Below are 115343 nucleotides of genomic sequence, written 5' to 3'. Positions count from 1 at the left end.
TACTTTTTATTCCACTTTTCGGTTGTGCGCAGCAAGAACCAAAACCTTATGGCGTATTGCCTTCAGAAGGTCAATTAAGATGGCATGAGATGGAGACGTATTGCTTGATTCATTATACGCCGACCACCTTTCAGGATAAAGAATGGGGATTTGGTGATGCTGATCCCTCCATATTTAATCCAACGAGTTTTGATGCGAATCAGATTGCGAAAGCAGCAGCCTCAGCAGGCTTTAAGGGGCTCATCAGCGTAGCAAAACATCATGATGGTTTCTGTTTATGGCCTACTGCTACAACAGGTTACAATATAAAGCAATCTCCTTGGAAGAATGGGGAAGGAGATATGGTGAAAGAATTTATGCAGGCTTCACACGACCATGGACTAAAATTTGGTGTGTATTTATCTGCATGGGATCGCAACGATACACGATATGGGACACCTGCGTATGCAGATGCTTATCGCGCACAATTGACGGAGTTGATGACTAATTATGGGGAATTATTTACGTCATGGCACGACGGAGCCAATGGAGGGGATGGTTATTACGGTGGGAAAAACGAAAAGCGAACCATCGATCGGACAACGTACTATGAATGGCAGGAACGCACCTGGCCAATAGTTCGTGAACACCAGCCTTTGGCTGTTATTTTTTCGGATATCGGGCCCGATACCCGATGGGTAGGTAATGAACACGGATTCGCTGCGGAAACTTCTTGGGCGACCTTCACTCCCAAAGGTATAGATGGCCGTCCTCCAGTTCCGGGCGATTCGGATTATTCCAAATCGCCTATAGGCGACCGAAATGGTAAATATTGGATACCTGCTGAATGTGATGTGCCACAACGACCGGGATGGTTTTACCATGAAAATCAAGATGATAAAGTGAAAACCCCAGATCAACTGTTTGAGATCTATTTGAAATCTGTGGGGAGGGGAGGCGCAATGAATCTAGGGTTGGCTCCTATGCCTGAAGGTGTTTTACATCCAAATGATGTAAAATCGCTCGATGGATTTGGGAAAAAGGTGGCAGCGACGTTTTCAACTAACCTTGCTAAAGATGCTAAAATCGAGGCTTCTAACATCAGAGGCAATTCGAAGAAGTTCTCTACTGCTTTTATATTGGATGAAGATCGATATTCTTATTACGCATCGGATGATGAGGTGATTAATCCAACGCTAGTAATAACACTGAAAAATGAGCAGGAGTTTGATATAATTAGACTTCGCGAGAATATTAAACTTGGACAGCGTCTGGATAGTGTTCGTATTGATATGTGGGCAGATGGACAATGGAAGCATGTGGGTTCGGCAACAAGCATAGGCGCGTCTCGGCTTATTAAGTTAGATCAACCTATTCAAGCGCAGAAAATAAAGCTGAGTTTATTTGCTCCCGTGGCGCCTACGCTAAGTGATTTTGGCTTATTTAAAGAAGCAGCGTCTAATTTTTCGTTTGCAACGAAAGGAAACAACTTAGTCAAACTACGTGCCGACGAATATGGCCTTGAAGGCACTTCAGAGATGAAAAAGGCATATGATGACGATCCAAATACATTTGCTACGCTGATGCAATTTTCAAATGGTTTTGTTTTTACACTTCGTGAACCCATTAAAGGATTTTCCTATTTGCCACGACAAGATGGAAATAAAGAAGGCATTGCAACGAAATATAATATTGCTATAAGTGAAGATAATAAAAACTGGAAAACATTGACAGATGGGGAATTTTCGAATGTGTCGGCAAACCCAGTAGAACAAACCGTGCTATTCAATAATCCGGTTAGGACTACATATCTACGTTTTATACCAAAGGAAATTATAGGGAAATCATTTACTGTTGCTGAATTCGGATTATTAAAAGATGAATAGGTTTATAATAGTTGCATTTGTTGTTTTAGCGCTTTTAGTGTTGCTTCTGCACAGGACTTAAAATTATGATATAATTAACCGGCAGAGGACTGGCAAGAAAGTCTTCCTTTAGATAATGGTCTTCTGTGGGTGAGGCCAAAAAATTAGTGAACCAAAATTTTGTCTGCTCTGGCGCTGGTTCTGGACATGGGAGCGGAGCCGGCGTGCCGTGAAAACATTTGGTAATGAAAGGATTATTTTTTATATTAGCGTTTAATAACTAATTGTTTACAAAAAATTAAATATAAGTAATATTTGATTTTCCAATAAAACCGTACGTTGCCATGAAAAGTCAGCTACTGATGTTGTATAGACTTTCATTTATTTTCATTGCATTTTTTGTTGCTTCCTGTAGCGACGAAGTTCCTTTTGATGAACTATCTGAAGATCTTTATACTGTTAATTTCACCATTGATGGTTTTGCTGCCACACGAAGTCCTATCAAGAACAGTATCGGTCAGGCCAAAAAATTAGCCGATAATAATCCTTCCCGGACATCTACTGATACCGACGGTTATCTGTATTTTTGGTCGTTTAATAATGAAAGTCTGAATCCAGACATCATTATAGCTGGGGGCGGTTCTGCCACAATTACGTATAATAGTGGGAGTGTGCCGAGTAATTTCGTTAACTCGACATATGCTAACGAAAGTTATGCTGCCGGTAAAGCGCTGAGTGTAACAGGTGGACGTGAACTGTATATTAAAATGCCTACACAGCTTGCCACATCCGTTACGAGCTTTGGACTGGATATCGGTAGTACAGATACAGGTCCCAAGGATTTCGAATTGTACTATAGCTTGGATGATGGGGAGACCTATGAAACATTGGCGCTAATTAATCAGTTTGGATCGTTATCAAATAATGCTAAAAACTCCTTTGTATATGATCTTAGGGATAAAAATATTTCCAGTTCTTCTTTGTTGTTAAAATTCGTCTTCAAGGCTGGAGAACGGGGAAATGCAGGTGATTATGGATCTACAGGAGGAACCTTCCGCGTCGATAATATATATATGAAGGGTGTATCGGAATCTATTTCCGGACATACACTCAAAAAACTGCACTATAATATTTTTCATCGGGACAAAAACGAAATTGTGTATAGCGGGGTGGTAGATTATGAAGATAATACAGATATTCAAGTGCAGTTGCCTCTCGGTAAGTACTATGTGTGTTTCGTGTCAAATGCTTCGAAGCAGGAGCTATTGATGCCAACGGATCCGCTATGGAAAAGCTTCTACGTGAGTAATAAATTTTCCAACCATGAAGCAGAAATATTTGGCTACAGTAGTGAGCTCGAGGTTAACGCCGATGTACAATTGAATGTAGAACTCCGGAGGTGGTACAGTCAGGTCAAATTTGAATTCACCGATCCGATAGATCTATCAAGAGTTAAACGAATCCGGGTTAGCCAGGAACATGAACCTCTTTTCTTTTCACCATTTGTAACGGATCTAAGCAATCCGATATTGGATCAAAGTGATATAGATCTTAATATTGACGATCTTTCGGCCAACAAACAAATTTTGTTTCACCAATTCTTGGGAAACCTAAATGATTTAACATCTATATCGTATAAATTGGAAGTTTTTAACGAAAGCAATGAGTTAATGCGTTCGTTTATCGTGAACAGTACACTGAAGAATAATATGCAACTGGTCTTTCGGGGAGAACTGTTGAAGGATTTGCCACAATCCCTCGGATTCACGGTTACCAAAAATGAAAATTGGGGTGATAATAAGGAGGAAAATTTTTAGATTAAGTGTAATACGTCATCGAACCAGAAAAGCACTATAATGCAGGTCTTTTTCGATAACGTATCGTGCTGTTACTACTTGCCTCTTATAGCATGAATGATTCCTTCTAGATTATCGTTAAATTCCAATAGTTGTGCAAAGACTTTGTCATCCTTATTTAATCCGTTATGCTTGTTGTTTTTTCGAAATATCTCCTTTATTTCTGTCCATCGCTTTTGCTCCTCCGCTGTAATCAATCCGGCTAATTCCTTCAATTTAAGTAGATTGCTCTCCGTGTCGGCAGTCAATGTTTGGGACTCGCTCTCGTAATGGGCCAAGATGAGCTCATCAATTTCTTTGCTGTTCATCATTGGCACGACTGAGGCCACCAATTTATTCATGTTGCGATAAGAACCTTGCATTTTGAAAGCGGGTTCCGTACGGTAATCATCTTGCATAGCCGCACTTTGGATGTAATTTCTGTTGACTTTGACGACTAGGTTTCGAATAGTTAGGATGTGCTTTAATACGGCTACAAAATCATCAATTTCTTGTTTTAGATAGTTTCCCTCCAGATCGGGTAATTGTTCTGCGCTGGACTGTGCCACTTCAATTAATGCATAGAAATCGGTGAATGATTTGCTGGCAATTTTTTCCAAATATGGGTTTTCTATTGCCGCATTTTCGATCAAGCTCAGATTGAAGAGATGCTCTGTGTCTCCTATTACATCTCCCAGGTTATATACATCGGCGCGGTTCGCTAGCATATCTGGTATTTGGAACTTAGAACCACTTTCTGTATATGGATTACCGGCCATTACAATACAGAAGCGTTTTCCCCGTAGATCATATGTTTTGCTTTCGCCTTCGAATATACCATCCATTTTACGTTGACCATCGGCCAAGGAAATGAATTTTTGTAAGAATTCCGTATTGAGGTGTTGGATGTCATCGAGGTATAACATCACATTGTCTGCCATTTCGAAAGCCAGATTTATTTTCTTTAATTCTTCCCGTTCCCCGGAAGTTTTGGCTTCAACTGGATCTATCGAGGTAATGGAATGTCCTATAGTCGGTCCGTTGATTTTAACAAAATGAAGTCCCATGGTTTTTGCCAGGTATTCCATCAATGTCGTTTTACCATATCCTGGAGGGGAGATTAATAGTAACATCCCCATTCTAGCAGTTCTTTTATTGTCGCCGGCGGCCCCCAACTGTTTCGCTAAATTGTTTCCGATTAACGGGAAATATACTTCGTTGATCAATTTGTTACGCACGAACGAAGTGAGGACTTTGGGTTCGAATTCGTGAATTTTTAGTTCCTTCTCATATCCCTTGCTCAATTGTTCTTTTACCTTTAAAAAATCTTCAAAGCGAGGTACTTTGTTGTCAGTGAAGTTTGCTAGCCGCTGAATAAAATTGTGATAATTAATATGTAAATGTCCATTATTTAATATAGAATGATTCCCTTTCAGTCCTTCTAGATCCGCTTCATCTTTACTGAAGATCAACTGGTAATCGTCTTTTGGGAATAGTAAAACGGTAGCGGTTTCTTCAATATACATACGATATATTTCGGAGGGTGTATTTTCGTCAATGAAGGCGTCTAGCCAATTTACTATTAAATAGAAGCGATCTTCAAGGGCATATTGTTCATTTTCTAAATCGGATTGAAAATCTCTTAATGATTTCTTGTTTTCCAACAAATGGTAAAATTCGCGTTTCAACTGATCAGCATTTTCACTTAACACCAGTTTGCCATATTTAGTGAATGTCTTAAAAAGGTATGTCGCCACAGTTTCCCCCTTAGTATCGCTCAAGTCGAGTGCAGTTTCCCACATATTAAATTGCATGACGATTTTGTCGATCACCGATTGATAGCGTTTTGAATGGGGAAACACCTTCAACACTGCATGTGAAGAATGTATAAATGAGCTTAACTTTTCACGTTGATCTTCGGGTAGTGAATGCCAAAACAGCTGCGCGGTAGCACGTAGATGCGAATCGTAACGTAGTAAATCCAACTTTTCGTCTAGTTGCTTAAGGCTTCGGAAAATTTGTAATGCATCAAAATTGTGGACACCCTTTACGTAGCTTTCACTGTAATTTTGTTCTACATTTTGTGTAATAAACTGTTCTGCATTAAAATCCCTTTGCTGTTGAGAGGCCATAAAGGTCTTGTAAGCTAAATATTCCGCGCGATAAACTTCTGCATTTTCGGAAACCAGTTCTTGCTCCCAAATATCTTTGTATGCGGTAATCCTGCTGTCTCCAACTTTTTGGTAAAAGTTAGTACCTGTCAGGTGGTAGAACAACTCATCGTTACGACGTAATAAAGTTAAACTTAAGGACTGGTTGTTTACGGCAAATTTGTGTTTGCCTAAAGCAATGATATTTTCTCCATCGACGTATAATTCTGTTTTGTCGCGTAAGATGCGTAAGGCGTCTTCTTGGGATTTTTTGAGTTGATTTTCTAAATTCTCTGCTTTGGAGATATCGTCTAATGTTTTGAGTTCGCTTACCAATTGGCGAATTTTTCCAATCATTAAATCAGACGCATAAAAACTCAATATTTCATTTCGTGATGTTAGGGTTTTCGATTTGTTCTCGATATTTTTTAATACGCGTAACCCAATTTGTTCTAAGGAAGATGTGCGTTTGTTTTTTTGTTCAACGATTTGTTCGCGACGTGAATTGAAGGCTTTAATGACGTCATCTCGTTTATCCGCTATTTTTAGCGCAAAATCATCAAATTCGGAAAATTTGCTTTCTATTTCTTCTAGATGGACGACAATTTTGGTGTAATATTCTTCTACTTTTTCTGCCGAGGTCGACAGCTCCAGATAATTTGTTACAGACTGTTCCAGCAGGGTCAGTTGAGCAGAGAATTCAGCAATAGCCTCTTTGCTTTTTAAACTGTTTAATTTTCGGGTTAGTTGCGCGCGAACTTCGTTCAATGAGGAAAAAATAACCGATATTTTCTCAATTATTTTAGTGGTCTGTGTTGCATCCTCAATTTTTAAGCTGTTTAGAATGTCGATCAGCAATTCTAATTCTCCCGAAATACCGGAGTTTGCTTCTTCAATAGCTCTGGCGTCGAACACTTTGGTGATTTCTTCGACTTTGCCTTTTTGATCTGACACCTTTTGTTCATAGGGAACCAATGCTTCGTCGCGCAGTAAGAATTCGACAGTCTTTGTAGATAGCGAAGATGTGATTCCGCTCAATTTTTCCAGGAGCATATCTACCCGTTGAATATCCACGTATTTGATATTTTTTAGGTCGATCACCTCGCCTTGTAAACGGCGTGAATCTGCCAGCTGATGTACCAATTGATCCAGTGTGTTGACGACAGTACTGTTGACTTTAAACGTAAGGTTTTCTAGTCTTTCTTCTGTGGCGTGTAGCAATTCTTCGGCATGCTTTCGCTGCGCCTGTACTTTTACAAATTCATCGATAGCGGCGTTGGCCACTTCTTGAATTTGGATCAGCGGTTGTCCTAAATTTTTAAGTGCCTCATCTTTTATCCAAAAATAGGAGTCAAGTAGCGAGGTTGTTTTCTTGAGTATATCCTCATACAAACCCTCGTATGAATCTTCTTTGTTAACCAGTTGAATGACCTCTTGAGATTCTGCCATTGCCTGGACAATTTGTTTATTGCCCACTTTATATAACGGATCTTCTTTTCGGTCTTCATTTTCCTGTAGGATGGCCATGTAAGGTGTTTCCCAGATCTGTACCTGATGGTGACGAGTGGCTTCGGGATCTGTTCGGAAATAGATGAGACTCCCATCTTTGAAAATTGTATATCCGTTGCAGACGATCGGTGTCTCTACCGCTTGCTGGATAATGTTGTACGACATTAAAATGTACGTATTGGTACTCCGTTGCGTAAAGATGTAAAGATAGTCTTCGCCATTAGGTGAAGCTATTTTTCGAAGAAAGGATACATTGTCTAACTTGGCATCGAAGATCTTATGCGTTCCATTTTGGAGGTAATATCCATTTGAAAAGATAATGCCTTGGTTATCCGGAAGCAAAATAGCAGATTCATTTAAAGAAGACAGGTTAATGACTTCTTTCGTTCGTACATTAAATACATAAGCTCGAAATTCTTCCTGATAAGGTTTGATGCGGATCGCGATCAGGTTTCCTAAATCAGCATAATAATACTCGGCATCATCTAGCTGCTGATCAAGATTGCTTACCTTCTCGGAGTAAATGCCTTTTCCGGACTCAGTATTGTCTTCTATTTTGAATGTAATATTTCCATGTAAGGCTTCGATAAAAACTTTGTCTAAAATGGACATGTGGGGGAATTTCCCCAATCTACGATCGTCCAGTATTGTTTTTATCCAGTCAAATTCAAACTGAGGAGATAGTTTGACTTCGTGGATACTTCGGTCGTCCTGATAATGCAGTTTGCGGTCCTTGATTAGCCATTTGAATGCTTTGAGATCTTCCGGATTCTTGCTGGTCTGGAAAATCATGTACAGGTAGTTTTCTGTACGACGGAACTTTGAAAAGATGGAATCGCGGTAGTACTTGTATAAATTTTGGTAGTCAGTAGTGAAATTTGCGTCATTAATCAAATCCAACGACTGCGGAATAAATTGATCGTTTTCAAACGTGTAAATGCTGAAAACATCAGCCAGGTTTATCTCGTTTCGTAATCCAAAATGTACATTATATCCAAAGATACACAACTTGTCGAGGGCTACGATGCCGCGTGCTTCACAGTTGTTCTCGGTGGTGATCCGCTGATTGGCTTTAAGTACAAAGCTCGTGGAATTGAACACCTCTTTACGCGCTTCGTTGAGGAGTTTTAATCGGCTCGATAGCTCTTCTTTTTGGGAAAGAAGGCGCTTTCTGATAATTTCATAAGCACCAGAATCCAGTGTATCCGTACTTTTAATTTCCTTTTCTTGTAGCATATAAATAGGTAGCCCTTTTGGGTATATATGACGTCTATAGTCTGTTTTTATTTGGAATGTTAACTCCTGAAATTATACTCTTTTGTGTCTTATTGTTCCGTCCCGCAATGACGACAAACGCATTCGCCATTGCAAGAGGAACGAGGCCCACTCAGTTACAGCGGACAAACTTGGCTATATTAATTTCTTGTTCGAAATGCCCAAATTCTTGGCAAGACCAAATAATGAATTGATAAATCCGGTATCCTCATTGTCTTCCGCTTCTTTGGCTGCCTGTTGTAATTTGATTAGGGCTGCGGAGACAGTCAGATTTTTAATGTCATTCGATGAGATTCCATATTTATCAGCTAATCCGCGGACTTTTTCTGCTAAATCACCTTTTCCATCAGGACCCAATAAAGAATCTTTGATATCTAACGCATGTCTGGAATTGTTGATTAAGTGATCGAAACCTTTTGAATTCGAAACTTGGCGAACAATATTTTCGAAGAACATGGTTTCGCCACCTACGATATCAATCTTCGCGGATTTTAAGGCTTCTGCTAAGACACTTGATTGAGCTGCCGCAATATCTTTTTGGATATTGATGTGTGCAAGCTCGATGTCCCGTTCTTTTTGTAACTGTAACTTGAATTCTTCGTGATCTTTTCCTACACCGTCCAATTTCTTCATGGCTTCCGCTTTCTCTTCTATACCTCTGGCTTCTGCCATCGCTTTTTCACGAATGATTTCTGCTTCCATCAAACCCTCCTTACGCATGGCATCCGCTTTTTTCTCTACAATGTTTGCTTCTGCAGCACCTTGGATTTGAGCTGCTTCTGCTTTTGCAATCATGACTTCAGCTTCTGATAAGCCTAAAGCAGCATCTTCTTTCGCTTGTGCTTCTGCAATGATTTTGCGAGCTTCGGCATCCTTCGCAGAAGCCTCTTTCTTTGCATCGGCTTCAATGAGTACTTCCTGTGCTTTCTTTTCGGCTATTTTAAGGGAGGCATCTGCATCAATTACTTTTTTCTCTGCTTCCTGTTCTGCGGCAATCTTGGCTGCTTCAGCTGCCTTTACGGTGGAAATTAATTTTTCTTCCGCTTCCTGGGAAGCAGCTATTACACCAGCTTGTTTAATACGTTCCACTTCACGGAAAACCTCCAGATCTTTAACACCTTGTTGTTCTTCAATAACCCCTTTTTCCAGTTGGACACGCTCTTTAATCACCCCTTGAATACTCTTTTTCTCGGTTTCAATAGATCGCTCTTTATCAATTTGGGCTAGGGTCACAATACGTTCGCGTTCCGTCTGTTCCAACGCTCGGTCTTTTTCTACACGTTCTGTCTCTACAGCGTCCGTACGCAATTTGTTTTTTTCCGCGATAATGATCTGACGCAGTTTGTTTTCTTCTTGAATAGCTAAGGATTCTTCGGTAGAAATACGAACGGTCTCTGCCTTTAGCCGTTCTTCTTCACGAACTTTCGTTATCTCGGCTTCCTCACGGGCTTTAATGTTATCTATCTCGCGACGTTGTTTTTCTTCTTTTTCTGCTAATTGCCGTTCCAATTCTAAAATAGCTTCACGAGCTTCTACATTCTGCTTTTTGATTACTTTTTCCTCTTCACGACGAATAAGATTGGCGTTCATATTTTGCCTGGCCGTTAGTTCCGTGATTTTTTTGATACCCTCCGAATCCAAGATGTTTTCGGTACTCAAAAACTGAAGTTCGGTTTGCTCTAAATAATCAATTGCACAGTCGTCTAGGATATATCCATTTAAATCCGTACCGATGATATTGAGTATCTCGTCACGAAATTCGCGCCTTGCTTCGTACAGTTCAATAAAGTCGAATTTTTTACCAACTGTTTTCAGCGCCTCGGAAAATTTGGCTTCAAAGATATTTTTTAATGTTTCTGGCTCACTTGCGCGATCACAACCCAAGTTTTGTGCTACATTAATGACGTCATCAACGGATTTGTTGACGCGAACGAAGAAAGCTACTTTGATATCCGCACGAATGTTGTCTTTACAGATTAAGCCGTCACCTTGCATGCGGGCGATTTCGATTTTTTTAATGGAAATATCCATGATTTCCATTTTATGGAATACAGGAATCACGTACATACCTTTATTGAACGCTACTTTTGATCCGCCAATACCTGTACGTACGATTGATTTACCTTGAGGAATCTTCTTGTAGAACATACTTAATACAATGAAGAAGGCGACGATCAGAAAGATGATAGCACCTATTCCTATCAAGATGACTCCAGTGATGCCATCTATGAATAATAATGTGTTATTTGTCATTTAGTTGATATGGTTTTTGTGATTAAATGTTGTTTAAATTTATATCCTTTGTTACGTAATAGTATTTTTTGTCAGGGGTTTCGTCGATCACGACGATATCGTCACCATAATTTATCGTTTCGCCACTTTTACTTTTTACATTGAGTCGGATTACATCCTTATCCACGATAAATTCTGCAGAGCCTACATTTTCTCCCTGTATAGTAGATCGCATTTTACCGGATCGTCCCAAAAAATCAAGTGCCTCTTCGCCAAAATAACCTACATTTTTATAGAGCCTAACTACCGGAATAGTAACATAATGCATTAAAAAATAGGTTAACAAGAATATTGGAAGGAGCACAAAAACAGATTTCCATCCATATGAAGAAAGGTTAAATACGAAGGAAGATGCAATTGTTATCATCCAGCCGATAAATTTGAATAACGTCACGATTACCATGAGTGGTGCTTTGCCAATATTTATAAAATCCATAGCTTTAGATAAAAAGGATGGCTGTATGTCGCCGTTGGTATCCAAATCATCCGGCGAATCGATATCTTGTATATCCCCGCCCTCAAAATCGACATCAACAGTGGTATCTCCAAAATCAAAACCGTCTCCCAGAAACATAGTAAGAAGCCAGTACAATAAAGATATACTGGTCAGAGTAGTCATTATTGCATTCGGCAATGGATTAAATAACAGGTCTAGAATTTCAGCCATTGTATTGTTTTTAATTTGTTATCGTTAAATGTTGCCCGTCTATATTACATATCAGTTCTGTTCTTTAATCCTAGCTGTTTTTTCAACTCGTTTAATTCTTCAGAAACTGCTTTATTTACCTCATCAAGCTGATTGAATTTGTCCGCTGCGTTCTGCGCTGCGATTTCTCCATAAGCATCCGCTAAGGATGCATCAGTTGCTACTTTTGCCTTCAATCGCTCTAGCATATCAATTGTGCTATTATTCTCCATATTAGCTATTTGCTTATTTGCTAACTCCGATGCAGTGCTCACTTTTTGTTTGGCTCTTAAAGTTGTTAATTCTTTTTCCCATTTAGAAATGTTTAGTTGTAAAATTTCGAGATTTTGAGCAACTTCGTTTAACGTAAGTTTGTGGCCTTCTACTTGTGTCTGTAATGTAAGTGTATGTTCTATAAGATCTTTTTTTTGTAATAAGGCTTCTTTCGCCAGCTTATTTGCAGCTTCCGTTGTAATTTCACCTGTATTGGCCTTTAATAGGATTCGCATAGCTTTATCCTCCAGTTGCTTTATTTTTTCCTTATTCTCCGCAATTTTATTGTCAGAGCGAATCTGAAATGCCTTGGCTTTAGCATATCGCTCCGTTGTGGTCGCAAGTTCTTCTTTTAGATCACGGATTCCTTGTTCGGTCATGCTGATCGGGTCTTCCATCTTATCTACTAATGCGTGGATCTCGGATTGCCCGATTTTTAAAAGCCTTTTAAAAATATTCATCATGTTATTGTGTATCGCTGTTATAATTTTGAAAACTTAATTAACTGTTCATAATATTCGCTTAGAAGCAAGGAAAGGGAATTAATAGCTGCCTCAAATTCGTTTTGATCAAGATTGTGTAATTGTAATGTATAACGGAATATAGCGCGTCTTCCATCCTCTGTTAGTGCAAAAGCGCCATGTACGATATCTCGGTTCTTGATCAACATAGATCTGAATGTAAACAGATTGTCTTCGCGTAAGGTAAAGAGATATTGCTCGAAAATAATGATAGGAGGCGCGACCCCTATAATGAGGTTCCGGATACCATCTGATTCGCTTTCTACAAGAAGTACACCATCTTTTGCATTCTTCGATACTATTGTGAAATCTAGATCAGTAATGAATTTTTCTACCTTTTTAAAATGCATTGGCTAATAATTTTATATATTTGCTTATTATGTTTGCATAAAGGTAGTAAATGCAAAAATATTTTGCAATACTTTTTTGAAAAAAATTATAAATGAGTCAGATCGGGAACAACATTAAGAAACTTCGTAAAGTGAAGGGGTTAAGTCAGCAGGCATTTGCGGAACTTTTTGGACTAACGAGAGGTAATATTTCGTCCTACGAAGAATTTAGAGCGGAACCTCGCATCGAAGTTATTTTGCAGATTGCAAAATATTTTAGCATACCCGTGGCTGAATTGCTTGAAAAACAACTGACGGTAAATGAAATTTTAAATTTCGAAGACTATTTTGTTGAGGAAAAGGGGGGAAAGAATACTAAAAATCTAGCGCAAATACCGTTCTTGGGAAGAGAGGCATTTCAGGTTGATCAAGGAGGGATAGGTTACCTTGCCGATTTACCACAGATATATTTTCCTGCCTATAGTAAAAGTAGGTTTATGGCTGTCGAAAACAGTTCATTTATTCCAAGACCAGTGTCTTTTCCTTTTGAGGAAAATGCTGTCTTATTTTTTGAGCATGTAGAAGTAGATATTCTGCACACCCTCCATAAGCACTTCGGTCTTTACTTAAAGGGAGATGTTTTATTTTTTGGGCAGTATGAGGTAGAGGGAAAAGATATTGAGTTGGTATTGAATGACTGGAAGAAGGTGTCTTTCACTGCAGAAGAGGCGGAGTGTTTTTGGAAACTCTATGCCAAGTTTGAGAAGGTTTTCTGATATCCCAGTACATGAAGGATGAGAGATGCTACTAGACACTCTGCATCTCTCACTAATTTTTTTCTGAGGAGTGTTGCCGATAATCTTGAAGGCTTCATTCCATCTCCAACTTAAGGAATCGGGCTGTTTCACTATTTTTTTCTTTGATTAAGTCTTCGGGAATACCTGAGAATAGTAGTTTTCCTCCGTTTTTACCTCCTTCAGGCCCCATGTCGATTACCCAATCAGCTACTTTTACAACATCGAGGTTATGTTCAATAATCAGCACTGTATTTCCACGATCCACTAATCGATGGATTACATCAAGGAGAACGTTTACATCTTCGAAGTGTAGACCAGTTGTGGGTTCATCCAGAATATAAAAAGTATTCCCTGTATCTTTCTTAGAAAGCTCGGTTGCCAACTTGACACGTTGTGCCTCGCCACCTGATAGGGTCGTGGAGGATTGTCCTAAAGTGATGTAGCCCAATCCAACATCTTGCATAGTTTTTATTTTGCGGTAAATGGAAGGTATGTTTTCAAAGAAAGCCACCGCTTCATCAATACTCATATCCAGCACATCAGAAATCGATTTTCCGCGAAAACGTACTTCTAGTGTTTCCCGATTATACCGCTTTCCCTGACAGGTTTCGCATGGAACCTGTACGTCGGGTAAAAAGTTCATTTCGATAATTTTTAGACCTGCACCTTGGCATGTTTCACAACGTCCACCTTTTACATTGAAGGAAAAACGCCCTGGTTTGTAACCCCGAATCTTCGCTTCTGGTAGCTGAACATATAAGGTTCGTATATCAGAGAAAACTCCAGTGTAGGTAGAGGGATTAGATCGTGGTGTACGACCAATAGGACTTTGATCTATTTCGATTACCTTGTCAATCTCTTTAAGCCCTTCAATCCCTTTGTAGGGGAGAGGATGTGCTTTTGCACGAAAAAAATGATGGTTTAGAATAGGGTAGAGGGTGCCTGTTATTAAGCTGGATTTTCCCGATCCAGATACACCAGTTACCAAAATTAGTTTATTTAAAGGGAAATCAATCGTCACGTTTTTTAGATTATTTCCAGTTGCACCCACCAGGGTAAGGTGCTTGCCGTTCCCTTCGCGGCGTTTTGTAGGAATTGCTACTTGTTTTTTGCCGTTCAGGTATTCGGCAGTAAGTGATTTGGCTTTTAAGATGTCTGCGGGTCTACCCTCTGCGACAACCTGTCCCCCGTGGACACCTGCTTCGGGGCCCATATCGATAACGTAATCTGCATTCAAAATCATGTCTTTATCGTGCTCTACGACCAAGACGGAATTCCCTATGTCCCGTAGGTTTTTAAGTGAATTGATCAACCGTTCATTGTCACGTTGGTGAAGCCCAATGCTGGGTTCATCTAAGATATATAGAACATTGACCAACTGGGAACCTATTTGAGTCGCCAGACGGATACGTTGCGCTTCACCTCCTGATAGTGTTTTCGACGAACGGTCCAAGGTGAGATAGCTTAGGCCTACATCCAGTAGGAAGCCTAGGCGCGTGCGTATTTCTTTGAGTATTTCAGTTGCAATGGTGCGTTGACGCTCATCCAGACGATCTTCTAATTGATCAAACCATTCCATCAGCATAGAAATATCCATTGCCGCAAGCTCACTAATATTTTTGCTATCGATTTTAAAATGGAGTGACTCTCTTTTTAACCGGGCGCCTTGGCAAGTTGGACAGGCTACTTTCGTGCGAAAATCTTCCAACGAAGGAACGTCGTCATGCTGTTTTCCATTCATTTCTTCCAACATTTTGAAGACCCCGGAAAACTGAACACGATATTCGCGGGCGCCGTACGATCCGTAAGAAACGGATAGTGGAATAGGTTCGTCTATTCCGAATAGCAGCATATCAATCTGATCTTCCGTGAGTTTTTCAATCGGGGTTGCTAAATTGAAATCAAATTTGTTTGCTACAGCTTTTAATACCGCAAAATTCCAGGATTCACGAAGTGGCCCTAATGGAATTATTCCGCCTTTTTGTACGCTCAATTTACGATCTGGGATAACACTATTTTTATCAATTTCAAAAATGTATCCCAAACCGTCACATTTAGGACAAGCTCCATACGGTGAATTGAAAGAAAAAGAGTTAGGCTGTGGCTCATCATATGAAATACCGGATTCCGCATCCATTAAATAACGGCTGAAAAACTGCTCTTTATTTTCCTTATTAGCTATTTTTATAATTCCTTTTGCCGTTTTCATCGCCTGCATCACCGAGGTGTACAATCTTTTCTGATCTTTTTCATTAACCTGAAGACGATCTACTACCGTTTCAATATCATGAATTTTATAACGGTCTACCTGCATTTTAGGGACAAGATCCAGAATTTCGCCATCAACACGTACCTTAGTGTAGCCTTGTTTACGTATCTGTTCGAATAATTCACGATAATGTCCCTTGCGTCCTTTTACGACTGGAGCCAATATATATATAGCTTGGTCCGCAAATTCATCCAGGATACGTTGTACGATCTGCTCTTCAGACATACGCTCCATGCGTTTACCTGTCACGAACGAAAATGCTTCTCCCGCGCGCGCATAAAGCAGACGTAAGAAATCATATATTTCTGTAATGGTTCCTACAGTTGAACGTGGGTTTTTACTTGTAGTTTTTTGTTCAATAGAAATAACTGGACTCAACCCCGAAATCTTGTCCACGTCTGGTCGTTCCAATCCACCTAAAAACTGTCGGCTATACGCGGAAAATGTTTCCATATAGCGACGCTGCCCCTCCGCATAGATTGTGTCAAAGGCAAGTGATGATTTACCACTACCACTCAGGCCGGTGATAACCACCAACTGATTTCTTGGAAAGGATACATCAATGTTTTTAAGATTGTGAACACGCGCTCCAAATACTTCTACTTCACTTTGATCCCCTAGGTCTACTGCTTTTGATTTCGTCATTGAACATTGAGTTTTTGCAATTTGCAAAGTTACAGATTTTTAGAGGGAGAAAAGAAGGTGCTGAAAATGAATTAAATTTATTTTAAGTTTGATAATCCAAATTATCTACTTAAATTATTCCGTATTATTGATCATACTAAAGTTCTTCTCGTGAAAAAAATTGATTTGAGTAAGCAGGAAATCGAAGTGGTCCAAGAAGTACTAAATCATTGGCAAGAACAAGGTCTTTTAGAACAGTCGAAAGTGACGGAACTGAGAGACAATATTGATGAAAGGGGGTTTGAATGGAAAATGTTGGCACGGTATGCTTTTTGGGTAGCATTGGCCTCCTTGGTCTTCTCCGTGGTGTCCCTGTTTTCTGACGATACATTGGTGAACTTTGTGGAACGTTTTTATGAAGCACCAAATCTTGCTTTCTGTATCTTCTTTGGCGCGTTGGCGGCCCTATTTTATGTGGCTGGGTTTAGGAATAAGAAAAAATTTCCAGAAAAGACCTTGTCCAATGAAACGTTAATGTTGGCAGGTTCTTTTTCGACCGCTGCGAGTATTGGCTTTTTGGGACAAGTAGTAGATCGAGCTACCAATCATTTTACGATATTATTTCTGCTATCGATAATAATATATGGCCTGCTATCCGTAAAATTATATAGTAAGTTGATCTGGGTTTTTACATTAGGGGCACTCGGTATTTGGTTTGCAACGGAAACCGCATACCACAGTGACTGGGGCTTTCGGTTTTGGGGAATGAATTACCCATTACGATTTACTATTTTTGGAATATTACTGACCGTATTTGCACTATGGGGACAACCTCGAATACCTACATTGCGACCTTTCCAATCAACCAGTTATGTGGTTGGACTCCTATATACAATGATCGCATTATGGTGCTTGTCTATTTTTGGAAATTATAGTGATTTTGACGCCTGGACAACGATACGACAATATGAGATTTTCTATTGGGGACTATTGGCTATTGCACTTTCTTTAGGTTTGGCCCTATATGGTATGAAAGCCAAAGATAATATCTCCAGAGATATTGGATTTGTATTCTTTTTGTTGAATCTATACACCCGGTTTGTAGAATACCTGTGGGATAATATCAACCGTACGGTTTTCTTTCTGATATTAGCAGTCTCTTTTTGGATTGTCGGCCGTTGGTCAGAAAAAATTTGGAAAAAGAAAAGCGCTATGTAAAGCGCTTATTAATTTATCTTAATGCTGTAGGTAATGTCCACCCCGCCTGCTGCCAGCATGTCGTGAACCGAACAATATTTTTTGACTGCGAGTTCTGCGGCTTTATAGGCTTTGACTTCGTCAATCTTGCCTTTCAGCAAAAAGGTGATATGGATTGCGGTAAAGATATTTGGAACCGCGTCACGTCTTTTTCCCTCTACGATCACTTCTATATCTTCTATTTCTTGACGCTGTTTTTGGAGGATGGTAGTTAGGTCGAACACGCTGCAAGATCCCAAAGCCATCAAAATGAGCTCCATTGGTCTTACACCTTTACCCTCTCCACCAATAGACTCGGAGCCGTCTATATTTACTTTTACAGTAGACAGTTCGCTTGAGGCCTCAAAGTGAACAGCTTGATTTTTACGATTTAAGTGGACTTGCATACGACTGTTTTAGAAACACAAATCTAAATAAAAAATTAGAAGTTTCTTGTCGACTGTATGTAAAATAAGCGACGCCCAAGGATTCTAGGTGGACGTCGCTTGTTTTTTCTAAGGGTATTTAACGCCCCTATACTTGGTTGCGTCTACTTTGGGTATCCGTGCATTATACTGTAAATTGATTGCATCAATAAATAGGTTGGCCATTAAAGCATTGCCTAAAGGCGTAAGATGGATGCCGTCAAGTGAAAATGCATTTCCCTGTATAAAAGCAGCATTCACATTTATTCCATTATAAGAAATTCCAGTCGTTTTTACCTTATTTAAATACGCGTGTGCATCTGCAATGGCGAGTTTCTTGCTCGCTGCCACTTGTTTGATAACTGTGTTAAACGCATTTACACGACCGGCTATTTCCGCAACTTCATCTTTATCGATTACAAATCGGTCATGTAATGGGTTCTGAGGAATTAAACCGTACGCTAGAATTCCATTACTTGTTTTCCCGAGCGTATCAGTCGGGAAAGATAAGGTAAATAGATCTTCTGCTGTAGCTATGCGTACTCCTGAAGCCGTGGAAATGTAAATTTCGTCAAATGCGCCGCCAGTAGATGCTTCAACTCCCGCCTGTAAACGTGCCGTAGTGACTGTTGTAAAAAATGGTATCGTACTTACATCCGGAATAGTGGCTACCACGCCTTTTTGTCCATTTGTGGTTAAGGTATTGATAAAATTTCCATACCCATTGGTAAAATTCGTTACCGAGGTAAAAGTGGTAGTAGCATCTTCTGGATTTTCGTAGGCTCCATTCATAGCGTATCCTAATACATCATTATTACCCAGCCAAAATGAAAAAAAGGTATGACTTCTTGTTGTCACAAAATCAAAATAGCTTTTTGTACCTACTTCTGCTTCGGGTAATAGACGCTCAAAATACATGTTTAACGCACCAAATTGGGGTATGTAAGCTAAATCTACACGCATACCCGGTACGCCGTAGTTATGGATTTTTCCGGTATATTTTGTGAGTTTACCCGCTTCGCGATACGCTAAATTGGATGTCACTTGCTCCATGACAGGCTGACCATCTGTTAATGATTTCAATTGGAGATACCCCGATCCATTGCGCTGTTCTTCAGAGAAAAATGGTGTATTGAAAGTACCTCCTCCGACATTCTTCAGTTGTTCCGCAATCAAGTTTGGAAAAGCGACCTGTTGTCCTTCCAAATAAAGACCTCTATCGGCAAATCCTGCGGTAAGGGAATTGCCTACAGCAATGTATTTTGTGAAATCCACATCCGAGCCAGCAGAGGATTCGAATGAATCTATTTCCGGGGCACACGCATACGTGGTAAGAGACAGGGAAATAATTCCTAAATATATCTTTATTGTGTTGTTTAATCTTTTCATATGTGTGTAATTATTCATTAATATATGTTCAATGGTATTCATAAACGCTTTGCGGTTTGTCTTTTAACGATCATATGGAATATCCAAATTATATTATTCGTGCCGTATTTTATTTTTTTAAAGGCATTCATGCTACTTCGTGGTCATTCGTGTTTGTGTGGCCCGTGCTACACGGATATTTCATAATGTTGTTACCATTTGTAAGTTAGCGATATGCCCGGCGCATGAATATTGGTCTTGTATGTGCCTGATAATCCGGAAGCTTTGTTCGTTACGGTACGTGCTTGTACTTTCTGAAGTACATAAGCAGCAGTCAAATCCCACTTATCCGAAAGCAAATATGTAAAACCTGCAGAAGCCATCATCCTGTTGTTATCTGGTGTTTCTGGAGAGACATAAGGTCCCCTTACGGGTGTATAAACGTACCCTACACCGGCTCGCAACGTAAGCATCTCACAGGTCTTGTAATTAACACCTACCTTACCTGAAAACGCATTTTCGTACTTTTTCTCCTGGTGGGTGTCCTGTAAGACAGGCGTGTTGTCTGCATAATCAAAATCTAAGCTTTTATAAATATCATACCCAATAAATGTAGCATCGGCCGCGATATCCACTTTTGAACTTGCAGGAAAGCTTATTCCAAAATTAAATGAAGCGGGTAGCGGTAATTCTGCGTTAAAAGTGGTGTTGGGAAAGGATGCAGCAAGCGATGGAGGGACAGAAAAATCAGCATCACCATCTTTGAGCTTTGTAACAACTTTTGAACGGTAGCTTAGCGATAGGGATACGTTGTCTTCTAAATGGTAATGTACCCCTAGATTGTATCCCATACCTGTGCCGGTACCCGATAGATTCGCCTGGCCACTGCTACCATCTGCCATAGTTACTGGTATTGAACGGGACAAATCAACCAGACCAACATTGTATACAAATCCACCACCAATACCAAAGTTCTCCGTGATCTTGAAACTTAATGTAGGCTGAATGTAAATGGCTCTCATCTGTAAATGATTGAGCTCGTATTTTCCAGGCCAATCCGTTCCCCAATCAACCGATCCTCCGAATGGAGTGTAGACACCAATACCGGCTTTCCACCATGAATTCTTGGGCCCGAGAGTCGCAAAAACAGAAAATGGAGGTGTAATTTTAAATTTCGTTTCGTGAATTTCAGTGCTGTTGTATTCCCTAAAAGCCGATCGATACATAATTGCAGAAGCACCAATAGAGATGGCGTTACCGTCCATTTTGGCTAACGCGCCGGGACTATAAAAAATACTCGCCTCATCGACAAATAATGCTGATCCAGCACCGGCCATACCTACCGCTTTCAGACTTTGTGTATTGACCTGAGAACCTTGTGCAAATAATAGAGTAGGGCTGGCCAATAATAAACTAAGTAGTAATTTTTTCATATGCATCTAATTATTCATTAATATATGTTCAATGGTATTCGTGAACGCTTTGCGGTTTGACTTTTTATGGTCATATTGAATATTCACGTTTCTTTGTGTTTATTGATAAGTATTTGCTTTCATCTGTATCAATGAGCTCGCAAGCTCGTTTCGGAATATAAACATTTCATATGCGCTTATAGTTTTTCTGTTTGAAACTTTGAGTATAAATGTGCTAGCATGTCTGGTTCATATACGTCTTCGGTTAGCTAATGAAGATAAAATATAATGCTAACATAGTATTTTTTTATTAATAAAAATAATTTTTTGTCTTTTTTTAATAGAGTTGCATGAATTAGGTATATTCAAAAAAAATATTTTAATATGAGTCAAGTAAAATTTAAAGGAAGTCCTGTAAATACAAAAGGCACTTTGCCACAAGTAGGATCTAATGCTCCAGATTTTTCATTAACTTCCGGTGATCTGTCCCAAAAATCTTTAAAAGACTTTTCGGGTAAAAAGGTGATTTTAAATATCTTCCCTAGTGTGGATACAGGTACATGTGCCGCATCTGTACGGAAATTTAATGAAAAGGCTTCGAGTTTGGAAAATACGATCGTTTTATGTATCTCTAAAGATTTGCCTTTTGCACAGGGACGTTTTTGTGCAGCAGAAGGGTTGGAAAATGTCGTCTCACTTTCGGAATATAAAGACGCTAATTTTTCGGATGCATACGGTGTAAAGTTTATTGAGGGGCCTTTGGAAGGATTGTTGAGCCGTGCGATAGTGGTGTTGGATGAAAGTGGGAAGGTAATCTATACGGAGCAGGTTGAAGAGACGGTGGAAGAGCCGAATTACGATGCTGCATTAGCCGCACTATAGTTTGAAATCCTTGAGCGAATAGTGTCTTCGTTAAGCGCTATCTTACGTTAACTTTCTTTTTATATGCTGTTGCGGTGACTTGCATATAAAGGGAAAGTTATCTAAGTTTGGACAATATTGCTTAATATGGAATCAAATACGCGTAAAATAGCCTTAATTACAGGAGTGACTGGTCAAGATGGAGCTTATTTAGCCGAATTTCTGCTTAAAAAAGATTACATTGTACACGGTTTAAAGCGGAGAAGTTCACTTTTTAATACAGACCGAATCGATCATCTTTATCAAGATCCTCATCTAGACAATCGCAATTTTATTCTACACTATGGAGATTTGACCGACTCCACCAATTTGATTCGCGTCATTCAGCAGACACAGCCAGATGAAATATATAATTTGGCAGCACAGTCCCATGTAAAAGTTAGTTTTGATACACCTGAATACACTGCGAATGCAGATGGTATAGGAACTCTTAGAGTGCTAGAGGCGGTGCGTTTGCTAGGTCTAACGGAAAAAACAAGAATCTATCAAGCTTCTACATCTGAACTATATGGGCTAGTGCAGCAGGTGCCTCAGAGTGAAACTACTCCGTTTTACCCACGTAGTCCTTATGCTGTTGCCAAGATGTATGGGTATTGGATTACTGTAAACTATCGTGAAGCTTATAACATGTTTGCCTGTAACGGTATTTTATTTAATCACGAGAGCCCGGTTCGTGGAGAAACATTTGTCACACGCAAAATTACCAGAGCTGTCGCAAAGATTGCTTTGGGTTTGCAACATAAATTATACCTAGGAAATCTCTCTGCGCAAAGAGACTGGGGGCATGCTAAAGATTACGTTGAAGCGATGTGGCTTATTTTGCAACAGGAAAAGCCTGAAGATTTTGTAATTGCTACCGGGGTGACTACGACCGTGAGAGACTTTGTGAGACTGAGTTTCGCTGAATTGGGTATAGAAATTGAATTTAGCGGTCGTGGAGAAAGTGAGAAAGGAGTAGTAATCGATAGAGATGAAGAGCGTTTACAATCACTAAATATTAATCCTGAGCATATAAAATTGGGTCAAACGGTCGTAAAAGTTGATCCGAGTTATTTTAGACCTACAGAAGTGGATCTGCTGATCGGCGATTCTTCTAAAGCACAAAATCAATTAGGATGGAAACCCAAATATACCCTCGAAACGCTGGTTTCAGAGATGGTGTTGTCAGATTTGCAATTGATGCACAAGGCACAATATCTTAAAGATGGCGGGTTTGATGTTCTTAATTACTTCGAATAAGTTAAATTGGAATAATTTTTGTAAACCAATTGCAGGATGAGAAATATTTACGGTAATCGAAAAAGCAATAGCGAATAGACTATGGAAGTGAAAAGTGCAAATCGAGAGAGTGGAGCGTCGGAGGAGAAAAGAGATAATTCCAAAATTTATTTTTTTATAATAGCTATCGTTGCGTTATTATTGACAAATGTTTACTTCTATGTGAAATTTAAATCTTCCGGTGAAAAGCTATATACCGTAACATTAGAGAAGGAAAGCCTGCAGATTGAGATAGACCGAATTGAAGCCGAATTAGATAATTTAAGTAACCAAGATATTGCCCTATCTGGAGATATTATGGCCTCTGAACGTGAAGCAAGAAATATCATTGAAGGGCTTCGGCAAAAGCTGGAAATTTCTGGAATATCAGAAGAGGAGTTGGAGTCTGCAAGACAGCAGGTAGTCATATTGAAAAGCAATGTCGCTAATCTGAAGGTTAATATGAATGAGTTAAAGCTTCAAAACGATATGCTGGCAAGGGAAAATGAATTGCTTTCCTCGAAAGTCCGCGAGAGATCTCAACATATTGAGGAAATATCGAAGAAAAATAAAGACCTTAATGATAAAGTTAATATTGCGTCGTCTATAAAGGTTTCCAATATCCAGGTGAATGGCATTGAAATATCCAGAAGGGGTAATATTGAAATTGAAACGAAGGCGAAGCGAGTTGATGAATTACAGATCAAATTTACTATTGCCGATAATCCGTTAGCTGTAGAAGGGAATAAAGATATTTTTATTCGAGTTATAGATCCACAAGGCAATTTAATCGCCAATGCAAATAATGTTTTTTATATTCATGGTGATAAGCTTCAATATTCTACCAAGGAAACAATTCGTTTTACCAATAGAGGAGAAGAATATCAATTCTTATGGAAAGATTCAGCTAAGGGATTTAAAAAAGGTGCATATACGGTGTTATTATATGCGGATAATGCTATTATGGGTAGATCAAGCGTAGTTTTAAAATAAGTTCCGCGTGGACAGCTGAAATATGTATAGCATTGAAAGAGAAAGCTCCCTCTTTTTTATTTTCTCTTTATCACCTTCCAACTATTTTGTTTAATACACAAAATGGATCAATCCGGTTTTCTGAGGAATATTAGTGATGCTAAAAGAACGTTTTTCTTAAACAGTTTTTTGCCCCTCGCTTTGCCTTTCCGTCGTTGCCACGACAGGGCCTTCTTTATTCCTTTGATGAATAAAGAAGCAAACAAATCAAGGCTGATACCGTATTTGTCGTTTCGGCGACGCGAAGATGCAGCGCGCAGCTCTTAGGCCTCCAACGCACTATCCCATTTCAAAGGCTGAGACCTGCTTAGAAAGTACAAACTCGAACCTTTCTGCATCGCATCTTCTGCTGCCTACTCGTCCAAATCCGCTAAGGCCGTCTTTTTTCAATTCAGCTGACGTACATAACTGTACTACAAATGCACTATCCCCACATTCCCGAAAAATGTCGCCTGTGAAGCTTTAGCTACGCTGAGCTCCACTTCGTTCCGGTTTGGCAATGGCAATGGGAGGCACTATCCTTACGGCCAAAAGGTTCGAGCGATACGCTTTTGCATACTTTTGGCAAGACAAACCCCCGCAGAGGCTCTTGAATGCCTTTGAATAATAAGTTCTTGATGAAAAAAGTATGGACCAGTCGCGGTCTAAGCGACAAAGGAAATTTGCTTAAGAAAAACCTTCTTTTAATAATAACAAACTTCAAACCTTCACTTAATCCAACCCCTAAACAAGCCTTATGGCGACTGATGCAAATAGATTATGCGTGTTTATATGCTAATTCGTTAAATTTTCTTTTTTAGGATAGACCAGTGAAGCAATAATACTGATAGCCAATATTCCAACGATAATTATCAACGAATGAATAGTTTTGAAGCCTAGCTGTTCCAACCAACCATGTAATAACATCTTTGCTCCAATGAATACCAATAAGAAAGCGAGACCTACTTTTAAGTAATGGAATTTATGGATTACATTCACCAAGAGGAAGAACATAGATCGTAATCCTAGCACAGCGAAAATATTTGAAAAGAATACAATGTAAGGATCTTTAGTGATAGAAAATATGGCGGGAATTGAATCTACTGCAAAAACCAAATCTGTAAATTCAATAACCAATAACACCAAGAATAGAGGAGTCATGTATTTTACACCGTTCTCTACGTGAAAGAAGTGGCCTCCATCTAATTTAGGAGTGACTTTAAAATATTTGGAAGCAAATTTTACAACACGGTGGTTTTGGGGATCCACCTCTTCTTCCGTGTTGCGGTTGATAAACATATTAATACCGGTGAAGACTAAAAAGGCTCCAAATACATAAAGTATCCAACCAAATTTAGCGATCAATGCAGCCCCCACGAAAATAAAGATACAGCGTAATAGAACAGCGCCTATTATTCCCCACACCAGTACTTTGTGATAATATTTTTCTGGGATACCGAAAGAGGAAAATAGCAGTACCATAACGAAGATATTGTCTACCGAGAGGGCATATTCGACGACATAGCCTGTTAAATATTCGATGGTTAGGTTTTTGTTGTAAATTTGAATACTTGCTGCTAGATCGGATTCAATGATTTGTATATTATGTAGATTTTTTGTGATGATTTCCTTGAGTCGAGCTATATCGTGAATATTGTGTAGCTCATTTCCCCAAAAATAAAGTACTAGTCCGAATGCTAAAGCGAAAAGCACCCACACCGCAGACATGATTGCCGCGGCTCTGAACGATACAGGTTTGTCGCCTTTTGAAAACAATCCTAAATCTATAGCAAGCATGAGGATGATAAAAATAATAAATCCTCCAAAAAACATTAATTCGTGACTCATAGCTTATTTTTTTCTTTCTGTGGTGAATTTTACCAATTGTTGTAATCCTGTTTTATAAATGCTATCTGGAAATTGTGCTAAAATTTGAAACGCTTCCTGTTGGTAAGCTAACATTTTTTGGGTTGCGTACTCCAATCCACCACTGCTTCGTACAAAATGAATCACTTCTTCGATTTTTTTACTATCATCATTGTGGTTTTTGACCAGATTAATGATTCGTCTTTTTTCAGTAGAAGTCGTCTTACTTAATGCATAGATGAGGGGTAATGTCATTTTTTTTTCTTTAATATCATTCCCTACGGGTTTGCCGATGTCATCCACACCGAAGTCAAACAGGTCATCTTTGATTTGAAAAGAAATGCCTACTTTTTCACCAAATTCACGCATTCTCTTTACCGTATCTGGAGTTGCATTCACCGACGAAGCGCCACAGGCACAACATGAAGCAATAAGGGATGCCGTCTTTTTTTGAATAATTTCATAGTAAATGTCCTCTTTGATGTCCAGCTTACGCGCTTTTTCAATTTGTAAGAGCTCGCCTTCGCTCATTTGCTCAACAGCTTCGGATACGATTCGGAGTAATTCATGTTCTTGATTAGCTACGGATAGAAGCAATCCCTTAGAAAGGAGAAAGTCTCCTACCAAGACAGCAACTTTATTTTTCCATAAGGCGTTGACAGAGAAAAAACCTCTTCTCTCATTTGCGTTATCGACTACGTCATCGTGAACCAAGGAGGCTGTATGAAGCAGTTCTACCAATGAAGCACCACGATATGTCGATTCATTAATTGTACCACACAGTCCTGCAGAAAAAAACACAAACATAGGACGCATTTGCTTGCCCTTTTGCTTGTACAAATATTGAGTGATAATATCTAATAACGGAACAGAGCTCTGCATAGATTGCTTAAACTTTACTTCGAAAGTTGACAGTTCTGTTGCTATGGGTTTTTGTATCTCTTTTAACTTCAGCATGAATGATGGTAAATACCAAATAGAGTATAAATGATGCTTTAAAGATAAGAAAAATAACCTTATAAAGATTTGACAGTTTTATCTAATTCTTCAAACCACTCTTCTCCGTATTCGCGGGTGAGTGGATCTTTTAAAAATTGATAGACGGGCACCTGTAGCTCTTTTCCAAAACTACACGCGTCCTTGCAAATATGCCATCTATCGTAATGAAGCACATCGAATTCTGGGTAATGTGTGGTCCGAATAGGATAGAGGTGGCACGAAATCGGCTTTTTCCAGTGTATTTCGCCCAGCTCATATGCTTTTTCAATAGCGCATTTAGTAATGCCATTTTCCCAGGTAACGTAAGCACACTCTTTATTTCCATCTACACATGTAGTTGTTAGATCGCCATCTGTATCGATAACATGGGTGCCTTGCTCTTCAATAGCTTCAATTCCTTTTGCAGTCATGAAGGGCTTTACTTTGGGATATATTTCCTTTAATATATGTGTTTCGTCTTTACGTAGGGGAGCCCCGGAGTCACCTTCTACGCAACAGACCCCTTTGCATTTTGATAGATTACAAACAAAATCGTTGTTTATCAAGTCCTCATGGACTAACACATTACCAACCTCAATCATGATTTATTTTGAATAGCTAACTTTTTTTCCAAGTCCGTATTTTAACCCTTTAGCATCTGTGAGTTCCATGGTGATGGATCCAATTAGAATCTCGACATGCGCCCGTACTGGAATTCGATTTCCGTCATTTGTTACCCAAAGATATAATTTACTGTTCTTTTTAAAGATACGTCCAGGTTTTATTTCTGGGCTAAATTTGATACATTCAACGGTACCTAAACTGGTTTTTATTTTCTCTATTCCTTCGTAAGTGATGCCCAGTTGTTCAACTTCGTCATTTAAAAAGTAAGAAATCTTAAAGGCGTCCCCCTTTTTGAGAGAAGATAAATCTAGGTTTCTAGCGAAATAATAGGCAGATAAAAGGTCAAATGTTTGCAAAACAGGTGTTTTGAAGGTGCCTTTTCTACCTTTTACGGACCGGTTTCTGTGATCAAACGTCGCATATTCTTTACGTGTATAGCTACCTTCTCGTATATCTTCGGTATATAGGTGCGGAAGATAGGTGTCGCCATCTATATAGGAGTCATATTTATTTTTGACAGTATAAAATACGGAGAATGCTCCCGACGTTTCTCCAACTGCATTTAGGTGAAAAGTATTATTCCCACTGAATTTTAAACTGGATTTACTTACGGATAGAACTCCTGTGGCAGCAGACATGAAGCCGTATTTAAGTTTATAAGTCAACTTTTCGCCTTCTTTGAACGTCGGTTCTTTTAAATAAGGTAATGCACTTTGTCCCATGCTTACGGAAGTCGTAAATAATATAGACAAAATAAGTATATATAGTTTTCTCATGTTAAATAGGACAATCTTACCCATAAAAAGTTTAACTTTTTCGTTTGAATACCGGAACGGTAGAGCAGGCCTCTCCATACATGATGCTCTTGGCAACAGCGCTCAATTGAGCGGTAAATAGTACAAAAGCACTTTCCGGAACATAAATATCTCCACATCCCTTTACCACCACTCTTTGATCCTGGTATTGTGAATAGTCTATCTTGGCTACTTCTTCAAGAAAAAGTCGCTGTTGTACTTCTTCCACAGTGCCAAAATGAACTGATTTTGCATACGGTGTTAATTTGTTCGCCAATATCATGTATGTCCAAGTGGGAACGATAGCGTCCGTTGAGCATGTAATAGCAACAATTTTGTCTTGATAATTTGACCAATCATGATCTTTTACGAAATCTCTAAAATCTTTTTCCTTTAAGATTAGCCCATGAAAAAGATTGTCTTTGACGTCGTAAATAGTGATATCCTCTTTCGGAGCATAATTAGCTAAGTCTACCGTAAGCAGACCGCTTTGTGCTACTTTGTTAACTATATTTTCCTGAATATCCATCTCGCATAAGTATAAAAAAAGCCGGACAAATTACTGTCCGGCTACAAAAATAAATATAATATGTTAATAGAATCTAATACGATTGTCATCTATATCTGCATTGTCTTGAAGAGCTTTGAATATAGAGCCCCAAGCACGTTGCTGTCTGCTCGATAACAATTGTTTTTGTTGTTCTTTTTTCTCTGTGTCTACCATCTCTTTTGGATTTACGAAGTTGCTTACTTGAACAACGTATACACCTTGAGATCCTTCAACTGCTTTAGACGGTTTATTTGGTTGTAGACCAAACACAGTACCGACTACTGAATTTTCCAAGGCTACCCCAGGAATGACGGGGTTAGCCAACACAATATTTTCTACGCTAATTGCAGCTTTGCCCAACTTTTGTGCTACTTGATCAATAGAGGTCGCACCACTAAGCGCATTGTCCATTTTTTCTTTTAACATACGCGCCTTCACGAAGTTTTTAACACCAAGTTCAATGTCAGCTTTTATTGCATTCAATGATTGAATACCTTTTGCATTGATGTTGTTTACTTTTGCTACGATAAAGTGACTGTCGGTTTCAAAAATTTTATCGGACACTTCACCTTCTTCTACCTCAAATGCCCAACGGATTAGCTCTCTAGGAATTTCGGATCCATTTAGCGTATTGTCCATTGCTTGTGTTCTAGCGGATTTTTCAACTTTCAATCCTTGTTGTTGAGCAAGTTCAGTAAAGTTTTTAGTATTTACACCAGTAAAAAACTCATTTGCTTTAGCGTATACGGCATCAGTTGTCTCTTTTCCAGCAGTAATCTGTTTGTCTACGATAGCTGCTTTTACAATTTTTGAGTTACCCACTTGTTTCTCAATCTTTATGACGTGAACACCAAATTGAGAATTTACGACCACTACATCACCTGGTTTTCCACCAAATGCTGCTTCTTCAAATTGCGAAACCATTTGACCACGGGCGAAAGTACCTAATGAACCTCCATTGATTTTACTTTGTTGATCTTGACTGAATTCTACAGCTAAAGCAGAGAAACTGTCGCCTTTCTTAATTAAGCCTTTAATAGAATCTGCTTTTGCCATGGCCTTATCAACTCCTCCTTCTGCAGTAGGATTTAATAAGATGTGACTGGCTTGAACTGAGTCTGGACTGAATTTAGCGTCAATTACTTTGGCTATTTCGTATGCACCATTCGATAAATAGGGGCCCACGGTAGTACCTACACTCACATTAAATAGAACAGAATCTAATGCAGGACTTACTTGACCTTTTTTGATATAAGAAACAGGGTATTTAGTGTCTGAATGCTGCGTAGCGAATAAAGAGTCATTTGTAGATGCTACCAAATCAGCCTTTAACTTCTGTATAGTTGTCAATGTGGTTAACGAGTCTTTCGCTGTGGGACTAGCATCAAACAAAACATATTCTAAAGCACGTGTCTCTTCTGGGTTTTTGAAGGTGTTTTTGTGCTTATCATAGTATGATTGATAATCCGCATCAGTTAACTTAATCTTTGTGTCGTCTACGGAAGAATAGTCTAACAGTACATATTTGAAGTTTGCTAATTTATTTTTTGCAGTATATTCATCCTGTGCTTCTAATTCAGTAACGTATACAACGTTGTTTAATAAATTGGCGTATTTTTCATTTAATCGTTGCGTGCGGATATTATCCAGCAACATCTCCCACTGTGCGCTTACTTCCGAATTACCACTTTTCGCTTCAGTTATAACTTGGTTTAGATAGTTACGATCGAATTGACCTGTTTGGGGGTTCGTAAACGTCTGTGTGATTTGCGGAGATGGGTTAGCACCGGTGATTAAATCATTGAATTCTTTTTTGCTGATAGTTAATCCAATCTTTTCAATCTCAGCGTTTAACAATTCTTTTGAAATGAATTGATTCCAAACTTGTTGTACAGCAAAATTTCTAATCTGGGGAGTTTCTGCTCCGCCCATTTGTTGCTGGTACATGGTAGATGTTTGGTCTACTTGAGCGTTGAAAGGTTGGTACTCGATGGATTCCCCATTCACGCTCCCCACTTGATTTTGCTTATTCATCCAAAAAGGCATTCCCGATTGGATAATGTCTCCTAATAAAAATGCCACAATTGCTAAACCTATTACGAATATTACCAATCCGGCACGGTTACGCAAATTCCCCATTAATCCCATATCTGTATACTGTATTTTAAGTGTTCGTAGTTATTTAATTGACCTAATTTAAAACAAGGCGCAAGATACAACTTTTATGAAAAAAAATGTAATATTTTATAATTCTATGAAAACAATAATAATTTCCCTGCATTAGCCCCGTTTAGTTTCCGAAAGAAGGTAATTGGGAGTCACTTGAGGGGGTGAAATATCCTGTGGGAAATTGCGTCCTGATGTCAACTAATTTATCATCAGCGGTGAAAGAGGCTGCTTGATAACTGACTTTACCATCTTTGTCTTCGAATAGGATGTTGACATGATTATAATAAATTTTCTTATTCTCGTCGTAAAATAATTCCTCTGTTTTAATTTTTGATCCATCAGCGCGGGTAATGACTACGTTTTTTTTGAATTCCGTAATGCTCTCCTTGGCACGTTGGAGAGCATAGTCTGATGTTACCCGTTGAAGTTCTTGCCCGTTGGCCTCATCGTAAAAAATAATCTGAACACCTTTCTTAAATTCGTAATTACCTGTTGTATCATGATAAATGCGCATTTCTGGGGCAGTTAATTGAGCTTTTACTTTTGCAGAATCACTATATATTATCTTTACATTTTTAGAAATGTCCACTGCCTCTTCTTTTTGGATATTCGCCAGTCGATCAATATCTTTCATGTCATTTTCACAACTACTAAACAATAAAACCCCCATTAGTAATAAAAGTAATAGGGGATAAAATTGTTTATGTTGTAAGAAGTTCATTTTAGTCTAAATTGCGTCTTATAAACCAAGTATCGTTGATTGTAAATCCTAGATTGATATTGATATAACGTTCTCTAACAAGGTTATTATTTAATGACCCCTGCTGCCCGAATTCTGCGGATATATTAATACGAGAAAAAGTTCGTCCGAAGTTCGTTTCGGAAAGTGGCAAACCTAGACCAACCGTCACTGCCATATCTGCAATATCGTTATTATTTAAACGTATCTGTGTTTGATTGTATCGAAAACCTAAGCGGTAATCTACGACATTCCAATATTTAACAGAGGTCGGATCAGGCTTAAACTGTCCGCCTACAGCTACACCGTAGTTTTTACCTAACTTAATTTCTCCTTCGCGAGTCTGGAAATCACTCCAATCTGTGTATTTGAAATCGGCACCGACCATCCAGTTATAACCTTTGGAAAGTGTAAAACCGATATTATGTTTTAGCGGTAAGTTGATTTTTCGGTTTGCTCCTACGGTAGACGAAGAAGTATCTAATGCAATGTTTTGAAAATCATCATCTAATGAGGGTTCAATGCGGGTAACCAAACGCGTAGACTTGCTGTTGATCGTATTATTCAGCGTTCCGGAATATCCCACGGTGATGTTCATTTTTTTGCCTAATGACTTAAAATACTGCACACCGTAATCTATTGTGGCTCCTCTTATTAATCGGGTTTCCTCCAGTCTAGCATTATAATTTCCCAATGTTAGCGGAAATTCGACTTGAGCTATGTCGGATAGGTTTCCAAATAAGAACCCTACATTCGCTCCTACACTTAGTCCTTTAAGCGGACTCACGCCGTAACCAATAAAGGCTTTATTGACACCCCCCTCGCCAGAAATCGACTTTTTATACGTTAATGTGTCGTATATTGATAGTTCTGAAGAGTTATAACCTACATCCGAAAAAGGAATTAACCCAAAAGCAATACCGCCAGCCTTGGCTAATGGAATGCCTATCCCAATATGGCTAAATGCAAAATCGGCGGTATTGTCTGTCGCCGATCCCTTTCCCAGCTGGGTAATATTGCCATATAGTCCTGCTTCCAAGATCGTTCTTGAAAAAGCAGAATAACTTGCCGGATTTGAAATGTTGAGGATCGGTAGCCCTGCTTGATAGCGTACGCCTGCGGCGATACCAGCCATGGAACGGGTCTGTGGTAGCAAATCCTCACGCATTTGCCCTAAACCATATTGAGAGTAAGGAGAATGCGAAGTGGATTTTTGAGCGTGCACTTGTAAACTACACATCACGAGTGCTATACCAAGTATGATTGTGGATGCCTTTTTGGTCGTATCGGCTTTAAATTTTTTATACATATATTTCTAAAATTCCGCTTCAGAATGAGTAACACATTTAGAGAAACTCGTTAGGTCAATCTCTGCTGATTTTTTACGCTTTTTCGGTACAAAACTATCTATTTTTTGATGAATCCGTTAGTTCATTTTGTTAAAAAAGGTTAAACGACTGTTTTTTAATTAGTTATGCTATTTGAAAGTAGAGTATAGTGCCCATGATGAGCAGGTATAATGTTTCATATACCCATTTTGTTTTTGCATAGTTGAAATAGTAAGCCAAATAAATAGACAAAGGGGGGGCACATAATAAAAAATGATTGATCGTAATATGGTCGTTTAGGTAAAAAGATATACCTATGAGCAACAGCATGAAAAAAAGAAGCTGAAATGATTTTCGAATATGGACGATGCTTTTGAAATATTGATCTTTTAAGATGAATAAGAAAAAAATAAGTGCAATGATGATAGGTATAGTTACTAGATAGTCATAGATATCGACCTGCAAAGTCGCAGAGAATTCATTAGTAAAAGGGGAGAAGATGGTTATAAAATCATCGAATCGATCAACCCAGTAATAAATTACGGCTAGTAAAGCATACACAATGGTTAAACCCAATAGCGGTGTAATCCATTCACGCCAAATAAATGGTCTGAATATAATCAAACTGACCCACAGTAAAAAAAACATCACTATGAATGGAAAATATATCAGGCTTCCTATTCCTACAATCATGCCCAAATCAAACATCAACCCTTTTACGTCAACTTGCTTATAAATGTTAAATAGCTTGGTCAACATCCAGATGGTAATAAAATTACAGATCAGCGTGGGAGATAGTACTAAAAATGGTAGAAACAAACTCACTAATGTCATATACATTAAGGCCGCTAAGAAATTGGGCTTGCCCAGAAAGTTATAGTGATTTATTAATTTGTTGAGAAAGAAAGCTTGGAAAATCGTTAAAACCAGCGCAATAACTACATTCATGGAAGGGGTAAGATTTCTTCCGATTTGTAGACCAGTCAAATTGTTTATTGCCGGCTCGAACAAAATAAGTGTAAGGTCTTTTGGCAAATGAAAAAAGATACCCAGACATAAAAATGTGCCAATAATCGAAACTAAAGCGATGTTGATAGGCGTAAATTTTCGATGTTGACTGATAATCATGAATTTGAGGAATACAATCTGTGCTGATTTTAAATTAGAAAGTACTTGTATTTATTCGCAATAACCTACTTGTGGTTTTCTAATTTCTTGATTTTACGATCGATCGAGAACAGGTATAGAAAAACGCCAATAATTAAGGTAAGCACGACGAGTACAACAACCCATATTTTTCCAGAACTTCTTAGTCCTGTTGCCATTTCTATTTGTTCTATTTGCGATTGAGCAGTTACCAATTCTAGCGAACATATAATGGTTAGAAAAGTTATTATTAAAGTCTTCATATATATCATCAATCTAATTTATTCCTGTTGTTTTCCACTAATCTTAATCTGTAGCGTAGCGTAAATATCCATATTCCGGTGAGGATCCATCCAATCACCGCGGTATAAAAAACGGGACGTATATTATTGTCCATATCTATATCACTAAATGTGGAGTTGCCTCCACTACCAGGATGTAGAGAGTCTGTCAATTTGGGTAAAATATATATCAATACAATCATGATGGGGAACGCAAATATATTGTAAACGGCAGATATTTTCGCTCTTTTTTGTTCTTCTTCCAAGGCATTACGAAGTACAAGGTAGGCGAGATACATGAGTGTTGCGATAGCCGAACCATTCAGCTGAGGATCATTTGGCCAAGGATCTCCCCAAGTGATATTTGCCCATTGCATACCTGTCAACAGGCCTAAAAAACAGAATAATATACCTACGTTTACCGCTTCTACCGCCATGATATCGTGGTTTCTTTCTCCACTATTCAAATATTTTACACTGAATATAACAGAAATCAGGTATAATGTGATCATAGTAAACCACATCGGAACATGAAAATAAATGTTGCGGATGGTCTCGTTTAATATAGGTAAAACCGGCACGGGCCCCATAAAGCCAGCAACTACGGAAGAACAGACCATGACCGCACCTAGTACTTTCCACCAACTTTTTCTCATCATTGAATACATGTTTTAATCCCTCCAAAGGTAAGGAAATAACAATAAAGAAATTGTAATTGTAATTACATTAATTGCTAAAAGTACCCCTATCTCTCCATAGCTGATAGCCCGATCTAGCCCTTGAAGGGCATTTTGTGAGAGTTTGATGAGTACGATTAAAAGAGGAATAATAACAGGAAAAGATAGGATAGCCATTATCGTGCTATTATTTCCGGTTTTGGAACTAATACCGGATACCATTGTAAAAACTGTAGCAAAGCTCACGCTACCTAAAAGGATGGCTATAAAATAAAGGAGGGGATCCCCAACAGGATTTTTGAAGATAACAGAATATACTAAATAAGCTATGACCGAAAGGAAAGCCATCAATAATATATTATAGATTATTTTGGATAAGATTATTGCTTTAGCACTTACGATACTATAATAGTAAAGCTGTCTGTATTGACTTTCCTGAACGAACGATCTGCTAATGGCATTGATGGAAGCGAAAAGTAATACAATCCAAAATAAGGCATTCCAAACTAAAGTATCTACAGATTTGAAAGCTTGATAGCAAACAAAAACTGTAGATACTATATATAAAAGAATGCTATTGATCGCATGTTTAGAACGCCATTCTAGTGTGACGTCCTTTGATACCAAAGTTTTGACTTGCTGAAAAAAACTCATTTCATACAAACTTATATAAAATGCTTTGTATTCGCGAGTTCGTAATTCATAAATATTATGCGTAAGCTATATACCTAACGGTGTAAATGGACGCGAACACGGCTTGGTTTGAACGGTCCACTTCGATTGATTACGCGTTAGAAATATCGGATTTTGCTTTATCAGCAACATCTTCTGCTTTCGCTGAGAATTTATTTGCTGCATCCGAAGCCTTAGTCGCCCAGTCTGTCGCTTTCTCTGAAGCCCTTTCTATTGCATGCTTACCGGCATCCTTTGCCCGAGTTTTAAGATCTTCTAGGTCTGATTTCGCAATTTTCGCAAATTTAGCCGCTTTTTTTGCCTCTTTTTTAGAGATGTCCTTTATCGATCGCGTAAGATCTTTAATACCCTCATTTGCGCGGTCTAATTGTTTTTTTCCATCTTCCGTACCTAATAAATAGTAAGCAGCTGTACCCACTGCTAATCCCAATAATGCAAATGCGACTAACCCGTTTTTATTCTTTTCCATGACGTGTGTGTTTTATATTTTTCTAGTTCTACTTTTTTAGATAAAACAACTGTTATTCCAAAAAGTTTGGTAGAGATGCAATTAACAAAAATTTAACGCTCTACTTTTTGAGTCGACTGCAAGGTGAATAGATGATGGTATAAACCGCTTCCTTTAGAAAGGAGATCGATGTGGTTTCCAAAGTCCGAAATAATACCGTTTTCAACAACCAAAATAGCGTCTGCGTTCTTTACGGTAGACAGTCTGTGTGCAATAACAATGGACGTCCGGTTTTTCATCAGTTCTTCTAAAGCTTCTTGTACTAGTCTTTCCGATTCGGAATCTAAGGAGGAGGTCGCTTCGTCGAGGATTAAAATAGCCGGATCTTTCAATAATGCCCGTGCAATAGCAATGCGCTGTCGTTGTCCTCCGGATAATTTTACGCCTCGTTCCCCTACTAACGTGTCATAACCATCAGGAAATCCCATAATGAATTCATGCGCGTTTGCACGCTTAGAAGCTTCGATAATGCTATCCGCATCGGCATCTAGCCTACCGTAATTTATGTTCTCTCGGATAGTTCCTCCAAAAAGCAGTACATCTTGCGGCACTATAGCTACTTGATTCCGTATATCGGTCAACGAAAAACTAGAATATATCCTGTCATCATATCGGATCTCCCCCGATTGAGGTTGATAAAATTGAAGTATAAGTGAAGCTATGGTCGATTTCCCAGTTCCACTTGGGCCCACAATAGCTATTTTTTGTCCAGCCTCTACCGTAAAGGAAATATCTTTTAGTATCTGTATATCTCGTCGTGAAGGATAAGCGAAGGCAACATGATCAAATGTCAGTTTACCTTGGATCGTCCTGCTGATTTCTTTATCTTCTTCTGTTACTTTAATGTCTTCAGTTTTTTCATTTAAGATCTCAATTACCCGTTCACTTGCCCCCAAAGCCCGCTGCACACTGGCGTATAGTTCGGGAAAGCTTCCCATGGAGCCTGCAACAAACATAGAGTATAAGATATACGTTGTAAGATCACCTACAGTGATTTCCCCGGAAGATACCAATGAAGCGCCATACCAAATCACGGCGATCACGGCTCCAAATATGCAAAAAATAATAAAAGACGCGAATATTCCGCGATAGGTAGCACCCTTTACCGCCAGGTCAATGACCGAATCTAACTTCTTGGAATATCGCTTTGCTTCGTAGAACTCGTTCACAAAAGCTTTGACATTGCTAATGCCTAATAACGTTTCCTGTACAATACTGTTGGAATCTGCTAGCTGATCCTGAGTTTGCCTTGAAAGGTTTCGAATAAATCTTCCAAAAAATATGGCGGTAACCACTAATATTGGTAATATACATAGGTTCATTAAAGCTAGCTTAGGTGAGACAATTATCAGTAATATTACACCTAAAGTTAGACTAATTCCTTGCCGTATCATCTCTGCGACAGTCGTCGTCATCGTGTCTTGTATCTGTGATAAGTCGGCCGAGAGTCTACTATTCAGTTCACCTACTCTTCTATTCGCAAAAAAATCGATGGGTAGCGTAATTAATTTGTAATAGGTGTCCCGGCGAATACTTGCCAACGCTTTTTCGGCAACTTCAACAAATAATCTGATCCGAAAAAAAGACATCAGAGATTGAAAAAAAAGAATACCTAGCGACAGGGAACCTATGAAAAGGATGCTACTAGGTAACCAAGGATAGGTCTGTTTTCCTTGAGCGGAATCTATCATGGCACCCAACAAAGCAGGAAAGGTGAGCATGGTAAGACTTGATAAGATCAAAAAAGCCATCCCAAACAGAAATTTTGTTCGGTAAGGTTTGAGATAAGAAAATATTTGAAGTGCCTTCTTTACTAATGCCTTATTTAGCTTGGGCTTCGGTAAATCCTCGGAATGTGAATCTCCGCTATTCAATCTCGGTCTGGCCATCTATACTATATCTTATATGTTTATTTCGAGGGTCAAAGATAGATATATAATGTTTGGTGGTTATCAAACTTTCGTCACTTTTTGGGATTTTAACGCGCGATTTTGTTTGAAAATAATAAATCCTAATGCTGCAATAACGAAAAGGCTAATGTAGATCATGCTGTTTCCGCTGTGTTCTTCGCTTTCATGTATTTTAATTTGTTCTTTAAACCTGTCATTTTCTCGTTGAAGCTTGGAAATAGTCTTCATGTAAGCGGTTACCTGTGTATCAAATTCTGTAGCTAGCTGTTGAAATTTCTCGCGTTCACCATCTTTGAGATCGAGTAATTTACGCGTTTCGATAAAAATTTTGTTGTCATTAACAACAATCGTTTTCAGAATATCGATGGACTTCTGCATATCTCCTTTCGTTTTGAAGATTCCAAATACACCTGTTTTCTGATCTAACGAAATATCATACTCTTCAAATTTTCGGGTACGCTCGTCTAGTAGTGTGTTTACCCGCGTACGTTGTTGTTCAAAGGCAGCTGAGTCAACTTGTAAGTGTTGAGAAAATAGCGGATTACTTACGTACATTAATAAAATAAAGTAAAGTTTTTTTTTCATCGATATAAGTTGTTCATTTTTACTGATAATCCATTTAAGTGCTTAATCTAAAAAAAGTCATTTTGGAAAACACATTTGTATTTTAGATCAACACTACATGCTCAACGAGCTTCGAGTGTCTTTTAGATGATTAGTCATAAATTACCAAGAATACTGTAGCAAAATTGATTTTCATTTCGTTATCTCGTTAATTAACTAATCAAAATTACTGTTTTATGAAGCTGTTTTTTCAATTTTGTAGATTTTTTGTCTTACTGCCTCTTCTCCTTTTAGTTTATGGATGTGATCAGAAAGAAATTTTATACGAATATAAAGCCAAAGTGCCTGTGTTCGAGAAAATGTCTTCCATTCGAGAGATGGATGTATCTGTCGTTTCTCCTAAACCATTGACCACGTCTGGTAAAATTTACCTCTATAAGGACTATCTATTTATTAACGAACCAAACGAAGGTATTCATATACTGGATAATAAAAACCCTTCAAATCCAATTTCGATATCATTTCTTGAAATTCCGGGTAATGTAGATTTAGCCGTAAACAATGGGATATTATATGCGGATAGTTATGTAGACCTATTGACTTTTGACTTGAATAATCCCACACAACCAAATTTGTTGGAACGCTTGGAGGATGTATTCGAATCTCAATATGTATATCATTATCTTTCGGGGGGAAATGAAAAGGTGGTCGTTGTTGATTATAAAGACACTATTATTAATAGTACAAGTTCGAATGTATATTTCCCCTTTTCTACCTCTGATAAAATATATTACGCAAATTCTAGTGAATCCACCGGTAATCAAAATTATGGTGTAGGGGGATCGATGGCGAGATTTACATTAGCAAATGAGCACCTTTATACAGTAAATAACACCTCGCTCCATTTGTTTGACGTCGGAAATCCCCGTAAGCCTGTTTTTGTTAAAGACATCCCATTGGGATGGGGTATAGAGACGATATTCCCTTATAAAGGCAATCTTTTTATTGGATCCACAACAGGAATGCATATCTATGATATTTCACAGCCTGCTGAACCCAATAAATTATCCGTTTATACCCATTTCACCGCCTGCGATCCTGTAGTCGTAAATGATGACTATGCATTTGTTACCTTAAGAAGTGGAAATATATGCGGACTGGCAAATGATGTTTTAGAAGTTATCGATATTAGGGATCTCACTGCACCAAAATTGCTAAAAACCTTTAGTATGCAAAATCCGCATGGCTTAGGGTTGTCGGAGGATGTTTTATATATCTGCGAGGGTGATTTTGGATTCAAAAGTTTTAATGTTTCTGATATTTCTACAATTGATAGGAATTTATTGGAACATTTAAAGGACATGAAAAGTACGGATGTGATTCCCGGGCCTAAATCACTGATAGTTGTGGGTAAAGGTGGTGTTTGTCAATATGATTATAGCAATAAAGGGAAAATTAACCTGTTAAGTTGTATCTCAAAAACGGTCATGTGATGCGGTATAACTTTATGAAGTTTTTCTTGTTGTGTTGCGGTCTCATTTTTTCTAAGTTTTCTTACGGTCAACGTCTACCATATACTAGCCAGTATCAAGTTGGCATATTGTCCTATGGGCCTTTTTTTGAGGATGCAGGATTCACCATTGAGTCTTTTCATGGTGTAGAATTCAATAATCGACTTGCTTTGGGTTCCACGGTGGGCTTGGATAATTATCGGATCGAAGGGGAGGCGCGATATTGGATTTTGCCGATATCAGCCAAGCTGGTTACAGATTTATCCTTAAATCCGAAAACAAAACTATCTCTAGGTATTGACGGAGGCTATGGTTTTGCTGGTTTGAATAAAGAAAAGATTGAAAATCAAAGTAAGGTGTCTTATGAGGGGGGCTTTATGCTTCAGCCCTTTGCAGGATTGAAATTTAAGGCGAATAAGAAGAATTTCTGGTCGGTTTCTATAGGGTATAAAAGGCAGAATTTTACAGTAATTGAAGAAATACAACGGACGGGGGATATAGATGACGAATATAGAGATAAATATACCATTGCGTATACGCTGCAAAGGCTTGTGATCAGAACAGGTTGGGGATTTTGAAGGTTAATTATCCAGAAATTTTATCATAATGGTCTCGTCTTGGTGTAAACCGAGCAGATTACTCGCATGGCCTTTATTGATGGCGATTTCTAAATAATTACTAATACCGAAAAGGCAAAGTTTTTCACCTTCAGACACTTCATTGTAATGCCAACTCATTTTTTCGATCGTCTCATTGCGTTTAAAAAATAAGGTGAAATTCCGGCCTTTTTGAACTTGATTGAATAGGTCTTTGCTAATATTGCTTATAACATTCCCAAAAGAATCGATGTAAGAAACGTGTCCTTTGATGATATGGTTGTTTTCAATAATCGGCAGCAGAGGTCTCTTCTTGAGCGGTTCTTCGATTTTTGAGCCTAAATCGTTGATGTTCCCGCCGTCGGCGATATGGCAGGCGGCCTTAACCAAGATGTCGGCAAGTGGAAAATGAAGAAAACGAAGATCCTGCATCACTTCGATTTCAACCAGTTCTTCCGCCTTGTCATCACCCAATATGATGCTAAAAATTCCGTTATTCGCTCCTACAAAATAGTGCCCATCGTATTTCATGGCAAGATAACTGCCTCCTTCCTGAAAAACGGTGTCTATTCCGATTAAGTGAACCGTGCTTTTAGGGAAGTAATGATAGGCGTTTTGTAAAATAAATGCCGCATTTTGAATATTAAAAGAAGGGATCTCATGGCTGATATCGAACAAACGAACGTCAGGCAGCAATGATATGATGCTGCCTTTGAGTGCGGCTTGATAAAAGTCGCGATATCCCAAGTCTGTCGTTAATGTTATTACTCCCATACTAATAGCACGTTATCTTTTGAAACGTGTTCAAAATAGCTTTACGAAATCTTTATCAAGCTACAAAAGTAGCAAAACTGCCCGTTTTGCTCGCTAAAAGTGCTCAAATTAATTAATATTTTTCACAATTCTTAGCGGGTCAATTTAAGTTTGTAAATTTGAATGTTTTAATATAAGATATTGACAAAAACTCATTCGGAAATCGAAAATCTTATCTATATTTATCCACAAGGTATCACAAGTTAAATTTGAAGTAGTTTGAGCGAATTAATCATCAATCTAGATAGCGTAAATCTAGTTTCCTTATGGGGAACTCAAAATGAAAACTTTGAGTTTATAAAAAGTGCATTTCCAAAGTTGCGTTTGGTGGCGAGAGGTGACGAGCTAAAAGTGTTGGGGGAAGTGGTTGAACAGAAAGTTTTCGAGGAATCTTTTCATCGGATATTGGATCACACCATGAAGTTTAACTCTTTATCGAGTTTGGATTTGGAAGAACTGCTGCGCTCAAGAGTCGCTGTTTCTTCCTCCGTTAAGAAAGATAAAACGGAAGAGAATCCCATAGCCTTCAAAGGGGAACCTATCGTGTACGGGCCGAATGGTTTGATTGTGAGGGCCCGAACAGCGAACCAACGTAAAATGGTAGAAAGTATTGATAAAAATGACATTCTTTTTGCCATAGGCCCGGCAGGTACAGGTAAAACATATACAGCTGTTGCTCTAGCGGTTCGTGCTTTGCGCAATAAGGAAATAAAGCGTATTATTTTGACACGTCCGGCCGTGGAAGCGGGAGAGAATTTAGGTTTTCTACCCGGGGATCTGAAAGAAAAAGTAGATCCTTATTTACGACCGTTATACGATGCCTTGGATGATATGATACCAGTGGAGAAGTTAAAAGGTTATTTAGAGAATAGAACAATTGAAGTGGCGCCTCTCGCTTTTATGCGTGGACGGACATTAGACAACTGTTTTGTGATCTTGGACGAAGCGCAAAATGCTACGGATATGCAACTCAAAATGTTTTTGACGCGTATGGGACCTACTGCTAAATTTATCGTGACGGGAGATTTAACGCAGATAGACTTACCAAAAAGGACACAATCCGGATTGGCTACCGCAGTAAAGATATTGGAGAATGTGCAAGGGATAGATGTCGTGCATCTTACCGGTTCAGATGTAGTCCGTCATAAATTGGTGAGAAGGATATTGGAAGCTTACGGCGATTTAAATAGTTAGAATAAAAAAGAGGTATCTTGTGTGCCAATGATATATGAACGCGATAAAAGAAACAAATTTTAATTTTGATAAACAGACTTCTTTTTACAGAGGTAAGGTTAGGGATGTGTATACGATCGACAGTCAATATTTAGTAATGGTTGCCTCAGATCGTATTTCGGCTTTCGACGTCGTATTACCTCGCCCTATACCCTACAAAGGTCAAGTTTTAAATCAGATTGCAGCTAAGTTTTTGAAAGCTACTGCTGATATCCTGCCCAACTGGGTCGTATCGGTGCCCGACCCCAGTGTTACTATAGGCCATATGTGTGAGCCTTTTAAAGTGGAAATGGTCATTCGGGGCTACTTAGCAGGACACGCCTGGCGTACGTATTCTGCGGGCGGGCGCGAATTGTGTGGCGAAGTCTTGGCCGAGGGCCTAAAAGAGAACGATAAGCTTCCAGAACCCATCATTACACCCACAACTAAAGCAGCGGTAGGTCATGATGAGGACATTTCTAAGGTGGATATTTTAGCTAAGGGAATAGTCAGTGAAGAAGATTATGCCCAATTGGAGAAATATACCAAATCGCTATTTCAGCGCGGAACAGAGATTGCGAAAGAACGCGGATTGATATTGGTTGATACAAAATATGAATTTGGAAAAAAGGATGGTAGAATCTATCTGATAGATGAAATTCATACGCCAGACTCATCTCGGTATTTTTATGCTGAAGGATATGAAGAGCGTCAAGCTTCACGCGTGTCCCAAAAACAGCTATCGAAAGAGTTTGTTCGACAGTGGTTAATTGACAATGGCTTTCAAGGCAAAGAGGGACAGGAAGTTCCGGAAATGACAGATGAGATTGTACAGTCTATTTCAGAACGTTATATCGAATTGTACGAACATATTACGGGTGAAAAATTTGTTTACCCTGAGGTGCAAGAGGTGCTCACTCGAGTGGAAAACAACGTGAAACAAGCATTAACAACACTTTAGCGTACTTCGTTGAATATGGTGTAATACTCCTGCAGAGCATTGTCTTGAATGACGAAGTGAATGGTCGTTTCGATACGCTAGTTTATTTAGTGCTCGGATACATACCAAGAAAGTAGAATGAGCTTTCCAAGAGCTCATGGACGCAGAATGATAGTGAATAATAATAAATAGTGGAAATGATGTTCTCTCGACTTCGGCGAGAGAACATTAAATAACGATACATATGAAATATACGATAGATAAGCATGACAGATATGTGGTCATTGAGCCTTTAACCAAGCAGTTAAATGGCGAAGTGGCTGCTTCTTTAAAAGGCGAGTTTATGTTGCGCAACACCAGTGGTCAACGTAACATCGTTTTGGATCTGTCCAATGTGGAAGAGTCGGATGAGGAGGGACTCCGTCTGGGACTACTTGCTCAGCGCTTGTGCAAAGCTGTAGGTGGAATATTTATCCTTACTGGTGTATGTTCGCAGATAGAAGACCTCTTAAGGATGGCTGGATTGGAGAAAAATTTTACAATTGTAAAATCTATTCGTAAAGCGGAAGATGTAATCTTTGGCAATGAAATACAACGTGAGTTAAGGGGAGAATAATGAGATTTGAAGTGTTGATTTTGGGAAATAGTTCTGCTACACCTATGTACGAACGGCATCCCTCATCGCAAGTTTTAAACTTCAATGAACAGCTGTTTTTGATCGACTGCGGTGAAGGTACGCAAATGCAACTCTTTCGGTACGGGATAAAGAGTAATAAGATTTCGCATATCTTCATTAGTCATTTACACGGAGATCATTATTTGGGGCTGGTAGGTCTATTATCCTCTATGAATTTAAGTGGAAGAAAAAATGAATTGCACCTATACGCGCCCCTAGCGCTTAAAGAAATTCTGTATATGCAATTTAAACATTCCGATACTGTATTGCGTTATGACCTGATTTTTCATTCTACCAACGCAGAAGAACCTGGAATTATTTTGCAAACTAAAATGTTGACGGTTACTACTTTCCCTTTGAAACATCGGATACCGACTACGGGCTTTCGTTTTGATGAGGGAAAGCGATCGGCTTCCTTGATCCGTGAACGAATAGAAAAGTTAAAGATACCTACCGTTGTTCTGTCCCAATTAAAAAGAGGTATAGATTACACAGATACGAATGGTAAACTATACAAAGCTTCTGAATTGACGTTGCCAGCACCTCGATCTAGAAGTTATGCCTATTGTTCCGACACGCGTGCGTTCGAAAGCTACGTCTCCGTTATACGGGATGTCGATTTGCTTTATCACGAAACCACCTTTTTACACGAAATGGTCGAGCGAGCTAAAGAAACTTTCCATAGCACTTCCCTTGAGGCCGCTGAAGTAGCATTACAGGTCGGAGCTAGCAAATTGTTAATGGGTCATTATTCGGCGAGATACCGCGATTTGACTCCATTATTAACCGAAGCAAAATCAAAATTTTCGGATGCACAACTTTCTGAAGAAGGTAAGTGGTATTTAGTTTAGTGATTTTTGTAGATTTTTCCCCATATTTACACCTCGAAAAATAGTAGACAATGAATACGTCTTTCAACTTAAATACGTTATTAAGGGACAATATCAAAAAGTTAGTTCCCTATTCGTCGGCACGCGATGAATTTAAAGGAGAGGCATCCGTATTATTGGATGCTAATGAAAATGCTTTTGGTTCTCCATTGGCACATCATTATAACCGATATCCAGATCCTCTACAACATCAGGTGAAGCATAAATTGTCTGCTATAAAAGGTGTTCCTGTCGAAAATATATTTTTGGGCAATGGTAGTGACGAAGCTATTGATATCTTGTTCCGTGCGTTTTGTCGTCCACAGGTGGATAATGTTATTCTCGTGCCACCCACATATGGTATGTATGAAGTATCTGCTAATATAAATGACGTACCTGTTCGTAAGGTAAATCTAACGAAAGACTTCGAATTGGATATGGAAAATATTGCAGAAGCCATAGATACCAATACAAAAATGATTTTTATCTGTTCGCCCAATAACCCCACAGGAAATAGTATCAATAGAAAAGATATAGAAACTATTCTTACCTATTTTCCGGGAATTGTGGTTATTGACGAGGCATATATAAATTATTCGAAACACAAATCATTTACGCAAGAACTAGCCGAATATCCAAACTTGGTTATACTTCAAACACTTTCGAAAGCTTGGGGGTTAGCAGCTCTGCGCTTAGGTATGGCATTCGCCAGTAAAGAAATAATTGCGATATTCAATAAAATAAAACCTCCTTATAATATTAATCAAGCTACACAGGAGTTAGTTCTCGAAGCGTTGAACGGTGTTGATGTGGTAAACGAATGGATTAAAGAAGTTGTGGTGCAGCGAGATAAACTAACCGAACAGTTAGAAAAATTTGAGCAAATATATCATATCACCCCTTCGGATGCTAATTTCATACTGGTGAAATTACAAGAGCCGAGAGCATTATATACTTTTTTAGTGAGCAAAGGTATCATTGTTCGTGATCGTTCAAAGGTAGAGCTATGTGAAGGATGTCTCCGTATCACAGTGGGTACACCCGATGAAAACAGAAATTTAATATCCGCATTACAGCAATTTTATAAGTAGTCATGTCAGACAGCGTAAAAAGAGTTTTATTTATAGATAGAGACGGCACGTTAATCGTCGAGCCGGAGGATGAACAAATTGATTCCTTTGCCAAGCTTAAGTTCTATCCTGGTGCCTTGCAATATTTACCTAGAATTGCGAAAGAGCTTGATTTTGAATTAATCTTGGTTTCGAATCAAGATGGATTGGGTACAGATTCACATCCCGAGGCAAACTTTTGGCCAGTACATCATTTTATCATTGACACGTTTAGAGGAGAAGGTGTAGAATTTGCACAAGAGCACATTGATAGAACTTTTCCACATGAAAATGCACCAACGCGCAAGCCGGGAATAGCGATGTTAGGTAGTTACTTCGATATAGAGAAATACAATTTAATCGAGTCGTTTGTAATCGGAGATCGAGTGAATGATGTTAAATTGGCTCAAAATTTAGGTGCTAAGGTAATTTGGTTACGTACCAACGATACGCTTGGAAAAGCGGAAAATCTTGAAATTTCGGATGAAGTCGTTGCGTTAGAAACTGCGGAATGGAAATCTATATATGAATTCCTAAAGTTGGGAACGCGTACTGGAGAGCATCACCGCAAGACAAACGAAACTGATATTTATATCAAGGTAAATTTAGACGGTTCCGGAAAGTCAGAAATAGATACAGGCTTACCTTTCTTCGATCATATGTTGGACCAAATTGCCCGTCACGGTGCTATAGATTTGACGGTTAAAGCCAAAGGAGATCTACACATAGATGAGCATCACACTATTGAAGATACGGGTATTGCACTTGGCGAAATTTTTTTGAAAGTTCTGGGCGATAAACGTGGTATTGAACGGTATTCCTATACGTTGCCAATGGATGATTGTCTAGCACAAGTTGCGCTCGACTTTGGAGGACGTAATTGGATTGTCTGGGAGGCAGAATTTAAAAGAGAAAAAATAGGAGATATGCCAACGGAGATGTTCTTCCATTTCTTTAAATCGTTTTCTGATGCATCCAAGTCAAATTTAAATATCAAAGCCGAGGGGGAGAATGAACATCATAAAATTGAAGCGATTTTCAAAGCTTTTGCTAAATCCATAAAAAAGGCCGTGCGTCGTGATGCAGATAATATGCAGTTGCCGAGCACAAAAGGAGTGTTATAGTATTTAGATGTGAAATCTTAGGCGTAAGACATGGTGTCTCAAATCTAATATCTCACATCTTAAATCGAATGAAAAATGATAGGAATAGTAAATTACGGCGCGGGTAATATATTTTCACTCACTGCCGCGTTGCAGCGAATTGGAGTGGAGTATGGCATGATTAATCAGGTAACTGATTTTGATCAATATGATCGTATCATCATTCCTGGTGTAGGTCATGCCGGTGCTGCGATGAAAAAACTTCGCGAGACGGGACTAGTGGAAGATATTCTGAAATTAGAGAAGCCTGTTTTGGGAATATGTGTAGGTATGCAGCTTTTGACGGCGTGTTCCGAAGAAGGAAATGTCGAATTGCTGGATATATTTCCGTTAAAGACGTTACATTTTGACGAACGAATTCAGCTAAAAGTGCCTCATATGGGATGGAATAGCGTACGTGCTGAAAATGACTGCCCTTTGTTCCAAGATGTCCCCGATAATACGTATTTTTACTTCGTACACTCTTATTTTATTGAATACAGCAAACAGTATACGGGTGCTGTCTGTGAATACGGTTTGCGTTATTCTGCTGCGATTCAAAAAAATAACTTTTACGGCGTGCAGTTTCATCCGGAGAAATCCGGTAAATGCGGGGAGACGCTTTTGTTAAATTTTTCGAAAATATAATTTATTAAAATATAAACAACTATGTATATCATTCCTGCGATTGATGTTTTAGACAAGAAAGTAGTTCGATTAAGAGAGGGATCTTATGAAGATGTTACTACTTACGAAATTTCATTAGAAGAGCAAATCAGAAAATACCATGCAAATGGTACTGAGCTTGTTCATATCATCGATCTTAACGGAGCAAAAGGCGATTTTTCAAATCAAGAATATCTATTTGATATTGCACAGCGCACCGATATGAAAGTACAATATGGAGGCGGTGTCCGCAGTATTGACAAAGTAAAGGAACTTGTTGATGCAGGGGTGTACCGTGTTATAGTAGGTACACAAGCGATTACAAATCCAGATTTCTTAGAAGAATTAAGTACGTTAAACGAAGGACGTGTAAAGTATGCCGATCATATCGTAATTGCGATTGATGTATTGGACGAAGTTATTAAATATTCAGGATGGTTAGAAAGCTCACCTATTAAATTGATAGAATATATTGATAAATGTCTAGCTTTAGGCTTCTTCCGTTTTCTGTGTACGGATATAAGCAAAGATGGAAAGTTGGGTGGTGCGGGAGTAGACTTGTACCAAAAACTGTTGGACCATTCTCCTATCATCAAACTGATTGGCTCAGGTGGTATCAGCTCAATGCAAGATATTGAAGCGTTGAAAGATTTAGGACGAATGGAATCATGTGTCGTAGGTAAAGCAATATATGAAAATAAGATTAGTATCGAAGAAATTAAAGATTGGAATCTTAAATCATTAATTAATTTCTAAGATGTTAGCAAAACGCATCATACCCTGTCTAGATGTTAAGGATGGACGTACCGTGAAAGGAGTTAACTTTGTTGACCTACGAGATGCGGGAGATCCTGTAGAGTTGGCTTGGCAATATTCTGAACAGGGGGCCGATGAGCTTGTTTTCTTGGACATTACAGCTACACACGAAAGGCGTAAAACGACGATCGATCTTGTAAAAGCTGTGGCTCGTCAGATAAATATTCCTTTTACAATTGGTGGGGGAATCAACGAAATGGCTGATGCAGAAGTACTGCTAAATGCTGGTGCGGATAAAATATCTATCAATTCTGCAGCAGTTCGTAACCCCGAGTTGATTAACCAGTTGGCAGATGCTTTCGGAACGCAGTTTGTCGTCGTGGCAGTAGATACCCGATTAATCGAAGGAATGAATTATGTGCATCTGCGTGGTGGACGTGACAAGACGGATATCGAGACGGAGCATTGGATAAAAGAAGCGGAAAATAGAGGGGCAGGCGAAATTCTATTGACTTCAATGGATCACGATGGAACGAAGAATGGATTTGATATTTCACTGCTAAAAAAGATAAATGATCAGATTCGTATCCCATTAATTGCCTCCGGTGGTGCCGGCAATCAGCAACATTTTGCCGATGTATTTCAACATTCGAATGTGGATGCTGCGTTAGCTGCATCCGTATTCCATTATGGTGAAATACGGATTCCGGAGTTGAAAGAAACGCTAAAAAATCAAGGAATTGCTGTCCGATGATGTTGGATCAGATCAAAGATAAAAAAGAGTAATGGTAGATTTTGAAAAAGGAAACGGATTAATTCCCGTAATCGTTCAGGACTTTCAAACCCTGGAAGTGCTAATGTTGGGCTATATGAATGACGAAGCCTGGCAGAAAACGCAAGAGGAGAAAAAAGTTACTTTCTACTCAAGAAGTAAAGAAAGGTTGTGGACGAAAGGCGAGGAGAGTGGTAATTTTTTACATGTGAAAAGTTATCATGTCGATTGTGACAAGGACACGATTCTTATTAAGGCGCAGCCTCAGGGACCGACCTGTCATACGGGGACTCGCAGTTGTTTTAATACAGAATTTAATCAAAATTTTATTGCTGAATTAGAAAGTATAATACTCCAACGTTATGAATTTCCTTCCGATGAATCATATGTAAACAGGCTACGAGGGAGAGGTATTAATAAAATAGCACAGAAGGTAGGAGAAGAAGCAGTAGAGACCGTGATAGCAGCTTTGACAGAATCTGATCTAGATTTTATCAATGAAACTTCAGATTTGATTTTTCACCTTCTGGTATTATTACGTGAGAAAGGTATAAGTTTGGAAACTATAGCGAAGAACTTGGAGAATAGACATCAGTAACTTATTCGTTTATTCGCGGATCTACCTATTCGTACATTTGCCTACTGCGTCATGAAGGTTTTATTATGAGTAAACTAATTTTAAAAAAGACATTACCTGGACATCAGAATCCAATTTTTGCGTTGGAAGGGATACCAGAGAGGTCCCTTCTTTTTTCAGGCGGAAATGATAAGGGCGTTGTAGAGTGGGACCTGAATGAGATGAAGTTTGGACGAATTTTATGTACTGTACCTGCTTCTGTTTATACCTTATATCATATTCCTGATACAAATTATCTTGCTATAGGCATGCGTAATGGAGAAATCTATATTGTTGATTTTACGAAACAGGAATTGCTAACAAAGTTGAAAGTCGAAGCAGGAGCCGTGTTTTGTGTTAAATCGCTTAGGGGTAAACAAGAGCTTATCGCCACAGGTGAGGAAGGGAAGGTCTATGTTTGGAATTTGAAGGATTTTGCATTACTTTATTGTTTTTCGATTTCAAAAGTTACAGTTCGGACATTTTCTATTTCCGAAGATGAAAGTAGAATAGCTTTTGGAGACAAAAATGGTGTTATATATATAGCCGATTCTTTGGATTATAATTGCATAGAAAAAAAACAGGTTCATGACGGTGGTATTACAAGTCTTACTTATTTCCGTCAAGATCTCTATTCTGGTGGCAGAGACGCTAAACTCTTTCAACTAAATACTCACTTGGAAACTATAAATCATATCATACCGCATATGTTTACTGTGTATGGGATTGCAACCTTGCCCCCATCTTCAAGACTTGTTACGGTAAGCCGGGACAAGACCATTAAAGTTTGGAACACAGAATTAAATTTGCTTCGTAATGTGTCAAAGGATAGGGGTTATGATTCACATATGCTTTCTATTAATTCGGTTTACTTCGATAAAATCGCACAGAATTTGGTTACTGCAGGAGACGATAAGCTGATTAAAATTTGGACTGTTAGTTAGTGTATATTAAATATTTACGATTAAGCAAATTGCCTTTGGTGCGGTTTATTTTTTTAGTAAGGGTGGTTGATATCAACACGAACCTTTTTTTAAACCCTTTTTTATCCCTCGCTTTACCTTTCCGTCGTTGCCACGACAGGGCCGTCATTTTTTCATTAATATTTAGTTTTCAAAGGCATTCAAGAGCCTCTTCGAGGTTTTTTTGCTTGACCAAAAAAACGAAGCAAAAAAAGTCAAGACTTGGTCAATGCTACGCTAAAAGCTTTTGGATTTACTAAACAGCTCCAAGCCACTTCGCTTTGTGGATCTGTTTTAAACGCAAATCCAAAAGCTTACTTAACGCTACATCGACCTAGGTCGTCTTTTTAATTCAGCTGAGAAGTATAAAATAATATCGAGAAAAAGCACCAGCCTTACAAATTGGATAAATATCGCCTTAGCCATTTGCCAACTGCAGGAGGACGCATTAGCCATTCTGGCAAATGGGTACAGCGATGATTTTTTCCTTCTTTTTATAAAAAAAGAAGTCGCCCCTGCTCCGGCGACAGAGGCGCATAAAAATTGATTAAGAAAATCCTTCGTTTTTACTAACAGTTTTTTTTAAGATTAATCCTATATCTCTAACTATATCAATGACAGAATCTGTGTTAATTTCACTTCATCAATGTGATCAAAATCATCCAATTTACTGCTATCCACATCTAAAACACCTATTATCTGCTTGTTTTTGTAAAGAGGAATTACTATTTCGGATTTGGATAACGAATTGCAAGCGATGTGTCCGGGGAATTCGTCTACATTAGGTACAATCAAACTTTTCTCTTGAGCCCATGCTGTTCCGCAAACACCCTTGTTATAGCGGATCCGCGTACAGGCTACTGGGCCTTGAAAAGGCCCCAGCACGAGCTGCTCATCTTTAACCAGATAAAATCCTATCCAAAAAAAATCAAATTGTTCTTTTAGCGCCGCAGCGACGTTTGCCAGATTTGCAATGAGGTCATGTTCCCCATCCAAGAGAGCCTTTATTTGAGGAAATAAGGCGTCGTATTGATCCGCTTTACTTCCACTTACGATATTAAGATCTTCAGCCATATCCAATTCGTTCTAAATTTCTTGGGCAAAAGTAGTAAGAAAATTAGAACGAATAGCGTTAATTGTAAATTATTGAAATATTACCCGAAGATTTACGCCGAAGTACGTATAAGAAGTAGCATAGTTCTGGGATGTGTAGGGTTTTACAGAGTTTGAATTATAGAACAATCTGATGTTGTAAAACTGATTGACTGTATATTCCAAAGTAGGGTTTATACTAACGCTTTTGTTTCCACCTGATACTTCGGCTTCATTAATATCCGATCTGTAAACGACAGTTTTCCGATCGTTCAAAGCAAAATCCAGTTTAAAGTTAAAATCGTTTTTCCATTTTCGATCGGCAAATAAACCAAATGGAAGCTGTACATTGTTCTTTCGGTAGCCCATTCCAAATACAATAGATTCTTCGCTCATCATCGCCATTTGGCTGTTCTGTAAGCTAAAGTTCATGTCTCTGGACTTTCTGTATTCTGCATTTGCAGACATATTGTTTTTGAGACGGACGTCCACGCCTATTAATGGAATGAACCGATCAATTATGGATACCTGTCCATATAAATTTTTTGGTAGAAAATTGCCATTGATATCTCTTTCCGACGGGGCACCGTCGTTTTCGACGTAGCGAATAACCGAATTATATCCCGCGATGACATATTGCGACTGGTATGCATGCGATAGATTTATTGAGGTAAAAAGATCTTGAAGTGCGACGATATTCGATAATCCGTTATAGGAAATGCGCCAGTTCGGAAGTGGAAAGCGCGGTTTCCGATCGATACTACTCTCCTCAGGATTCTTTCCTAAGTAGGTAGATAGGAATGAGTTGACCACAACATCTTGTTGTGCTTCACCATATCCGTCGGCATAAAATGCGGGATCTCCCTTCACAGAATTTATATTCTGTTCGGACAATCTGTTTGAAACGATCAGGCGCTGTTCCTCAAATTTTCTAAATAACTCATTATGACTAATGAATGAGGTATGTATCGCGATCTGAGAGATGCTATAATTACCGGTCCGGTATGGAGTCGTGGGTTCTAATGTTCCACTTTGTGGGTTGTATTCTAAAGCTGTAGTAGAGGAGAAATTATAGTTATCGACCCGTGTTGCGGTAAGATCTATCCGCAGTCCTTTAAGGGGTTCTAAATTAGCAATAGCGGAAATATTTTCAGCGAACGTCTTCGTATATAAATTGGTCTGCAGTGTATCGGAAGATATCCATCCGTTGGCGACAGCCCTCGACAGTATATCGCGCTGGCTACCCAGTAGAAATCCCCAGCCTGGAGCATTTGCATCAAAATTATAGCCTAATAAATTAGTATTCGGTGTATAGCCAGGTAAGTAAGTGCCTTCTATCCGGGTGTAAGCTCCACCCAAATTTCGTATCGAGGTTAATAATTGGACAAAAAATGCGGTACTACCTTTTGCATTTCTACCCGAATTTCGTCGGATAAACCCGAATTTATTATACAGTGCTGAAAAAGCTAATGTTGGATTTACCTGAATAGTTCTGTTGTTTTGAATGCTGTTTCCTAAACTAATCTGATCACTTTGTAATGCCAGAAGTGGCTCGCTTTGCCAATTAAATTGTGTACCATACCTTGTTATCACATTGACCCATTCCAGATAGGGGATTTTATTAATTGGTAAGGTGTAGGTCAAGTTCATCATGTGGTTATAGTCTGTCGTTCTACCCATTTTCCAGAAATTAGACCACATAGTATCTTGTTTAATACCATCAATACGTCCCGCGGGTTCATCAATGATCGAGTAGTTTGTCGCATTGAAATCCAGCCGTAATGATTTTGTTAAATCCCAACTGATACCATAAATACGGTTCATGTTGAAGTTTTTGTTGTAATAAGTCGGCAGTAAATTATTAGAAGAATTATCTCTCAGCGTATTTTCATTGTAAATTCTGTTGACTTCCAGTCGAAAGTTTAACAAGGAAGGCACTAAGTTGAAACTCAAATCTTTAATGAGTGCTAAGTTTTTATTCTTTATACTCTTGAATGGCTCATAGAAATTAACATTCGGATTACTATAATTATAATCTAATGCACCTCTATAGTTCCTTTGAATAGAAGTAGCCGTATTGTAGTCCCGGTGGTTGTATTCCGCATATGCATAAGAGAGCCCAAAGTTTTCGATGCTCCAAGGTCTAATCAATGATTCATTATTTGTTTTAATCTTACGAACATTTGTAAAACTAAAGCTTTTGCGCATCGTATAATCCTGTACCAGACGTAACAATGAGTCTCTACTGTTATTTGACATCGTAGCTAAAGCGCTATTTAATTCGATATCCGGGTTCAATGGATTGTATTCTGGAGTTGATCGTTGATTTGAATAGTTAAAATAGAAGGGGATAACGATGCCATGTCTCGGGTGAAAGAATTTTCCCAACTCTGCATTGGTCGTAATATCAAAATAGGTGTCCTCAGATCGATTTCTTTCACCTACCCGTTGATAGATTGAACCAAAACCTACCGTTGATTTTGTTCCGGAGACCGATACATTAGCAAAATCAGCCAATTTCAAGTTAATACGAGCCGTAGCTGCCCATCCTCCTTTATCATCAAAGTCAGTGAGACGGAGTTCGTTAAACCAAAATTCACCAGCCAAATCTCTACCATCGTCCAGATCACTACTCGTTGATGTTCCACGAAGCGGGTTACGAACCCCCATCATATAGAATCGTACTTTAGACAGATCTGGCGTTCCAATAACGGTAATTCTATTTTCACCATCGGCATATTCAAAAGGAACATCCAACGGCCAAGGCTGACCATTGAGCGTCGCCTTTTCACGTGCCAATTTAGCATCTTTTAGCAAGTTAATTTTGATGTTCATGCGGTTTTCCATCGGCCAAATTAAATCTGCGGACGTAGTACCATATGGGGTAAGAATGAGGGGCATATCGTATTCGTAGTAATTGTATTTATCGTCCGTACCGAGACGAACGAATGCCCTGAAATCACCGTTATTTAGATTTTCACCCTCTGCATGGATAAACATTTCTAAGCGACCATAAGGTCGGAAATCGTGAGACGCCGTTTTGTATGTCGCCCTACCATATCCATCTCTCAAATTTTTAACATCTAAACTCAATGCTTGTTCATTGAGCTCCACATCAAGATTATTATTAGACCAGTCTATTTGCCGATTAATGCCCGGCGGGACCTTATATGGAATAGGTTCTCTCTTGCCATTTTCTTCAATACTTACATTCGCCACATTGAATGTTGAATTGTCGGAAGCGACCACGCCCATTGAATAGTCGGCGATAACTTTGTCGGCGACATTTTCACTGTTATATTTACGCCAGTCCCCCCGTACAAATTGTAATCTGCCAAATCGAACAACAGAAGTATCAGCAAAATTGGTCATAAACATCCGAACGAAACGAACGGATTTAAAATCCTGAATATCTCCGTGTCTACTTTCGAATTCATTAAGTGGGATACGGATTTTATACCATTTTACATCAGATTTTAGTGAATTAGCTAACGTTACTGACGTAGTTTGCTCATCTACAATATAGTTTTGACCAACCACCATATCTTGCGGACGAATGGATAATTTATATTGGTAATATTCATCCACCTCGTTCATCGTGTTGTCGCGATTTACATCTTCGCCGTCGGGTAATAAAGTACTCGCTGAGGTTTCCACGCCAAAGTCTGCCAACGATTGGTCATTCGTACGGGTATTTCCTTGTGTACCGTTGTACCGCTTGTACCGTTCTAATATGCCGACACTTTGATCAAAATGATCTCCACGGAAATAGGTGTAATCATCTGTTGAGGGGTCATCTCGTAACGAAGCAAAAGCCGTAGGATTTAATACGCCTTGTAGTTGACTAAGGAAATTGTTGTGAAAAGATCGTTCTTCCTCATTAGTCAATCCGTCTAATCCAATATCTTGTAACAATCTACTCTCGTTGCTATTTTCGAATGCCTGAACAACAGGTTGGTTTTTTATAACATTACCCCAGACGGTCTGTTCGATCTGACTTTTATCACCCGTTGGAGAAAGACCGTTTTCTAATGATTTTCGACCATCTTTTAAGATGTCTTCAGAGATGTTTCCCAGATTAATATAAATGTCACCACCGACTTTGTTGGGATTAGTAAGCGTGGGATCCATTATCCACATCTCTAAGAATTCAATATTCTGAGCTTCAAAATCAGTTTGGTCAATTTTTCTAAACATACCACCCCAACGACTTTCTGGATTACTTAAAGTACCATCGCTATTCACTCCCGAAGTGGTATAATTGTATTGGCCACGTAACATGGGGTAATAGGTCAGATCCAACGTAGATAGATATACATCCGAACCTGTCCTACTGTTCCTAAATGGAAATACTTCTTGCTCGGTTACTTTTCTGACACGATGGTCGGACAACATATTGGGTGTTAATCTTGGATTAAGATCTGAAGGTTGGTAAAATACTGGATCAATATTGTAAAATGTGAGATGTGATCTATTGTAGCCGTAGCGTAAGTCGTTATTTAGATTGGATTCCGCAAACATGCGAGGTGTCCCTGATACTTGCCAACCTAAATATCCCTTGATATCGATATACGAAACACTATTTTCAAAGTTGTCAATGTATGTGGTACCGGTATTGTTGTCCGCTGTGTTCAGACCCCGAGGATGCCCGGGTATTAGCTGTGCAAACTCTCCGTAAAAGCTGATATGAGATTCTTCCTTGGTACTTAAAAAAGGTAACTTATCAACTAAACGTGTAAGCCATCTGGAAGGTGCATTATACGTGAAGTCTGCTCCCAGCATGGTGTTTGAAATAGGTTCTTGACCAATAGTCACTTTTTCGGTAAGCGGCTTTTCGGTTAGATTCATGACGGTCGCACCGATGTGTATATTTGGATTCAATGCGTAATCAAAGCGGCCCCCCATTAATGTTTTTTGTTGTAGTCCATATAATGTCTCATCTTCCATGGAAATCGAGATCGGTTGACCCGACAGAAGAAGAGCTTGGTTCAAGATTCGAAGATTACCAATTTGATAGTCTATATTATAGTCTATTCCCTCTTCTAATACCGCACCGCCAGACATCACTCTCACAGAGTTTGGTCTAAGGTTCATCGCGCCTAATTGATACTCTGCACTTCCGCCTGTAGAACTATACCTGCCTTTTAATAGATAACGATTCTTATTGGGGTGTTTTTGCTGTGCATCCATCTGGGTCATCGTATACAGCTCCGGGAAAGTATACTTTTCTGCTAGTTGGGTCTCGCCTGACGTAAATTGGCTAGCCAAGTCTTTGCCAAAGGGCTCTAAGAGCGGGAAGATTAATTTTCCACGCACCGGTTCGATAGTGATGTTTTCTAAAAAGTCCATTAGCCCATCGGCCCCAGCCGCCTGTTGCTGATCTAAACGGTCTAGTCCGGTCAATTGTAACCAAGTTTTATCAATAGTATTTACGCCTTCATATAGCGCAGGCCTTTGTGCTCCTGTTTCATCTTCCGTACGGTAGATCTGAACATGAAAATTTGTGCTGGAAATATTGTTCGCCCCCAATGAATAAACGTTTTTCATCATCAAATCCCAAGTAGGGAGATTTGTTTTGATCGTTTCATTTTTTAGGAGCTTGGTATAAAGCATTTTTGGTTCTGAAGGCGTTACAGGAATATCGGTGCTAAATTCACCTACTTGATATTCTATACCATTAGCCAGATACTTATAGGCTACAGCCAACACCTGATCTTGATTAAGTGGGTATACCAGAGAAATATAACCAAGTCTCCTGTTGACGGTAAAATCTCTTCCTTCCACTAATTTTCGTGCGTAGGTGAGTTTAACATAGTTGTCGTTAGCTCCTGTGGAAGCAAAAAAGCTTTGTGTGAAATTACCGTTTGATTGGCGGCCGTTTTCACCAAGAAGGGACAATAAATTATTGGAAACAGAGGGAGCCGGTTCCCCAGGGATGCCAGTAGATGGAAGCGGTTGACCTCCTCGAGCAATTAGGCTATTGTACGGTGTGTATTCTCCCAGATCCATCAATGCCATGATGTCCCGAGATTCTTCGAAAGAATTTGATCGATTACTAGTCCACACCTCTATTTGGGTAATATTTACCGGCGTATTTATTATAGGAGATAACGCTAATGATCGGTTGTATGTATCTCGAAAATATTGACCTAAAAAGAAATGTTGATTAGCCTCGTAATTATCCATTTCTAAGACAAACTCACTGTCACGGCTTCCATTTGTAATCGTGAATTCTTTCTGGTGAGAGCGCTGCTGCGAAAGTAGTCCCGTAAACGTTAACTTACCAAACTGCAGCTGTGCTTTAATACCAAATAACGACTCCGAACCCTGGATTAAGGTAGAATTAAGTGGCATACTTACATTCCCGATTTCTAATCTGCGTAAGATATCATCATCTTTAGCCACATAATCAAATCGTACCTGATTTTCAAAACCAAATTGAGCCTGTGAATTAAAATTCGCATTTACCTGTACGCGTTCGCCTATGCGCCCTGTGAGGTTTAAGTTGATATTTTGATCAAAATCAAAACCCCATTGTTTTCGTTGGCGCTCATTGAACATCGGGTTCTGATTTGTGTTGTATTGGCCCATTAAGGTAATATCAGCACTTCCACGAGGGCTGATGTCGATAGTATTTCCACCAAATATCTTTTCGAAAGTAGGGCTATTGATTTCTATTACCGGAAAAAGACGTCGACGCCTCTCTTCTGCTAACTCTTTATCAGCCAATTCCTCCCAGTAATTTTTTTGTAATCTATTGAATTCATACTTGCTGTACTCGTCAATAGTTAAATAAAGTGGCGGTCTATACAGCTTGGATCCGATTTTCTCACGAATGATATACTGCTTGGTTTCTGGATCAAAAATAATTTCCCGTTCTATGCTAGAAGGTTGTCCTAAGGAAATCGGGCGATAAGATTTGGGGAGTTTGATAAAAGGATTATCCTGGAACTGGTATTTAAGTTTTGTACTATCAGATGCGTTGTCTTCAATAGATCCTGCCGATGTAATAGTCTGCGCAAAACCTACGTATAGGAGGGCGCAAACAAAAACGAGGCATTGTGCTATGAAACTATATTTTTTCAAAAGGAATGGCTAAAACTTTTTTTGCTTAAAAATTAGATTAATAATGACAAATATCATAGTTTTTATTAACAATCGCAATCAATAAGCATCTCGTTATAGATAAGAAGTGTTAAAAAATGCTAAAATTTCGATATGGTAGAATTTGGACTACAGTTTTTTTAGCGCAGATTTGATAAGAGCTTCAACGGTTAGGTCGGGTTCAGCTAGGGTAATGGTATTTAATACTTTTTCCGCTTGGGGTCTAGCAAAGCCTAACATAACCAGAGCCGTCAGCGCCTCTTCAGGCACGGAAGGTCTGTTTGATCGGAACTGTAAAAGCGTATCTGATCCCTCCTTTTTTAGCTTATCCTGAAGTTCTAAGATTACGCGTTGCGCTGTTTTAGGACCTATTCCTTTTATTTTCTGGATAATAGCTACCTGTCCGTTGATGATTGCGGATTGGATTTCTTCAGGTGTTATCGAAGAAAGTATCATACGGCCTGTATTTGGACCAATACCCGATACGGAGATCAGATGATTGAATAGTTGTCGTTCTGCTTCGGTTGCAAATCCGTAAAGGGTATGGGCGTCTTCCCGTACTTGAAAAGAGATGTATAATTTGCAATTCTCTTGCTCCTTAATAAGTGCGAAGGTGGTCAAGGAGATGTGTATATGGTATCCGATCCCACCCACATCTAATATAATGTGAGTGGGCGCTTTAAATACCAGTTTGCCATTTAAATAATCGTACATCGAATATTAATTAGATGTGTTACAAGATTGTGCTTCTACGACTGCAATAGTAACCATATTAACAATTTCGCGTACCGAACTATCCATTTGAAGTACATGGATAGGTTTGTTCATCCCTAATAAAATCGGGCCTACAGCCTCTGCATTACCTACTTCTTGTAAAAGTTTATAAGCAATATTTCCTGATTCTAAACTAGGGAAAATCAACGTATTGGCCGCCTCGCCAACTAAGGTGCTAAAAGGGAAATTCGACGTTAAAAGATCGTTGTTAAGTGCAAAGTTTGCTTGCAGATCCCCATCTACAGTGATTTCGGGGTTTTCTTTGTGCAATATTTTTACCGCCTCTCTAACCTTATTAGCGGTAGGACCATCGTTAGATCCGAAGTTAGAATAAGATAACATAGCTAGACGTGGTTTGATGTTGAATCTTTTTACAGCTGTATTCAACAAAACTGCAATCTCAGCCAGCTCCTGCGCCGTAGGATCGGTATTTACAGTGGTATCGCCTAAAAATAGCGGGCCTTTTTCTGTAAGCATCATATACATTCCCACAAGACGGCTTCCTTCTTTTGCGCCAATTACTTGCAATGCGGGTTTAATAGTAGTCGCATAATTTCGCGTTAATCCTGAAATTAACGTATCAGCTTCACCAAATTCAACCATACTAGCCGCAAAATAATTCCGATTCGTAATTAGCTTTGACGCCTCGCTTTTCGTTACGCCTCTACGTTGGCGTTTGGCATAGAGGTGATTTGCGAATTTCTCGTATCTTTCAGAGTTTCTTTCTTCTTGCGGATCAATAATGTCCACCGAGCCAATTTCTAAACTATACTCGTTAATCAGACTGTTTATTTTCTCTTTATTACCGAGTAAGATGGGGATGGCAATACCTTCTTCTTTAACAATTTGTGCGGCACGAAGTGTCTTGTAGTTGTCGGCTTCTGCAAACACAACGCGTTGTGGATTGCTTTTTGCCTTATCGATCATGTTACGCATGATGCGATCATCTTTTCCAAGACGTTTGCGAAGCTCTTCTTTGTAAACGTCCCAATCTTCGATATTCTTACGCGCAACTCCAGAATCAATAGCAGCCTTAGCTACCGCAATGGATACTTCCGTTATTAAACGTGGATCTGTAGGCTTTGGAATGACATAATCCTTGCCGAAGCGAAGATTACTCGTGTTATACGCCTGGTTAACTTCTTCCGGTACATTCTGCTTTGCCAAATTTGCAATAGCGTGTACGGCAGCGATTTTCATTTCTTCGTTGATCGACGTAGCGCGTACGTCCAATGCACCTCTAAAAATATAAGGGAATCCCAGTACATTGTTTACCTGATTGGGATAATCCGATCGACCTGTCCCCATAATGATATCTTCGCGTGTAGCCACAGCCAAATCATAGGATATCTCCGGGTTTGGATTGGCCATTGCGAGTACGATAGGGCTTGGAGCCATCGTATTGAGCATTTCTGGCGTTAAGACATCTGCTTTCGACAGACCAATAAATACATCGCTACCTTTAACAGCATCTGCTAAGGTATGGATGTCAAGGTCTGTAGCCCATTCTGCCTTCGTTGCGTCTAAGTTGTCACGATCCGACCGAATAACACCTTTGCTATCTAGCATAATGATGTTTTCCTTTTTTGCACCTACTGAAACGTACATCGCCGTACAGGAAATGGCCGCCGCACCTGCTCCGTTGATCACTATTTTTACATCGGCAATGTTTTTGTTCTGTAGCTCGCAGGAGTTGATTAGCGCAGCGCCTGAAATAATAGCAGTACCGTGTTGATCATCATGCATTACAGGGATTTTCATCTCTGCTTTTAATCGTCGTTCGATTTCAAAACACTCCGGAGCCTTTATATCTTCTAAATTTATACCTCCGAAAGTGGGCTCCATCGCTTTTACGATGTTTACAAAATCATCTACGTTTTTTGTGTCTAGTTCAATGTCAAATACATCAATATCTGCGAATATTTTGAACAATAAACCCTTTCCTTCCATTACCGGCTTTCCGGCCTGTGCACCTATATCGCCTAATCCTAAAACAGCTGTACCATTACTGATGACCGCTACTAAATTTCCCTTAGCCGTGTATTTATAAGCATCTTCGCTGTTTTCTGCAATAGCTAGACAGGGTTCTGCTACTCCTGGAGAGTATGCCAAAGATAAGTCTCTTTGTGAATTGTACGGTTTCGTCGGTACGACCGCTATTTTACCAGGACGCCCCATAGAATGGTAATTTAAGGCATCCTTTTTTCTATTGATGTTACTCATTTTTCAGTGTTTATTTTCGATACGAGGCTACAAATGTATGATTCTATTTATGTAAAGACGAAAGTTTATTTTAAATTATCCAGTACGTTAAACATGTTTTGCCGCATTTTTGCCGCACCACCATTATAGTTGTAAACCAATAACGTAAATGTATACGTCTTCCCATCCTTTGCCGTATGGTAGCCCGTATAACCCAGTGTACCCCCAATAGTACCACTCTTCATAGTCATCTGATTATAAGTAGGCAAAGCTTTGACAAAATTCAAGTACCAAGGTCTTGAAACAGCATACTGCATGATGCCGGTCATAGCGGCTGTAGTCACATTATTTTGAGGAGACAGGCCTGATCCGTCCTTGATGTCCAATTCCTGTTCCTGAATCCTAAGTTTTTGGTTCCAATACTTTTTGACGTAGGTTGCACCTCCAGATGTCGTAGTTTTATTACCTGTAAAGTATCCTATACTTTTTAATAACGCTTCCCCGTATAGGTTGATGCTTTTTTGGTTGAACCAGTATACAATATCTATCAATTTGGGTGACTGATGGATATTAAGATCTTTCGTTTTCAACGGAAATACCGAGTCCTGTTCAATCAGTCGTTGGCCAGTCGTAGGGTTTTCAAAAATTGCAATTCCATCCGCTGAAATGCGGCGATGCAATTGATGTGCTACATCATATGCTGGGTCGGGAATAGATATTTCAATTGTTTTTTTTAAATCTTGCCCATAGGATCCTCTTAGGTATATTTTTTCGGAGTAGGGAGCCGAGTAAGCATACACATTATCACCCGATCCTTTTGCTCCGGTTGTGACCTGATTAACTATCGATAAATACGAAATATCAGCTATTATATCGGAAACGGGAGCGGGGCTACCTATGGTGGAAGGCTTAAAGTTTATCCCTGTTTTGTTTTCTCTCCAATTCAGCGCAGAAATGCCTGCTCCATAATAATTTCCAATATCAGTCCAGATCCATCCTCCCGGAATGTCGTTTCCTACATACAGCCGATCGTCGCCGATGATTCGTCCATTGATCTGTTGTATTCCCGCATCCCTGATTGCGCGACTCCATTTGGCTAATACCTGTTCTTCACGCTGCTCCGGGTAACGGTCGCTTCCCAACGTAGGGTCGCCAGATCCCTGGATCACGATATCACCATGCAATATACCAAGACTATCAATCTCCCCCGTATAATAGAGTGTAGTTTGATAAGTGTATTCTGGTCCCAAAATGTCTAACGCGGTAACAGAGGTAATCACTTTTAAGGTCGAAGCTGTTGGCAAGCCTATCTGGCTGTTTTTTTCAAATACAACGTTTCCATTTTTAGCATCCAACACATACATCGAAGCTATTCCATTCTTAAGATTTGGTTGATTTATGAATTGCTGAAAGCCAGTGGTTAGCTTCGACGTTATAGCTTGTTGTGCTTCGGTAGAAGCAGGTTTAGCAAAGAGCGTCGATAATAAGGCTACAAAAAATAATTTGCTAATGTTCATTCCTTTATTTTATCATCAATATTACATCCTTGTTTTACAAACTTAGACAAGTTACGGAAAAACTACGCTGCTATTTTAAAAAAATACTTTGCGACAGTTCATGTTGCCAGTGGAAGATTTAAGTAATATGTCTGTCTTAGTCTCTTAACTAAAGTCACTGTTTTTCTTTCACAAATGTAAAATTAGAGATAGAATTCGATTGTAAAGGTTTTTTCCAGATACGTCAATTAGATAAAATAATTTTTCTTTCCAGTTCTAACATTCAATTTCTAAGAGCGTTTCAATTTCATCCGCTGCAACTCTCTTTTTTATGAGTTTTGCAGGATTTTCACCTACTATTGTATAAGGGGTAAATCTGTGGTAACTAATGCCTGATAAAACTGGCTCCGCTTCCGATAGAGCAAAACGAACCTATCATCAGTTTATCAACATCGCTTCTATGAGGGAATAGATAACGTGCGCAATCATCAAAAGAATGTCCGTAGTAGTAACCTGAATAATAAGAATATTTCCCGGCGATAATGTTAGGCTAATCCAGCTTGAGCAACTAAAACAATTGTAAGATGATAGGGATAAAACCAAATGAGATAAAACTTCAAGGGAGAATAAAGGTTCGCGTAAAATTGATCTTATCCGCGCCTTGCACGAAATGAAAATAACTGATATCAAACGGTATCTAATCAGTAAGATTTCACAAGAGGAGGAAAGGATACTCTTGGCTAATGATCTCTAGTCGGATAATATAGTCTTGCCATTTCAAAAATCGCCCCACAAAAAATGACGAGTTTTATTTGCTATAAAAAACTGAATTCATGATATTTGAAAAAAATGTAAAATCTAAATTAAAATCTACTAGATTTGTAGTCTAATTAATGTAATCATAGTTATTCATACTATTACAAACATTACGTATAATAATTGTCGAACAAATGGAACAGAGTCTACAGCAAGAAAGAGCAATCGTCATGAGGTTAATAGCTGGTGATGAAAATGCCTTTTTGATTCTGTTCAAGAAATATTCGCCTATTTTATCCAGCTTTTTATCCGGCCTACAACTTCCAACAGAAGATGTTCACGATGTGATTCAGCAATCTTTTTTAAAGATATGGGAACAGAAAGAACGTATCAATCCGGATACTTCTTTCAAGAATTATCTTATCACCATTGCTAAAAATGACATCTACAATAAAATAAAGCATCAGGTCATTAGAAGAAAGCATCAGGATCACATTACCTATTTGCAGGAGAAAGAAACTACCACCGACAGCAATGAGTTGACAGAGGTTTTGTACAAAATATTAAACAATTTGCCAGAAAAAAGAAGAGAAGTGTACGAATTGAGCAGAATAAAAGGCTACAGCAACCAAGAAATATCCGAAAAGCTAGGTATAAGTAAGAGTACGGTGGAAAATCATATCAACAACTCCTCTGCATACATAAAAAAAATACTGAAAAGTCTTGGTTTTATATTTGTATACACCCTATTTCATTAAAAAAATAAAATTTACCTTAGGTGCAAACACAAGCATGATTGTATAGTATATAGTTTCAGCACAAAAACGTGGAAAAAGAAGTTTTAAAAAGATATTTTGAACAAACTAGCACAGATATAGAGAAAAACACTGTGGAAGATTGGCTATTGGATCCTAGCAACAAAATAACTTTTGAGAACTTTCTGGTAGAGGAATGGCAAGAACATGTTCAGACGAAGGAGTTTTCGTATCGCATAGAGCGCCGAAAATCCAAAAGTAGGTTACTGTGGAAAGCCGCCAGCATAGCAGCTTTACTGCTTCTGACTTATGGCGGTCACCAGCTTCTTTCGACCCATCAGACACCACAACCGATTTTTACAAAAAAACAGGTTGCAAGTGTACAAGAGCCGGTGCCAACGGCCAGTTCTCTTGCCACCACCCCAACAGTTGTGTCTGATACAGCACGTAATTTTCACCCTAAAACTGTACAACATGAAAAAAAGAAAGAACGACACCAAACTAAAGCTTTAATAGCTCAGGCAGACACGACAAATCAACAAATCAAAGAGGCTACAATTAAATCTAGCGTGTTGACGAAAGCTAAAATTAATGAGGCTGCAATAGCACGACTTATTCAAAAAATTGACTCCAATCAACTTGTATTCGATGTCAATGTTTCTGAAGCAGCTTTTCAACAATTGGCTTATATCTTTCGCAAAGAATATGGAATTATCTTAGAGTTATGTAGTAACGGTGACGCGGATAAGACATATACTGCAAAGTTTAAAAAGATTTCCATCCATGATTTGTTAGACGATATGTCGGAAAAGATGGCATTTACTTATTCTTTTCAAGACAACAAAGTAAAAATCTGTTTTAACTAACTACAATATTAAATAGTTCAGTAGAATATATGCAATGTTAGCAATGCTATCATTGCGTTCTGTCTACGAGCAAGAATGAAGATTTACCCTTCATCTCTCACAGCAGACATACAGGCTTCTGAAGTAAAAACTATCCAGGCTTGCCTTTGCACGGAAAGCCACCACTAAATGTACGTTAGAATGGCAAGGCTTATTAACCCAGCTCCTTCGAATTAACTTAACTTAACCTAATTTAAGTAATGAAACACAAAAACACGTTAAACTTTAAAACCAGCTTCTTGGCCTTTGCGCTGTTGGGTACACTATGCATTCCAAAGGCCACGATGGCACAAGTCCCCGCTACCCAAGTGCAGTCTATCCCTAAAGTAATCGGTCGGGTTGTCGGCAGTGACCATAAGCCGCTTAGCGGGGTCACTGTATCGATCAAAGAAGACAAACAAAATATCACGACCACAAACCGGGTTGGTGAATTTATACTTTCTCCCCAAAAACAGGATGAAACATTAGCTATCTCCGCGATTGGGTACAAAACCCAAGAAATAAAACTATCCAAGGACACCAAATTGCCTTTGATTATTAAATTGGAAGAAACGACCGATCAGATTGAAGAGGTTGTGGTGACCGGATATGGAAATCGATCAAAAGAAAGTTTTACGGGTAGTTCATCCACATTTACGAAAGAGGAACTACTCCGAGTAGGCAACAAGAATGTCTTACAAAGCTTACAGAATCTGGACCCTTCCTTTGTATTGATGGAAAACCTATCGATGGGATCTAATCCGAATATGTTACCAGATATTCAATTGCGCGGACAGACCGGTCTTGATGATATCCGCGGCGAGTATTCCGGAAATCCCAATGAACCCCTTTTTATTCTTGATGGTTTTGAAGCAAATCTCCAGAAAATATTTGACCTGGACATGAACCGTATTGCATCCGTCACCATTTTAAGGGATGCCGCGGCAAAAGCTATTTACGGTGCCAAAGCAGCAAATGGCGTTTTAATTATAGAGACTATCGTTCCTCCGCAAGGCAGTATGCGCGTCTCCTACAATGCTAACTTCAATTTAGAAGCGCCCGACCTTACATCATATAGTTTAGCAAATGCACGAGAAAAACTGCAGATTGAAAAAAATGCAGGACGGTACACATCTGCTCAACCCGTCACACAACAATTTCACAACGAACAGTACAACGCTATATTAGCAAATATCGAAAAAGGTGTAGACACCTATTGGCTTTCTCAACCTTTACGCGTCGGACTCGGGAACAAACACACATTAATGTTAGAAGGCGGTACACAAGAATTACGTTACGGTCTGGACTTTACCTATAATAATGTCACCGGAGTTATGAAGGGCTCTAATAGAGAAAACATGGGTGGATCCATCAATCTTTCTTACCGTAGCGGTAAATTCAACTTTCGGAACATCCTTAACGTCACTTTTAATAAGTCCAACAATTCTCCGTACGGAAGCTTTTCAGAATACACCGCATTAAATCCTTATTATTCTCCATATGATGAGTACGGGAATATAGCCAAACTATTGGGCACATACGCAACAGGCACTGGAACTAATTCTAACACCACAAACTACTTTAATCCCCTTTATAACGCACAGCTTAACACTAAAAATTTCTCCAGATACAATGAGATCACCGAAAATTTTTATGCAGAATGGCAGACGACCAGAGAATTAAGACTTACTGCACGACTAGGTTTTACATTTAATGGAGACAATACGGAGAATTTCCTACCAGGTGACCATACCAGTTTTGCACTGATGACCGGAGAGAATTTCTTTAATCGCGGATCTTATTACATAGGCGACGGAAGGAGTACATCACTAAGCTCCGATCTCTTTGCTAACTATTCTAAGCAGTTTGGCAAACATCAAATCTTGTTAAATGGAGGTCTTAATATTGCTGCTTTTCAAAACCAGTCACATGGCATGTCAGCCCAAGGCTTTTTAAGCAATCGAGCAGATTTCATCACTTTTGCTAAGCAATATGCCGCAAATGGCGTTCCTTCGGGATCCGAAAGTCTTAAAAGGGAAATCGGCATTGTATCTTTTGGTAACTATTCCTATGATAACAAATATCTCGCTGACCTAAGTTATAGAACAAACGCTTCCTCTGTATTTGGAGCGGACAACCGGTGGGGAAACTTCTGGTCGTTAGGACTTGGCTGGAATATTCATCATGAAGAATTTCTAAAGAACAACAAGATTATCAATCAATGGAAATTACGCGGCTCAGTAGGCTCAACAGGAAGTCAAAATTTCAACCCTTACCAAGCTATGGCTACGTATAGTTTCTTTAGCCAAAGTACATACGATAATATTTCAGGGGCATATCTCCAGGCATTAGCAAATGAAAACTTAAAATGGCAGGAAAAACTCGATTATAATCTTGGGACCGATCTTAAATTATTTAACCGACTTAATGCACGTTTTGACTATTACATTAGCCATACTAACAATCTATTAACGGATCTTACACTACCTCCGTCAACAGGTTTCTTTTCTTTTAAAGAAAACTTAGGTCAGGTACAGAATATCGGCTACGAGGGTTCTTTAAACTACATGCTTTATTCTAATCCACAAAAGCAATCCTACTTCTCGATCTTTACTGCATTTTCAAGCAACAAAAATAAGTTGTTAAAAATATCAGACGCACTAAAACAGACCAATAAAGATCAGGATGCAGAAGGATTAGATACAGACAACCCTATTTTCTTGCCTAAAATTAGATACGAAGAAGGCCAATCCACAAGTGCTATCTGGGCTGTCCCCTCAAGAGGGATCGACCCCTCTACGGGAAGAGAAGTTTTTGTAAAAAAAGATGGTAGTCAAACGTATACATGGAGTGCTGACGATCAGATAGCCGTTGGTGTTACCGATCCAAAGTTACGCGGAAATTTCGGGTTCAACATGGAGTATAAAGGCTGGGGACTAAGTACTTCGTTCCGTTATACGATTGGCGAAGATTACTATAATTCTACTTTGATAACACGGGTAGAAAATGTTAACATAGCGCACAATGTAGACACCCGCGTCCTATATGACACCTGGTTGGAGCCTGGAAATCAAGCTTTTTTCAAAAGAATTACGACCAGCCCTACGAAAACAAACCCTACATCACGTTTCTTACAGAAAAAATCTGATCTAACACTCGCGTCAGTGAATGCGTACTACGACTTCAAATGGAAAAACATATCCAAGTACTACTTGAAAAACTTGAAAGTGGGTGTTTTTGTGTCTGAAGCTTTTGTCCTGTCCACGGTACGCAACGAGCGTGGTACGGATTATCCATTTGCGCGAACATTTTCATTCACCCTACAAACAGCGTTTTAATCATGAAAAGCAAAAAAATAACCTATATAGCACTTGGGATTCTAATCAGCAGCGTCAATCTCTCCTGCGAAAAATGGCTGGATGTCCAACCAAAAACCCAAATCAAAGCGAACGAGCTTTTTGAAACCGAAGCAGGCTTTAAAGAAGCTTTAGCAGGCATCTATACGATTATGACAGACCGAGCACTCTATGGTCGAGAAATGACCTATGGTATGATGGGTGTCCTGTCACATGAATGGACAGGGTTTTCGCCCAGCTATAATGATGATGCGACATATAACTACCTATCCTCCTTGTCCCGTGGCCGTATTGATGCCGTATGGAGCAATATGTACAAGGCCATAAGCAATGCCAACATGCTGCTCGACAACATTGACAATAACAATGTATTCACCGGTAACAATTATACTATTATCAAAGGAGAAGCACTAGCTTTAAGAGCATTCCTACATTTTGATTTGGTCCGTTGCTTTGGATTGAGCTATGCAGTTAACTCGTCGCAAGCATCCATTCCGTACGTCACGCTGTACACATCCAACCAGACGAAACAACATACTGTAGATGAGATTGTCAATAAAGCGATGGAAGATTTAATTCTGGCGAAAGAACTGTTGAAAACTGACCCAATCTATACTGGACGCACGATCAATGAGATTGATGACAACGGCTACCTAATCAATAGGCAGGTGCATATGAACTATTATGCTGTAAAAGCCTTACTGGCGAGAATATACCTATACAAAGGCGATTATGTCAATGCACGACTTGAGGCCCAAAGTGTGGTAGACGTCCAAAAGTTTCCATTTTCGTCACAACAGCATGTAAGTGATCTTGTAGACTTGTCAGGAGCACCTGAGCATATCTTCGCCCTGCAGATCAACGACCTGCATCAACGATCGATAGACCATCTGACGTCGCAGGGAACAGGACCTATTTTTTCACTTAGCAGCACAGTGGCAGATAACTACTTTGGTGCAGACATCAAGTCAAACGATTATCGGTACATTTATCTATTGGCCGACGGAACTGGAGGCAATGCAACCCAAAAGTATAGTCTAAAATATAGCGAACCTGCGGAAGTGCAAGGGATTACTAATCCAGAATATTACCGCGAAAAGATCCCGCTGATAAAAATAAGCGAAATGTATTTTATTCTTGCCGAATGTGATAATAACGATGGAATAGACCCGCTAACAAATATAAATAAAGTACGCACTGCTAAAGGAATCTTTGCCCTTACGACTTTGGATAACTTCAGATCTTTAATGACAAGTGAATTCCGAAAAGAATTCTTAGCGGAAGGCCAATTGTTTTTTTACTACAAACGAATAAATCAAGAACTCATCGCCAATACAGATGCCAACTTGATTACAAGTCAAGGATATACTTTCCCCTTGCCAGATGCGGAGTTTGAAGCAGCGAACAGAGTACCAAACAGATAACGAAACATCATGAAAATATATAGAAATTTAATACTAGTATTGGTAGTTCTAATGACTAGCTGTGAAAAAAGTGGAGATTTGTTCTTTGATAAAGAGCAAACGGACATCAACATTTGGTTAGGGTCTTCGACTATTCCGCAAGATAGTGTATCATTTAACTTTTCGCATATGCTGCCCGGTAGAGACTCTTTGATCTTCCATTACAGATTGTTGTCATACCCATTAGATCATGATGTAGATTTTGAACTGGAAGCCATAGATGGCGACATTGACTTGGTTTACTTCTCCTTTGGAAAATATACCATAAAGGCTGGCGAATACCAAGGAAGATTCCCGATTTACTTTGACAAACCTGAAGTCTATAATGAATTCAAAGACAAGGCAGGCAAACTTAGATTTAGGTTGAAAGCAGGCGGAGCGATAAAAACAGGTATCAAAGAATTGAGTACGCTTACCGTGATCCTTCAGAATGGCATTAGTAAGCCGGACCAATGGGATGTTGCTCCTCTATATTATGGTCCATTGTGGCGATACTTTGGCACATATAGCCTTACCAAGCATTCTCTTTTAATCCAACAAAGTGGTCGAACAGATTTTCGAGTTATTACCATGAACAATGCTGTAACACAGGAAGACACCGAAGCCTTATCTGTAGCAGAAGCTATCGCGATTGTAGATAAGTGCAAAAAATGGCTATTGGAATATAAGGCACAGAATAACGGTGAACCTTATAGAGATGAGAATGAAAACGAAGTTATTTTCCCGTAACACACAGATGATAAAACCATGAAAAGATATATAAAACAGTTGCTTATTTTGACCTTAAGTTTAGGAGCCCTAATAGGTTGTTATAAAGACAAAGGTAATTATGATTATATAGCATTGGATGCCGTCGTAATAGACACGTCCAAAGCAGGCATCCAGCCGACTTATGCTGTAGAACGCTATGACATACTGAAAATAACACCTAAACTAATTATCAACAACGAAGTGGTCACAGACTTTGCATCGTTAGCAGATGAGTATACATTTAACTGGAGTGTATACCAAACGTTAACTGGTGGCACGGTACATAGCCGCGACACCATATCAAGTGATTTCATCCTCGAAAAACCCATTACCAAACCTCAGGGTAGTTGGAACCTCCTATTGACCGTTAAAAACACGAAGACAAAAGTCGAGACCTATCAGAAATTTACGGTAGCCGTTAGTGAGTCTATCGCTGATGGATGGATGGTCTTATATGAGAAAGATGGAAACACTGATGTTGGCCTTATCACCGATGCCCGCAGTCAACTCGGTGCTATAAAAACTACAATATTTACTGACCTGATAAAAAACACAAATGGCGCGGCGTTAGCAGGCAAACCTGTTGCTTTTTTACACTCAGCAGCAGCTTTAAACTCAAGGGAGGTCATCGTCGCATCAGAAAAAGACATACAGGCATTCGGATACACCAATTTTGAAAGATTACTATCTTTTGAGGATCTTTTTACTGATGCACCTACCACTCGTTCCATTAAAGGATTTACGGCGATTAATATCGGAAGTAAAGAGATAATCATCAACGACAACAAAGTGCATATTGCCAACTTCAACAGGGTTAATGCCCTGTCTAGAACAGTGCCCTTTGGAACTTCTTTGTACGGAAATTACGGTGAACTAGAATCTTGGGGGCCAAAAAATATAGCACAAGGTTTCGATGCTGTAGTTTATGACAAAACAAATAAAAAGTTCCTGTATTCGACTCAAAATTCTGTATCCTTATCGGAGATACCCGTACAAACCTCTCCGACCGCCGAGTGGGACCCGAGCAATGTCGGCCTCGACTTAAAAGCTGCTGACTACGGTTTTCCGAATACACCTGGAGCATTTGAATACCTCATTATGAGCAACCCGACCAACACCTATTTGTTGACAGCAAACTTTATGGCGCCGACAGCAAGTGCATTCGCACAGAGGAAATATGATATAACCGCCGCCCCGGAAATCACATCCATGACCGCAATGGCGGCATCATCAACAGGTGCCTACATATTGTATGGTGCTAATAACGCTGTATACACACACAGATACCAGATCAATCAGAGCGAAAAGGTATGGACAGCACCAACTGGAGAGCAAGTAACTTCGATTAGATTTTTAAAATTCTATCACGTTTTAATAAATGGTCGTAAACTTACTGCCCTTGGTGCGAACGACTATGTCTATATCGCCACCTATAACGAAACGACAAAACAAGGAAAAGTCTACAATGTCAAAATAGACAGAACAAACGGTACAATAGACCAGTCTACACAAAAGGTCTACGAAGGCTTTGGCAAGATAAAAGACATGAGTTACAAATGGACCTTATAGACCATAAATAAACAAATACATATAGAGAGAAAGAAAGATGAGAAAAACAATAATTACACTACTCGTGCTGGCATGCATAAGTATTGCCCAGGGACAAGATTTTACGATCAAAGGAAAACTTGCTGGCCAAGGTGACCACGAGATCACGGTAGATGGCTTAGACGGAAAAATAACCGTCAAAGCCAAAAACGGAGTTTTTGAACTAAGTGGCAGAGCGACAGATCAGCCATTTGTAACGCAACTAAATACAACATATGATCGAAATATCTACTTAGGAGGCGGTAAAGCTGGCATGTACCAACCTGCGCCCCCCCTAGAAATAGTTATCAGCAAAGGTGCTACTATTCTTATTGATGGTCAGGTAGAGGATTTACATCTTGCACAAGTTACTGGAGACATTTTTAATGCGGGGTTCACAAAATTACGTAATGAACAAAAAGACGACACCAAACAAATGTCTACGCTCCAACAACAATTCACCGAAATCAGAATGATGGGCGTAAAAGAAGAGACAGAGGGGCATGTCAAAAAAATGATGACGAACAGAGCAGATCTTGAAAAGGGAAAAAAAACATTTATCCAGCAAAACCCCGATCTTTTCGCCAGTTTGTATTTTCTAAGTCGCTTTTCCAACAGCTATACTCCTAGTGAATTAGAGGTCGCCTATAATGCTTTGTCAGCAACTTATAAAAACACCAATTATGCCAAAGGATTAGAATCAAAGATTGCGGCTAACAAAATTGTTAGCGAAGGCGGTCCAATGCCAAACTTCACAAAACCTGATACTGATGGCAAACCTGTTAGTTTATCCGACTTCAGAGGAAAATACGTCTTATTAGACTTTTGGGGAAGTTGGTGTGGGCCATGTCGTGCGGCCAATCCACATCTAAAAGAGCTATACAGCAAATACAAATCAATGGGTTTCGAAATAGTGGGCGTCGCTAGTGAAAAGGTCAAAAGTCAAACTGTCGCAGAAAAAAACTGGAAAGAAGCCATCGAAAAAGATGGTCTTACTTGGGTCAATGTATTGAATGACGAAGAAACTATGAAACAAGATGTCATCCAGATGTATAATATTGAAGCATATCCAACACAGATCTTACTGGATAAAGAAGGCAAACTTATAGCACGTTGGAGAGGTTCTGCGCAACAAGAATTAGATAAAAAACTAGAAGAAATATTCAGTAAGTAAACAGGATAAAATGAAAAACATAAAATCTTACCTTTTATTATTCGTGATATTTTTGAATTTAATTAGTGTACACACTGCTCAAGCTCAAAAAAAAGGAATTATTACGATAGAAGGTCATGTTGCCGCACGAAATCCATCCTTTCTTGACAAATACAATTGGGTATGGCTATACAAAGGTTTCGGTTCGGAGAGGCAGTTAGTAGACTCTGCGCAGGTAGACACAACAGGTGTATTTAAGTTGAAGTTAGAATCTGCGAAGCCCGAATTTTATAGTTTAGATATTTTAAAATGGCAATCTGCTTCATTTTATTCTGATACAGACTTACAAATTGAAGCACGTGGATATGATACATCCCGTGTTAAGATGAGAAATTCGGGATTTGTAAATGTAAAAAGTAATTCATCTGCCAATCGATTGATAAATGCGGCCAACTACAACAATTATTTAACATCTCTTGAGATGGAAGAATTGAATGCCGAATGGATGTCTTCGGTGAGACATGCACAGAAAGACTCTACATGGTCAAAATACATTAAGTCAGATGGGCTAATCCGAAAAAAAAGCAACTTTGAACTACTGCGTCTTCAAAATCTGATCCAAACAAACACTGACAACCCAGGAGTAATTTATCTTTTAAGTTTATATCCTACGGATGCCGATAGTGAGTTTTTTGAAAGCCAAATTGAAAACGCACTCTTAAAATTTCCTACATCATCCGATTTGAAACATCTGAAAGCGCAATATCAAACGAAAAAAGAAATAAGGTTTTCGTTAAAGAAAGGAAGTCTAATACCAGATCTAGCCTATGCAAATGCAGAAGGAAAAATTATTGATATCAAAGACTACAGAGGGAAATATGTTTTAATAGATTTTTGGGCAAGTTGGTGTGGCCCATGCCGCAAAGCTATTCCAGCTATCAAAGAGCTATATGAAGCTTATAGCGACAAAGGATTTGAGGTATTAAGTGTATCCATTGATACAAATAGAGAAGCTTGGATGAAAGCTGTGCACGAGGAAAATATGCCTTGGGCTCAAGTATTAAGTCCAGACAAAAACAAAACGTTAAAAGAATTTATGATTATTGGAATTCCTACCTTATTCTTAATAGACAAAGAAGGTAAAATCGTGGAGAAATTCACTGGTTTTTCAGAAAGCCTAAAAAAACAGGTGGTAACATCACTTGAAAAAAACATCTAATTAATAATAAGAAGGAGAGAGAGCATCCTCCTTCTTATTATTCCATTCCGTGTCGTCCATCTCCATGATATGCTCGCTGATGTCACGTTAACTCATCCAAGTCCGTACTGGAATTGCTACTTTAAATGGGAGACTTTTGGGTTTCGCGGATGTTTAATAATAGCCCCCATCTCCGCCAATGTGGATTCGCTATCTATCTTTAAGGTTAGAAAAATAATTTGTGATACAGTTTATTGCATCGATCCTATAGTAGATGCCTATTCGTGGGTGGTGATTTAAATGATTTGACTAACTTCTTGAAGTTTGTCAGCGTTCAACGGCTTACTTAAAAACTTATACACATAGGGGCTTTCCATTGCGCGGTACTTGTCTTCTGGATGTATAGAAGAGGATAACATAATAATGATACACTTTTTCTTTATGTGCTCAGGAAATCTCGCGTATTCATCAAGAAAATCAAAACCGCTCATTTGAGGCATATTAATATCCAAAAAAATCAATTCTGGCAAAGATCCGGGATTTTCTAAACAGGCTTCAAGTAACTCCAAGCCATCCATAGCAGATTCTACCATCACTACTGTATCGGTAAAATCGTACTTTTTCATTATTTTTTCGGCCATATAACGATCGATTTTGGCATCATCTATAACTAACACTCTCTTGTAATTCATAATTAAAAAAATTAAATGGAAATCCTAAACATTCAGATTTGGCACCTTGATTTTAAATTCTGTTCCAATACCTGACTCAGATGTCATTTCAATCGTCCCGTTTATTTTATCTATCGCTTCTTTAACGATATATAGTCCTAAGCCTGACCCAACTGAACTTTTAGATACTCTATAGAACATATTAAATATTTTCTCGTGAAATTGCTTATCAATACCAACGCCGTTATCCTTAACGATTATAGTAGCTTCAGCAGGTTCGATGCTGATGACCACAGAAACCCAAGGTGATACTGTATTAGGATTACAGTATCTTATGCTGTTAGAAATTAAGTTGTTGATTATAATTTTCAGACGACTAGAGTCCGAATAAAATGTATGATTGTCATCAATGGTCGATGTTACAGTAACGTTCCGATTTTCACTGCTCATAAATTTGAGATTATTCATAGATTCACTCAAAAGTTCAGAAAAATTGACCTTTTCGGCTTTTACTTCGGCTCTCGAATTTCTTGAATAATCGAGTATATCCAATATAAATCCGTCCAGTTTGTTTACACTCTCTTTCATCATGGATAGATTTTCGATTACTTCGGACTCGTTTGTTTCAGATTGTGTAAATTCAATAACGCCAAGAAGGGATGCAAGCGGGGCTCGTAGGTCGTGAGAAACACTGTATACAAAACGGTCAAGTTCATTGTAAGTTTTTTTTAAGTGCTTGTTCGCGGAGCTTAAGGCCTCCTCGTACTGGATACGTTCGGTGATATCGCGGAAATTTGTAATTAAACCACCGACAGAAGGTTCGTGAAGCAAATTTTGACTAACACCTTCTAACCATATCCAATGTCCTTCCTTCCGACGAAATCTAGCAATAAATTTAGCGGTATTACCCGGCTGTTCCAATATTTTTTCCCCGATACCCAACAATAATTTTTGGTCCTCGTGATGAAACAGGAATGCCATATCTATGGAGAGCAGTTCATCAGGAGAATAGCCTGTAATGCGTAACATGGAATTTGATGCGAAAATAAGCTTTCTGTCGATGCTGGTGACAGCTATACCATCTGACGAGTTCTCAATTAATGTTCTAAACTTTTTTTCACTATCCTTTACAGCAATTTCAGCCTCCTTACGTGCAGTGATATCGGAACAGAGTCCGTCAATTCTAATTAAGTTGCCAGCGTGATCGAGAGTAGGCGTCAATGTGCCGCCTAGCCATCGTATACTACCATCTTTATGACGTATCCTATATTCATTTACTACGATTTCTCCCCGTCTCATTAGCGGATCGCTTTCATGAATGATATGTTTGTCCTCCTCTAATATGACATCCATCCACAGATTATTATTATCATAGAATTCGCTGAGAGTATATCCATATACCTTTTCACATGCTGGAGACATTTGCAACAGGCGATACTGCTGCATATCTACAGAATACAGCACTTCATCTATTTTTTCAAATAGAATAGCCATCTGTTTATTAGCTTGTTCCAATGCGTTGTCCGCATCTTTTTTTTCAGTAATATCCTTCATAGCGCCACATAGCTTCAATGGCACGCCAGTATTGCTGTCAAAAATCACCTGACCAATGCTTCTTGTGGTAATTACGCGCCCGTTAGGCAGAATATGCCTCTGCTCGAGATCGTATTCTCTTCCCGCTTTTATAGATAATTCTGCTGCTGTTGTCACAGCGGCACGGTCGTCAGGATGGATAGAATGTAAAAATGTGTTATAGCACGGCATTATCGCTCCAGGTTCATATCCCAGAATACGATAAGTTTCGTCCGACCAATATTGCGGCGCATTAGGATCTTCAACTGATAGATCTAATTCCCAACTTCCGATCTTCGCCATCTTTTGACATAATTCCAAGTGGTAGGGCAAGTTCGGAACATAGTTGGCACTAGAGTCTTTGTTGTTCTCATTTTGTAGTTTTGCTTTCATAGGTCTGAAATAAGCTGTTTGATAAAACAAACAAGACAATTTTATAACAAAAAAAAGTATGTAAAGTTTTGCAAGACAGGACATAGCGCATGAGAAGCTGGGAAACGGAACCTAACTCGCTTTTTCGAAATGAAATTTATAGATTCTTTCATCAAACCGGTAAACAAAAAGAAAAAACAGAACCTTCTCCCTTGGTACTTTGCACGGTGATTTTGCTATTATGTAGTTTTAATATTTCTGATACAAGGTATTTGAATAAGAACACCCTACCAGGTTAACCATGAAAAAAGAAGTAAACCCATTATTTAACCATATCCGGATCAGACAGATCAGGGAGTACAGAAATATCAGTCAGACAGAATTAGCAAAACTAATAGGTCTTAGTCAGTCTTCCTACAACGACCTTGAGCAGGGACACACCCGGCTTAAGGCAGATAGCCTGCCTACTTTAGCGGCTGCTCTCGATGTAGATATCCGTTGTTTTTTTGAAGCAGAAACTGACTACAGAACAGCAACCAATTTATCAGACGAGCTCAAAGTGTTCGAAGACAAGTATTATAGTCTAAGGAAAGAAAATCAAAAGTTAAACGAGTTACTATTAGAAAAACAACAGCTTTACCAAGCTTATCAAATAAGTTGTGAGGAACGGTCTGCAATGAAAGGTAAGGTGCTTAGCAGAAAAAGATTTTTCATAAAGGTGTTGCTGATGTTTAGTACAGCATTGATCTATATTCTGATTTTTGTCATCTATTCTGAAGATATTCAACTTTGGATTTCGCGGTGAATAGCGTATGGCGCGAATGCTTCCTCCAACCTAGTAAAGCCTTTAATTCGACTAACAGTAAGATATTGGAAATAAGCTTGCAATTGAAACTTAGGTAATTTTGCTTAGATGCAACCGAAAAGTTTAAGATTTCCTAACTTGCGTACCTAATTTAATAACAACAAATATGACACATTTGGAAAGATTAAAACAGATCCGTCAACTAATGGAAAAAGGCGGGATAGCAGCTTATATCATACCTTCCTCTGACCCTCATATTAGTGAATACCTACCGGAAAGATATAAATGTATCGCTTGGACCTCTGGTTTTACGGGATCTGCGGGTACGTTGGTTATAACGGCGAATTTTGCAGGCTTATGGACAGATGCACGCTATTTTGTACAAGCTAAGGAGGAACTGGCCGATACAGGTTTTGAGTTGGTAAAACTAAAAGTGCAGGGGGCAGCAGAATACGCAGAATGGATAGGCGAGCATCTTGCAAAAGGAGATAAGGTTGCTTTTGATGGCAATATGGCTTCGTTATTGGTCGCACAGACCGTAAAAGCTATATTGGAACCATTAGGCATCTGGGTAGACGGTCATGTCGATTTGCTTAGCCCAATTTGGAACGACCGACCCGAGCTACCTCGTGCAGAAGCCTTTCTGCTAGATGAAAAGACAACCGGACAATCCACTGCTTCTAAAATTAATGAGGTGCGTAAGACCTTGGTCAAAAGTAGGGCAGAAGGGCATCTGATATCATCTTTGGATGATTTAGCCTGGCTTCTAAATATTAGAGGACAAGACGTGCCCTGCAACCCGGTTGTATTGGGATTTGTATATATATCGGCTACCGAAGCTATTTTGTTTATTGAGCCATCAAAATTAAGCGGGACGATGGTTGACGAATTAAGAACAGCAGGCGTAACGCTAAGACCGTATGAGGAGGTCTTCGAGTTCGTACGGTTACTTAAAGTGCGGTCCATTCTTATTGATCCTAAACGTACTTGTTTTGCTATTTACGATAGCATCCCTGCTGATGTTAATATTCTAGAACGTACCAATCCATCTACGACGTTCAAAGCGGTAAAAAACGAAGTGGAACTAAATCATATTCGCGAAACAATGATTCGTGATGGTGTGGCATTGACTAAGTTTTTTAAATGGCTGGAGGAGCATGTTTCTAGTGGAACGTTATCAGAGGTCTCTGTAGCCGAAAAATTACGAGATTTTCGGGCAGCGCAAGCCGGTTTTGTAGACGTAAGTTTTGACACCATTGCCGGCTATCTCGATCACGGTGCTTTACCTCACTATCATGCTACCGACTTTAGTAACTATCAGTTAAAACCACAAGGCTTGCTTTTAGTAGATTCGGGAGGTCAGTACCTCACAGGTACAACGGATATTACACGCGTCGTATCGCTTGGTGAAATCACACGGGAGGAGAAAGAAGATTATACCATCGTATTGAAAGGAACTATTGAAGGAAGCCAAAGTATTTATCCAAAAGGTTCAAAAGGCTATCAGATTGATGCGATTACGCGTCGTCCGATTTGGGCTGCTCTCCGTAATTACGGTCACGGTACAGGGCATGGTGTTGGTTTTTTCTTAAATGTACATGAAGGGCCGCAAGTGCTCAATCCCACTAATGTAGACGTTGCGATTGAAGAAGGAATGATCTCCTCGATAGAGCCTGGGCTATATCGTGAGGGCAAGCACGGTATCCGTATCGAAAATTTAGTGCGCTCCAAAAGATTGGAAAGTTCCATATTTGGCGATTTTATGGATTTTGAAACATTGACGATCTGTTATATTGATACAGATCTGGTGGAGAAGTCAATATTAGATCAAGTTCACGTCGATTGGTTGAATAATTACAACCAATGGGTGTTTGATAAACTATCTCCTCACTTATCTGAAGGTGAAAGAGGATGGTTAAGAGATAAAACAAAAGCGATTTAGATATTGTATTCCTATAAAACGCGTGGGAATTGAAAAAAGGTTTTAGCAGAATGATTATAAATGGTATTTTTGGAAAAAGTAAACAGATATGGACTATATAAAGTATTTATTTTTCTCTTTTTTTACTGTTGCAGGTAATTGTTATGCACAGCAGAGCTTGATTCCAGCACCTCAACATCTGGAGATCAAATCAGGAAATTTAAATTTGGATAAGAATTTTTCGATTCTGGGTAAAGGCTCTCCAGAAGAAGCAAAGTTTTTACAAAAAAATATAAAAGAGATCATCGGTCTAGAGTTACCTATTTCCAATAAGTGTACGAAAAAGTGTATTGTTCTTGATTTAAAGAAAAGTTATGGCGCGACGTCCGATGAAGCCTATGTAGTAGTGGTCGATGCAAATCAGATTGTTATTACGGCGAATCAAAATCGAGGGGTTTTTTATGGTATTCAAACGCTTTTGCAGCTGATTGAAGAAAATCGATCAAACCTTGAGATTCCGGCTCTTGTGATTCGGGACTCCCCTAAATTTGCCTATCGTGGAATGCATTTAGATGTTTCTCGCCATTTTTTCAATGCGGAAGAAGTAAAACAGTATTTAGATTATCTGGCAGCGTATAAGATTAATAAGTTTCACTGGCATTTAACGGATGATCAAGGCTGGCGAATTGAAATTAAAAGCCATCCAAAGCTGACAGAGATAGGAGCCTTCAGGAAGGAATCGCAAATAGGCCCTTATGCGGCAATGACGTTTGACGGAAAACCTTATGGTGGGTTTTATACCCAGGAACAAATAAAGGATGTCGTTGCCTATGCACAGAAATTGCATATTGAGATCATTCCCGAAATTGAGATGCCCGGCCATGCACTAGCGGCTTTGGCGGCCTATCCTGAATTGTCCTGTACGGGCGGGCCGTTTGAAGTGGGAACAACCTGGGGCGTCATGGATGATATATTTTGTCCGAAGGATGAAACCTTCGCTTTATTGGAAGACGTAATCGACGAAGTGATTACACTTTTCCCCAGTAAATATATCCATATTGGTGGCGATGAAGCACCTAAAACAAGATGGAAGACCTGTTCACACTGTCAGGAATTGATAAAGAAGGAAGGTTTGAAGGATGAACTCGAGCTACAATCCTATTTTATCACCCGTATGGAGAAATACATTAACTCCAAAGGTAAAGCAATTATCGGCTGGGATGAAATCTTAGAAGGTGGATTGGCACCAAACGCAACGGTTATGAGCTGGACAGGTATTCAAGGTGGTATACATGCCGCTAAAACTGGGCATGATGCAATTATGACACCGACTTCACATCTATATTTTGATTACTACCAGGGCAACCCACAAACCGAACCACTAGCTTTCGGAGGAGATTTACGTTTGGAAAAGGTGTATAGCTTTAATCCAATTCCAGCTGAGTTGTCTGCAGAAGAAGCCAAACATATTTTAGGTCCGCAGGCGAATCTGTGGACAGAGTATATCACTGATTTTGGACAGGTGCAACACATGCTGTTTCCACGGCTGATGGCCTTATCTGAAGTAGCATGGGGAACCTCCCAGCCCGATCAATATAAAAAATTTGAGAGCCGGGTAATTGAGCACATGAAAACGTTGGATCGTAAAGGAATTAATTATTCCAATGCAATTTTTGAGGTGATCGGAAATATAGAGTTAATAGATGGTGAGCTGGCTTATAACTTATCTACAGCCAACGATCCCAAAAATATCCGCTATACGGTCGATGGTTCCGAGCCTATTTCTACTTCATTGCCCTATGTATCTCCTATCAAAATCGATAAGTCGCAAACCATTAAAGCGACCTATTTTGAAAATGGGAAGCCGATAAGCGCCACAATTACGCAGCCATTTACAATCAGCAAATCAACTGGTAAACACATTCAATTGGTCGATCAACCCGGAGAAGCCTATTCTGCAGGAGGAGCCGCCACGTTGGTCGATGGTGTATTTGGTGATAAGCAATTTTTTGGAAAGAATTGGCTTGGCTTTAATGGAAAAGATGTGAATGCCACGATCGACTTCGGTACGGAAACTGAATTTAGTTCCGTAAAATTATCATCACTTGATCGCAAAGGCAGTTGGATACATTTTCCGAAAGAAGTACGTGTGTCTATCGCTAACGATGGCTCATCATATTCGTTTATTAAAGGACTTAGCCAGGCGGAAATTAATAAAACAGACGGCGATTTAATTTTAACATTTCCGAAACAAAAGGCACGGTATATCAAAGTGGAAGTATTAAATTTAGGTATTATCCCCGATGGGCTAGCCGGAGCCGGATCTGGAGCTTGGTTGTTTGTGGATGAGATTAGTGTAAATTAGTGCGGGCTATTTGTGAACGATAACATCGATACGGATGAATAACAGAAGAAATTTTATCAAGAAATTAGGTCTAGCCTCTATGGGAGTAAGCTTAGTTTCTTTGGCGGCGAATGCTAAGACCACAAAAAGAGTCAATAAGCCTCTTGTTTTGTCAACCTGGGATTTTGGCTTAAAAGCAAATGAAGAAGCCTGGAAGGTGTTGCATGCCAATGGCCGTGCGCTGGATGCGGTAGAACAGGGCGTACGTTTTACCGAAGCCGATCCAACGGAGCGCAGTGTTGGTTATGGCGGAAGACCGGATCGCGATGGCAAGGTAACGCTAGATGCCTGTATTATGGATGAGATGGCGAATATTGGATCGGTTGCCGCCTTGCAGCATATAAAACATCCTATTTCCGTGGCACGTGCCGTCATGGAGAAAACGCCTCACGTGATGCTTGTCGGCGAAGGTGCACTTCAATTCGCGAAAGATCAGGGCTACAAAGAAGAAAACTTATTAATTGAAGCATCAGAAAAAGAGTGGAAGGAGTGGTTGAAGACGTCTAAATATGAGCCGGTTGTCAATATCGAAAATCACGATACGATTGGCATGATCGCGCTGGATTCTGCAGGAAATCTTTCTGGAGCCTGTACAACAAGTGGTATGGCCTATAAAATGCACGGAAGGGTTGGCGACTCTCCAATTATTGGTGCCGGACTTTACGTAGACAATGAGATTGGTGCCGCTACAGCCACCGGACATGGAGAAGAAGTGATTCGCACAGTAGGCAGTCATTTGGTGGTCGAATTAATGCGTCAGGGGCGTTCTCCGCAAAAAGCTTGTGAAGAAGCCGTAAAGCGTATCATTAAGTTTACTCAAAACCGTAAAAAGTCCTTAGACACTATTCAAGTCGGTTTTATAGCACTTAATAAAAGAGGAGAGTACGGTTCTTATTGTATACATGGCGGTTTTAATTATGCTAAATATGATGCAAAAGGGAATGAGTTAATAAAATCTGATCATTACTTAAAATAATAAATGGCAAAATTAGAAATTGCTTGTTTCCATCCGGATTCCGCGAGGATCGCTCAGGAAAATGGTGCAGACCGTGTTGAACTGTGTGCAGAAATGCATGTCGGAGGAACGAGTCCCTCCGTAGACATGGTAAAGAATGTACGGAGTCAGGTGCAAATTGATCTAAATGTCATGATTCGACCCCGAGGAGGAGATTTTGTCTATTCCGTCGCCGAATTCGAGCAGATGAAACAAGAGATTGTCGCTTTTAAGGAATTGGCGGTAGATGGTTTTGTTTTTGGTATTTTGGATGCAAACAATGCTGTTAATATCGCACAGAATACAGAGCTGGTTGAACTAGCCCGGCCACTTCCTTGTACTTTTCACCGGGCATTTGATGTCGTAAATGATTTGGATTCGGCTTTGGAGGATGTCATAGCGTGTGGATTTAATACGATATTGACATCTGGATGTGAGCCAAATGTAGATTTAGGAACAACCAACCTACGGAAATTAGTCAAACAGGCAGGAGAGCGTATTACGATCATGCCTGGTGGCGGTCTAAGGTCCACCAATATTGCCCGTGTTTTACATGAAACCGGTGCAAGGTATGTTCATTCCTCAGCAATAACAGATGGATCAGAAACGGCTGTAGCCGATGAAGTTGCGGCATTGGCGGATAGTGTGCGGCAGGCCTGATATAATATTCGGTTTATTCTTTGCAAAGAAAACTTCTTTAGCTGTAGATAAGGCCTCTACAGCTTCAAAAATTGTATAACCTTCTTATCATTGTAATTTCCGCTAGATGTAAGGGTAGGGGAGTTTTGTGTATAAAAAAATATACATATGTTTTGTTTTTATATTTTTATTTATACATTTGTATAGATAATCTATAATTATAAACAAATTAATGATACAAAACATGTGTATTTCATTAGAGAAATTTATCGAACGCCTGATCCAGCGCATCGATGTCGAGCGTATATATCAGTTTGCATTTCCAACGGATGATGGGGAACAGCAATTAAAACCCCAGTTGCTATTGGTGGTGAATCCTGTAAAAGGGATGGCGCCTAATGCTTTGGCCCCCATTGTATCGCTATGTATGTCCGATTTGGAGGAGGAGATGTCTTTTGAGATGATAATTACGGGCGAATGGTCCAATAGGTTGAAGCAGGGGAGTCTGTACCATACCTATGCATCGTTGCCTGAAAACCTGCTTTATGCTAGTAAAAAGAAGCTAAATACCATCTTTGAGGACAAGAATCTGAACGGGCTATTGGAGTTGGCACAATACAATTACAATCAGGCACGTGGAATATCAGATGAATTTCGTGCCGGTGTGGCTAATTTTTTGGACAAAGAAGATTATACGCAAGCGACTTTTATGTTGCATCAATTTGTCGAAGCGCGTATCAAATCCTTTAAAACTAGTGTCATGGGGGTCAAATCGACGAAAGGACATAGTGTCGAGCAACTTATTAAATCGGTAAGGGGGGCACTTCCAAGTTTATATGACCTATTTCCTTATAATGAAGCCCAGGCTGAGCTGTTGCGCAAGCTTGATCAAAGCTATGTGAAAACGCTCAAGTGGGATCAGATCGATATTTCTAAAGAAGAGTTTGAGATCTTACTCCACAAATGCGAACAAATAGCGGATGATATGGATAGACGAGTAGCGATGATGCTGGCCTGTATTGTCAATTATCAAGATAAAAAGATGGTAGAGCAAGAGAAAGCTGCTCAAGACCAAGTGGAGAACAAAGAGGCAAAAACGGAAAGCTACGGTTCCAAACAGGAAGGACAGCCGGTCAAAACCCTCGTTTGCGAGTCTTTTAAAGACTATCCTTGGCTGCCCGAGTATACTTCGGATGTCAACCAATTATTAGAGAAGATACGTAAGAACCACAATCCCGAGCAGATCACGATGCTGAACTATCACACAGGCGGTTTTTCGGGAGGAAGTTTATTTCAGCAGGAGCAACAGGAGCAGGTCGGAGCGAAAGTGGAGCTGTACTTGGTGGTCATCATGAATAATACCGGTCCGTTTCATTTCAAATGTATGCAGGTCGGTGTTGCTAGCGCGATGGTGCTGTATTTGAACGTGTCTTACATCGAACGAAAACTCGCCGAGGGTCACCGATTGGTCAATACCCTCTGGACTAGGGGACGCATACTTCGAAGAAAGTCGACCTTCAAACCAAAGTTTGATATTACCGAGGTAGATTGGGAGGCAATTTATGAGAAAGAAGCCAAAATTGTCGAAAATGCCAAAGTATGTATGAATAATTTGTACTGTATGCTGAACAATTCATCAACCTTGATGTTGGATACTGCTCTATTGCTTATACGGAATTTGTACGAAATCGGCGTAAATACATATACTCGTTGCAAACTCGGTTCAAGGTTTTTGGAATGTAGTTTGGGTGAACAAGTGGATTGGTCTGGAGCGATTGATAGGAAGCTCATTGATTTTGTTTATCCACATAGTGAGGTACAACTTGCTAGGTTACGTTTAATCATGGGAATAAGAACGGTTTGGTGGAAATGTGTGGATTTGGGATTGTCAAAAACAAGTAAGCCGGAATATACGGAGTTAGCAAGAGAAGTCAACCACTTTTTTGAAAAGCAGTTAGATAAAGCATTGGTACAGCTGAAACAGCGAGCTGAACAAAAAAAGAAAGAAGCCATATCTGATTAAAACCGTCATATCGAACGAGTAAGGAGAGGAGATATCTAAAAATTATATAGTCAAGAAATCTCTCCAAAGTCGAGATGAACATTAAAAACTAACAAAAAATAAAACTGATCAAAACTATAAAAAGTCCGCAGGGTATCGTATTCTCAATGGTACCTGATGCGATATTCCTGCAGGACTTTATGATAAGAAACTAATGGAAACAAAGCAACCTGATTTACCCAGACAATCAATATGGATATGGGATGAGGACTTCCCGTATTCATTAACACAAGAAGAGCTTAAAAGCCCTTCGCTAGCTTTGGAGGATGTATTTAAACATTATTCACTTACGGATTGTCAATACTTACTTTGGGAGTGGAAACACTGCCATTATAGACCGTATCTTTTTTCTTTTGGGAATGGATTGCATACGCTCTATCACTTCAAGTGTAGACTACAAAAGCTCCTTAATGTTGCTTGGCTTATTGACAAGGAATTTGGCTGCTCACAGCTGTTGGTCCCATGCGACGATACCTCGTTTCAGACTTTCAGAAATACTACTTACTGTATCTTCTTAGGAGAAACAAGAAACTCATTGAAAACCACAATTGCGCAATTATTTAACGAAGAAGACGGGCTTCAGGGGTTTATGAATGTATTGAGACATTGGTGGGACTTGGGGATAGATTGGCGACAGCTAGATGTTGGTGATAGGTGCAAAGTAGGTAATGAAATCCCTGAATTTAGACGTCTTATGCTGATGATCGAACTAATGTATTTTATTTATAAAAGTAATTATATGAAGGAAGAAGCTAACCTGTATGCAGCAAGTGCTTACCTTTCTTTGGAAGAAGCAAGGCAACCGGCAAAGACACTGATGAAAATCTTCAGCAAATGGGAATATGAAGATTTAAAGAAGAATCTCCGAGAGCTGTTTTATACAATGTATACACATTATGGTCTTGAGGAGGGAATCATGGGAAGTCGAGGTGGAATTATACATACTTATCATAAACTGATCGGGTTGACGCATACACTATCTTTACAGAATGATAGCTATTTTGAAGAAGAGAAATATTTTACAGTGAGTTATTCAGAAGTCGGAAACTTTTCTACTGAATATAATTTTTATCCACTTCACCATTTATTAGAGACCGATGTATCCAGTCTAATTGATAATTTGAGAGGCTACGATTATCATTCGTTGCACAGAGATCTTCACGAGTATGCAATTCTACTAAGTGGAAAAGGTGGAAGTTTTGAGGAAGAAGACGGAAGGAGAGCAGTTCTGTTATTCCAAGAATTGGAAAAATTAATGGAAACGCTCTATCTCCTAATGTTAGATAGAATTCATATAGATTGGTAATTAATTTAAAAAATTATGGACATACTAAAGCCGATTGGAATAATTGATCTCGAGACGAGTAAACGTGATATTTCCTACGAAAGCATACTGACATTATATTGGGAGTTTTTTGATGCAGCGGGGTACGAAAGCCATTTGCTTGCAAATGATAAGCTTTTAAGAACAGTAATGTCAAATGACATTTATCCTGATTTATATGCTGGAAATGCAATCTACCAGTTGGAATTGAATAGAAGGTTAATAGACCTAGGTTGGTTATATTTAACGTACAAGGAAAAAGAAGGCGCTGCGAGTGAGATAAGTAACGTGTCTAATCAGCAAAGGTACCGCCCAGAGTTTGACTATAGTCACGAAAGTACATACTACTTCGACGATTATTCGTGGTTAAGAATGGAATCCGATAAGGACCATGATCCATTTAAACAGGAAGATGATTACAAGGAGGTAATTTCTAGATTTAAAGGAAAAGTGCGATGGTTAACATTGGATGAGATCGCCGATCCCTATTCATTTTATGTATTGGTTTTTGATAAAAAGACACATCAAGATTGGATACAACTCCTCACAATTTGGGGAGAGTATACATTTTTGCCAAAAAGTATTTGCCAGGCAATGGACGGAGGCGAAGTCTATGATAATTATGTTCTCTTTCAAAAATTGACGGAAATGGCTTACTTGATACACCATTATGAAGATTATATTCCGGATTCAAGAACCTTCCTATATTTGGATTTTTGCAAATACCCTTCCAATCTGTCGACAGATCAGATTATAGCTCCGCAAATGGTGCTATCTGGAATATTTGAAAATAGCACTAAAGACGGAACTATTAATGAGTTTTTTTGGTGGGTGGATTCTGTTCTTAATGGTGCATACACAGCTGATTTCAGCCGGACGTATAATATATACTTAACCATCATAAAACTTGCGGAGTTTTGTTGGATATTTAAACCTTATGCTAGAAAGGGAGCGAGTCTGAAAAGGCGTACAGAGAATGATGAAAATCCCTACTACGCATCTTTTTTTGAAACATTAAACTATGACACCCAATATTTGGAGCCAAGAGAGAAAGAGCGTCCGCTATATGCTCTTAATTGGGTTTTCACTAGTTATAATAGAGACTTGGATTCACTAAGATCTGTATTAAGATGGACTTTTGAGGCATCTTTTCAAAGTAGATCGTCACTACTTAAAGATACCATGATAAAGGATTTAAGAACGAATTGTGCTAAATTGATAGAGCTAACGCATTTTATTTACAGGGTCATGTTACAAGAAAATATGAATTGAAAACTTAAGAGAGAGCGGGCGCAGTTGAGCAATTTTTATTTATCATTATAATGCCCTTTTGCGGATATGATTGTGACGATAACATTCAAATCGTCTATTGTGTATATGATCCGATCTTTAGCGTTAATTCGTCTTGACCAAAAACCAGATAACTCATACTTTAATTGTTCGGGATTACCGGTGCCTGTTTCAGGATGTTCTTCGAGTTCGGCAATTATAATTTCGATCTTTTTTATATCAGCTTTATTGCCTGATCTGTAAACGTCTGCTAATTGCTTTTTTGCTTTCTTTTCAATGTCTAAAGAATATCTGCCCATATATTTTTAGCATCTTTAATTCTCGTGACATTGCCTTTTTTAGCAGATTTATCCGCGTCCAGAATTTTTTTGACAAATTCTGGATCGTATTGGCTAGCTGGCTGCGTTATTTCAAACTCCATTTTCAGCGCTTTAGCAAAAGCTTTAATTGCTGCCAATTGCTCTTTAGTTTTAGGATGAATTACTACAGTGTCCATACCATCAAATATACGAATTATCATTAAGTACGCAAATAGCTTATCTATATCTGCACAAACGTTTTTATTGAAATAGAATAAACCAATTCTCGGGTAGGTAGTCTATCTTTGTAATAATCTAGTTGATATGAAGAAGCTTTTCATTTTTGTGGCGTTGCTGTTATCGTTTTCTGTTCTGTTTGCACAGCGAGGAGCTATAGACACGGATATTTTTGGAACACTCCAGTATAGATCTGCTGACGGAGGATATAAGGCCAGTCTCGAAAAAAACATCTTTGATGACTTGATATTTACAGATAGTCGTAGTAATAAATTGCAGTACGAAAAGAAATATCTAGATAAGATAGAGCCCGGTTTGAGGGAGAATAAGGATGCTCAAGCCAGACTGTTAAGGAGGTTGGTAAGAGAAAATAGCAGACACTCCGACTATAGCGCTACTTTCAAGGTAGACATCTTTGATAAGACAATAATTGAAGATAATAAAGGCTATAAACTGGAGGAAGGAAAGGATATCTTCGGGCACATTAATGTGGAAGAACAGGTGAATGGCTCTAAAACCCAGCTCAAAAGAAATTTGCAAGGAGGGCTAGAATATATTCGGGACAAGAACAAAGCTTCTTTTGGTGAAGATATATTCGATAAGTGGATTTATAAAGATAGTTTTGGGAATGAGATTCAGTTTAACAAAGAAACCTGGAAACGTATCTTGGAGCAGTATGGTACAGACGAAGAGTTTTTCTGGGAGCTTCTGGATCGTTACTTTTATTCAGAAATAGGGGATCGATATTTTTGATGACCCATAAACCATTCTACCTAAATGGAACAGCTATGTAATGGAATCTGTGAACGTGCTGGATATTATTTCTGTGTACTTAACCTTGTAAATTTAAAGTTTAGTTTCAAATTTGCCATCCTGGGCTTCTCCATATTTCTATAGAACGGCAGCAGGTGCCGAGGTTGATCTTGTTATTGATGCAGGGAGTGATAAACGAATAGCTATAGAGATCAAACGTTCTATGACACCGACCCTCAGTAAGGGATTTATGAACGGTTGCGATGACATCCAAGCTACGCATCGTTTTTTTTTGTGTATCCCGGTTATGAGCGCTTTCGGCTGTCAAAAGATGTTGAAGCGATTCCACTTAAAGTGATGCTAAAAGAGTTGTCTTTGATTCTGGGTATTTAGATTTAAGACGTTCGTGAATACAAGGCATTTTATTTAAGTTTGCAGACAGACCTCCATGTTATGCGAAAAATTGTGTTGCTATTTTTTTTATGTTTCATCACATTTGAACCATTCCTTTTTTCGAACACGCATGAATTTCCATTTTTTCGAAATATATCGGTTGGTTCGAGAGCGAGCTCAGTAAATTGCTTTGCACAGGATAGTTTAGGTATGTTGTGGGTCGGAAGCAATAGTGGCCTATATAGTTATGACGGTTATTCGTTACATCAGCATACCGCAGCGGATATAAAATACCAAACATTTATTTATAGTATAGCTGTACTCGATGCAACTTATTTGGCTCTGGGCACGGAACATGGTGTTTGGTTGTACAATTACAATAAGGATCGTTATGAGGATTTTCCGAAGGATGGTCCTTCGGATGTCCGGGCGCTATTGTTCGACGGAGAATATCTTTGGATCGGATCATTGACGGGCTTATATCGCTATCATGTTGAGAAAAGAACAATAGAAAATTATGGTGAGCAACTGAAAAATAAACTGGGTAATCAGACGGTTTATACCTTGTTGAAAGAAAACGATAGATTGCTCATCGGAACGTATAACGGACTTTACACGTTAAATTCCTCTTCGGGAGAAGTCAAGCACTTGTCGTTACCGGATTATAATGTACATAGGAATCAGTTTGTCAATTCATTATTAACCTCGGCAGATGAGAGGGGAGCTTATGTCGGTACAGAGTATGGGTTGTATTATTACAACTATAGTACTAGGCAATTACAGAAGCAGCCGGTTTTGAAGAAGCATCCGATTAAGTCCATGATAGCTTATGATAGCAAAACATTGTTGCTAGGTACCGATGACGGACTTTTCGTTTACGGGACGGACCGTTCTTCCCTAGAGCGGATAAAGCATGATTCCCGAAATCCAAACTCCCTTGCCAATAACATTGTCTGGGGCATGTATGCTGATCGGAACCAAAATATCTGGATCGGCACCGATCTTGGACTTTCGTTGTGGGCACATCAACAGGCAGAAAAAAAACTGCCGATATATCGGTTTACATCGCGGAGTGATGGCAATCGCTTCTACAAGATTATACAGGATCGCCATGGATGGTATTGGTTAGGTGGGGATAATGGTTTGATTCGTACAAATACACTTGCAGACAGCATAGGGGAGAGCTTCTGGTACCGTATGGATGCGCAGGATTTAACGCTTCCACACAATCGGATACGTGATATATATGAAGATCCAGAAGGGTTGCTGTGGATTGCGTCGGATGGAGGCGTTAATCTTTTTGATCCGAAAACGAAAGCATTTAGAAATTTCGAGATCACGGATCGTACAGGAAAGCGAAACGCCAAATGGGCATACGATGTTTTTGAGGATCGTGGAGGTCAGTTATGGATTGCAACTTATTTGGGCGGAATTTTCAGTGTAGACAAATCAAAATTGATCGCATCCGATGGAAAGTACACATCACCAGACAACTATAATATTGGGGAAGGACTGCTGGCAGACTTTGCAAACCAAATATTGCAAGACAGCTATTCACAAGTGTGGGCTCTTTTTTATAATAAAGGATTGAATAAAATAGATCCTAAGAACGGACGTGTACAACTGGTGAAAGACGAACAGGGCAATCCAGTCGAGCAGGCAACATTTATGTTGATGGACAAAGAAGGATGCATTTGGATTGGTCAGCATGGTAAAGTACTTCGAATTGGAAGTGACGGTAGTTCCCGGACATTAGTTTTCGATCCTGTGGGACTGGGGGAGGTAACGGCTATGGAAGAGGTCGGTCAAAAGATATGGTTGGCTACGGGCGATGGACTTTGGCAACTTGACAAGAAATTGCTTACGTTTCAGACGTTGAAGCATGGGCAGGATATCAGTGCAATGTACTACAATGCATTGCGTAAGGAAGTTTATCTGGGAGGCATTGACGAGGTGTTGATCATGCCTGCTCAACAAGTGGGAGGAACGGACTCTTCGAATAGACAAATTGTGCTAACCGCAATATATGTCAATAATGAACGTTTCGGAGCCTATGATTACGGTGTGCGATACCGTGACGAAATTGTACTTAACCATGGACAGAATAATCTTAGATTGGAGTTTTCGAACCTGGACTATGGGAATGACGTCGGCTATCGTTTGGTGTATGCCTTTAAGGGACGAAATGAGCAATGGATTGTATTAGAACAGGGGGATAATAAGGTACAATTGGCCAATCTTAGTTCTGGGACGTATGTGCTCCAGGTCGCAAAGATGGATACGCAAGGGAAAATTGTTTCAGATATATTTGAAGTGGATGTCGATGTGAAATATCCCTGGTATGCAGATGGTTGGGCACGTTTTTTATATGCGTTGCTATTGATCGGTTTGATCCTATGGATTATTAATTTTTTTCGGGTCAGAAATAAATTGAAATTGGAGCGTATGGAGCGGAAGAAGGTACTGGAGCTTTCAAAACATAAAATGGATTTCCTGACGACGATCTCCCACGAATTGAAGACCCCACTTAGTCTTATTCTAGCACCAGTAAGCCAATTGATTTTTCGGACAAGGGACACCGATAAAAAAAAGCAACTGGAAAATATTCAGCAAAATGCACTTAAAATCAATACGCTTATCCAGGAAGTCATGGAATTTGATAAAAAAGACGGAGAAAGCGTTCGCATAAATCATCTTATCCATTCGCGCATAGAATTGGTCTCTTTTACACGGAGGTTGTTTGATATAATATCGGCTACAGCAGCGTACGGACATCTTTCCTTTACTTTTTCTAGTTCGGTAGATACTATTTATATCGAATCCGATGTGACCAAATTAGAGTCGGTGTTAACCAATATCCTGACCAATGCCTGTAAATATAACCCAAAAGAAAGTGGCCGTATTGATCTCCATATTTCTCAAACAGAAGAGCAAGTGGCTATTGTCATTAAAGATAATGGTATCGGGATTTCAAAAGAAGATTTGCCCTATGTGTTCAGTAAGTTTTACCGTGCCTCGTCTTCGTTAAACAAGCATATAGAAGGTACCGGAGTAGGGTTGTACCTCGTAAAAAGCTATTGCGAACAGATGGGATGGAAGGTCCAGATAGATTCCGAATTAGCCGCCGGTACACAAGTGAAGATATCTCTTGCGACAAGTGCTATTTTAATGAAAGAGGACTTGATAAGTCACCCTTTTGACGGCGATCGACGTAAACTATTGATTGTAGAAGATAATGAGGAGCTGTCTTTATTTTTAAGCCAGACATTAGAAGGGGATTACCTTTGTAAGGTAGCACGGGATGGTAGAGAGGCTTTGGAGTTATGCGAAAAATCATATATACCGGATATCATTGTTTCTGATGCCATGATGCCCATTATGGGTGGATTGGAAATGGCCCGTCAACTCCGAAAAAACACCCTGACATCCACAATTCCAATTATATTGCTTACGGCGAAGAGTGATAAACAAACGGAACACGAAAGTTTGGCAGCTGGTATAGATGCATTCGTCGGTAAACCATTCGATTTGGACTTCTTGAAAATGCAGATCAATCAGTTGATCAAGCGTAAAGAGCGTTTATCTGAACAATTGCGGTTGGACGAAATCAGTAAGCCTCGGATTGAAGTAATCGAATCCACGGATGAACGACTACTTGTAAAAGTTACCCAGGTGATAGAAGAACATATAGATGATTCCGACTTCACCGTACAAAGACTTAGTGAGAAGGTCGGAATGGGTGTCAAACAGCTTTACCGAAAGATAAAGCAGCTGACTGCGTTGACCCCTGTAGAATACATCCGATCCATCCGCATGAAAAAAGCCGCAATTTTGCTCCGTCAAAAGAAGTTTACTGTTGCTGAGGTGATGTATATGGTCGGATACTCGAATGCGTCCTATTTTTCGAAATGTTTTCAATCAGAGTTTGGTGTTACGCCAAAGGTTTTTGTGGAGAGAGACGCCTAAAATCAATATTTTGTCCGATTTGTGTTGTGTTTTGTCCGATATATATTGCACAAAGGAACAAAACATTGATATGTTTGTGATGTTGATTCTCAACCAGATTATAAACATGTTATTCCGATGCCAAAATTTATTGTATTTCTTTGCGTGCTGTGCACCTGCTCCACTTTACTAGGACAAAGTAAAACTGAAGTTCCTACCATTTATATCGATGGCGGTGGCGTAATGCGTTGGTCTGATACGAAAGCAGAAGCTTCTTTCTATGGTGTAAACTATACGGTTCCATTTGCTCATGCTTACCGTGCACTCCATTATAAAGGTATAGATCATAAAGCTGCGATCGATCGCGATGTATATCATCTGGCGCGGCTGGGATTTAATGCCTATCGCATACATATTTGGGATGTAGAGATTTCTGACGCAAAAGGAAATCTTATTGCCAACGAACATTTAGATCTTCTGGATTATCTTTTTTCAAAATTAGAGGAAAGGGGGATACGTATTTTGGTAACAGCCATGACTAATTTTGGTAATGGTTACCCCGAGCGTAACCAAATAACAGAAGCCTTCTCTTATTTATATGATAAGTGTAGTATACATGCTGATCCTCAAGCGATAGAAGCACAGAAGCACTACATTTCACAATTGGTAAACCACATAAATCCATATACCGGAAAAGCATATAAAGATGATCCTTATGTGGTAGGTTTCGAAATCAACAACGAACCTTGTCATACAGGAGAAGTAGGTATAACCAAGCGGTACATTAACGAAATGTTATCTGCCTTGAAGAAAGCTGGAAATCGAAAGCCTGTCTTCTATAACGTAAGTCATAATATGGAGCATGTGCCAGCTTATTATCAGTCGGCTGTGCAAGGTACCACCTATCAATGGTATCCGGTCGGTTTAGTTGCCGGGCGCGAGCGCAAAGGAAATTTTCTCCCATACGTCGCGAATTACAGCATTCCATTTGCAAATGAAAAAGGGTTTGCATCAAAGGCGAAGGCTATCTATGAATACGATCCAGCGGACGTGTTATACGGTTACATACATCCAGCCATGAGCCGTACCTTCCGATCGTCGGGATTTCAATGGATTACGCAGTTCGCGTACGATCCCTTAGATATTGCAGCTTATAATACAGAGTATCAAACACATTACCTGAATTTGGCGTATACTCCAGCTAAGGCGATCAGCACGATGATAGCGGCAGAGGTTGCCTATCAGGTACCTCGAAACCAGCAATTTGATACTTATCCGTTGGACACCCTATTTGACGATTTTATGGTAAGCTATAAACAAGATTTGAGCTTAATGAATACCAAGAATAAGTATTATTACAGTAATCATACGACGGTTGAGCCAGTTGCGCCGACGGATCTTCAACATATAGCTGGGCATGGATCGTCACCTCTTGTGCAATATGCTGGATCAGGAGCTTACTTCTTAGATAAACTGAGCGAAGGAGTATGGCGTTTGGAAGTAATGCCGGACGCCGAACAAGTTGCTGATCCATTCTCAAAGCCTTCTTTGTCACGAGAAGTCGTTCGTATTCTATGGCAAGAATGGCCAATGACAATAGCTATTCCGGATCTGGGTGATGACTATCAACTAAAACGCTTAGCACCGGATACGGTCATATCGGGTTACCGTATTGCAAAAGATAAAAGTATCATTATAATGCCAGGCGTGTATATCCTCAGCCGCAAAGGGGGAAATATAGCTAAAGAATGGACAGCAAATACCCTGTGGAACAACTTTCGTTTAGGAGAATTCGTTGCTCCTTCTCCATCCAGTGAACAACAGCCCTATGTTGGTCACACCCCTCCTCCAATAGTAGAAAGAGGCAGTCCTTTGGCGTTGCACATGAAAGTGATTAGTCGCGTAAAACCCGATTCCGTAATCATTCAGACCGATCAAGTCTCTTTTTGGAAGAACGATAATCCATCTATTAAAATGGAACAACAAGCAGGATATAGTTATACGGCTACACTGCCCGTAGAACTGTTGGCTTCCGACAAACTGAAGTATACCGTTACCGTCTATGCTGACGGTCGCCGGTACACTTATCCACAAGCTGCAGAAGGTACCCCGTTGGATTGGGATTTTTCGGTTTCCAACTATTTTTCGACTACCTGTGTAGATCCAAGTAGTTCTGTTCTATTGGTTACAACCGATGCAGAAGAACCAGCATATGAGCATTACGCTATTCCAGAGACTTCGTATTTGGAGTATCAAAGAGCACAGTCCGATCTGACGAAATCCGCCATCTGGAATTACCACTTTATCAGTAGGGATTCAGCGAGTCGCTTTTTTTGGCAAAAGGATATTTCGCGTGATATTACTGCGCGGCGTTCCGGTATAGCACAGGCGCGCCAACTATGCTTAGCGATAGGTGGTCGGGGATTGGCCGGAGGTTTGGAAATAGGCTTTGTTTCGGATATGGGCTACACATATGTTGCCAACGTGACGGTAGACGATAAAAAAGAAGAAATCCAGGTTGTCCGGATTCCGCTAGAAACCTTAAAACAAGTTCCAACAGCTCTCCTGCCGGCTCCCTATCCCGTTTTTTTAGAACGATACTTTGTGCCGCAGATAAACATTCCATTTCAGGTTACTCAAGCCGAAAAGCTGCTGATCTCCACAAGGGGAGCGGTCAGCCCCACGGCAGAATTGAGGGTGGGAGCAGCATGGCTGGAATAACTTTGCGCGAGTGAAAATAAATTATAATAAACCAAATTAGAGCACTTATAAATCCATAAAATGAAATATCCATCCCACTTGAAGCGAGACAAACACGACTAAATGCGATTGGTATATTCCATATGACCTTAAAGATCAAATTATAAACATATGAAACGTTTTACGATAAAAGCCTGTTTTGTCAGCTTGTCTCTGTTTTCCGTAGGCTGGTTTTGCACAGCCCAATCCCTGCTTGCAAGACCGTTGTCAATTTCTATCCTGCAGCAGGAACAGGAGATCCGCGGTACAGTACGAGATGCGGATGGAATACCGCTTGCGGGGGCAACTATTCTTGTCGCAGGGACCGCGATCGGGACCTCCAGTGCGGATGATGGAACCTATACCCTACGTTTACCTGCTGGGAAAACACAAATTACCTATAACATGTTGGGATACCAGCCACAGACACGCACGATATCAGGCAGTACACTCGATGTGGTCATGTTGCTTGCCGGAAACCAACTAGAGGAGCTGGTGGTAATCGGTTACGGAAGTTCCACGAAAAAGGATCTTACCGGTGCGGTGAATACCGTGAGTAGTAAAGATTTTAATACTGGACTGGTCGGATCGCCTGAACAATTGATCAGTGGGAAGGCTGCAGGTGTACAGGTGATGTCCAATAGTGGATCGCCAACTGCAGGAAGTACGATTCGTATCCGTGGTGGAGCGTCGCTAAGTGCGAGTAACGATCCGTTAATCGTACTGGACGGCGTACCGTTGGAAACCGGAGGAATCAGCGGCAATAGTGGTAACTTTCTGAGTTTGATTAATCCCAACGACATTGAGAGCATGACCGTATTGAAAGATGCATCCGCTACAGCCATTTATGGATCGAGAGCATCCAATGGCGTGTTGCTCATCACGACAAAAAAAGGGAAAGGTGAGCAGTTACGTGTATCCTTCTCATCAATCCTTTCCATGCAACAAGCTATGGGGGTAGCGGATATGATGTCTAGGGATCAGTTTGCCGAATTGATCGATAGCAAAGGCACAGCAGCGCAAAAAGCTTTATTGGGAAGTGCATCAACAGATTGGCTTGAAGAAGTATTTCAGGATGCATTTGGTACAGACAATAACCTTGGTCTAAGCGGAAGCATAGGGAAGGTAGTTCCGTTTCGAGCATCAGTGGGTTATTATAATCAGCAAGGTACACTCAAAACGGATAAGACCGAACGCATGACAGGTTCTTTGGTGATGAATCCCACTTTTTTTGATCAGCATCTTACCGTTAACCTCAATCTAAAAGGGGCACGCAACAACAATCAGTTTGCGAATACAGATGCCATATGGTCAGCGATTGCATTTAATCCGACGCAGCCGATTTATTCGGGCAATGAACAATATGGCGGCTATTACGAGAGCTTAGACAATGCAGGACTTCCGGCTACAGGAGCCAATCTAAATCCGTTAGGACTCTTAAATCAGGAAAGGCATCGTAGCGATGTGAACAGGGGTATCGGTAATTTGGATCTGGATTATAAATTCCATTTTCTGCCGGAGCTGAAAGCACATGTTACCTTAGGATACGATTATGCACATGGCGAAGGTTACAATCATATTCCTGCTGCTGCAGCGAATGCTTTTAACATTGGAGGATCCTACGATACCTATGAACAAACACTTAAAAATAAACTCTTTACCGGATACCTGAATTACAATAAAGCATTGCCCGATCTGAAGAGTAATCTGGAACTGACGGTAGGTCATGATTACCAGTATTGGAGCGCAACCCGTCCACCGATCACTTATCTCAACGATGCGGGTGATGTACGCTCAACGGCTATTGGGGCAGATGAACGTCACACCCTGCTCTCCTGGTATGGACGGTTGAACTACAACTACGACAGTCGCTACCTATTGACCGCTACTGTCCGCCGCGACGGAACATCGCGTTTCAGTCCAGAAAACCGTTGGGGTACATTCCCTTCCTTAGCACTGGCTTGGCGATTGTCTGAAGAGTCTTTTTTAAAGGAGAGCACTTTTCTAAATGACCTGAAACTACGAGCCAGCTACGGTGTAACTGGACAGCAGGACGGAATAGGTAATTATAGCTATCTTCCTGTTTACAATCAAGGTACGCCTTATGCACAATACCGTTTTGGTAATCAATACCATTTGGTGTATCGCCCCTCGGTATATGTAAGCGACTTACGTTGGGAAACCACCAAAGCATTCAATTATGGGTTGGATTTTGCGGTATGGCAGAACCGTGTTTCTGGCTCTATTGAATACTATACGCGAAAGACGCACGATCTGTTAGCTACAGTTCCCGTGCCTGCAGGTACCAATTTCGACCAAATGGCAACAACCAACGTTGGCAATATAGAAAGTAGCGGTTTTGAATTCCAGTTAAATACAGTACCTGTTGAGCGGGAAAACCTGCGATGGGAAGTGAACTTCAATGCTACCCAACAACATATGAAAGTAACGAATATTGCTTTGGTAGAAGATGACTCTTCTGTTGGTTCCTATGTAGGGCCTGTGGTCAGCGGACGGAGTATCCAAATATTGACGACAGGTTATGAACCTTACATGTTTTATGTCTATAAGCAGATGTATGATGAAAGTGGTAGACCTCTAGAAGGAGTCTATGCCGATTTGAACCAAGACGGAGCCATTGATGAGAAAGATCTCTATCGCTATCAATCTCCAGCTCCAAAGTGGATTTTAGGATTTAATACACAAGTATCCTACAAAAAATGGACAGCAGCAACGACATTGCGGGCAAACCTAGGGAATTATGTATTTAACAACACCAAGATGAATCTGAGTGCCTGGGAGACGGTGCAGTATGTGGATCCTGCAATTAATAATCTGCACGAGGATTACCTGAAGACCGGTTTTCAGGCGAGACAGTATTATTCGGATTATTATGTGGAGAACGCATCCTTTCTCCGGATGGAAAATTTTTCTCTGGGATACAATGTCGGGCAAGTCGGAAAATTTGCTAACCTCCGCATAGGAGCAGTAGCGCAAAACTTATTTATCATTAGTAAGTACTCGGGGAAGGATCCCGAAGTGCCGAGCGGTTTTGATAGTTCGTTCTACCCACGTTCAAGAACCTATTCGCTAAGTTTAAATCTCGATTTTTAATATTTTAATCTGATGAAGTATCAATTAAAAAAGAATAGAATACATATGAAACAGCTAACAAAATTATACGTAGGACTGCTTTCGGTTTTGATGCTGATTGTATCCTGTACAAAAGACCTCGATCAATATCCGACGATAGAAACTACAGCAGATGCCGTTTATACATCCGTAGACGGTTACAAGTCTGCCTTGGCTAAGTTGTATGCGTCTTTTGCTATCGCCGGTAATGGTCGAGGAGATGATAATCCAGATATGGGTAGCGCGACCGCATCTTGGGGGTATCTCCGTGTCTATTTCAACCTGCAGGAGATTCCAACCGATGAGGTAATATACACTTGGGCAGGTGGTGATAACCTGGTCGATATACAATTTATCAATTGGGGGGCATCGGATACCTGGGTAAATGCCATGTACTATCGTATCTATTATACGATCGCGATTAGTAATGAATTTTTACGCAATGCAACAGCCGAAAAAATTTCCTCATTTTCGACTGAGCAGCAAAGAGAAATCCTGGAGTTTGCAGCAGAAGCCCGATTTTTACGGGCACTGGCCTATAGCCATGCGATGGATCTTTATGGGAATGTTCCTTTTGTGACCGAAACAGATGCGGTGGGTGCATTTTTCCCCCCACGTATCACGCGCTCGGATCTGTTTGACTTTATAGAAAGTGAACTCATCCAGATTGCGGACATATTATCGGAACCACAAAGTAACGTGTATGGGCGTGTCAGCAAAGCGGCGGCTTGGTCTTTGCTGGCCAAAAATTACCTCAATGCACAGGTGTATACGGGTACAGCCCGCTATGCCGACTGTATTACATACAGCAAAAAAGTAATTGATGCCGGATATTCTTTAGAAACCGATTACAAAAAATTATTCAATGCGGATAACGATCTGCGTGTCCAAGAAATTATCTTTCCGATCCAGGCGGATGTACAGCATACCACAACTTGGGGAGCGACGACTTACCTGGTCAACGGCCCTATAGTAGGTAGCATGAACGCGGCGGATTACGGTGTGGTATCGGGATGGAACAGTTTTCGCACTTTGCGCGAATTTGTATCTACATTTGATACAAATGATCTGCGTGGCGACTTTTGGACAGACGGTCAGTCGTTGGATGTGGATGATCCTTCTTCTTCCGGACAGGGATATAGTCTAGTTAAGTTTACCAATCTGAACGACGACGGAACATTCACGACTGATGAGGGGATGGTAAGTACAGATTTTCCGATGATACGTCTGGCAGACGTGTATCTGATGTATGCTGAATCTGTCGTGCGAGGAGGAGGAGGCGGAGATTTGCAGGAGGCACTTTCTTTGGTAAACCTGATCCGACGTAGAGCCTTCGGAAATGATAGTGGGCAGATCGGCACAGCACAGCTAACATTAGATTTCCTTTTAGCAGAAAGAGGTCGTGAACTCTTTTGGGAATGCACACGTCGTACGGATTTAATCCGTTTCGGTCGGTTTTCCGGAGGTACTTATTTGTGGCAATGGAAAGGAGGTGCTGTCGATGGTCGTTCGGTAGATGTGAAGTATAATCTCTATCCGATACCTGCTACTGATCTTACAGCAAATCCAAATTTAATTCAAAATACTGGTTATTAAACTAAATATGAAACAGATATTTATAGGTCTACTTGCTGTTTTTTTTGCAGCCTGTAGCAAAGAAGGTGTAGAGCCTCGTATTTCGGGTTTTGAGCCCGCAACCCTAGCGACTTCGTCGACAGATGTTGTACTGGATGCCAACAATCGGAAAAGCCTGGCGCTGCAGTTGATGTGGAACGAGGGTCAATTAACATCGACAGAAAGCATAGCACAAGGCACACTGAAAACATCCTTGCAATTCTCCGTCACAGCTTCTTTCGAAACTATTGCACGGAACGTCGATCAAATTAGCTCTTCCATGAGCTACACCAATGAACAGCTGAATAGCCTGGTATTCGGTATGGGATTCGTACCGCTGGAGAAGCAGTCTTTATATGTCAGGGTGGTATCCCGATTGGCCAACAACCTGGATCCGTTATACAGTAATATCGTTCGCATCGATATTACACCATACGAAGCTACCGACGATGGAGATTACCTGTATATGGCTAATAGTGAATTCAGTTCATTTCCTTGGCGCTTATGTTCAAGACAGGAAAATGGGGTTTACGACGGATTTGTGCAGGTAGATCAATGGTATAATTTTTACCTAGCGAATGAAGCAAGTGCCGATGCGTCCAAGATCTATGGCTCTTATCCTTTAGATGGCAATCAGTACGTTCTGTATGCAGGTGCAGATCGTTGGAACTGTTGGACCTCGAATGGCGGATACCTGTATCTAACAGCAGATGTCAATCAGTTGGAATGGAAAGAAACCGTAATCAGCTCGCTAACCGTTACGGGTGATTTTAATGGATGGAGTGCGACAGCTAATCCGATGACTTACGACAAAGAGAACAAGGTTTGGACAGCCAGTATTACAACTACCGCAGCAGAGCAATGGGGAATCAAAATTTTGATCAATGGCAGCTGGAGCTGGTTTTTTGGCGGATCAGAAGCAGAAGGAGAATGTGCGTTGTACACATCCGATGCAGGTGGATTTACCTATGACAAGGTGGGTACATATACGCTGAAATTAGATCTTAGTGATCCTAAGGCATTTAAATATAGTGTTGAATAATAACTTAATACCATTTGATATGATCACAATCAAAATATATATGCGCCTGCTTCTTGTACTCGCTGTACTTGGTTTAGGTAGCTGCAAAGAGAATGAAAATATTCCCGAGGTAAAAGCCGATGATTCCTTTGCGAAGGGAGCTGATATAAGCTGGATTACAGAGATGGAAGCTGCGGGAGTGAATTTTTACAACAATGGAGGGGTATCGGTGGACGGTATAAAGCTGCTGCATTCCATGGGTATGGATGCAGTGCGCTTGCGCGTGTGGGTAGACCCAGTCAATGGATGGTGTAATAAGCAGGACTTACTGGTAAAAGCTTACCGTGCACATAATTTAGGAATGCGTATTCTGATCGATTTCCATTACAGCGATAGTTGGGCTGATCCTGGGCAACAAAATAAGCCACGGACATGGGAAGGACTTTCGTTAGATGCATTAAAGCAGGCTGTTGCCGATCATACGATAGAAGTACTCTCGCTTTTAAAGAGTAACGGTATTACACCAGAATGGGTACAAGTCGGCAACGAAACAGGGAACGGGATGTTGTGGGATGAAGGAAAGGCTTCTGAAAATATGGCAAACTATGCCCTGCTAAATAATGCAGGATATGATGCGGTAAAGTCAGTCTTTTCGGATGCGAAGGTGATTGTGCATGTACATAATGGTCACGACAATGGTCTTTTTCGCTGGCTTTTCGACGGATTAAAATCAAATGGGGGAAAATGGGATGTAATAGGCATGTCTCTCTATCCCGACAAGGACAATTGGCCGGAACGCAATACCCAATGTTTGGCCAATATCCAAGACATGAATACGCGTTATGGTTCGGATGTCATGATATGTGAGGTAGGTATGAGCTGGGACGAAGAAGACGCAGCTGAAGCTTTTTTAACGGATCTGATTGCTAAATGTAGGACGGTTTCCAATGAAAAGGTATTGGGGGTCTTTTATTGGGAACCTCTAGCTCACGCCGGATGGAATGGTTATACGCTGGGTGCATTTGACGATAATGGACGTGCAACAAAGGCGTTGAATGCTTTTTTTAAATAAGAGATAGTTAGTACTTTAGTGCATCATGAAAAAAATTGATATTATTTTATTCTGTTTGCTGCTCGCTCCTTGTATATTGATGGGACAAGGGCTACGCCGGGAGTTTTTGTTGGAAAAAAATTGGCGTTTTAGTAAAGGAGATTTTGAACAGGCCGCTAACGCTGCCTTTGATGATAGTAAGTGGCAACAGGTGGCTGTGCCACATGATTGGGCGATATATGGACCTTTTGACCGTTCGCATGATTTGCAGCAGGTTGCGGTTACCCAAAATGGCGAAAAAGTCGCTACTGTAAAAACTGGAAGAACAGGAGGGTTACCTTATGTAGGTATTGGTTGGTACCGTAGTACATTTGATGTGCCGGAACTTAAGGATGGCAAAAAACAAGTTGTACTGAAGTTTGATGGTGCCATGAGTGAAGCACGTGTTTATGTCAATGGTCAGGAGGCTTGCTTTTGGCCCTTCGGCTATAACACGTTCCATTGTGATGTGACAAATCTGTTGCATACCGATGGGATGGATAATCAATTGGCTGTCCGTTTGGAAAATAAGCCACAATCTTCGCGATGGTATCCTGGGGCTGGTCTCTACCGTAATGTACATGTCATCGTCACGGAGGAAATGCATGTTCCGGTATGGGGTACTTATGTCACTACCCCTTTTGTATCGGATAGTAGTGCTTCTGTTCGCATTGAGACCAATTTAGAAAATGCGGATGGTAAAGCGATCCGTATCCTGACAGATATTTTGGATAGCGACGGAAAAGTCGTTGCACACAAGGAAAACCAACAAAAGCTGAATTATGGAAACCCATTTGTGCAAAATTTTGAAATTAGAAATCCTTCGTTGTGGAGCCCGGAGAGTCCTTCGTTATACCGTGCGGTGTCGAAGATTTACGTAGACGATAAGTTGGTGGATCAATATCAGACGCGGTTTGGGGTTCGAGATATTAAATTTATCGCCGATAAAGGCTTCTTCCTGAATGGCAAACTTCGTAAGTTTCAAGGAGTATGTAACCACCATGATTTAGGTCCACTGGGAGCCGCTATTAATATCTCAGCGTTACGCTATCAATTGGAGTTACTGATGGATATGGGCTGTGATGCGATACGTACGGCACACAATATGCCGGCACCTGAATTGGTCGAATTGTGTGACGAGCTTGGATTAATGATGATGATCGAACCTTTTGATGAATGGAATATCGCTAAATGCAAGAACGGCTACCACCGTTTTTTTGACGAGTGGGCAGAGCGCGATATGGTTAATATGATACATCATTTTCGAAATAATCCATCTGTAGTGATGTGGAGTATTGGTAATGAGGTGCCTACACAATGTCGGCCTGATGGATACAAGGTCGCTTCTTTTTTACAGGAAATCTGCCATCGTGAGGACCCTACCCGGCCAGTTACCTGTGGTATGGATCAGGTAAGTTGTGTGTTGGAAAATGGGTTTGCCAGCATGCTGGATATTCCAGGCTTTAATTACCGAGTACATCGTTATGAGGAGGCATATAACAAACTGCCTCAAAATTTAGTATTGGGTACAGAGACCTCTTCAACGGTAAGTTCTAGGGGAGTATATAAGTTTCCGGTGGAAAAGCGCGGGGATGCTACTTATTCAGATCATCAATCCTCGTCGTATGATATGGAACATTGCTCTTGGTCTAACCTTCCCGACGATGATTTTGCGTTGGCAGAAGATCATCATTGGACGATGGGACAGTTTGTGTGGACAGGGTTTGATTACCTCGGCGAACCGTCTCCTTACGATACCGATGCCTGGCCAAATCATAGCTCTATGTTTGGTATTATCGATTTGGCTAGCATTCCCAAAGATCGTTATTACTTGTACCGCAGTCTTTGGAATAAGAAAGAATCCACTTTACATATGTTGCCACACTGGACGTGGCCAGATCGGGTAGGCGAGAAGACTCCCGTGTTTGTTTACACCAACTACCCGCGTGCCGAGCTGTTTCTTAATGGCAAGAGTCAGGGTATACAGGAGAAAAGTAATCAATCGGTGCAGCATCGTTACCGTCTGATGTGGATGGATGTTCTTTACGAACCTGGAGAACTTAAGGTGATTGCCTACGACACAGCGGGGAATATTGCCGAGGAGAAAATTATCCGAACTGCAGGAAAACCGTATAAATTAGAACTAGAAACCAACCATGGTACGATACCCGCTGATGGTAAATCGTTGGCCTATGTGCGTGTGAAAGTGGTAGATAAAGAGGGGAACATCTGTCCAGATGAGGGATCGCTGGTACACTTTGATGTAAAGGGGGCGGGGTCTTATCGTGCTGCAGCTAACGGTGACCCTACTTGCTTGGATATGTTTCATTTACCGCAGATGCATCTGTTCAGTGGACAACTTACCGCAATTGTACAGTCTTCGGAGCAGCCTGGATACATCTTGCTTGAAGCAAAGTCAAAAGGTTTAAAGAGTGCTAAAATTACCGTAAAAAGCGAGGGGCTGTAGCCCCTCGCTTTTACGATAAAGTATTAATTAGGGTTCGTTTGAATAATTAGTACGACCAAATGCTGCGATAATCGATGCCGGATTAAGTTTTTCGTCATTTATTAATGTTAAGCTGCTACCTCTGCTTGAAAAGAAATCTAGATTTACACCAACTAATACCATATCTGTATCCACATCGTCGAGTGTGTATGAAAAAGTTTGCTCAGGCATCCAGACATCCTTATAGTAAGGTTCAAAACCAATTTCTTCGTTTCCTAATTCATACCCCTGCTTTTTTTCGAAATTGATAGCCACGGTCACAATACGTAAATTTGTATAGCAGCATTTTTTTGGAGGCTTGATATGATCTCGAACATGAAAAGAGGGGACAGTAATGGTCAGGATATTATTGTCTTTTAGTGTTGCAATATCGAAGAACATATAGTCTCCAAGGTGACTGTTATCGTTGAATTGAAAATCAACGAGGCGATTTGGATTTCCGGCAACTACATTTTTTTTACCTAAGTGCTGTCGGTTGCATTTCATGACGCGTTGGAGGTTTACCATCAAACGATTGTGCATTTTTCCATCGTGCATATGCTGGTGCAGCGAACTCAACAAGCGACGTATCAGCGCACCTGCTGTGCTTGCTCTGCCAAAGTCAGAGGAAGCCGCTTTGCTCCACCTGCTTTGGTTAATTTGCGTTGCTTTCGTTTGTACAATATTTTTATCGCCTACTTTTCGGTTTATCACGTCGCCTAACTGCCCCCTGAGAAACCCATTATCTATATATGCCATATTCGAAGATAAGTATTTATTTTGCTGAAAAACAAGCTGTTGTTTATTTTTAGGGTTATGGAAATGCAGATATACCACCGATTGTAAAATTGGAAATCGACAGTAACTATCAATTATGAAATTAGCAATGCCTGAGGTTGCTTTTCCTGTCCTTATCTAATACAGCTTCTATCAATATAGTTACCTGATTCGTGTTTCCATTACGACATGTCCGAGGTAAATCCGAGGTGTATCCGTAGTGAGTCCGAGTATAACACGGAAATACCGTGTTTTCAAGGTTGATGGGATATGGATATATCTGCTTTTAAGTACGAATAGGGCGTATTTCTGATGTGAATGATTAGTATGTAGAAGATAAATATTGGTTTATACACGGACTAAGTAATTGTGAAGTGTTGTTTAGCTTAATGTGCCTGTAAAATTTATGCTAACGTCACAGTTTTATGGAACTTCATGAAAAGTTGAGTGATTTTGCCGCTAAATCGTTATTTTAGACGACTCAAAAGGTTGTGTACATGTTAAGACGCTGTCTCTCATGTGCCAGTTTCTTAAATAGATTTAAGGCTTATATAAATGATCGCATTAAAAAAAATTACAAAGATGCTGTTTGCTTCCGGAGGATCATTACTGATGCTAGCTACATGCGGGGTTGATTCGGATGGGCGTTCGGCAGATTCGCTGACACAGTATGTGGACCCGTATATCGGTACAGGAGGCCACGGTCATGTGTTTGTCGGTGCAAATGTTCCCTATGGGTCAGTGCAACTTGGCCCCTCTAACATTTCTACAGGCTGGGACTGGGTTTCGGGTTATCACATCTCCGACTCTACTATACTCGGTTTTGCACATCAGCATTTGAGCGGTACCGGAATTGGAGACCTCGGCGACATCGTCTTTTTACCATTTACTGGAGAGGTACGGTTTGATCGTGGACAACATGGAGATGAAACAAGTGGTGCTTATTCGTTGTTTAAACGCGAAACCGAACGGGTACGTCCCGGCTACTATGCCGTACATTTGGATCGCTTTAATGTAAATGTCGAACTTACGGCTACCGCTCGGGTAGGATTTCATAAGTACAACTACGTAAATGGTAAAGAACCAAAAGTATTAATCAACTTAGATGCGGGTATTGGATGGGAAGGCGAAAAAGAGGGATCACTCGTATTGGAAAACGATTCGGTCGTATCGGGCTATAGGTATTCCATGGGCTGGGCCAAAAATCAGAAGATCTATTTTACGGCAACATTTTCGCAACCGATTGCAAAATTTCAGCTGGCAGATAGCACCTCGTTAAAAGATGGTAACCGCCTCGTTGCTAGCCGCACCTATGGCGAATTGACGTTCGCAGGCAAGGAGGGCGCACAGGATATTCTGGTAAAGGTGGCTGTTTCACCGGTTAGCATTGAAAATGCAAAGCAGAATATGAAAGAGGAACTTCCAGGATGGGATTTCGTTGCCACCCAAAATAAAGCTGACCAAGTGTGGGATGAAGCGTTGAAGAAAATAAAGATAGAGACGAAAGATAGTGTCGCACGTAAGATTTTTTACACAGCTTTATACCACAGCATGGTGGCTCCGTCGTTGTTTAATGATGTGAATGGCGACTATATGGGTGCAGATTTTAAACAACATCGTCTTGAAAGCGGTAATAATTATACAACCTTTTCATTGTGGGATACGTATCGCGCAGCTCATCCCTTGATGAGTATTATTCATACAGAACGTGTGCCTGATATGATTAATAGTATGTTGCGTATCTATCAAGAGCAAGGGAAATTACCAGTCTGGCATTTGGTAGGAAACGAGACCGATTGCATGGTCGGAAATCCGGGTATTATTGTCGTTGCGGATGCATATCTCAAGGGTATAACAGGTTTTGATAAGGATTTAGCGTACGAGGCGATGAAGACCTCCGCAATGAAAGACGACAGGGGACTGAAGTGGTATAAGCAATATGGTTATGTTCCATTTGATAAGGAAGAAGTGGAATCTGTTGCCAAAGGTTTAGAATTTGCCATCGCAGATTGGAGTTTGGCACAAGTAGCCAAGCTGAGAGGTGAGCAGAACGATTACGACTATTTTTTAAAGCGTAGCAATTCTTTTAAATACTATTTTGACAAAAATATACAGTTTCTAAGAGGCGTAGATTCAAATGGCAAGTTTAGGCCTGGACCGTTTGATCCTTTTCATTCCGCGCATTTAGCCAACGACTATACGGAAGGAAATGCGTGGCAATATACTTGGTTGGTTCCGCATAATGTACATGGGTTTATGGAGCTATTCGGTAGAGAAGATGCTTTTATCCAAAAGTTAGACTCCTTGTTTATTGTAGAAGGCGATCTGGGCGAAGAAGCATCTCCCGATATCAGCGGTCTGATTGGGCAATATGCGCACGGAAATGAGCCAAGTCACCATGTTATCTATATGTATCCCTATGCCGGTCAACCTTGGAAAACGGCGGAACGTGTGCGCGAAACACTATCGACAATGTATACCGATAAACCCGATGGACTATCCGGTAATGAGGACGTGGGACAGATGTCTTCCTGGTACGTGCTTTCATCGCTTGGTTTCTATCAAGTGTCTCCAGCAGGAGGTCCTTTTATCTTCGGCAGTCCGTTATTTGACGAGGCAACTATTACACTGCCGGAAGGAAAAACGCTAAAGCTCGTTGCCAAAAACAACAGTTCAACGAATAAATACATACAAAAAATTACCTTCGACGGGCAGCCATACACGAAATCTTATATCCAATATGCCGATTTGATGAAAGGAGGCAAACTGGAGTTTGAGATGGGTGGGAAGCCATCGACAACTTACGGTGTCCATCCCGGTGATAGACCTAAATCGATCCAGTGATAAAGTAGTTAATATAAATAATGATGAAGATAATATATATAGTCGGTTCAATTATAATGTATTTAGGCCTAGCTCGTGTCAATGCACAAACTTTGCCCTATAAAAACAGCCTCCTTCCAATCGATGAACGCGTAAATGACCTCTTAGGACGCATGACGGTGGACGAAAAAGTTGGACAGCTCTCGAAGATCCTGGGGTGGGAAATGTATGAAAAGGATGGGAAGAATGTTCGCGTCAGTTCAAAATTAAAAGAAGCTGTCAAACAGCAGCATATAGGAATGTTGTGGGCTACACTACGAGCCGATCCATGGACGCAAAAAACCTTAACAAATGGGTTGAGTCCAAAAGAAGCGGCTCGGGCCACCAATGCAATTCAACGATACATGATTGATAGTACGCGATTGGGTATTCCGCTCTTGCTATCTGAAGAGGCTCCGCACGGGCACATGGCTATTGGTGCCACGGTATTTCCTACAGCAATCGGACAGGCAAGTACCTGGAATCCCGTCTTGATCCAGCAGATGGCAAGTGTAATAGCACGTGAAACCTACGCCGTTGGAGGCAAAAATGGATATGGCCCAGTTCTGGACCTGGCGAGAGATCCCCGCTGGTCACGAACAGAAGAATCGTATGGAGAAGATCCATATCTTATTGGTCAAATGGGTCGAGCCATGGTAAGTGGATTTCAAGGAGAGAAAATAGGAGAACCGGATAAGATTATCGCTACGCTCAAACATTTTGTTGCTTATGGTGTGCCAGAAGGAGGACATAATGGCGGAAGTGTTTCGGTGGGAGAGCGCACACTTATGCAACATTATTTACCCCCATTTGAGAAAGCTGTAAAAGCTGGTGCGGGTTCAGTCATGACAGCCTATAACTCTATAGACGGCATCCCTTGCTCGGCAAACCAATGGTTGTTAAATGAAATTTTACGACAACAATGGGGATTTAACGGGTTTGTCGTTTCTGACTTACTTAGTATATCAGGACTAACGGGCAACCACGGTACAGCTCGCGATGCTGCCCACGCTGCTGCACAAAGTATGCAGGCTGGATTGGATGTTGATTTGAGTGGTACTGGATATGGGGTAAATTTACTGGAAGCAGTGAAGACTGGTCAGGTGGATCTACAAGCATTAGATCGTGCCGTGTCCCGGGTTTTGTACCAAAAATTTACCTTGGGGCTATTTGATCGCCCTTATGTAGATGAAAAAGCAGTTGACCGTCAAGTGGGCACTACCGCGCATGCAGTGCTTGCTAGACAAGTAGCTCGTGAGTCGATTGTTCTGCTGAAGAATGAAGAAGGTATGTTGCCTTTGAGCAAATCGTTGAAGCGGATTGCTGTTATAGGCCCTAATGCAGATAATATTTATAATCAATTAGGGGATTATACGGCTCCCCAACCTGAGGAAAAGATAAAAACAGTCTTGGATGGGGTACGTGCCGCCGTATCAAAGTCGACGGTAGTCGATTATGTGAAGGGCTGTGCCATCCGGGATACGACTTCGACGGATATAGATGCTGCGGTGCATGCAGCCACACGCGCTGACGCAATAATTGTCGTTTTGGGAGGATCCAGTGCGCGTGATTTTAAAACATCTTATCAGGCAACCGGCGCAGCTACTATCGATGCTAACGCGAAGACAATAAGTGATATGGAAAGCGGGGAAGGGTTTGACCGATCGACACTTGATCTCATGGGTAATCAATTGCAATTGCTTCAAGCATTGAAAGCTACAGGAAAACCGATTGTATTGGTTACTATAAAGGGGCGTCCATTGAATTTAAATTGGGCGGATCAACATATTCCAGCGATTATTGATGCCTGGTATCCCGGACAAGAAGGTGGTTTGGCAATAGCTGATGTATTATTTGGTGACTATAATCCTGCCGGACGACTGCCGATCTCCGTAGCGCGGTCAGTAGGGCAGCTACCTGTACATTATAATCATGACAAGCCGAAGCATCACAATTATGTAGAATCGGAAGCTAACCCCCTTTATGCTTTTGGATATGGATTGAGTTATACCGATTTCACATACAGTGATCTACAAATCAAGGTAGAGGAGAGGGATAAAGACTTTAAGTGTTCGATCGCATTTCAGGTTAAGAATGTCGGCAATCGGGATGGCGATGAGGTTTCGCAACTGTATATTGTCGATGAGGTAAGCAGTGTCGTGACACCGGTAAAACAGTTAAAGCGTTTCGAGCGAAAATTCATTAGAAGTGGCGATACAGAAACTTTCGTTTTTGATTTAACGAAAGAGGATTTAAGATTATGGGGCATCGATAAAAAATGGAAAGTAGAGAAAGGGAAGTTTAAGCTACTGGTTGGATCTTCTTCTGATGATATCCGACTGTCATCCGAATTTTCCTTAGAGAAAGATTACACCTTGTAGATGCATGTTACTCATTTACCTGTATAACGACAGTTTTGTTAACTGGGTGTAATCTGCTGATTGCGTAAAAATATTCAATCGGATATCCTCCAATGAAACTTAGCAAAAAATCTATACCAAAAAGAATTTAATATATTACTTTTGTCCTTAGCCATTTCTGGAAAGCGATTGATTATAATACCTAGCAGGAGACATGGGCGAAATCTGTAATACCTTTGATTGTAAACTTTTAATCTCTAGTGGATGACGGAAGACGACATTATAAAGAGACTCAAAGCAGGAGATAGCGGTGCGTATAAAAAGTTATATGATTTGCATTATAAAACGTTATGTACATATGCGAGCAAAATAACCCAGAACTCCGCTAACGCCGAAATGATCGTAAACGATGTGATCTTCTCCTTGTGGAAAAATAGGTCGGGTTTGGATATTCATAATTTACGGCATTATCTCTTAAGAGCGGTAAGGAATCGTTGTATCAATTATACGATGCAAGAAAAGAGAAATCGGAATTTTCAGATGGAACTACCCGAAGAAGACCATGTTTTTCAGAAACAATACGAAATATTTAACACCCCCAATCCGATAGAAAAACTGCTACTTAAAGAGCTAGATATCAAAATTCAAAACAGTCTAGACAGTATGCCCGATCAGACCAGGACGATTTTTAAGCTGAGTCGGTTCTCTGATCTGAAATATCATGAAATTGCCGATACGCTCAATATTTCTATTGATGTCGTTAAATATCACATCAAACAAGCTCTCCTTAAACTACGTTTAGACCTAAAAGATTATTTTTTCGAAAAAAGATAAATTTAATTTACCCGATTCTCGTTTATACTTGTCTTACACTTGATAGCCATACTATATATGGTTTAAAATACCAATGGAAGATAAATCGAAAGAATACTGGTTAGAAATTATTTATGACTCGCTCTCTGGGAATATAACGGATGAGACCCAAAAAGAGCTAGACACGTGGATGTTATCTTCTGCGAAGAATCAAGCATTTTATAATGAAATTGTAGAGCTTTATACGCTGATGGATTTCTCTTCACCGAATGAAGTCTTCAACGCCAACGCAGCATACCAGCAATTCCTTTCTCGAAAACACAAAACCGTATATTCTTTTAGACAAAAAGTATTACCGTATATAAGTGTAGCGGCGGGTCTATTGATTGCCTTTACCCTGGGTAATTATTGGACGAAAGATCAGCAGCTACCTACTGGGCATCTCGTTTCAACCATCACTGTAGAGAAAGGATCAAAAACAAAGACTGTTCTACAGGACGGGTCTGTTGTATGGCTCAATTCGGATACCGAACTGGAAGTGGCTTCCGATTTTGGTATTTCCGAAAGACGGATCAAGATTACGGGCGAAGCTTTTTTTGAGGTAACACACGATGATGAAGCTCCGTTCATTGTTGAAACAAGTGGCCTTGATGTTCAAGTACACGGTACATCCTTCAATGTGTCCTGCTATCCAGAACA

84 protein-coding genes and 1 pseudogene (2 of these 85 cut by a window edge) are annotated in these 115343 nt (G+C 39.9%); 49 read left to right on the top strand and 36 right to left on the bottom strand.

Annotation, left to right across the window (positions count from 1 at the left end; all coding sequences use genetic code 11):
- Window positions 1-1865, top strand: the 3' portion of a protein-coding gene (locus tag FAZ19_RS14565) for an alpha-L-fucosidase (protein WP_136821479.1). The gene continues 28 nt to the left of window position 1, outside the view; 1865 of the gene's 1893 nt are visible here — the last part of the coding sequence; the start codon falls outside the window, past its left edge; its stop codon occupies window positions 1863-1865.
- Between the two features lie 323 nt (window positions 1866-2188).
- Window positions 2189-3661, top strand: coding sequence for a hypothetical protein (locus FAZ19_RS14560; protein WP_136821478.1), 1473 nt, complete (start codon window positions 2189-2191; stop codon window positions 3659-3661).
- A gap of 74 nt (window positions 3662-3735) precedes the next feature.
- Here the strand turns inward: FAZ19_RS14560 and FAZ19_RS14555 are convergent, their stop codons facing one another.
- The 5 genes from FAZ19_RS14555 to FAZ19_RS14535 all read right to left on the bottom strand — a co-directional run bounded on the left by FAZ19_RS14555 (window position 3736) and on the right by FAZ19_RS14535 (window position 12734).
- Window positions 3736-8574: a DNA repair ATPase gene (locus FAZ19_RS14555; RefSeq protein WP_136821477.1), complete on the bottom strand. Its 4839-nt coding sequence runs from the start codon at window positions 8572-8574 to the stop codon at window positions 3736-3738.
- A gap of 174 nt (window positions 8575-8748) precedes the next feature.
- On the bottom strand, window positions 8749-10866 hold the full coding sequence (locus tag FAZ19_RS14550) for an SPFH domain-containing protein (RefSeq protein ID WP_136821476.1): 2118 nt from the start codon (window positions 10864-10866) through the stop codon (window positions 8749-8751).
- Between the two features lie 22 nt (window positions 10867-10888).
- Window positions 10889-11572 carry a hypothetical protein gene (locus FAZ19_RS14545; protein ID WP_136821475.1) on the bottom strand — a complete coding sequence of 228 codons (684 nt, stop codon included), beginning with the start codon at window positions 11570-11572 and terminating at the stop codon, window positions 10889-10891.
- 44 nt (window positions 11573-11616) lie between these two features.
- Complete coding sequence (locus FAZ19_RS14540) at window positions 11617-12327, bottom strand: PspA/IM30 family protein (protein WP_229707589.1); 711 nt, start codon at window positions 12325-12327, stop codon at window positions 11617-11619.
- Between the two features lie 17 nt (window positions 12328-12344).
- Complete coding sequence (locus FAZ19_RS14535; RefSeq protein ID WP_136821474.1) at window positions 12345-12734, bottom strand: type III secretion system chaperone family protein; 390 nt, start codon at window positions 12732-12734, stop codon at window positions 12345-12347.
- A gap of 92 nt (window positions 12735-12826) precedes the next feature.
- On the opposite strand from FAZ19_RS14535, the gene FAZ19_RS14530 reads away from it, so the two are divergent.
- Window positions 12827-13489 carry a helix-turn-helix domain-containing protein gene (locus FAZ19_RS14530; RefSeq protein WP_136821473.1) on the top strand — a complete coding sequence of 221 codons (663 nt, stop codon included), beginning with the start codon at window positions 12827-12829 and terminating at the stop codon, window positions 13487-13489.
- Window positions 13490-13583: 94 nt separating this feature from the next.
- Here FAZ19_RS14530 and uvrA read toward each other — a convergent pair whose 3' ends face one another.
- Window positions 13584-16424, bottom strand: a complete 2841-nt coding sequence (gene uvrA / locus FAZ19_RS14525; protein WP_136821472.1) for an excinuclease ABC subunit UvrA — start codon at window positions 16422-16424, stop codon at window positions 13584-13586.
- Window positions 16425-16574: 150 nt separating this feature from the next.
- On the opposite strand from uvrA, the gene FAZ19_RS14520 reads away from it, so the two are divergent.
- Window positions 16575-17621 (top strand): DUF2157 domain-containing protein, encoded by a 1047-nt coding sequence (locus FAZ19_RS14520; protein WP_136821471.1) that lies wholly within the window; start codon window positions 16575-16577, stop codon window positions 17619-17621.
- Window positions 17622-17629: 8 nt separating this feature from the next.
- Here FAZ19_RS14520 and FAZ19_RS14515 read toward each other — a convergent pair whose 3' ends face one another.
- The 3 genes from FAZ19_RS14515 to FAZ19_RS14505 all read right to left on the bottom strand — a co-directional run bounded on the left by FAZ19_RS14515 (window position 17630) and on the right by FAZ19_RS14505 (window position 20865).
- Complete coding sequence (locus tag FAZ19_RS14515) at window positions 17630-18046, bottom strand: OsmC family protein (RefSeq protein ID WP_136821470.1); 417 nt, start codon at window positions 18044-18046, stop codon at window positions 17630-17632.
- A 108-nt stretch (window positions 18047-18154) separates the two neighbouring features.
- Window positions 18155-19453: an SGNH/GDSL hydrolase family protein gene (locus tag FAZ19_RS14510; RefSeq protein WP_136821469.1), complete on the bottom strand. Its 1299-nt coding sequence runs from the start codon at window positions 19451-19453 to the stop codon at window positions 18155-18157.
- A 191-nt stretch (window positions 19454-19644) separates the two neighbouring features.
- On the bottom strand, window positions 19645-20865 hold the full coding sequence (locus FAZ19_RS14505) for an OmpP1/FadL family transporter (RefSeq protein WP_136821468.1): 1221 nt from the start codon (window positions 20863-20865) through the stop codon (window positions 19645-19647).
- Window positions 20866-21228: 363 nt separating this feature from the next.
- Here FAZ19_RS14505 and tpx point away from each other — a divergent pair, with 363 nt between their 5' ends.
- The 3 genes from tpx to FAZ19_RS14490 all read left to right on the top strand — a co-directional run bounded on the left by tpx (window position 21229) and on the right by FAZ19_RS14490 (window position 24015).
- Window positions 21229-21726: a thiol peroxidase gene (gene tpx / locus FAZ19_RS14500; protein WP_136821467.1), complete on the top strand. Its 498-nt coding sequence runs from the start codon at window positions 21229-21231 to the stop codon at window positions 21724-21726.
- A gap of 126 nt (window positions 21727-21852) precedes the next feature.
- Entirely contained in the window at window positions 21853-23004 is a 1152-nt protein-coding gene (gmd, locus tag FAZ19_RS14495; RefSeq protein WP_136821466.1) for a GDP-mannose 4,6-dehydratase, read from the top strand.
- 81 nt (window positions 23005-23085) lie between these two features.
- Entirely contained in the window at window positions 23086-24015 is a 930-nt protein-coding gene (locus tag FAZ19_RS14490) for a hypothetical protein (RefSeq protein ID WP_136821465.1), read from the top strand.
- Window positions 24016-24828: 813 nt separating this feature from the next.
- Here FAZ19_RS14490 and FAZ19_RS14485 read toward each other — a convergent pair.
- The 15 genes from FAZ19_RS14485 to FAZ19_RS14415 form a co-directional block, all read right to left on the bottom strand.
- Complete coding sequence (locus FAZ19_RS14485; protein ID WP_136821464.1) at window positions 24829-25881, bottom strand: TerC family protein; 1053 nt, start codon at window positions 25879-25881, stop codon at window positions 24829-24831.
- A 3-nt stretch (window positions 25882-25884) separates the two neighbouring features.
- The gene (locus FAZ19_RS14480) at window positions 25885-26856 is read right to left on the bottom strand and encodes a polyprenyl synthetase family protein (RefSeq protein WP_136821463.1); all 972 of its coding nucleotides are present in this window, start codon (window positions 26854-26856) and stop codon (window positions 25885-25887) included.
- A 59-nt stretch (window positions 26857-26915) separates the two neighbouring features.
- The gene (locus FAZ19_RS14475; protein WP_136821462.1) at window positions 26916-27479 is read right to left on the bottom strand and encodes a DUF3109 family protein; all 564 of its coding nucleotides are present in this window, start codon (window positions 27477-27479) and stop codon (window positions 26916-26918) included.
- Between the two features lie 3 nt (window positions 27480-27482).
- Entirely contained in the window at window positions 27483-28277 is a 795-nt protein-coding gene (locus FAZ19_RS14470) for a DUF3108 domain-containing protein (RefSeq protein ID WP_136821461.1), read from the bottom strand.
- 31 nt (window positions 28278-28308) lie between these two features.
- Window positions 28309-28824, bottom strand: coding sequence for a DUF2480 family protein (locus tag FAZ19_RS14465; RefSeq protein ID WP_136821460.1), 516 nt, complete (start codon window positions 28822-28824; stop codon window positions 28309-28311).
- Window positions 28825-28887: 63 nt separating this feature from the next.
- Window positions 28888-30993, bottom strand: coding sequence for a peptidylprolyl isomerase (locus FAZ19_RS14460; protein ID WP_136821459.1), 2106 nt, complete (start codon window positions 30991-30993; stop codon window positions 28888-28890).
- 142 nt (window positions 30994-31135) lie between these two features.
- A complete protein-coding gene (lptC, locus tag FAZ19_RS14455; RefSeq protein ID WP_136821458.1) occupies window positions 31136-31735 on the bottom strand; it encodes an LPS export ABC transporter periplasmic protein LptC in 600 nt (199 codons plus the stop codon).
- 1 nt (window position 31736) lies between these two features.
- Window positions 31737-33062, bottom strand: a complete 1326-nt coding sequence (locus FAZ19_RS14450) for a porin family protein (protein ID WP_136821457.1) — start codon at window positions 33060-33062, stop codon at window positions 31737-31739.
- Window positions 33063-33225: 163 nt separating this feature from the next.
- A complete protein-coding gene (locus FAZ19_RS14445; RefSeq protein ID WP_136821456.1) occupies window positions 33226-34209 on the bottom strand; it encodes a DUF6427 family protein in 984 nt (327 codons plus the stop codon).
- A 65-nt stretch (window positions 34210-34274) separates the two neighbouring features.
- Complete coding sequence (locus tag FAZ19_RS14440) at window positions 34275-34490, bottom strand: CcmD family protein (RefSeq protein WP_136821455.1); 216 nt, start codon at window positions 34488-34490, stop codon at window positions 34275-34277.
- Between the two features lie 8 nt (window positions 34491-34498).
- Entirely contained in the window at window positions 34499-35164 is a 666-nt protein-coding gene (ccsA, locus tag FAZ19_RS14435) for a cytochrome c biogenesis protein (RefSeq protein ID WP_136821672.1), read from the bottom strand.
- A 15-nt stretch (window positions 35165-35179) separates the two neighbouring features.
- Complete coding sequence (locus FAZ19_RS14430; protein ID WP_136821454.1) at window positions 35180-35839, bottom strand: heme exporter protein CcmB; 660 nt, start codon at window positions 35837-35839, stop codon at window positions 35180-35182.
- Window positions 35840-35969: 130 nt separating this feature from the next.
- Complete coding sequence (locus FAZ19_RS14425) at window positions 35970-36347, bottom strand: hypothetical protein (RefSeq protein WP_136821453.1); 378 nt, start codon at window positions 36345-36347, stop codon at window positions 35970-35972.
- A gap of 92 nt (window positions 36348-36439) precedes the next feature.
- On the bottom strand, window positions 36440-38275 hold the full coding sequence (locus FAZ19_RS14420) for an ABC transporter ATP-binding protein (RefSeq protein WP_136821452.1): 1836 nt from the start codon (window positions 38273-38275) through the stop codon (window positions 36440-36442).
- Between the two features lie 63 nt (window positions 38276-38338).
- Entirely contained in the window at window positions 38339-38881 is a 543-nt protein-coding gene (locus FAZ19_RS14415) for a hypothetical protein (RefSeq protein WP_136821451.1), read from the bottom strand.
- Between the two features lie 326 nt (window positions 38882-39207).
- Between FAZ19_RS14415 and FAZ19_RS14410 the strand changes: the two genes are divergently transcribed.
- Window positions 39208-40353: an LVIVD repeat-containing protein gene (locus FAZ19_RS14410; protein ID WP_211245511.1), complete on the top strand. Its 1146-nt coding sequence runs from the start codon at window positions 39208-39210 to the stop codon at window positions 40351-40353.
- Window positions 40353-40949, top strand: coding sequence for a hypothetical protein (locus FAZ19_RS14405; protein ID WP_136821449.1), 597 nt, complete (start codon window positions 40353-40355; stop codon window positions 40947-40949). The genes FAZ19_RS14410 and FAZ19_RS14405 overlap by 1 nt, the downstream gene beginning before the upstream one ends.
- A 3-nt stretch (window positions 40950-40952) precedes the next feature.
- On the opposite strand, the gene FAZ19_RS14400 is transcribed toward FAZ19_RS14405, so the two are convergent.
- Window positions 40953-41741: an SAM hydrolase/SAM-dependent halogenase family protein gene (locus tag FAZ19_RS14400; protein WP_136821448.1), complete on the bottom strand. Its 789-nt coding sequence runs from the start codon at window positions 41739-41741 to the stop codon at window positions 40953-40955.
- A gap of 258 nt (window positions 41742-41999) precedes the next feature.
- On the opposite strand from FAZ19_RS14400, the gene FAZ19_RS14395 reads away from it, so the two are divergent.
- The 11 genes from FAZ19_RS14395 to FAZ19_RS14345 all read left to right on the top strand — a co-directional run bounded on the left by FAZ19_RS14395 (window position 42000) and on the right by FAZ19_RS14345 (window position 51482).
- Entirely contained in the window at window positions 42000-42974 is a 975-nt protein-coding gene (locus FAZ19_RS14395; RefSeq protein WP_136821447.1) for a PhoH family protein, read from the top strand.
- A 34-nt stretch (window positions 42975-43008) separates the two neighbouring features.
- Window positions 43009-43953 (top strand): phosphoribosylaminoimidazolesuccinocarboxamide synthase, encoded by a 945-nt coding sequence (locus tag FAZ19_RS14390; RefSeq protein WP_136821446.1) that lies wholly within the window; start codon window positions 43009-43011, stop codon window positions 43951-43953.
- Window positions 43954-44176: 223 nt separating this feature from the next.
- Window positions 44177-44548 (top strand): STAS domain-containing protein, encoded by a 372-nt coding sequence (locus FAZ19_RS14385; protein WP_136821445.1) that lies wholly within the window; start codon window positions 44177-44179, stop codon window positions 44546-44548.
- A complete protein-coding gene (locus FAZ19_RS14380) occupies window positions 44548-45459 on the top strand; it encodes a ribonuclease Z (RefSeq protein ID WP_136821444.1) in 912 nt (303 codons plus the stop codon). The genes FAZ19_RS14385 and FAZ19_RS14380 overlap by 1 nt, the downstream gene beginning before the upstream one ends.
- A gap of 50 nt (window positions 45460-45509) precedes the next feature.
- Window positions 45510-46568 (top strand): histidinol-phosphate transaminase, encoded by a 1059-nt coding sequence (gene hisC, locus FAZ19_RS14375; RefSeq protein ID WP_136821443.1) that lies wholly within the window; start codon window positions 45510-45512, stop codon window positions 46566-46568.
- Between the two features lie 2 nt (window positions 46569-46570).
- On the top strand, window positions 46571-47710 hold the full coding sequence (gene hisB, locus FAZ19_RS14370; protein WP_136821442.1) for a bifunctional histidinol-phosphatase/imidazoleglycerol-phosphate dehydratase HisB: 1140 nt from the start codon (window positions 46571-46573) through the stop codon (window positions 47708-47710).
- A gap of 75 nt (window positions 47711-47785) precedes the next feature.
- Complete coding sequence (hisH, locus tag FAZ19_RS14365) at window positions 47786-48376, top strand: imidazole glycerol phosphate synthase subunit HisH (RefSeq protein ID WP_136821441.1); 591 nt, start codon at window positions 47786-47788, stop codon at window positions 48374-48376.
- 21 nt (window positions 48377-48397) lie between these two features.
- Window positions 48398-49150, top strand: a complete 753-nt coding sequence (locus FAZ19_RS14360) for a 1-(5-phosphoribosyl)-5-[(5-phosphoribosylamino)methylideneamino]imidazole-4-carboxamide isomerase (protein WP_136821440.1) — start codon at window positions 48398-48400, stop codon at window positions 49148-49150.
- A gap of 1 nt (window position 49151) precedes the next feature.
- Complete coding sequence (hisF, locus tag FAZ19_RS14355; RefSeq protein WP_136821439.1) at window positions 49152-49904, top strand: imidazole glycerol phosphate synthase subunit HisF; 753 nt, start codon at window positions 49152-49154, stop codon at window positions 49902-49904.
- A gap of 31 nt (window positions 49905-49935) precedes the next feature.
- Window positions 49936-50520 carry a bifunctional phosphoribosyl-AMP cyclohydrolase/phosphoribosyl-ATP diphosphatase HisIE gene (gene hisIE, locus FAZ19_RS14350; protein ID WP_136821438.1) on the top strand — a complete coding sequence of 195 codons (585 nt, stop codon included), beginning with the start codon at window positions 49936-49938 and terminating at the stop codon, window positions 50518-50520.
- A gap of 65 nt (window positions 50521-50585) precedes the next feature.
- Window positions 50586-51482 carry a WD40 repeat domain-containing protein gene (locus FAZ19_RS14345; RefSeq protein WP_136821437.1) on the top strand — a complete coding sequence of 299 codons (897 nt, stop codon included), beginning with the start codon at window positions 50586-50588 and terminating at the stop codon, window positions 51480-51482.
- A gap of 624 nt (window positions 51483-52106) precedes the next feature.
- On the opposite strand, the gene FAZ19_RS14340 is transcribed toward FAZ19_RS14345, so the two are convergent.
- The 6 genes and pseudogenes from FAZ19_RS14340 to FAZ19_RS24500 all read right to left on the bottom strand — a co-directional run.
- The gene (locus FAZ19_RS14340; RefSeq protein WP_136821436.1) at window positions 52107-52574 is read right to left on the bottom strand and encodes a GAF domain-containing protein; all 468 of its coding nucleotides are present in this window, start codon (window positions 52572-52574) and stop codon (window positions 52107-52109) included.
- 69 nt (window positions 52575-52643) lie between these two features.
- The gene (gene sov / locus FAZ19_RS14335; protein ID WP_229707593.1) at window positions 52644-59678 is read right to left on the bottom strand and encodes a T9SS outer membrane translocon Sov/SprA; all 7035 of its coding nucleotides are present in this window, start codon (window positions 59676-59678) and stop codon (window positions 52644-52646) included.
- A gap of 147 nt (window positions 59679-59825) precedes the next feature.
- Window positions 59826-60410 (bottom strand): Holliday junction branch migration protein RuvA, encoded by a 585-nt coding sequence (ruvA, locus tag FAZ19_RS14330; protein WP_136821435.1) that lies wholly within the window; start codon window positions 60408-60410, stop codon window positions 59826-59828.
- Window positions 60411-60416: 6 nt separating this feature from the next.
- Complete coding sequence (locus tag FAZ19_RS14325; RefSeq protein ID WP_136821434.1) at window positions 60417-62693, bottom strand: NADP-dependent malic enzyme; 2277 nt, start codon at window positions 62691-62693, stop codon at window positions 60417-60419.
- Window positions 62694-62758: 65 nt separating this feature from the next.
- Window positions 62759-64189 (bottom strand): D-alanyl-D-alanine carboxypeptidase/D-alanyl-D-alanine endopeptidase, encoded by a 1431-nt coding sequence (gene dacB / locus FAZ19_RS14320; protein ID WP_136821433.1) that lies wholly within the window; start codon window positions 64187-64189, stop codon window positions 62759-62761.
- 373 nt (window positions 64190-64562) lie between these two features.
- Window positions 64563-64718 (bottom strand): annotated as a pseudogene (locus tag FAZ19_RS24500) (type B chloramphenicol O-acetyltransferase); the annotation flags it as partial.
- Between the two features lie 400 nt (window positions 64719-65118).
- Between FAZ19_RS24500 and FAZ19_RS14310 the strand changes: the two are divergent.
- From FAZ19_RS14310 to FAZ19_RS14275, 8 genes are all read left to right on the top strand, one after another.
- Window positions 65119-65682: an RNA polymerase sigma-70 factor gene (locus FAZ19_RS14310; RefSeq protein ID WP_136821432.1), complete on the top strand. Its 564-nt coding sequence runs from the start codon at window positions 65119-65121 to the stop codon at window positions 65680-65682.
- Window positions 65683-65750: 68 nt separating this feature from the next.
- Window positions 65751-66545 (top strand): hypothetical protein, encoded by a 795-nt coding sequence (locus FAZ19_RS14305; RefSeq protein ID WP_136821431.1) that lies wholly within the window; start codon window positions 65751-65753, stop codon window positions 66543-66545.
- Window positions 66546-66784: 239 nt separating this feature from the next.
- Window positions 66785-69901: a SusC/RagA family TonB-linked outer membrane protein gene (locus tag FAZ19_RS14300; RefSeq protein WP_136821430.1), complete on the top strand. Its 3117-nt coding sequence runs from the start codon at window positions 66785-66787 to the stop codon at window positions 69899-69901.
- Between the two features lie 2 nt (window positions 69902-69903).
- Window positions 69904-71343, top strand: a complete 1440-nt coding sequence (locus FAZ19_RS14295; protein WP_136821429.1) for a RagB/SusD family nutrient uptake outer membrane protein — start codon at window positions 69904-69906, stop codon at window positions 71341-71343.
- 9 nt (window positions 71344-71352) lie between these two features.
- On the top strand, window positions 71353-72111 hold the full coding sequence (locus FAZ19_RS14290) for a DUF4843 domain-containing protein (RefSeq protein WP_136821428.1): 759 nt from the start codon (window positions 71353-71355) through the stop codon (window positions 72109-72111).
- A gap of 18 nt (window positions 72112-72129) precedes the next feature.
- Window positions 72130-73701, top strand: a complete 1572-nt coding sequence (locus tag FAZ19_RS14285; protein ID WP_136821427.1) for a PKD-like family lipoprotein — start codon at window positions 72130-72132, stop codon at window positions 73699-73701.
- A 37-nt stretch (window positions 73702-73738) separates the two neighbouring features.
- Window positions 73739-74893: a peroxiredoxin family protein gene (locus tag FAZ19_RS14280; protein ID WP_136821426.1), complete on the top strand. Its 1155-nt coding sequence runs from the start codon at window positions 73739-73741 to the stop codon at window positions 74891-74893.
- Window positions 74894-74903: 10 nt separating this feature from the next.
- Window positions 74904-76091, top strand: a complete 1188-nt coding sequence (locus FAZ19_RS14275; RefSeq protein ID WP_136821425.1) for a TlpA family protein disulfide reductase — start codon at window positions 74904-74906, stop codon at window positions 76089-76091.
- Window positions 76092-76366: 275 nt separating this feature from the next.
- Here the strand turns inward: FAZ19_RS14275 and FAZ19_RS14270 are convergent, their stop codons facing one another.
- Together FAZ19_RS14270 and FAZ19_RS14265 are read right to left on the bottom strand one after the other, a co-directional pair.
- A complete protein-coding gene (locus FAZ19_RS14270) occupies window positions 76367-76762 on the bottom strand; it encodes a response regulator (RefSeq protein ID WP_136821424.1) in 396 nt (131 codons plus the stop codon).
- A 24-nt stretch (window positions 76763-76786) separates the two neighbouring features.
- A complete protein-coding gene (locus FAZ19_RS14265) occupies window positions 76787-78706 on the bottom strand; it encodes a PAS domain-containing protein (RefSeq protein ID WP_169305659.1) in 1920 nt (639 codons plus the stop codon).
- Window positions 78707-78986: 280 nt separating this feature from the next.
- On the opposite strand from FAZ19_RS14265, the gene FAZ19_RS14260 reads away from it, so the two are divergent.
- From FAZ19_RS14260 to FAZ19_RS14225, 8 genes are all read left to right on the top strand, one after another.
- Window positions 78987-79490 carry a helix-turn-helix domain-containing protein gene (locus FAZ19_RS14260; protein WP_136821422.1) on the top strand — a complete coding sequence of 168 codons (504 nt, stop codon included), beginning with the start codon at window positions 78987-78989 and terminating at the stop codon, window positions 79488-79490.
- Window positions 79491-79656: 166 nt separating this feature from the next.
- Entirely contained in the window at window positions 79657-81432 is a 1776-nt protein-coding gene (locus FAZ19_RS14255; RefSeq protein WP_136821421.1) for an aminopeptidase P family protein, read from the top strand.
- Between the two features lie 88 nt (window positions 81433-81520).
- A complete protein-coding gene (locus FAZ19_RS14250; RefSeq protein ID WP_136821420.1) occupies window positions 81521-83776 on the top strand; it encodes a glycoside hydrolase family 20 protein in 2256 nt (751 codons plus the stop codon).
- Between the two features lie 34 nt (window positions 83777-83810).
- Entirely contained in the window at window positions 83811-84791 is a 981-nt protein-coding gene (locus FAZ19_RS14245) for an isoaspartyl peptidase/L-asparaginase family protein (protein ID WP_136821419.1), read from the top strand.
- Window positions 84792-84794: 3 nt separating this feature from the next.
- Entirely contained in the window at window positions 84795-85469 is a 675-nt protein-coding gene (locus FAZ19_RS14240; protein ID WP_136821418.1) for a copper homeostasis protein CutC, read from the top strand.
- Between the two features lie 211 nt (window positions 85470-85680).
- The gene (locus tag FAZ19_RS14235; RefSeq protein WP_136821417.1) at window positions 85681-87471 is read left to right on the top strand and encodes a HEPN domain-containing protein; all 1791 of its coding nucleotides are present in this window, start codon (window positions 85681-85683) and stop codon (window positions 87469-87471) included.
- A gap of 193 nt (window positions 87472-87664) precedes the next feature.
- Entirely contained in the window at window positions 87665-88816 is a 1152-nt protein-coding gene (locus FAZ19_RS14230) for a hypothetical protein (protein ID WP_136821416.1), read from the top strand.
- Window positions 88817-88831: 15 nt separating this feature from the next.
- Window positions 88832-90106 (top strand): hypothetical protein, encoded by a 1275-nt coding sequence (locus FAZ19_RS14225; protein ID WP_136821415.1) that lies wholly within the window; start codon window positions 88832-88834, stop codon window positions 90104-90106.
- A gap of 35 nt (window positions 90107-90141) precedes the next feature.
- On the opposite strand, the gene FAZ19_RS14220 is transcribed toward FAZ19_RS14225, so the two are convergent.
- Together FAZ19_RS14220 and FAZ19_RS14215 are read right to left on the bottom strand one after the other, a co-directional pair.
- A complete protein-coding gene (locus tag FAZ19_RS14220) occupies window positions 90142-90423 on the bottom strand; it encodes a Txe/YoeB family addiction module toxin (RefSeq protein ID WP_136821414.1) in 282 nt (93 codons plus the stop codon).
- Window positions 90405-90620, bottom strand: a complete 216-nt coding sequence (locus FAZ19_RS14215; protein WP_136821413.1) for a DUF2683 family protein — start codon at window positions 90618-90620, stop codon at window positions 90405-90407. The genes FAZ19_RS14220 and FAZ19_RS14215 overlap by 19 nt, the downstream gene beginning before the upstream one ends.
- A 127-nt stretch (window positions 90621-90747) precedes the next feature.
- Here FAZ19_RS14215 and FAZ19_RS14210 point away from each other — a divergent pair, with 127 nt between their 5' ends.
- The 9 genes from FAZ19_RS14210 (at window position 90748) to FAZ19_RS14170 (ending at window position 107814) form a co-directional block, all read left to right on the top strand.
- On the top strand, window positions 90748-91413 hold the full coding sequence (locus tag FAZ19_RS14210) for a hypothetical protein (protein WP_136821412.1): 666 nt from the start codon (window positions 90748-90750) through the stop codon (window positions 91411-91413).
- A gap of 112 nt (window positions 91414-91525) precedes the next feature.
- Window positions 91526-91771 carry a DUF4143 domain-containing protein gene (locus tag FAZ19_RS24495; RefSeq protein WP_136821411.1) on the top strand — a complete coding sequence of 82 codons (246 nt, stop codon included), beginning with the start codon at window positions 91526-91528 and terminating at the stop codon, window positions 91769-91771.
- A 95-nt stretch (window positions 91772-91866) separates the two neighbouring features.
- A complete protein-coding gene (locus tag FAZ19_RS14200; RefSeq protein WP_136821410.1) occupies window positions 91867-95772 on the top strand; it encodes a two-component regulator propeller domain-containing protein in 3906 nt (1301 codons plus the stop codon).
- A 117-nt stretch (window positions 95773-95889) separates the two neighbouring features.
- Complete coding sequence (locus tag FAZ19_RS14195) at window positions 95890-98472, top strand: glycoside hydrolase 5 family protein (RefSeq protein ID WP_136821409.1); 2583 nt, start codon at window positions 95890-95892, stop codon at window positions 98470-98472.
- Between the two features lie 150 nt (window positions 98473-98622).
- Entirely contained in the window at window positions 98623-101604 is a 2982-nt protein-coding gene (locus tag FAZ19_RS14190) for a SusC/RagA family TonB-linked outer membrane protein (RefSeq protein WP_136821408.1), read from the top strand.
- A gap of 45 nt (window positions 101605-101649) precedes the next feature.
- On the top strand, window positions 101650-103218 hold the full coding sequence (locus tag FAZ19_RS14185; protein ID WP_136821407.1) for a RagB/SusD family nutrient uptake outer membrane protein: 1569 nt from the start codon (window positions 101650-101652) through the stop codon (window positions 103216-103218).
- 7 nt (window positions 103219-103225) lie between these two features.
- Window positions 103226-104278, top strand: coding sequence for a DUF5111 domain-containing protein (locus FAZ19_RS14180; RefSeq protein WP_136821406.1), 1053 nt, complete (start codon window positions 103226-103228; stop codon window positions 104276-104278).
- Window positions 104279-104297: 19 nt separating this feature from the next.
- A complete protein-coding gene (locus FAZ19_RS14175; protein ID WP_136821405.1) occupies window positions 104298-105329 on the top strand; it encodes a glycoside hydrolase family 53 protein in 1032 nt (343 codons plus the stop codon).
- 25 nt (window positions 105330-105354) lie between these two features.
- A complete protein-coding gene (locus FAZ19_RS14170) occupies window positions 105355-107814 on the top strand; it encodes a glycoside hydrolase family 2 TIM barrel-domain containing protein (RefSeq protein WP_136821404.1) in 2460 nt (819 codons plus the stop codon).
- Window positions 107815-107841: 27 nt separating this feature from the next.
- Here the strand turns inward: FAZ19_RS14170 and FAZ19_RS14165 are convergent, their stop codons facing one another.
- Window positions 107842-108591 (bottom strand): hypothetical protein, encoded by a 750-nt coding sequence (locus FAZ19_RS14165; protein ID WP_136821403.1) that lies wholly within the window; start codon window positions 108589-108591, stop codon window positions 107842-107844.
- A gap of 573 nt (window positions 108592-109164) precedes the next feature.
- Here FAZ19_RS14165 and FAZ19_RS14160 point away from each other — a divergent pair.
- From FAZ19_RS14160 to FAZ19_RS14145, 4 genes are all read left to right on the top strand, one after another.
- Window positions 109165-111453, top strand: a complete 2289-nt coding sequence (locus FAZ19_RS14160; protein ID WP_136821402.1) for a GH92 family glycosyl hydrolase — start codon at window positions 109165-109167, stop codon at window positions 111451-111453.
- A gap of 20 nt (window positions 111454-111473) precedes the next feature.
- Complete coding sequence (locus FAZ19_RS14155; protein ID WP_136821401.1) at window positions 111474-113852, top strand: glycoside hydrolase family 3 N-terminal domain-containing protein; 2379 nt, start codon at window positions 111474-111476, stop codon at window positions 113850-113852.
- Window positions 113853-114095: 243 nt separating this feature from the next.
- Window positions 114096-114665 (top strand): RNA polymerase sigma-70 factor, encoded by a 570-nt coding sequence (locus tag FAZ19_RS14150; protein ID WP_136821400.1) that lies wholly within the window; start codon window positions 114096-114098, stop codon window positions 114663-114665.
- Between the two features lie 73 nt (window positions 114666-114738).
- Window positions 114739-115343, top strand: partial view of a FecR family protein gene (locus tag FAZ19_RS14145; RefSeq protein WP_136821399.1) — the 5' portion only. The gene runs 382 nt beyond the window's last position; the window shows 605 of its 987 coding nt (coding positions 1-605); its start codon is at window positions 114739-114741; its stop codon lies beyond the right edge, outside the window.

Origin of the sequence: Sphingobacterium alkalisoli (assembly GCF_005049105.1) — a bacterium.
GTDB lineage: Bacteria > Bacteroidota > Bacteroidia > Sphingobacteriales > Sphingobacteriaceae > Sphingobacterium > Sphingobacterium alkalisoli.
This window is presented reverse-complemented; position numbering and strand designations above follow the sequence as displayed.

Bases quoted from the DNA above. Each gene is read 5' to 3' on its own strand.
- FAZ19_RS14560 (WP_136821478.1), top strand. From the start codon at position 2,189: ATGAAAAGTCAGCTACTGATGTTGTATAGACTTTCATTTATTTTCATT.
- FAZ19_RS14555 (WP_136821477.1), bottom strand. From the start codon at position 8,574: ATGCTACAAGAAAAGGAAATTAAAAGTACGGATACACTGGATTCTGGT.
- FAZ19_RS14550 (WP_136821476.1), bottom strand. From the start codon at position 10,866: ATGACAAATAACACATTATTATTCATAGATGGCATCACTGGAGTCATC.
- FAZ19_RS14545 (WP_136821475.1), bottom strand. From the start codon at position 11,572: ATGGCTGAAATTCTAGACCTGTTATTTAATCCATTGCCGAATGCAATA.
- FAZ19_RS14540 (WP_229707589.1), bottom strand. From the start codon at position 12,327: ATGATGAATATTTTTAAAAGGCTTTTAAAAATCGGGCAATCCGAGATC.
- FAZ19_RS14535 (WP_136821474.1), bottom strand. From the start codon at position 12,734: ATGCATTTTAAAAAGGTAGAAAAATTCATTACTGATCTAGATTTCACA.
- FAZ19_RS14530 (WP_136821473.1), top strand. From the start codon at position 12,827: ATGAGTCAGATCGGGAACAACATTAAGAAACTTCGTAAAGTGAAGGGG.
- uvrA (WP_136821472.1), bottom strand. From the start codon at position 16,424: ATGACGAAATCAAAAGCAGTAGACCTAGGGGATCAAAGTGAAGTAGAA.
- FAZ19_RS14515 (WP_136821470.1), bottom strand. From the start codon at position 18,046: ATGCAAGTCCACTTAAATCGTAAAAATCAAGCTGTTCACTTTGAGGCC.
- FAZ19_RS14510 (WP_136821469.1), bottom strand. From the start codon at position 19,453: ATGAAAAGATTAAACAACACAATAAAGATATATTTAGGAATTATTTCC.
- FAZ19_RS14505 (WP_136821468.1), bottom strand. From the start codon at position 20,865: ATGAAAAAATTACTACTTAGTTTATTATTGGCCAGCCCTACTCTATTA.
- tpx (WP_136821467.1), top strand. From the start codon at position 21,229: ATGAGTCAAGTAAAATTTAAAGGAAGTCCTGTAAATACAAAAGGCACT.
- gmd (WP_136821466.1), top strand. From the start codon at position 21,853: ATGGAATCAAATACGCGTAAAATAGCCTTAATTACAGGAGTGACTGGT.
- FAZ19_RS14490 (WP_136821465.1), top strand. From the start codon at position 23,086: ATGGAAGTGAAAAGTGCAAATCGAGAGAGTGGAGCGTCGGAGGAGAAA.
- FAZ19_RS14485 (WP_136821464.1), bottom strand. From the start codon at position 25,881: ATGAGTCACGAATTAATGTTTTTTGGAGGATTTATTATTTTTATCATC.
- FAZ19_RS14480 (WP_136821463.1), bottom strand. From the start codon at position 26,856: ATGCTGAAGTTAAAAGAGATACAAAAACCCATAGCAACAGAACTGTCA.
- FAZ19_RS14475 (WP_136821462.1), bottom strand. From the start codon at position 27,479: ATGATTGAGGTTGGTAATGTGTTAGTCCATGAGGACTTGATAAACAAC.
- FAZ19_RS14470 (WP_136821461.1), bottom strand. From the start codon at position 28,277: ATGAGAAAACTATATATACTTATTTTGTCTATATTATTTACGACTTCC.
- FAZ19_RS14465 (WP_136821460.1), bottom strand. From the start codon at position 28,824: ATGGATATTCAGGAAAATATAGTTAACAAAGTAGCACAAAGCGGTCTG.
- FAZ19_RS14460 (WP_136821459.1), bottom strand. From the start codon at position 30,993: ATGGGATTAATGGGGAATTTGCGTAACCGTGCCGGATTGGTAATATTC.
- lptC (WP_136821458.1), bottom strand. From the start codon at position 31,735: ATGAACTTCTTACAACATAAACAATTTTATCCCCTATTACTTTTATTA.
- FAZ19_RS14450 (WP_136821457.1), bottom strand. From the start codon at position 33,062: ATGTATAAAAAATTTAAAGCCGATACGACCAAAAAGGCATCCACAATC.
- FAZ19_RS14445 (WP_136821456.1), bottom strand. From the start codon at position 34,209: ATGATTATCAGTCAACATCGAAAATTTACGCCTATCAACATCGCTTTA.
- FAZ19_RS14440 (WP_136821455.1), bottom strand. From the start codon at position 34,490: ATGAAGACTTTAATAATAACTTTTCTAACCATTATATGTTCGCTAGAA.
- ccsA (WP_136821672.1), bottom strand. From the start codon at position 35,164: ATGAGAAAAAGTTGGTGGAAAGTACTAGGTGCGGTCATGGTCTGTTCT.
- FAZ19_RS14430 (WP_136821454.1), bottom strand. From the start codon at position 35,839: ATGAGTTTTTTTCAGCAAGTCAAAACTTTGGTATCAAAGGACGTCACA.
- FAZ19_RS14425 (WP_136821453.1), bottom strand. From the start codon at position 36,347: ATGGAAAAGAATAAAAACGGGTTAGTCGCATTTGCATTATTGGGATTA.
- FAZ19_RS14420 (WP_136821452.1), bottom strand. From the start codon at position 38,275: ATGGCCAGACCGAGATTGAATAGCGGAGATTCACATTCCGAGGATTTA.
- FAZ19_RS14415 (WP_136821451.1), bottom strand. From the start codon at position 38,881: ATGAAAAAAAAACTTTACTTTATTTTATTAATGTACGTAAGTAATCCG.
- FAZ19_RS14405 (WP_136821449.1), top strand. From the start codon at position 40,353: ATGCGGTATAACTTTATGAAGTTTTTCTTGTTGTGTTGCGGTCTCATT.
- FAZ19_RS14400 (WP_136821448.1), bottom strand. From the start codon at position 41,741: ATGGGAGTAATAACATTAACGACAGACTTGGGATATCGCGACTTTTAT.
- FAZ19_RS14390 (WP_136821446.1), top strand. From the start codon at position 43,009: ATGAACGCGATAAAAGAAACAAATTTTAATTTTGATAAACAGACTTCT.
- FAZ19_RS14385 (WP_136821445.1), top strand. From the start codon at position 44,177: ATGAAATATACGATAGATAAGCATGACAGATATGTGGTCATTGAGCCT.
- FAZ19_RS14380 (WP_136821444.1), top strand. From the start codon at position 44,548: ATGAGATTTGAAGTGTTGATTTTGGGAAATAGTTCTGCTACACCTATG.
- hisC (WP_136821443.1), top strand. From the start codon at position 45,510: ATGAATACGTCTTTCAACTTAAATACGTTATTAAGGGACAATATCAAA.
- hisB (WP_136821442.1), top strand. From the start codon at position 46,571: ATGTCAGACAGCGTAAAAAGAGTTTTATTTATAGATAGAGACGGCACG.
- hisH (WP_136821441.1), top strand. From the start codon at position 47,786: ATGATAGGAATAGTAAATTACGGCGCGGGTAATATATTTTCACTCACT.
- FAZ19_RS14360 (WP_136821440.1), top strand. From the start codon at position 48,398: ATGTATATCATTCCTGCGATTGATGTTTTAGACAAGAAAGTAGTTCGA.
- hisF (WP_136821439.1), top strand. From the start codon at position 49,152: ATGTTAGCAAAACGCATCATACCCTGTCTAGATGTTAAGGATGGACGT.
- hisIE (WP_136821438.1), top strand. From the start codon at position 49,936: ATGGTAGATTTTGAAAAAGGAAACGGATTAATTCCCGTAATCGTTCAG.
- FAZ19_RS14345 (WP_136821437.1), top strand. From the start codon at position 50,586: ATGAGTAAACTAATTTTAAAAAAGACATTACCTGGACATCAGAATCCA.
- FAZ19_RS14340 (WP_136821436.1), bottom strand. From the start codon at position 52,574: ATGGCTGAAGATCTTAATATCGTAAGTGGAAGTAAAGCGGATCAATAC.
- ruvA (WP_136821435.1), bottom strand. From the start codon at position 60,410: ATGTACGATTATTTAAATGGCAAACTGGTATTTAAAGCGCCCACTCAC.
- FAZ19_RS14325 (WP_136821434.1), bottom strand. From the start codon at position 62,693: ATGAGTAACATCAATAGAAAAAAGGATGCCTTAAATTACCATTCTATG.
- dacB (WP_136821433.1), bottom strand. From the start codon at position 64,189: ATGAACATTAGCAAATTATTTTTTGTAGCCTTATTATCGACGCTCTTT.
- FAZ19_RS14310 (WP_136821432.1), top strand. From the start codon at position 65,119: ATGGAACAGAGTCTACAGCAAGAAAGAGCAATCGTCATGAGGTTAATA.
- FAZ19_RS14300 (WP_136821430.1), top strand. From the start codon at position 66,785: ATGAAACACAAAAACACGTTAAACTTTAAAACCAGCTTCTTGGCCTTT.
- FAZ19_RS14295 (WP_136821429.1), top strand. From the start codon at position 69,904: ATGAAAAGCAAAAAAATAACCTATATAGCACTTGGGATTCTAATCAGC.
- FAZ19_RS14290 (WP_136821428.1), top strand. From the start codon at position 71,353: ATGAAAATATATAGAAATTTAATACTAGTATTGGTAGTTCTAATGACT.
- FAZ19_RS14285 (WP_136821427.1), top strand. From the start codon at position 72,130: ATGAAAAGATATATAAAACAGTTGCTTATTTTGACCTTAAGTTTAGGA.
- FAZ19_RS14280 (WP_136821426.1), top strand. From the start codon at position 73,739: ATGAGAAAAACAATAATTACACTACTCGTGCTGGCATGCATAAGTATT.
- FAZ19_RS14275 (WP_136821425.1), top strand. From the start codon at position 74,904: ATGAAAAACATAAAATCTTACCTTTTATTATTCGTGATATTTTTGAAT.
- FAZ19_RS14270 (WP_136821424.1), bottom strand. From the start codon at position 76,762: ATGAATTACAAGAGAGTGTTAGTTATAGATGATGCCAAAATCGATCGT.
- FAZ19_RS14265 (WP_169305659.1), bottom strand. From the start codon at position 78,706: ATGAAAGCAAAACTACAAAATGAGAACAACAAAGACTCTAGTGCCAAC.
- FAZ19_RS14260 (WP_136821422.1), top strand. From the start codon at position 78,987: ATGAAAAAAGAAGTAAACCCATTATTTAACCATATCCGGATCAGACAG.
- FAZ19_RS14255 (WP_136821421.1), top strand. From the start codon at position 79,657: ATGACACATTTGGAAAGATTAAAACAGATCCGTCAACTAATGGAAAAA.
- FAZ19_RS14250 (WP_136821420.1), top strand. From the start codon at position 81,521: ATGGACTATATAAAGTATTTATTTTTCTCTTTTTTTACTGTTGCAGGT.
- FAZ19_RS14245 (WP_136821419.1), top strand. From the start codon at position 83,811: ATGAATAACAGAAGAAATTTTATCAAGAAATTAGGTCTAGCCTCTATG.
- FAZ19_RS14240 (WP_136821418.1), top strand. From the start codon at position 84,795: ATGGCAAAATTAGAAATTGCTTGTTTCCATCCGGATTCCGCGAGGATC.
- FAZ19_RS14235 (WP_136821417.1), top strand. From the start codon at position 85,681: ATGATACAAAACATGTGTATTTCATTAGAGAAATTTATCGAACGCCTG.
- FAZ19_RS14230 (WP_136821416.1), top strand. From the start codon at position 87,665: ATGGAAACAAAGCAACCTGATTTACCCAGACAATCAATATGGATATGG.
- FAZ19_RS14225 (WP_136821415.1), top strand. From the start codon at position 88,832: ATGGACATACTAAAGCCGATTGGAATAATTGATCTCGAGACGAGTAAA.
- FAZ19_RS14220 (WP_136821414.1), bottom strand. From the start codon at position 90,423: ATGGGCAGATATTCTTTAGACATTGAAAAGAAAGCAAAAAAGCAATTA.
- FAZ19_RS14215 (WP_136821413.1), bottom strand. From the start codon at position 90,620: ATGGACACTGTAGTAATTCATCCTAAAACTAAAGAGCAATTGGCAGCA.
- FAZ19_RS14210 (WP_136821412.1), top strand. From the start codon at position 90,748: ATGAAGAAGCTTTTCATTTTTGTGGCGTTGCTGTTATCGTTTTCTGTT.
- FAZ19_RS14200 (WP_136821410.1), top strand. From the start codon at position 91,867: ATGCGAAAAATTGTGTTGCTATTTTTTTTATGTTTCATCACATTTGAA.
- FAZ19_RS14195 (WP_136821409.1), top strand. From the start codon at position 95,890: ATGCCAAAATTTATTGTATTTCTTTGCGTGCTGTGCACCTGCTCCACT.
- FAZ19_RS14190 (WP_136821408.1), top strand. From the start codon at position 98,623: ATGAAACGTTTTACGATAAAAGCCTGTTTTGTCAGCTTGTCTCTGTTT.
- FAZ19_RS14185 (WP_136821407.1), top strand. From the start codon at position 101,650: ATGAAACAGCTAACAAAATTATACGTAGGACTGCTTTCGGTTTTGATG.
- FAZ19_RS14180 (WP_136821406.1), top strand. From the start codon at position 103,226: ATGAAACAGATATTTATAGGTCTACTTGCTGTTTTTTTTGCAGCCTGT.
- FAZ19_RS14175 (WP_136821405.1), top strand. From the start codon at position 104,298: ATGATCACAATCAAAATATATATGCGCCTGCTTCTTGTACTCGCTGTA.
- FAZ19_RS14170 (WP_136821404.1), top strand. From the start codon at position 105,355: ATGAAAAAAATTGATATTATTTTATTCTGTTTGCTGCTCGCTCCTTGT.
- FAZ19_RS14165 (WP_136821403.1), bottom strand. From the start codon at position 108,591: ATGGCATATATAGATAATGGGTTTCTCAGGGGGCAGTTAGGCGACGTG.
- FAZ19_RS14160 (WP_136821402.1), top strand. From the start codon at position 109,165: ATGATCGCATTAAAAAAAATTACAAAGATGCTGTTTGCTTCCGGAGGA.
- FAZ19_RS14155 (WP_136821401.1), top strand. From the start codon at position 111,474: ATGATGAAGATAATATATATAGTCGGTTCAATTATAATGTATTTAGGC.
- FAZ19_RS14150 (WP_136821400.1), top strand. From the start codon at position 114,096: ATGACGGAAGACGACATTATAAAGAGACTCAAAGCAGGAGATAGCGGT.